The organism is Thalassobacterium maritimum (assembly GCF_031127805.1).
GTDB lineage: Bacteria > Verrucomicrobiota > Verrucomicrobiia > Opitutales > Coraliomargaritaceae > Thalassobacterium > Thalassobacterium maritimum.
Map to the genome: position 1 here is coordinate 57,672 of NZ_JARXHW010000002.1, position 112,740 is coordinate 170,411.

The 112,740-nt window shown below is 53.3% G+C and carries 115 protein-coding genes (2 of these 115 running past the window's edge); 83 read left to right on the forward strand and 32 right to left on the reverse strand.

The annotated features are described in order from the left end of the window. Window positions 1-441, reverse strand: the 5' end (the start) of a protein-coding gene (htpG, locus tag QEH52_RS01255; protein WP_308948112.1) for a molecular chaperone HtpG. 1,452 nt of this gene lie to the left of the window's left edge; the window shows 441 of its 1,893 coding nt (coding positions 1-441); its start codon is at window positions 439-441; its stop codon lies beyond the left edge, outside the window. A gap of 165 nt (window positions 442-606) precedes the next feature. On the opposite strand from htpG, the gene QEH52_RS01260 reads away from it, so the two are divergent. Continuing rightward, window positions 607-999 (forward strand): DUF3568 family protein, encoded by a 393-nt coding sequence (locus QEH52_RS01260; RefSeq protein ID WP_308948113.1) that lies wholly within the window; start codon window positions 607-609, stop codon window positions 997-999. 29 nt (window positions 1,000-1,028) lie between these two features. Here QEH52_RS01260 and QEH52_RS01265 read toward each other — a convergent pair whose 3' ends face one another. The 4 genes from QEH52_RS01265 to QEH52_RS01280 form a co-directional block, all read right to left on the reverse strand. Then, on the reverse strand, window positions 1,029-1,217 hold the full coding sequence (locus QEH52_RS01265; RefSeq protein WP_308948114.1) for a DUF4250 domain-containing protein: 189 nt from the start codon (window positions 1,215-1,217) through the stop codon (window positions 1,029-1,031). Window positions 1,218-1,224: 7 nt separating this feature from the next. After that, window positions 1,225-2,883, reverse strand: a complete 1,659-nt coding sequence (locus QEH52_RS01270) for a peptidylprolyl isomerase (protein ID WP_308948115.1) — start codon at window positions 2,881-2,883, stop codon at window positions 1,225-1,227. Window positions 2,884-2,948: 65 nt separating this feature from the next. Continuing rightward, window positions 2,949-4,445, reverse strand: a complete 1,497-nt coding sequence (locus QEH52_RS01275; protein ID WP_308948116.1) for a YihY/virulence factor BrkB family protein — start codon at window positions 4,443-4,445, stop codon at window positions 2,949-2,951. A gap of 21 nt (window positions 4,446-4,466) precedes the next feature. Beyond that, entirely contained in the window at window positions 4,467-5,270 is an 804-nt protein-coding gene (locus tag QEH52_RS01280) for a DUF4339 domain-containing protein (protein ID WP_308948117.1), read from the reverse strand. Between the two features lie 228 nt (window positions 5,271-5,498). On the opposite strand from QEH52_RS01280, the gene QEH52_RS01285 reads away from it, so the two are divergent. Continuing rightward, window positions 5,499-6,737 (forward strand): glycosyltransferase family 4 protein, encoded by a 1,239-nt coding sequence (locus tag QEH52_RS01285; RefSeq protein ID WP_308948118.1) that lies wholly within the window; start codon window positions 5,499-5,501, stop codon window positions 6,735-6,737. A gap of 26 nt (window positions 6,738-6,763) precedes the next feature. Next, entirely contained in the window at window positions 6,764-7,162 is a 399-nt protein-coding gene (locus QEH52_RS01290) for an Hpt domain-containing protein (protein ID WP_308948119.1), read from the forward strand. Between the two features lie 23 nt (window positions 7,163-7,185). Here the strand turns inward: QEH52_RS01290 and QEH52_RS01295 are convergent, their stop codons facing one another. Both QEH52_RS01295 and QEH52_RS01300 read right to left on the reverse strand, forming a co-directional pair. Then, on the reverse strand, window positions 7,186-7,332 hold the full coding sequence (locus tag QEH52_RS01295; protein WP_308948120.1) for a hypothetical protein: 147 nt from the start codon (window positions 7,330-7,332) through the stop codon (window positions 7,186-7,188). Window positions 7,333-7,335: 3 nt separating this feature from the next. Next, a complete protein-coding gene (locus QEH52_RS01300; protein WP_308948121.1) occupies window positions 7,336-9,054 on the reverse strand; it encodes a sodium-dependent transporter in 1,719 nt (572 codons plus the stop codon). A 142-nt stretch (window positions 9,055-9,196) separates the two neighbouring features. On the opposite strand from QEH52_RS01300, the gene QEH52_RS01305 reads away from it, so the two are divergent. After that, on the forward strand, window positions 9,197-10,309 hold the full coding sequence (locus tag QEH52_RS01305; protein WP_308948122.1) for an LptF/LptG family permease: 1,113 nt from the start codon (window positions 9,197-9,199) through the stop codon (window positions 10,307-10,309). 10 nt (window positions 10,310-10,319) lie between these two features. Continuing rightward, window positions 10,320-11,420, forward strand: a complete 1,101-nt coding sequence (locus QEH52_RS01310; protein WP_308948124.1) for a class I SAM-dependent rRNA methyltransferase — start codon at window positions 10,320-10,322, stop codon at window positions 11,418-11,420. A gap of 160 nt (window positions 11,421-11,580) precedes the next feature. On the opposite strand, the gene QEH52_RS01315 is transcribed toward QEH52_RS01310, so the two are convergent. Together QEH52_RS01315 and QEH52_RS01320 are read right to left on the reverse strand one after the other, a co-directional pair. After that, window positions 11,581-13,041 carry a PDZ domain-containing protein gene (locus tag QEH52_RS01315; protein WP_308948125.1) on the reverse strand — a complete coding sequence of 487 codons (1,461 nt, stop codon included), beginning with the start codon at window positions 13,039-13,041 and terminating at the stop codon, window positions 11,581-11,583. Beyond that, complete coding sequence (locus QEH52_RS01320) at window positions 13,034-14,497, reverse strand: S1C family serine protease (protein WP_308948126.1); 1,464 nt, start codon at window positions 14,495-14,497, stop codon at window positions 13,034-13,036. The genes QEH52_RS01315 and QEH52_RS01320 overlap by 8 nt, the downstream gene beginning before the upstream one ends. A gap of 291 nt (window positions 14,498-14,788) precedes the next feature. Here QEH52_RS01320 and QEH52_RS01325 point away from each other — a divergent pair, with 291 nt between their 5' ends. Next, entirely contained in the window at window positions 14,789-15,628 is an 840-nt protein-coding gene (locus QEH52_RS01325) for a hypothetical protein (protein WP_308948127.1), read from the forward strand. A 215-nt stretch (window positions 15,629-15,843) separates the two neighbouring features. Here the strand turns inward: QEH52_RS01325 and QEH52_RS01330 are convergent, their stop codons facing one another. After that, a complete protein-coding gene (locus QEH52_RS01330) occupies window positions 15,844-16,890 on the reverse strand; it encodes a type IV pilus twitching motility protein PilT (protein ID WP_308948129.1) in 1,047 nt (348 codons plus the stop codon). A gap of 22 nt (window positions 16,891-16,912) precedes the next feature. Next, window positions 16,913-18,283 (reverse strand): type IV pilus twitching motility protein PilT, encoded by a 1,371-nt coding sequence (locus QEH52_RS01335; protein ID WP_308948130.1) that lies wholly within the window; start codon window positions 18,281-18,283, stop codon window positions 16,913-16,915. 158 nt (window positions 18,284-18,441) lie between these two features. Here QEH52_RS01335 and folB point away from each other — a divergent pair, with 158 nt between their 5' ends. The 6 genes from folB to QEH52_RS01365 all read left to right on the forward strand — a co-directional run bounded on the left by folB (window position 18,442) and on the right by QEH52_RS01365 (window position 22,882). After that, window positions 18,442-18,807 (forward strand): dihydroneopterin aldolase, encoded by a 366-nt coding sequence (gene folB / locus QEH52_RS01340; RefSeq protein WP_308948132.1) that lies wholly within the window; start codon window positions 18,442-18,444, stop codon window positions 18,805-18,807. Beyond that, a complete protein-coding gene (folK, locus tag QEH52_RS01345; RefSeq protein WP_308948134.1) occupies window positions 18,807-19,307 on the forward strand; it encodes a 2-amino-4-hydroxy-6-hydroxymethyldihydropteridine diphosphokinase in 501 nt (166 codons plus the stop codon). The genes folB and folK overlap by 1 nt, the downstream gene beginning before the upstream one ends. Window positions 19,308-19,318: 11 nt before the next feature. Further along, a complete protein-coding gene (locus tag QEH52_RS01350; RefSeq protein ID WP_308948135.1) occupies window positions 19,319-19,618 on the forward strand; it encodes an Rdx family protein in 300 nt (99 codons plus the stop codon). After that, window positions 19,608-20,342, forward strand: coding sequence for a uracil-DNA glycosylase family protein (locus QEH52_RS01355; protein WP_308948136.1), 735 nt, complete (start codon window positions 19,608-19,610; stop codon window positions 20,340-20,342). The genes QEH52_RS01350 and QEH52_RS01355 overlap by 11 nt, the downstream gene beginning before the upstream one ends. A gap of 116 nt (window positions 20,343-20,458) precedes the next feature. After that, window positions 20,459-21,874, forward strand: a complete 1,416-nt coding sequence (locus QEH52_RS01360) for a nitronate monooxygenase (RefSeq protein WP_308948137.1) — start codon at window positions 20,459-20,461, stop codon at window positions 21,872-21,874. 27 nt (window positions 21,875-21,901) lie between these two features. Next, window positions 21,902-22,882 carry a zinc-dependent alcohol dehydrogenase family protein gene (locus QEH52_RS01365; RefSeq protein WP_308948138.1) on the forward strand — a complete coding sequence of 327 codons (981 nt, stop codon included), beginning with the start codon at window positions 21,902-21,904 and terminating at the stop codon, window positions 22,880-22,882. On the opposite strand, the gene QEH52_RS01370 is transcribed toward QEH52_RS01365, so the two are convergent. Further along, a complete protein-coding gene (locus tag QEH52_RS01370) occupies window positions 22,856-23,755 on the reverse strand; it encodes an AraC family transcriptional regulator (RefSeq protein WP_308948139.1) in 900 nt (299 codons plus the stop codon). The genes QEH52_RS01365 and QEH52_RS01370 overlap by 27 nt on opposite strands. Window positions 23,756-23,899: 144 nt before the next feature. Between QEH52_RS01370 and QEH52_RS01375 the strand changes: the two genes are divergently transcribed. Continuing rightward, complete coding sequence (locus QEH52_RS01375) at window positions 23,900-25,141, forward strand: L-rhamnose isomerase (RefSeq protein WP_308948140.1); 1,242 nt, start codon at window positions 23,900-23,902, stop codon at window positions 25,139-25,141. A 19-nt stretch (window positions 25,142-25,160) separates the two neighbouring features. Here the strand turns inward: QEH52_RS01375 and QEH52_RS01380 are convergent, their stop codons facing one another. The 3 genes from QEH52_RS01380 to QEH52_RS01390 are packed head-to-tail and all read right to left on the reverse strand — an operon-like array spanning window position 25,161 to window position 28,928. Beyond that, the gene (locus tag QEH52_RS01380) at window positions 25,161-25,793 is read right to left on the reverse strand and encodes a response regulator transcription factor (RefSeq protein ID WP_308948142.1); all 633 of its coding nucleotides are present in this window, start codon (window positions 25,791-25,793) and stop codon (window positions 25,161-25,163) included. A gap of 10 nt (window positions 25,794-25,803) precedes the next feature. Beyond that, window positions 25,804-26,877, reverse strand: coding sequence for a M23 family metallopeptidase (locus QEH52_RS01385; RefSeq protein ID WP_308948144.1), 1,074 nt, complete (start codon window positions 26,875-26,877; stop codon window positions 25,804-25,806). Continuing rightward, window positions 26,874-28,928, reverse strand: a complete 2,055-nt coding sequence (locus tag QEH52_RS01390) for a sensor histidine kinase (protein WP_308948145.1) — start codon at window positions 28,926-28,928, stop codon at window positions 26,874-26,876. Before QEH52_RS01390 ends, QEH52_RS01385 begins: the two co-directional genes overlap by 4 nt. A 165-nt stretch (window positions 28,929-29,093) precedes the next feature. On the opposite strand from QEH52_RS01390, the gene QEH52_RS01395 reads away from it, so the two are divergent. After that, entirely contained in the window at window positions 29,094-37,274 is an 8,181-nt protein-coding gene (locus tag QEH52_RS01395) for an MBG domain-containing protein (RefSeq protein WP_308948146.1), read from the forward strand. Between the two features lie 42 nt (window positions 37,275-37,316). After that, the gene (locus QEH52_RS01400; protein ID WP_308948147.1) at window positions 37,317-39,122 is read left to right on the forward strand and encodes a ShlB/FhaC/HecB family hemolysin secretion/activation protein; all 1,806 of its coding nucleotides are present in this window, start codon (window positions 37,317-37,319) and stop codon (window positions 39,120-39,122) included. A gap of 17 nt (window positions 39,123-39,139) precedes the next feature. Here the strand turns inward: QEH52_RS01400 and QEH52_RS01405 are convergent, their stop codons facing one another. The 3 genes from QEH52_RS01405 to QEH52_RS01415 all read right to left on the reverse strand — a co-directional run bounded on the left by QEH52_RS01405 (window position 39,140) and on the right by QEH52_RS01415 (window position 43,424). Beyond that, the gene (locus QEH52_RS01405) at window positions 39,140-41,449 is read right to left on the reverse strand and encodes a cation:proton antiporter domain-containing protein (RefSeq protein WP_308948148.1); all 2,310 of its coding nucleotides are present in this window, start codon (window positions 41,447-41,449) and stop codon (window positions 39,140-39,142) included. A 135-nt stretch (window positions 41,450-41,584) separates the two neighbouring features. After that, complete coding sequence (locus QEH52_RS01410; RefSeq protein ID WP_308948149.1) at window positions 41,585-42,610, reverse strand: SH3 domain-containing protein; 1,026 nt, start codon at window positions 42,608-42,610, stop codon at window positions 41,585-41,587. An 82-nt stretch (window positions 42,611-42,692) separates the two neighbouring features. Then, the gene (locus QEH52_RS01415; protein ID WP_308948150.1) at window positions 42,693-43,424 is read right to left on the reverse strand and encodes a pseudouridine synthase; all 732 of its coding nucleotides are present in this window, start codon (window positions 43,422-43,424) and stop codon (window positions 42,693-42,695) included. A gap of 100 nt (window positions 43,425-43,524) precedes the next feature. Here QEH52_RS01415 and fabG point away from each other — a divergent pair, with 100 nt between their 5' ends. The 4 genes from fabG (at window position 43,525) to plsY (ending at window position 46,505) form a co-directional block, all read left to right on the forward strand. Then, a complete protein-coding gene (fabG, locus tag QEH52_RS01420) occupies window positions 43,525-44,271 on the forward strand; it encodes a 3-oxoacyl-[acyl-carrier-protein] reductase (RefSeq protein WP_308948151.1) in 747 nt (248 codons plus the stop codon). Window positions 44,272-44,318: 47 nt separating this feature from the next. Beyond that, window positions 44,319-44,573, forward strand: a complete 255-nt coding sequence (locus tag QEH52_RS01425; protein ID WP_308948153.1) for an acyl carrier protein — start codon at window positions 44,319-44,321, stop codon at window positions 44,571-44,573. Window positions 44,574-44,638: 65 nt separating this feature from the next. Beyond that, entirely contained in the window at window positions 44,639-45,898 is a 1,260-nt protein-coding gene (fabF, locus tag QEH52_RS01430) for a beta-ketoacyl-ACP synthase II (RefSeq protein ID WP_308948154.1), read from the forward strand. A gap of 16 nt (window positions 45,899-45,914) precedes the next feature. Then, window positions 45,915-46,505, forward strand: coding sequence for a glycerol-3-phosphate 1-O-acyltransferase PlsY (gene plsY / locus QEH52_RS01435; RefSeq protein WP_308948155.1), 591 nt, complete (start codon window positions 45,915-45,917; stop codon window positions 46,503-46,505). Window positions 46,506-46,559: 54 nt separating this feature from the next. Here the strand turns inward: plsY and QEH52_RS01440 are convergent, their stop codons facing one another. The 5 genes from QEH52_RS01440 to pflB all read right to left on the reverse strand — a co-directional run bounded on the left by QEH52_RS01440 (window position 46,560) and on the right by pflB (window position 51,729). Continuing rightward, window positions 46,560-46,847: a type II toxin-antitoxin system RelE/ParE family toxin gene (locus QEH52_RS01440; RefSeq protein WP_308948156.1), complete on the reverse strand. Its 288-nt coding sequence runs from the start codon at window positions 46,845-46,847 to the stop codon at window positions 46,560-46,562. Further along, window positions 46,840-47,058, reverse strand: a complete 219-nt coding sequence (locus tag QEH52_RS01445) for a ParD-like family protein (RefSeq protein ID WP_308948157.1) — start codon at window positions 47,056-47,058, stop codon at window positions 46,840-46,842. The genes QEH52_RS01440 and QEH52_RS01445 overlap by 8 nt, the downstream gene beginning before the upstream one ends. A 53-nt stretch (window positions 47,059-47,111) precedes the next feature. Next, complete coding sequence (locus QEH52_RS01450; protein WP_308948158.1) at window positions 47,112-48,524, reverse strand: OFA family MFS transporter; 1,413 nt, start codon at window positions 48,522-48,524, stop codon at window positions 47,112-47,114. 37 nt (window positions 48,525-48,561) lie between these two features. After that, window positions 48,562-49,374, reverse strand: coding sequence for a pyruvate formate-lyase-activating protein (gene pflA, locus QEH52_RS01455; protein ID WP_308948159.1), 813 nt, complete (start codon window positions 49,372-49,374; stop codon window positions 48,562-48,564). A gap of 84 nt (window positions 49,375-49,458) precedes the next feature. Next, window positions 49,459-51,729, reverse strand: a complete 2,271-nt coding sequence (gene pflB, locus QEH52_RS01460; protein ID WP_308948160.1) for a formate C-acetyltransferase — start codon at window positions 51,727-51,729, stop codon at window positions 49,459-49,461. 312 nt (window positions 51,730-52,041) lie between these two features. Here pflB and QEH52_RS01465 point away from each other — a divergent pair, with 312 nt between their 5' ends. Both QEH52_RS01465 and QEH52_RS01470 read left to right on the forward strand, forming a co-directional pair. After that, complete coding sequence (locus QEH52_RS01465; protein WP_345785434.1) at window positions 52,042-52,305, forward strand: type II toxin-antitoxin system RelE/ParE family toxin; 264 nt, start codon at window positions 52,042-52,044, stop codon at window positions 52,303-52,305. A gap of 2 nt (window positions 52,306-52,307) precedes the next feature. Further along, window positions 52,308-52,586, forward strand: a complete 279-nt coding sequence (locus QEH52_RS01470; RefSeq protein WP_308948163.1) for a helix-turn-helix domain-containing protein — start codon at window positions 52,308-52,310, stop codon at window positions 52,584-52,586. Window positions 52,587-52,704: 118 nt separating this feature from the next. Here the strand turns inward: QEH52_RS01470 and typA are convergent, their stop codons facing one another. Both typA and QEH52_RS01480 read right to left on the reverse strand, forming a co-directional pair. Then, window positions 52,705-54,540 carry a translational GTPase TypA gene (gene typA / locus QEH52_RS01475; protein WP_308948164.1) on the reverse strand — a complete coding sequence of 612 codons (1,836 nt, stop codon included), beginning with the start codon at window positions 54,538-54,540 and terminating at the stop codon, window positions 52,705-52,707. A 271-nt stretch (window positions 54,541-54,811) separates the two neighbouring features. Beyond that, window positions 54,812-55,270, reverse strand: coding sequence for an LEA/WHy family protein (locus tag QEH52_RS01480; protein WP_308948165.1), 459 nt, complete (start codon window positions 55,268-55,270; stop codon window positions 54,812-54,814). Window positions 55,271-55,393: 123 nt separating this feature from the next. Between QEH52_RS01480 and ygfZ the strand changes: the two genes are divergently transcribed. The 10 genes from ygfZ to QEH52_RS01530 all read left to right on the forward strand — a co-directional run bounded on the left by ygfZ (window position 55,394) and on the right by QEH52_RS01530 (window position 62,460). Beyond that, window positions 55,394-56,317 (forward strand): CAF17-like 4Fe-4S cluster assembly/insertion protein YgfZ, encoded by a 924-nt coding sequence (ygfZ, locus tag QEH52_RS01485; protein WP_308948166.1) that lies wholly within the window; start codon window positions 55,394-55,396, stop codon window positions 56,315-56,317. Further along, window positions 56,310-56,510, forward strand: a complete 201-nt coding sequence (locus QEH52_RS01490; protein ID WP_308948168.1) for a hypothetical protein — start codon at window positions 56,310-56,312, stop codon at window positions 56,508-56,510. The genes ygfZ and QEH52_RS01490 overlap by 8 nt, the downstream gene beginning before the upstream one ends. A gap of 155 nt (window positions 56,511-56,665) precedes the next feature. Next, window positions 56,666-56,941 (forward strand): HU family DNA-binding protein, encoded by a 276-nt coding sequence (locus QEH52_RS01495; RefSeq protein WP_308948169.1) that lies wholly within the window; start codon window positions 56,666-56,668, stop codon window positions 56,939-56,941. Between the two features lie 306 nt (window positions 56,942-57,247). Further along, window positions 57,248-58,672: a 3-isopropylmalate dehydratase large subunit gene (leuC, locus tag QEH52_RS01500; RefSeq protein ID WP_308948170.1), complete on the forward strand. Its 1,425-nt coding sequence runs from the start codon at window positions 57,248-57,250 to the stop codon at window positions 58,670-58,672. Between the two features lie 72 nt (window positions 58,673-58,744). After that, a complete protein-coding gene (leuD, locus tag QEH52_RS01505; protein ID WP_308948171.1) occupies window positions 58,745-59,347 on the forward strand; it encodes a 3-isopropylmalate dehydratase small subunit in 603 nt (200 codons plus the stop codon). A 68-nt stretch (window positions 59,348-59,415) separates the two neighbouring features. Continuing rightward, the gene (locus QEH52_RS01510) at window positions 59,416-59,574 is read left to right on the forward strand and encodes a YqaE/Pmp3 family membrane protein (protein WP_308948172.1); all 159 of its coding nucleotides are present in this window, start codon (window positions 59,416-59,418) and stop codon (window positions 59,572-59,574) included. 152 nt (window positions 59,575-59,726) lie between these two features. Then, entirely contained in the window at window positions 59,727-60,290 is a 564-nt protein-coding gene (locus QEH52_RS01515) for a MotA/TolQ/ExbB proton channel family protein (RefSeq protein ID WP_308948173.1), read from the forward strand. Between the two features lie 12 nt (window positions 60,291-60,302). Continuing rightward, window positions 60,303-60,710: an ExbD/TolR family protein gene (locus tag QEH52_RS01520; RefSeq protein WP_308948175.1), complete on the forward strand. Its 408-nt coding sequence runs from the start codon at window positions 60,303-60,305 to the stop codon at window positions 60,708-60,710. Between the two features lie 99 nt (window positions 60,711-60,809). Further along, the gene (locus QEH52_RS01525; protein WP_308948176.1) at window positions 60,810-61,478 is read left to right on the forward strand and encodes a DUF4126 domain-containing protein; all 669 of its coding nucleotides are present in this window, start codon (window positions 60,810-60,812) and stop codon (window positions 61,476-61,478) included. A 103-nt stretch (window positions 61,479-61,581) separates the two neighbouring features. After that, the gene (locus QEH52_RS01530) at window positions 61,582-62,460 is read left to right on the forward strand and encodes a 1,4-dihydroxy-2-naphthoate polyprenyltransferase (RefSeq protein ID WP_308948177.1); all 879 of its coding nucleotides are present in this window, start codon (window positions 61,582-61,584) and stop codon (window positions 62,458-62,460) included. Between the two features lie 13 nt (window positions 62,461-62,473). Here QEH52_RS01530 and QEH52_RS01535 read toward each other — a convergent pair whose 3' ends face one another. Both QEH52_RS01535 and QEH52_RS01540 read right to left on the reverse strand, forming a co-directional pair. Then, window positions 62,474-62,947, reverse strand: a complete 474-nt coding sequence (locus QEH52_RS01535) for a GNAT family N-acetyltransferase (RefSeq protein ID WP_308948178.1) — start codon at window positions 62,945-62,947, stop codon at window positions 62,474-62,476. Window positions 62,948-63,077: 130 nt separating this feature from the next. Then, complete coding sequence (locus QEH52_RS01540; RefSeq protein ID WP_308948179.1) at window positions 63,078-65,582, reverse strand: GAF domain-containing hybrid sensor histidine kinase/response regulator; 2,505 nt, start codon at window positions 65,580-65,582, stop codon at window positions 63,078-63,080. Window positions 65,583-65,944: 362 nt separating this feature from the next. Here QEH52_RS01540 and QEH52_RS01545 point away from each other — a divergent pair, with 362 nt between their 5' ends. From QEH52_RS01545 to QEH52_RS01590, 10 genes are all read left to right on the forward strand, one after another. After that, entirely contained in the window at window positions 65,945-66,913 is a 969-nt protein-coding gene (locus tag QEH52_RS01545) for an IS701 family transposase (RefSeq protein WP_308948180.1), read from the forward strand. 12 nt (window positions 66,914-66,925) lie between these two features. After that, complete coding sequence (locus QEH52_RS01550) at window positions 66,926-67,204, forward strand: hypothetical protein (protein WP_308948181.1); 279 nt, start codon at window positions 66,926-66,928, stop codon at window positions 67,202-67,204. 214 nt (window positions 67,205-67,418) lie between these two features. After that, on the forward strand, window positions 67,419-70,181 hold the full coding sequence (locus QEH52_RS01555) for a type I restriction endonuclease subunit R (protein ID WP_308948182.1): 2,763 nt from the start codon (window positions 67,419-67,421) through the stop codon (window positions 70,179-70,181). Next, window positions 70,181-71,830, forward strand: coding sequence for a restriction endonuclease subunit S (locus tag QEH52_RS01560; RefSeq protein ID WP_308948302.1), 1,650 nt, complete (start codon window positions 70,181-70,183; stop codon window positions 71,828-71,830). Before QEH52_RS01555 ends, QEH52_RS01560 begins: the two co-directional genes overlap by 1 nt. Continuing rightward, window positions 71,827-73,122: a DUF6602 domain-containing protein gene (locus QEH52_RS01565; RefSeq protein ID WP_308948183.1), complete on the forward strand. Its 1,296-nt coding sequence runs from the start codon at window positions 71,827-71,829 to the stop codon at window positions 73,120-73,122. Before QEH52_RS01560 ends, QEH52_RS01565 begins: the two co-directional genes overlap by 4 nt. 311 nt (window positions 73,123-73,433) lie before the next feature. Next, window positions 73,434-74,345: an Abi family protein gene (locus QEH52_RS01570; RefSeq protein ID WP_308948184.1), complete on the forward strand. Its 912-nt coding sequence runs from the start codon at window positions 73,434-73,436 to the stop codon at window positions 74,343-74,345. Between the two features lie 10 nt (window positions 74,346-74,355). After that, entirely contained in the window at window positions 74,356-75,363 is a 1,008-nt protein-coding gene (locus QEH52_RS01575; RefSeq protein WP_308948185.1) for a rhomboid family intramembrane serine protease, read from the forward strand. Window positions 75,364-75,613: 250 nt separating this feature from the next. Further along, window positions 75,614-77,095 carry a class I SAM-dependent DNA methyltransferase gene (locus QEH52_RS01580; protein ID WP_308948186.1) on the forward strand — a complete coding sequence of 494 codons (1,482 nt, stop codon included), beginning with the start codon at window positions 75,614-75,616 and terminating at the stop codon, window positions 77,093-77,095. Between the two features lie 8 nt (window positions 77,096-77,103). Then, on the forward strand, window positions 77,104-78,345 hold the full coding sequence (locus QEH52_RS01585) for a DUF6161 domain-containing protein (protein ID WP_308948187.1): 1,242 nt from the start codon (window positions 77,104-77,106) through the stop codon (window positions 78,343-78,345). Window positions 78,346-78,347: 2 nt separating this feature from the next. Beyond that, complete coding sequence (locus QEH52_RS01590) at window positions 78,348-79,361, forward strand: restriction endonuclease (RefSeq protein ID WP_308948188.1); 1,014 nt, start codon at window positions 78,348-78,350, stop codon at window positions 79,359-79,361. A gap of 158 nt (window positions 79,362-79,519) precedes the next feature. Here the strand turns inward: QEH52_RS01590 and QEH52_RS01595 are convergent, their stop codons facing one another. The 4 genes from QEH52_RS01595 to QEH52_RS01610 form a co-directional block, all read right to left on the reverse strand. Next, complete coding sequence (locus tag QEH52_RS01595) at window positions 79,520-79,798, reverse strand: helix-turn-helix domain-containing protein (RefSeq protein ID WP_308948189.1); 279 nt, start codon at window positions 79,796-79,798, stop codon at window positions 79,520-79,522. Window positions 79,799-80,504: 706 nt separating this feature from the next. After that, window positions 80,505-80,750 carry a hypothetical protein gene (locus tag QEH52_RS01600; protein WP_308948191.1) on the reverse strand — a complete coding sequence of 82 codons (246 nt, stop codon included), beginning with the start codon at window positions 80,748-80,750 and terminating at the stop codon, window positions 80,505-80,507. Next, window positions 80,750-81,397 (reverse strand): hypothetical protein, encoded by a 648-nt coding sequence (locus QEH52_RS01605; RefSeq protein ID WP_308948192.1) that lies wholly within the window; start codon window positions 81,395-81,397, stop codon window positions 80,750-80,752. Before QEH52_RS01605 ends, QEH52_RS01600 begins: the two co-directional genes overlap by 1 nt. Window positions 81,398-81,491: 94 nt before the next feature. After that, window positions 81,492-81,956 (reverse strand): hypothetical protein, encoded by a 465-nt coding sequence (locus tag QEH52_RS01610; RefSeq protein WP_308948193.1) that lies wholly within the window; start codon window positions 81,954-81,956, stop codon window positions 81,492-81,494. A gap of 82 nt (window positions 81,957-82,038) precedes the next feature. Between QEH52_RS01610 and QEH52_RS01615 the strand changes: the two genes are divergently transcribed. From QEH52_RS01615 to QEH52_RS01700, 18 genes are all read left to right on the forward strand, one after another. Beyond that, on the forward strand, window positions 82,039-82,296 hold the full coding sequence (locus QEH52_RS01615) for a hypothetical protein (RefSeq protein WP_308948194.1): 258 nt from the start codon (window positions 82,039-82,041) through the stop codon (window positions 82,294-82,296). After that, entirely contained in the window at window positions 82,296-82,670 is a 375-nt protein-coding gene (locus tag QEH52_RS01620) for a hypothetical protein (protein WP_308948195.1), read from the forward strand. Before QEH52_RS01615 ends, QEH52_RS01620 begins: the two co-directional genes overlap by 1 nt. Continuing rightward, window positions 82,667-82,918, forward strand: coding sequence for a hypothetical protein (locus QEH52_RS01625; RefSeq protein WP_308948196.1), 252 nt, complete (start codon window positions 82,667-82,669; stop codon window positions 82,916-82,918). Before QEH52_RS01620 ends, QEH52_RS01625 begins: the two co-directional genes overlap by 4 nt. A gap of 4 nt (window positions 82,919-82,922) precedes the next feature. Further along, complete coding sequence (locus tag QEH52_RS01630) at window positions 82,923-83,105, forward strand: hypothetical protein (RefSeq protein WP_308948197.1); 183 nt, start codon at window positions 82,923-82,925, stop codon at window positions 83,103-83,105. 14 nt (window positions 83,106-83,119) lie between these two features. After that, window positions 83,120-83,287, forward strand: a complete 168-nt coding sequence (locus QEH52_RS01635; RefSeq protein WP_308948198.1) for a hypothetical protein — start codon at window positions 83,120-83,122, stop codon at window positions 83,285-83,287. Continuing rightward, complete coding sequence (locus QEH52_RS01640) at window positions 83,284-83,475, forward strand: hypothetical protein (protein WP_308948199.1); 192 nt, start codon at window positions 83,284-83,286, stop codon at window positions 83,473-83,475. The genes QEH52_RS01635 and QEH52_RS01640 overlap by 4 nt, the downstream gene beginning before the upstream one ends. Window positions 83,476-83,486: 11 nt before the next feature. Next, entirely contained in the window at window positions 83,487-83,849 is a 363-nt protein-coding gene (locus tag QEH52_RS01645) for a hypothetical protein (protein ID WP_308948200.1), read from the forward strand. Next, a complete protein-coding gene (locus tag QEH52_RS01650; RefSeq protein ID WP_308948201.1) occupies window positions 83,839-84,387 on the forward strand; it encodes a 3'-5' exonuclease in 549 nt (182 codons plus the stop codon). Before QEH52_RS01645 ends, QEH52_RS01650 begins: the two co-directional genes overlap by 11 nt. A 20-nt stretch (window positions 84,388-84,407) precedes the next feature. Next, a complete protein-coding gene (locus QEH52_RS01655; protein WP_308948202.1) occupies window positions 84,408-84,905 on the forward strand; it encodes a hypothetical protein in 498 nt (165 codons plus the stop codon). Window positions 84,906-84,954: 49 nt separating this feature from the next. Beyond that, the gene (locus QEH52_RS01660; RefSeq protein ID WP_308948203.1) at window positions 84,955-85,506 is read left to right on the forward strand and encodes a hypothetical protein; all 552 of its coding nucleotides are present in this window, start codon (window positions 84,955-84,957) and stop codon (window positions 85,504-85,506) included. Between the two features lie 26 nt (window positions 85,507-85,532). Further along, complete coding sequence (locus tag QEH52_RS01665) at window positions 85,533-87,353, forward strand: ParB/RepB/Spo0J family partition protein (RefSeq protein ID WP_308948204.1); 1,821 nt, start codon at window positions 85,533-85,535, stop codon at window positions 87,351-87,353. 1 nt (window position 87,354) lies between these two features. Next, window positions 87,355-87,741 carry a helix-turn-helix domain-containing protein gene (locus tag QEH52_RS01670; RefSeq protein WP_308948205.1) on the forward strand — a complete coding sequence of 129 codons (387 nt, stop codon included), beginning with the start codon at window positions 87,355-87,357 and terminating at the stop codon, window positions 87,739-87,741. 2 nt (window positions 87,742-87,743) lie between these two features. Beyond that, complete coding sequence (locus QEH52_RS01675) at window positions 87,744-87,965, forward strand: hypothetical protein (protein WP_308948207.1); 222 nt, start codon at window positions 87,744-87,746, stop codon at window positions 87,963-87,965. Continuing rightward, window positions 87,962-89,362: a DNA cytosine methyltransferase gene (locus QEH52_RS01680; RefSeq protein ID WP_308948209.1), complete on the forward strand. Its 1,401-nt coding sequence runs from the start codon at window positions 87,962-87,964 to the stop codon at window positions 89,360-89,362. Before QEH52_RS01675 ends, QEH52_RS01680 begins: the two co-directional genes overlap by 4 nt. Then, window positions 89,359-90,567, forward strand: a complete 1,209-nt coding sequence (locus QEH52_RS01685) for a hypothetical protein (protein WP_308948210.1) — start codon at window positions 89,359-89,361, stop codon at window positions 90,565-90,567. Before QEH52_RS01680 ends, QEH52_RS01685 begins: the two co-directional genes overlap by 4 nt. Next, entirely contained in the window at window positions 90,560-92,245 is a 1,686-nt protein-coding gene (locus tag QEH52_RS01690) for a hypothetical protein (RefSeq protein ID WP_308948211.1), read from the forward strand. The genes QEH52_RS01685 and QEH52_RS01690 overlap by 8 nt, the downstream gene beginning before the upstream one ends. 450 nt (window positions 92,246-92,695) lie before the next feature. Beyond that, complete coding sequence (locus QEH52_RS01695; RefSeq protein ID WP_308948212.1) at window positions 92,696-93,457, forward strand: hypothetical protein; 762 nt, start codon at window positions 92,696-92,698, stop codon at window positions 93,455-93,457. Beyond that, entirely contained in the window at window positions 93,450-95,303 is a 1,854-nt protein-coding gene (locus tag QEH52_RS01700) for a terminase gpA endonuclease subunit (protein WP_308948213.1), read from the forward strand. The genes QEH52_RS01695 and QEH52_RS01700 overlap by 8 nt, the downstream gene beginning before the upstream one ends. Here QEH52_RS01700 and QEH52_RS01705 read toward each other — a convergent pair. After that, window positions 95,271-95,510 carry a hypothetical protein gene (locus tag QEH52_RS01705; protein WP_308948215.1) on the reverse strand — a complete coding sequence of 80 codons (240 nt, stop codon included), beginning with the start codon at window positions 95,508-95,510 and terminating at the stop codon, window positions 95,271-95,273. The genes QEH52_RS01700 and QEH52_RS01705 overlap by 33 nt on opposite strands. Window positions 95,511-95,550: 40 nt before the next feature. On the opposite strand from QEH52_RS01705, the gene QEH52_RS01710 reads away from it, so the two are divergent. The 24 genes from QEH52_RS01710 to QEH52_RS01825 form a co-directional block, all read left to right on the forward strand. Next, entirely contained in the window at window positions 95,551-95,844 is a 294-nt protein-coding gene (locus QEH52_RS01710; protein WP_308948216.1) for a hypothetical protein, read from the forward strand. Then, window positions 95,841-97,463 (forward strand): phage portal protein, encoded by a 1,623-nt coding sequence (locus QEH52_RS01715; RefSeq protein WP_308948217.1) that lies wholly within the window; start codon window positions 95,841-95,843, stop codon window positions 97,461-97,463. The genes QEH52_RS01710 and QEH52_RS01715 overlap by 4 nt, the downstream gene beginning before the upstream one ends. Continuing rightward, window positions 97,460-98,380 carry a S49 family peptidase gene (locus QEH52_RS01720; RefSeq protein ID WP_308948219.1) on the forward strand — a complete coding sequence of 307 codons (921 nt, stop codon included), beginning with the start codon at window positions 97,460-97,462 and terminating at the stop codon, window positions 98,378-98,380. Before QEH52_RS01715 ends, QEH52_RS01720 begins: the two co-directional genes overlap by 4 nt. A gap of 55 nt (window positions 98,381-98,435) precedes the next feature. Continuing rightward, on the forward strand, window positions 98,436-99,029 hold the full coding sequence (locus QEH52_RS01725; protein WP_308948220.1) for a hypothetical protein: 594 nt from the start codon (window positions 98,436-98,438) through the stop codon (window positions 99,027-99,029). A gap of 60 nt (window positions 99,030-99,089) precedes the next feature. After that, on the forward strand, window positions 99,090-99,998 hold the full coding sequence (locus QEH52_RS01730; protein ID WP_308948222.1) for a major capsid protein: 909 nt from the start codon (window positions 99,090-99,092) through the stop codon (window positions 99,996-99,998). Between the two features lie 59 nt (window positions 99,999-100,057). Further along, window positions 100,058-100,462, forward strand: a complete 405-nt coding sequence (locus QEH52_RS01735) for a hypothetical protein (protein ID WP_308948223.1) — start codon at window positions 100,058-100,060, stop codon at window positions 100,460-100,462. Between the two features lie 96 nt (window positions 100,463-100,558). Continuing rightward, window positions 100,559-100,897, forward strand: a complete 339-nt coding sequence (locus tag QEH52_RS01740) for a hypothetical protein (RefSeq protein WP_308948224.1) — start codon at window positions 100,559-100,561, stop codon at window positions 100,895-100,897. An 11-nt stretch (window positions 100,898-100,908) separates the two neighbouring features. Beyond that, a complete protein-coding gene (locus QEH52_RS01745) occupies window positions 100,909-101,709 on the forward strand; it encodes a hypothetical protein (protein WP_308948225.1) in 801 nt (266 codons plus the stop codon). A 330-nt stretch (window positions 101,710-102,039) separates the two neighbouring features. Further along, window positions 102,040-102,327, forward strand: coding sequence for a ubiquitination-like system serine protease family protein (locus tag QEH52_RS01750; protein ID WP_308948226.1), 288 nt, complete (start codon window positions 102,040-102,042; stop codon window positions 102,325-102,327). Window positions 102,328-102,812: 485 nt separating this feature from the next. Further along, window positions 102,813-103,049 (forward strand): hypothetical protein, encoded by a 237-nt coding sequence (locus QEH52_RS01755; RefSeq protein ID WP_308948227.1) that lies wholly within the window; start codon window positions 102,813-102,815, stop codon window positions 103,047-103,049. Between the two features lie 164 nt (window positions 103,050-103,213). Further along, entirely contained in the window at window positions 103,214-103,378 is a 165-nt protein-coding gene (locus QEH52_RS01760) for a hypothetical protein (protein ID WP_308948229.1), read from the forward strand. Beyond that, window positions 103,375-103,551 (forward strand): helix-turn-helix transcriptional regulator, encoded by a 177-nt coding sequence (locus tag QEH52_RS01765; protein WP_308948230.1) that lies wholly within the window; start codon window positions 103,375-103,377, stop codon window positions 103,549-103,551. The genes QEH52_RS01760 and QEH52_RS01765 overlap by 4 nt, the downstream gene beginning before the upstream one ends. Window positions 103,552-103,622: 71 nt before the next feature. Further along, window positions 103,623-103,994, forward strand: coding sequence for a hypothetical protein (locus QEH52_RS01770; RefSeq protein WP_308948232.1), 372 nt, complete (start codon window positions 103,623-103,625; stop codon window positions 103,992-103,994). 25 nt (window positions 103,995-104,019) lie between these two features. Further along, the gene (locus QEH52_RS01775; RefSeq protein ID WP_308948233.1) at window positions 104,020-104,988 is read left to right on the forward strand and encodes a tyrosine-type recombinase/integrase; all 969 of its coding nucleotides are present in this window, start codon (window positions 104,020-104,022) and stop codon (window positions 104,986-104,988) included. Between the two features lie 40 nt (window positions 104,989-105,028). Then, window positions 105,029-105,547, forward strand: coding sequence for a hypothetical protein (locus QEH52_RS01780; RefSeq protein WP_308948234.1), 519 nt, complete (start codon window positions 105,029-105,031; stop codon window positions 105,545-105,547). 68 nt (window positions 105,548-105,615) lie between these two features. Then, the gene (locus tag QEH52_RS01785) at window positions 105,616-105,984 is read left to right on the forward strand and encodes a hypothetical protein (protein ID WP_308948236.1); all 369 of its coding nucleotides are present in this window, start codon (window positions 105,616-105,618) and stop codon (window positions 105,982-105,984) included. Between the two features lie 33 nt (window positions 105,985-106,017). Next, window positions 106,018-106,677 carry a hypothetical protein gene (locus QEH52_RS01790; RefSeq protein WP_308948238.1) on the forward strand — a complete coding sequence of 220 codons (660 nt, stop codon included), beginning with the start codon at window positions 106,018-106,020 and terminating at the stop codon, window positions 106,675-106,677. Window positions 106,678-106,699: 22 nt separating this feature from the next. Beyond that, window positions 106,700-108,007 carry a hypothetical protein gene (locus QEH52_RS01795; protein WP_308948239.1) on the forward strand — a complete coding sequence of 436 codons (1,308 nt, stop codon included), beginning with the start codon at window positions 106,700-106,702 and terminating at the stop codon, window positions 108,005-108,007. 24 nt (window positions 108,008-108,031) lie between these two features. Further along, window positions 108,032-108,724: a hypothetical protein gene (locus tag QEH52_RS01800; protein ID WP_308948240.1), complete on the forward strand. Its 693-nt coding sequence runs from the start codon at window positions 108,032-108,034 to the stop codon at window positions 108,722-108,724. 5 nt (window positions 108,725-108,729) lie between these two features. Further along, window positions 108,730-109,311 carry a hypothetical protein gene (locus tag QEH52_RS01805; protein ID WP_308948242.1) on the forward strand — a complete coding sequence of 194 codons (582 nt, stop codon included), beginning with the start codon at window positions 108,730-108,732 and terminating at the stop codon, window positions 109,309-109,311. A gap of 6 nt (window positions 109,312-109,317) precedes the next feature. Beyond that, window positions 109,318-110,451: a hypothetical protein gene (locus tag QEH52_RS01810; RefSeq protein ID WP_308948243.1), complete on the forward strand. Its 1,134-nt coding sequence runs from the start codon at window positions 109,318-109,320 to the stop codon at window positions 110,449-110,451. Between the two features lie 5 nt (window positions 110,452-110,456). Then, entirely contained in the window at window positions 110,457-110,672 is a 216-nt protein-coding gene (locus QEH52_RS01815; RefSeq protein WP_308948244.1) for a hypothetical protein, read from the forward strand. Between the two features lie 27 nt (window positions 110,673-110,699). Then, window positions 110,700-111,416, forward strand: coding sequence for a hypothetical protein (locus tag QEH52_RS01820; protein WP_308948246.1), 717 nt, complete (start codon window positions 110,700-110,702; stop codon window positions 111,414-111,416). Between the two features lie 25 nt (window positions 111,417-111,441). Next, window positions 111,442-112,740 carry the 5' portion of a hypothetical protein gene (locus QEH52_RS01825; RefSeq protein WP_308948248.1) on the forward strand. 132 nt of this gene lie beyond the right edge of the window, so the window shows 1,299 of its 1,431 coding nt (coding positions 1-1,299); the start codon lies at window positions 111,442-111,444; its stop codon lies off the right edge, out of view.

The window sequence follows — 112,740 nt, forward strand, 5'->3', positions numbered from 1 at the left end:
GCTGCGGGTGTATACTTTGACCGAATCGGCCACCATGAAGACGGAGTAGAAGCCGACACCGAACTGACCGATCAGATTGTCGTTGCGCTCGCCGCTTTCCTTCAGCGCGTTGAGAAAAGCCTTGGATCCTGAGTGGGCGATGGTGCCCAGGTTTTCGATCAACTCATCGCGAGTCATGCCGATGCCGAAGTCGCGGATGGTGATCTCGCCGGCTTCTTCGTCGGAGGATACTTGGATCTCGAGGTCGAGATCAGCGTCAAAAATGTCGGCATCTTTCTCGGCGACTTGATTGTGACGCAGCTTTTCGGTGGCGTCCGATGCATTGGAGACGAGCTCACGGACGAAGATCTCTTTGTCCGTGTAGAGCGAGTGGACGACGATATCGAGGACTTGCTTGACCTCGGCTTGGAATTCGTGGCGTTCAGGTGCTTTTGTTGTCATAATTGGTTGTTTTGGGTTTAAAACATGAATTCTGAGAAAGCATTACCGCAGATAGAGGCAAGGGTTTCTCAAAAGGCGCAGAAGCGTAGGGCTGTTGTTTAAAAAATCAAGTGTTCTGAATCGAACTTGTGTTGTGAGTTAGCGATCGTGTGCTATTGTTCCCCTATGAATAAATATATCCATGCTGGCTTTGTTTCTGCGCTACTATTAGGGGCGAGTTTTCAATTTTCTGGTTGTGTCGCGATTGTGGCCGGTGGGGCTGCCGCGGGAGGCACTGCTTATGCGCTGGGCGATTTGACTGTCGCGGTCGACGCAAGCTCTGAGCAGCTCGAACAGGCGATCCGAAATGGAGCACGCGATCTAGGGCTTCAGTTTATTAATGGCTCTGGCGATCAAACTGCAGGTAAATATCTGTTCCGTAACGCGAGCGATCAGAAGATCACAGTGAGCTACCGAACAAAATCACCTGTTTATTATGAGATGAGTATTCGCGTCGGCACCTTTGGTGATGAGGCGATTGCTTCTAGTTTGAGTCAATCGATTCAGAAGTATCTATAGTTTGTTGTTTCCGCTGGATCAGCGGCAGTTTAACGAAACTGCCGCTGATCTACTTGGAAATGATAGTCTGCGCTCGCGAGGTGGGCGCAGAGTTGCTTCGGGTCAATGTCGTGTGTGCGACACAGGTCGTCTAAGGAGTCCGAATGGTTGCGGAGCTCCGTATTGACGAGACCTACTAAAAGGTGAGGGTCGATTCGTTGGAACTGACTCCAATCCATTTTTAGCTTATTCGGAGATTTCTTGGGCTGATTCTTCGGGCAGACCGTGGAAGACCAGCTCGTTGGCAAAGGCGGCACCGCTTGTGTAGGCCGCGAAGCGAGCTAGGTAGTCTTCTGCTTGCACGAGGTCTTCGTCGTCGCTAGCGATTTCGGGCACGGTCTTCTCTTTGACATAGACAAAGATGCCGCTGCCGCCAGTGGTGAGCATCGGAGAGACTTCGCCTGCCTGCATGCCTTGCGCGGTTTGCAGGGCGCTACGGTTGAGTTCGCTAGGTGCTTCTTGTGCACTGAAACTTTCGAAATCCTGTGCCTGGAGGCCGAGGGCTTCGGCGGCTGCGACGAAGGCGCTGCCTTCGCTGATCTTGGCTTTAAGCTCGGCTTGCAGGCTTTCACCCTTCTCGTTGAAGAGGCGGCGTTTTTCTTCGGCTTTGTAGTCGGCTGTTACTTCGGCCTGCACGGCTTCGAAAGCGGGGATCTCCGGGGCGATGCGGCCTTCGTAGATCAATACGGCAAAGCCGCCCTCGATGGCATAGGCGTCGGAGTAGTAGCGGTTGCCGCCTAGCTGGAATGCGGACTCCAGAAGCTCGGGTGAGAGTGCGCGTTGGCGGGCACCTGCCAGTGTGTAGGGCTCAATGGGAGTCAAGCTGACTTGGGATTTGTTGAGCAGTTCATTGAATGCCGCGGAGTCGCGTTTGATCTCATCGCGGTAGAGGCTGTAAGCGAATGCTTGTGCCGCTTGGTTGGCGATGCGCGCTTCCTGCTCTTGCAGGTAGCTCTGGGCGACTGCTTCGCGCACGTCCGCGAAGGTGACTGGAGTTGCGTCGGCGCCTTCGTCGGATGCAGGCTTGTTGGCCTCAAAGTCGGCGACGAATTGTGCGCGATTGGCGATGAAATGCTCACGTAGCTCGGCTTCGCTGGCCTCAGGCACTTGGGTCGCATATTGTGAATCCTTAAAAAATACGTAGCTTGCTTGGATGCGCTCGGGGATTTGGTAGCGAAGTTTGTTGGCTTCGTAGTATTCGAGCAGGGCGGCTTCGTCGGCTGTGATTTCAGGCGTGAAGCTGGCGTAGTCGATTTGTGCAGTCGAGAGTGTGAACTCAGTGCGGTTGCGTTGTGTCTGTGCCAAGGCTTCAGCGGGGAGCAGGTAGCCCGGGCCGGCCAGCACGGAGCCGATTTGATTGATCCGGTAGTCCTCTTCCAGCACTAGTAGAACGAGTCCTTTTTGTGAACGTGGGTTGGACTCCATGCTGTCCACAAAGCTAGTGTAGGCGTCCGCGCTAAATTGACCATCGGGGCCACGAAATGCATTCTTGGTGGTGATGTAGTCGGCCAGTGTTTCCTGGCTGGGAGCCGGGACGCCAATCTCATCCGCGAGGTGCAGGAGTGCGATGCGGCTGGTCAGTTGAGTCTGAAATTGCTCGTCGCTGCGGATCTGCTGGCCGTTGAGGTAGGCGCTGAGCTGCACTTTTTCAATGACGATTTCGCGTTCGCGGGGTGCATTTAAGTCAATCCCATAGAACAGGTTCTCCTTGTAGCCACTGCGATCAGTCGTGCAACCCGGCGTGTTGCCGATGGTGAAGACAAATGCGACGATAATAATAGCCAGCAGGGACAGGAATATCCAGCGTCCGTGACGGATGAGGTGATGTTGAATCCAAGAGATCATGAGATACGAAAAAACGGGTGAGGTTAGGTGCCCAGTCTACTCTGTCAACCAATTGGTTGCTAACTTTAGCTAGCAGGTTCTTGCAGGCGGATGAGCTCTGCCAAGGTCATGTTGGATTTGGGGCAATGTTTGAGGGCGAGCACCTCGTCTATGTAGATGCGAATGGCGGGGGTGTTTGTGGCTGCGATGTCAGAGCCTTCGTCGTTACCGAAGGTTTCAATGCTTTGTTTGAAGTCGGCCAAGGTAATATTTTCGGCTGGCCGGCCTGGCTGATAGGCATGGTCGCGTTCTTCTTCCGCGTTGCTATCCTCAATGCGGTTGAGGAAACCAATTGCGCATAGACGATTGATGCTGGTATTTAGAATATGGCTCGGAATGTGTAGTTTTTTGAGTAATTCACTGGTCTTGACGGGGGGGCGGCCCGCCTGAAAGCGATGCATGACGATTAGCAGCACAGTCAGTGAGATCAGCTCGCGTGCGCGCTCGCTAGTGTTTTGCCAGGCATTCTCATTGGTGAGGAAATCGGCGTTTTGCACTGCGTAAGTGACTTGCCCCCCGAGCAGGATTAAGAGCCAGAATACGTAGAGGCCCAGCATGAGCACAACTATGATGCCTACGGAGCCGTAGAGGCTATTGTTGCTGACGACCTGCTGCACGTAAAGGAAGGAGAGCATCTTGTAGATCTGTAACAGCGCCACTACGAGCAAGGAACCCAGTAGGGCGGGCCTCCACTGAACCTGTGTGTTGGGGATGAAGCGCAGGAAGGCAGCCAGCAGTAAGGTGATCATTATCAGCGTGATCAGTGGCAGAAAAAACGTAATCACAGCAGTGATGGTCGTTCCAAAGGGGAGATTTTCTGCGAAGCGCAAGAAGACCGTCAATACTTGTAGCGAAATCGAGGCTGAGCCGATGAGGGCACCTAGACTAATAAATGTCCAATACGTGACGATGCGTTCTGTGAAGTTGCGGCCTTTTTCCACGCCCCAAAGCGTGTTAAAGGAGCTTTCGATGGAGGTGAGCACGCGCAAGCAGATAAATAGTAGCAGCACGGTGCCAATCACGCCGACGGTGCCCGATTTCGCGACGGAACTGAAGTGACTGATCAGCTCGAGTAGCTCTGGGGCGAGTTCTGTTTGGGTCACGCCATTGTTATCTTCGTTGACGGTGACGGATACTTGTGGCGCAGCAAAGGCAATGATTTCTGTGATCTTCTTGACCACGACGCTGTCGGCAGGATCTGAGTGGGGGTCTGCGATGTCGCGGTCGATCAGGAAGCCGGAGATCATGATGCCAAAGGCGATAATGGGGCCGATGCCGATTGAAGAGTAGAAGGTGAGTGCTGCGGATTGCATCGGGAGCTGGTTGCGCTTCAAGCCTTGCCCGGTTAAGGTCAAGATGCGCAGCAGGTGATACATCCGTGCGCGCAGGGTGCGGCGGCCGAGGTATTCTAGCTCCCAAATGTCCTTGCGCATGAGTGCTTGAGCACGCGCGGTGTAAGATTTGACTTGTTCGAGCCTATTACGGGCTTTGTCTGCGATCGATTTTTGGTCTTTGCTTTGCAAAACTGATTGTAGATAAATGGCTTAGCTGTTGACTATATTCATTACAATGCTGTCGAAGAACCCATCAAACCGGCCATTCAGTGCCAGATAGGCGAGGTAGGCATTGCCGCCCACTCCAAGTATAAATGCGGGAATCATGGTGTTCAAGCTTTGCGAGATCGTGGCAAGAAAGATGCCGATGCCTGCGGCGGCCGTGAGCCCCATTATGAGCGGGTCGCCTAGCGCCCAGCCCACATACAAGCCGAAGCCTAGTGTTAACATGGCTCGTCCACGTGCGACTTGAAATGCTTCCGTCACAGACAGATATAGGAGTAGCCCCAGGATTAAGTCGAAAATCGCGATTAAAACTGTGGGGTAGTTTAAGATACTGGCGACCCCGTTCTCGCTGAATGCGGCTTGAAATTGAGGAACGAGTGGTAAAACCATGAAAAGCGCAGAAAATACCAGCATCAATCCTAGGCCGGAGGAGGAAATATTGGCTGCAATTTCGAAACTCTTTTTTTTACGTGATAGTTTGCGTTTTTCTGCTGTATCGCCTTCGGCTGCGGCGAGCATCGACTCTACGTCCAATGCGGGTGGAGTGCGCGCGTTCGATGTGTTTTTCTTGGCCTCATCGACTCTCAGTGTGAGTTTTTCTCTTTCTGGGAAAACCTGAGCGGCCAGTTCTTCATTCAAGGCCAACGGCGTCCACTCTTCTTTATTTTCGTCGTAATAAAGCGTGTTGGGGCTGACTTGACCTGCTTCAGCAAGCGTGAGCAGCTTTGAGATGTCGAAGGGTCCACGGGACTCGTCTTGCTCGGGTGTTCTGATGTAGTAGTCGGGCATATTTCGTTTGTGATAATCGACGCTTATGCTTGAGACTAGGCCATTGTCGCTTATTTTCACAAGCGCAAACGAGTTTGCGCTGTTGAGCTTTGATGCTTTTTACAAGCTTATCACTCGACTTTTAGCCTAAGCTAACGTATTGTCGCTTTAATCTAAAATAAGGTAAAAACTTATGTTTGCTGAAGTTTTGGCTGGATAGGTGCTAGGTTGACTGGCTCATTAAGATATGTGAGAATACTTGTATTAACATCCGTTTATCCGCCCTTGGGCTATAGTGGACACGATGAGCGCTGTAGACAGACCGTGGGAGCTCTGGTGCGCCAAGGGCATCAGATGCAGGTGTTGACGTCAAATTATCGCTTGCCTCCGATGGGGGTGCCAGGAGAAAAGGGTGTTTTTCGAGAGCTTCGTCTGTATCCGAACGCTTTTGAAGACTCGAAGCTTGGAACGTCTTACGCGGCAACCTATGCACACGAAAGAGTGAATGCAGAGGCGCTTGATTACCGTGTGCGTCGTTTTGAGCCTGATGTGGTCTACATTTGGAATATGCGTGAGCTCTCGAAGTCTTTGCTGTTTCGTTTGCAAAAAAAAGGTGTTCGGATCGTCTATGATTTGCATATGGACTGGTTGTTGCCGGAGAGCTTTAATCGAGATCCTTGGTATCGCTGGTGGCGCGCTAATCCGAGCCTGCAATCTAAGTTGTATCGCGGTTTTATGCACTGTATTGGTAAGGCCCGACGCGCCTTGGGGATGATGCCTATCGGTGAAGCGCACGAGTTGAACTTGGAGGGGAGTTATGTCGCGAGTTGTTGGCTCCGTGATCAATTAACCGATGCAGGCATGACTCAGGTCGAATCTTTACCGGTTATTTATCCTGGGACTGATGTCAGAATATTGAAGCCTAAAGAACGTTACGTGAGGCGCCGTCGTTTTATGTGGGCTGGACGATTAACAGAGGCCAAAGGCGCGGATATTGCCGTGGCTGCGGTGGGCCTCTTAAAGCAGCGCGGAGTTTATGTGTCGCTCGACCTATTTGCACTGGGCGAGCCCAGTGAGCGCAAGGCCAAGCGCAAGCGAATTGAGACGGCTGGCCTAATCGATCAGGTTACTATGCGTGGGATTCGTCCGGGCGAATTGTTCGAACACTATGAGTTTTACGACGCATTGCTTTATACGAGCCGGTATGGGGAAGCTTTTTCTATGACTGTGCTGGAAGCAATGCTATCGAAGCTTCCATGTCTTGTGGCCGATGTCGGCGGTAACTCGGAAATACTAGAGCACGCGCATGATGCCTTGATGTTTGAGGCTGGTAGCGCTCAAGCTTTAGCAGATCGAATGCTTGAGTTTGTGAATCGTCAAGATATGGGGGCCGAACTTGCTGAGAACTCTATTGAAAGATTGCAAGCGGAGCGCTCGATTGACACATTCTGCGAAAAAATCACTCCTCTTCTCTCTGAGCACTCGTAGCTCGCCTAGCTGGATTCAACAATAAGATGCCCGAAGCACCATACATTAAACACGTAAAATACGACGAGAACAGCCCGATCATTGATCGTGAGCAGCTAGATATGCTTGTTGTCAGCGATGGGGGGGAGGACGATCTTGAGTTGGCAGGCGAGTTGTTTGAACTTTTTGCCAATGAAAGTGCAGCTAAGTTGGATGCGCTACCTGAGGTTTGCTCGCAGGGCGATGCGAATCAATTACGTAACATTGTGCATTTCGTTGCCGGCAGCGCGGGCAATTTGGGGCTTGCTCGTCTCTCCGCCTTTTATCGAGGTATTGAGCAAGCAATCGACGAGCAGCGCCTGACGGATCTATCTGAAGTCGAGGCCCCCATTCGCTACGAGTTCGAGATTGCGCGCGATGCGTTTCGAACGAATTTTAACTTGTAGCCGAGCTCGATTTCAGTCGACCATCAGTCGATGTCGGGCGTCTCTTGCTCGAAGCCATGGATGTGTTCGGTCTCTTCGGGAGTCGTCATGACTTTGAAGATGCACCAAAAGAGTAGGGCGCTGACAGAGCCCACGGAGAGTAGCATAATGATCCAGCCTGCGGTTGTCATAGTCTATTGTTTCTTGTTGAGGTTTTTATAATCGGGGTTGATAGCGGTGATCAGGGTGAACAGGCCTGCCACCAGCAGAATGAGGCCTACGCTTAAGCGAGCCACCGTGTTGGGTTCAATAAATAGGTCGACGACATAGTTGCTGTAATGTGTTTCGCCAGTGCTGAGATTGATGCCGAAGATATTGGCCGCCATCCAGAGCCCAAAGATGATTAATAGGAGGGCTGGGCTGATATACTTCATCACGAAGCTGAAAAAGCGCGGAATGCGAATAGCCGCCCCTTGCTTTGCAAAGTCCAGGCCTTTGTCCGCGCCGAGCACCCAGCCAAAGATGATGATTTGAAAGGTGGACAGCACAAAGATCAGGAAAGTGCCAATCCAGAAGTCGAGCGTGTCGAGAGCTTTTACATCCTTGCTGAAGTAGACCACAAATCCGCAGCCGATTGCGGTGATTAGGCCCAGCAGCGCCACCGATTGCTTGCGATTGATTTTCATCGCCTCCTCCAGGAAGGCGATGCCAGGCTGTAGCATCGAGAGTGAGCTGGTGACCGCGGCTAAGAACAACAGAAAGAAAAACAAGAAACCAAACATTTCGCCGAAGGCCATGTTGGCAAAGACCATGGGTAACACATTGAAGCCTAGCCCGAAGGTGCCCATGCCGGCGACACCGGCCACGCCCAGGAAGGTCACAGCCGCGGGCAACGTGATCAGGCCCCCCAGCGCGACTTCGCAAAACTCGTTGGCACTGGTGGCGGCCAATCCGCTCAGCACGACATCATCGTTTTTCGACATGTAGCTGGAGTAGGTGATGATCACGCCAAAGCCCACCGAGAGTGAAAAGAAGATTTGCCCGGCCGCCGCCAGCCACAGTTGTGGGTTGAGTAATTGTTGGCGCATTGAAATATGGCGCACGCGCATGGTATCGCTATTGGCCGCAGCGGCGTTCACCGCGGCCAAGCGCTGCTCGTCAACGACCTCGCGGTCGACGACCCAAGTGCCCGTCTCATCCTTCAGCTCAACCACATGTTTGACCGGATTCCACATGAAGCCGAGGCCATTACTCACATTGCGAGCAGGCTGCTCGAGATCGGGGGTGCCCAGTGTCAGCACTCGCAGCAAAATGATGAACGCGATCACCACGAGCGTTGGCATCGCATATTTACAGAACAGCTCGATGCCCCTCGAGATGCCGCGATAGATTAATACGAAGTTTAGAATAAACACCAGTAGCAGATAGAAGCCGACTTGTTGCAGGCCAAAGCCCATGGCGCTCCCGTCCGCGCCGATTCCTATGAAATTGCCCCAGAACTCTCCTGATTGCTCCACACTGGTAAAGTCCATGTTTCCTGTCAGGAAATTGACCGCATAGCCGAGGCACCAGGCCTCGATGTAGACGTAATACATATAAATGATGACCGGGATCAACACCCCGATCACCCCGATGTATTTAAAGGCAGGCCTACGTGTGATATAGTTGAAAATGCCGGGACATGAGTTAAAGCCCGCTTGCCCGCCGTGACGCCCCATGATCCATTCAGCCCAGCAGATCGGCAGCCCGATCAGTAGAAAGGATATGAAATAGGCCAGCATAAAGGCACCGCCGCCATATTCTGCAGCTTGTCCAGGGAAGCGCAGGAAGTTGCCTAAGCCCACTGCGCTTCCGGCGACGGCTAAAATAACGCCGAGTCGAGAGTTCCATGATTCTTTGATTCGTTTAACCATCGTAATTAGTATCAAGCATTCGGAGCAGTTCCGGTGCCAGAAAAAAATAGCGTACTGACTCGCTTCGTGCCCGTTCCGTGCTTGCTGAAAAAATCCAAGCTATCGGAGTGACTTTACGTGGAGGGGGCTTTTAGATCGGTAGATGTCTTTGATTGATCGCTATGTTTTAAAAGAATGGCTTGTCGGTTTCACGCTCACCATGGGCGTGATTATTGGTATCCTGATTCTACAGAACATGTATGACTCGCTGCCCGATTTGCTCGATACCAACGCCAGCTTTAAGCAGATACTCTTTTATTACAGCCTCGCGCTGCCGACCTATCTGCCTGCGATTTTGCCCATTGCCTTGCTGGTCTCGCTGCTTTTCACCCTTGGCACTTTACACCGCAATAATGAGATTATCGCTATGCGCGCATCCGGGGCGAGCCTGCTACGTGTCAGCCGTTCACTCTGGGGCGCTGGCTTGTTGCTCACGATGTTACTGCTGTATTTGACGGCATATGTCATTCCGAAATCGGTGGAGCAGTCGCGCACCTTTTTTGATAATCTTGAGTTTGCCGCCGATGAGGCGGAGCGGGACGCGCGCGAGGTGGGGCTGATTTATAATCTCGGCTTCGATAATCGCAAAGATGGGCGGCTGTGGATTATGAACCGCTTCAGCGAGCGCGCATGGCTCGGCCTAGGAGTCAACGTGCATACTCGCGATCCATCCGGGCAAGAGTTGAGTCGTATCTCTGCCAGCGAGGCCTATTTTGATAATACGCAGGGCAGTTGGGTCTTTATCAATGGGCGCGAGTTACTACTCGACCCCGAAACTGGCGATCCGCTGCGAGCACTTACCTTTAAAGAAAAGAAATTTGAGGACTTCGACGAAGACCCCACCTTGATGCTCGCCTTGCATAAAGAGCCCAAGGAGCTTTCTTTAAACGAGTTGCGGCGTATCATTAATACGGTCACGCCTGAGGAAAATCCTTCGGTACGTGCTTACTTGGTGCAGTATTACTCCTTGTTAGCGGCTCCCTTCAGTTGTCTCGTCGTGGTGGGGATCGCAGTGCCCTTTGCTGTGGCAGGCGTCCGTACCAATCCTATGATTGGCGTTTCCAAAGCGATGGGCTTCTTTGTCATTTTTTATCTATTGATCAGCATCGCGTCCATTCTGGGCGAGCGGCAGATCATATCCGCGATGCTGGCTGCCTGGCTGCCCAACCTAGTGATGCTGGCGATGTCGGCACGACTGTTTGCCAAGGCTCGATAATTTCTTTCTTATGGAAAATTTAACAAGTATTCAACTGTCTGCAGCGCTGCCAAATTTGGGGCACCCATGGGTCGCGCTGGATCAATTGACTGGTCCGCTCCCGACTGCAGCCTGCGTGGCCACTTTGCTCGATCCATCAGGCCAAGCGCTCGGTAGCGGGCTTTTCGACCCCAGCGATTCGCTTGCGGCATGGCGTCGTTTCAGTCATGCTGAAGGCGCACACTTCGATGGAGCCTATATCGCGAGCGCGCTCAACGATGCACTGGCGCGCCGTAGCGATGAGCATTGCCAACGTTTGATTTGTTCCGATGCCGATTATTTGCCAGGCTTGGAAGTGGAACTTTATGACGGCGTGCTCTGCCTACACTCGACGCATCCCATCGTGGATGCCGAAATGGACGAAATTGTGGAGTCTTTGAAAGAAGCCTGCGAGCCCAAGGAGATCGTACTATTTCAGGCCGACGGCGTCCGCACTCTGAGTGGTCAAAACTTGAAAGCGCGTTGGATCGAGATCGATGGCATCGCCTACCGGATCGACCTACTGAATACGGAGAAGCCGCGCTTTTTCCTCGATCAACGCGAGCAACATGCACTGGTCGGAAGCCTCTGCGAAGGTCGCACAGTTCTGGATGCCTACGCGCACAGTGGCGCATTTGCTCTACAAGCCGCCCGCAATGGAGCCGAGCACGTGGTGGCGGTGGACTGCTCCGATATTTGCATCAAAGCCATCGGAGCGCAGGCGCAGAAAAACAATTGCTACGTCGAGACCATTGAGGCTGATGTGGCGGCATTTTTAGCGGAGCGCAAACTAGGCGAGCTCGATGCGATCATTCTAGACCCGCCGCATAGCGAAGCATTCGATGCCGCCGCAGTGGAGGCACTGCACACCCAAGCATTTAACTGCCTGCCCGAAGGCGGCCTGCTCGCGACTTATTGCCGTTCCACAAAGACCACGGCCGCCGAGTTTGAGGAAACGGTCGCACGCGCTGCGACCGCCGCAGGGCGTGAGGCACGTATCTTTGCCCGCACGGCACAGCCATTCGATTTTCCCGTGTTGCTGAACTTCCCCGAGAGCCGCTACTTGAAAGGTCTCATCCTTCAGGTTGAGTGAGCGGAGAGTCTTTAATAACTCCAGACATAACGTCTCCATCGGTGCGGAGACGAGCTTGCGACTTACGCTGAGCGGACAGAGTGAAGTGGTTCCACCATGCATCTATTCTAGATGAATGCTTTGAAGTTCATTGGCTATGCTTAATTTTTGCGTGCACGCTCTAATCGGAGCCTGCTTTGGGGATGTTGTAGTGTTTTAAAATACGTTGCGTGGCAGCCTCCATGGTGGCTGCGTCGAGGACCATGTGTTTGAGCCCTTGGTCGGGCATGAATTCGATGCGGTGAAACTCGTCTTGGGGCTGGGCAAGTGCCTGGGTGATGTCTGCGAGTGTGTGGATCGTTTGGCCATTGATGCGGTCGACGATTAGCTGGCGGATACTTTCGTAGCCGTGATTGTAATCGTCGGGAATGACGGAAGATAAGATGACTAGGCCGTGTCGCTCGGGGAGCTCTGCCTGGTAACTGTAGTAATCGAGTAGCAGTGGCTTGTTTTTGCCATAGGTTCTGAGGTAGGGCCCGGTGATCGGCTGGAAGAGCAGGCCGCCCGCGATTAAATATTCGGGGGCTTGATCGTAGAGATGCTCGGGCACGAGGTCTTTCTCGAATTCCGCACGCGGCAGAATGTAGTCAATCGTGAGTTCTTGATGGTCGCGCCAGATGCGCATGGAGAGAGTCTCGCCGGCATGCTTATCACGCGTCGCAAGTCCGTAGAGCGAAAGACGTCCGTAGGTCGGGTCGATGTATTTGCCGTCGTTATCGATTTCAAATCCATTGATGGCGAGTAAGACATCGCCTACGTGTAAGGTGTTGGCCGCGAGTCTGTGGGCGCCGACTTTGGTCACGACGACGCCGATATCGGTGTTTGTCATGCCTTTGGATTGCAGCAGGGCGGGGTTCTTGCCGCTCATTACGCTAAAGTCAAAGTGACCGATGCCTAGATCCTGACCGCTAGTTTGTTGTTTGAGCACTGAGGCGATGAAGGGGGCCGGTAGTATGTTGAGCTTGTCGTTAGAATAGGAGGAGGTGAGACCGACGATTTCGTTGTTGGAGAGAATCACTTCGGCCCAACCAGTGCCGTCCATCTCAGTGGAGGCGGAGAGTGTTAAGTGGTTTACGTAGCTCATCTTACTTTTGCCTATGGAGAGTCGGACGATTTCGGCGGCGCGCTCTTCGATGCGTCCATTACGCCAGCGGATGATTTGTAACTCGCCGGACTGCGGAATGTTCTCGGAGAGGCGTGTGGGGCGCATGCCTTCCCAAAATACGGGGTCCTCGACATCGAGGATGGCAATGTTCGCGTAGTAATTGATCCACTTGAGATTGGCGGTGTATTGATGCGTGATGCCGCCTTTGCGCACGCGGCAGAGCGTTTGGCCCGAGAAGCCGTCGGCTGTAGTGAGGATCTGATGTGCTCCGATGACAATGCCGTTTTTACGGCTTTGCTGGCTGCTGGTATTCCAGGGGAGGCGGTAGTTGTAGGCGGTCTTGCTGATTTCGATTTCAACCAGTGCGGCTGAGCTGTCGAATGCAGGCGCTTGGTGTGTGCGAGTTCGGTTGCTGGCTTGCGCTGCCTGAAGTAACAATAGACTGCAAAAAAGTGTGAGTGCGATGTGCTTAATCATGCTGTGCCTCGATTCTATAGGCTTGTGGGATCTGGTAGGTGTGGAGTAGTTGCGCATTGGCCTGTTCGGCATCGTCGCGGCGGAGCGCTTCCACGCGCCCCGATAGGAATTCGAAGCGGTGAAATTCGTCATCACCCGCATTCAACGCCTGTAGCAGGTCCTGCATCGAGTGTATCTCCTGACCGTTCAATTTGGTGAGAATGGATTTCGTGTGCACGCCAAAGTCGATATTACTGGGGTGTTGCAGCACTTTGGACAGCACGATCGGCTGAGCTTGCGCGTCGGCTTCATCCTGAAAGGCGCGATACAGTAGTTGGTAGAGGACATCGGTGCGGAAGTTCTTTAACCAATCTTTGCCGAGTGCACTGCAGTAGTTGTTACTGAGCTCGGTAAACACGATGCCGCCCACGATCAGATAGGGGGGCAAGGTGTCGTATTGGCTGCCAGAGATACGGTCGGCGGTATTTTTGTAAACCGGGAGGTCGATCGTGAGTTTCTGGCCATCGCGCCAGATTAGCAGATTTAGCGATTCACCATCCTGCACCGCGTCGAAAAGAATGGAGACGTGTAGGCGGTTACCTTCGTATAGAATCATGCTGTCGCTGCCGACTTCGTAGCCTTCGACTTCCAGAATGACGTCGTTCTCGCGTAGTAACTCGTGTGTCTTGGGGAAGGGCTGTAGGAGCATGTCGATGCGTGCACCGATGTTGTTATCGGGCAATTGCAGTGCTTTGCGGAAGGCTGGATTGTGTAAGCGTGCGGTGCTGATGCCCGCGTCGGGGAAGCCTTCGTAACTGCCGTCTTCAATGTCTTTTAGAAAGTGACGAATGATGTTGGGTGGAATAAAGAAGCCCGCGTTTTCGAGGTTCGGGTTGCCTTGAAAGGAGACGCCCACCACCAGGTCGCCTTGTAGGGCGGGGCCACCGCTGTTGCCGGGGTTGATGGCGGCATCGGTCTGCACAGTCAGTAGCGAGCGGTTGTAGATATGAGCGTAGCGCTGCACTTCGATCCGTGAAATGACCCCCTGCGTGTAGGAGATCTGCTGGCCGCCAGCCGGATAGCCGTAGGTGGTGACTGCGGTGCGCACTTTAGGTAGCGTGCCGATCTCGAGTGCTTGCATGCCTTCGTAAAACGCGGGGTCGAGCACTTTGATGACAGCGAGGTCACAATCGTGCCCGACGTATTCGATGGCGGCCGGGTAGAGCTTCGGGTCCTGGTAGCGACGCACTAAAATTTGCTTGGACCAGCTGACCACGTGCGCGTTGGTCATTATGCGGTCGCCCTCGATGACGAATCCACTCCCCGTGTACTGGCCGACACGTGAGGAACGCCATGGCTCGACCCAATTCGGTTGTTGTGCGAAGTTGATAATCTGCACAACCGCTTGTTCTGGGGCGGCCGCGTGTAGCGTGTAGGAGCTAAAGATCAGTAACAGACAAAGGCAGCGTAAAATCATGTGTCGTTCAGCTTTACGAATCAGAAGAGCGCGTCAAGTGCTTGGCGGGTGCTCGCGACCCACTGGTGGTATTATATTGAACGAGATCCGGGGGGGCGCGCTCTTACAGATACGCCAGCAATCGCTCGCTCCAAGGCGGGAAGGCTCGGCTCCTTGGGGAGTCCTAGCTGACATTGGTATTCTAAAATCGAGAAGCCGCTGGAAATTGGCCTTTACGCCTTTCTGTTGCGCGTGTCATCTTTAGATCAATCATCGTACCGATTTAATTTATTAGACACAAAATCTCAAAGTATGCTTTCACTTCTTATTTCAGCGCTGGTCGCTATCGCATTGGCGAGTGCCTTAAACGCTTCGCACGCTAGCACCGGCACGACCGTCATCTTCACCGTAGCCGGATTTTTTGGCAGCTTTTTCCTGATCGGGTTTCTGGTTCGGAAAAAGATGTCCAAGGCCCAAGGCGCGCTGCAGGAAAGCATGCTATCTGCTCAGAAACGCATGCAGCGCAAGGTGCAGCAGTTCCAAAACAAGCCGGGCGGCAACGTGAAGCAGATGCAACGTCAGATTGAAATGGATCAACAGCTCATGCTGAAGCAGGGCTTAGAGCTCACTAAGGGCCTGGAGCCCTTCCGCAAGTGGTCCATTCTTACGGGGCGTCAGATTGCAACCATGCGCTTGCAGTTTCACTACCAGCTCAAGGAGTTCGACAAGGTAGACGAGATTCTCGCCACATGTGGCTTTTTAAGAGGCCCTTTGATGATGGAACCCATGACGGTGGCCATGAGAATGGCGCGCTGTTATAAGAACGACGATTTAGAGGGCGCAAAAAAGGTCTACAAACGCCAGATTATGTGGTTTCGCGGCGATCGCGGCGCTTTGCTCTACGGCTTAATGTCGTGGATATATGTGAAGACTGGCGAGCCCGATGAAGCCCGTCGTGTCTTGTTGAAGGCCAAAGAGTCCACTGGAGTCGAGATCTTCGCCCGCAACTGGGAGCACCTGTCGAATGATCGTGTGAAGAGCTTTTCGAATGCAGGCTTGGGCGACGAATGGTTTAGCCTCTACTTAGAGAACCCTCCTGCGGTTAAGCAGCAGCGTATGCGCGGTAATCCCCGCAATCCGCGTGGCTTCTAACACGCCTAGGCGCAACAGATACGATGCGAAATGCGTCTGACGAATAGACACTCAGAGGCAGCTGCTAAAGGGGGACATTCAGCCTATCGACATCCGCGATGTCTTCTAGCTCATCTATGAGCTTTGAAATCTCTTTGATGCGGTCAATGCCGCCTTGGTAGTGAATGCTTAGGCCCCTCGTGTTTATTGTTGAGTGGATTTGCTGCCCGTTTCGGTTAGCTGGGCTTAAATTGCGCCTTGTCGATCGCTTTCATGTAGGCTTCTTCCTGCGTGATGATGTCTTGGTCCAGTAGCTTTTGGAGCGAGACATCCAGCGAGATCATACCTGAGCTACGGTTCTGGTCGATGATATTACGTATGCTGGCGAGCGCGTTATTGCGTATGCAGTTGGGCAGCGAACCGTGCTTGAGTAGAATCTCATGTACCGCGATGCGGCCGCCGTCTTTGCGTTTGCAGAGGAGCTGCGAGACGATGCCGCGTAGGGTTTCTGCCAGCATGATGCGGGCCTGATTTTGCTCGTCGGCTGGAAAGGTGTCGACGATACGATCGATTGTTTTGGTGGCACTATTGGTGTGCAAGGTGGCGAAGACCAGCATGCCCATCGCTGCGCAATTTAAAGCGAGGCGGATGGTTTCCATACTGCGCATTTCGCCGATTAAAATGACGTCGGGATCGGCGCGCATGGCCCCGCGCAGACCGGCGGCAAATGAGCGAGAGTGCTCGCCGACTTCGCGGTGCAAGATGGTGCTTTTCTTATCTACGTGAGAGAATTCGACCGGGTCCTCTAAGGTGATGATTTGGCGTTCGCTGCTCTCATTGATCTGGTCGATAATGGCCGCGAGTGTCGTGGATTTTCCACTACCGGTGGGGCCGGTGACCAGCACTAGACCTTCTTTGTATTCGGCGATATTTTTAAGTGCGGGCGGCAGGCCGAGCTCGTCGATGCCTGCGATCCGTGAGGGAATCTGACGCAGCACGGTGGCCATGCCCTTACTATTGCGAAAGAGGTTCATCCGAAAGCGTGCTTTGCCGGGAATCTCGTGCGCGAGGTCGGCATCGTGGGTCTTGAGGAAAGACTCCCAGCGGTGCTTGGGCGTGACGGCTTGTAGCATCGACTCCATCTCGCTGGTTTGAATGGGCTGATCGTTAAGGGGGTGAATGACGCCATCGATGCGTGTTTTGGGCGGAGCACCCACGGAGAGGTGGAGGTCGGAGCCGCCTCGTTCGAGCATTTCTGTGAGCAGTGTGTTTAAAGTGTTCATACTGTGGGGAAGTGTGTGGTGCTTAGTGGGCGTTTTCGGCGTTGAAGCTGTGCTCGGCCGCAGTTTCAGGGCTGATTTTGCCTTGTTTGAGGAGTTCTTGCACGGAGTCGTTCATGGAGCGCATCCCGTGCTTCTTGCCGGATTGCATGGCATTTTGGAGCCCGGTTTCTTTACCGTCGCGTATGATATTGGCTACGGCATTGGTGTTGACTAGTAGTTCGCAGGCGAGCACCGCCTCGTCATCGACGCTGGGCAGTAGGCGCTGGCATAGAATGCCGCGCAGGGAGCCGGCCGTCATCGCGCGGATCTGGCTTTGCTGCCGTGGTGGGAACACATCGAGTAGACGGTTCAAGGTCGATGCGGCATCGTGGGTGTGCATGGTGGCGATCACCAAGTGCCCGGTCTCCGCGGCGGTGATGGCCATTTCGATCGTTTCTAGATCGCGCATTTCGCCGATCACGATAATGTCGGGGTCCTCGCGTAGTGCGGACTTGAGTGCAGAGTTAAAGGATAGGGTATGATCGCCGATCTGGCGCTGGGTGACAATACTGTTGGCAGACTCTTGCATCACTTCGATCGGATCTTCGACTGTGATGATGTGTTCTTTGCGGGTCTGATTCAGTTCATTGATCAGGCTGGCGAGTGTCGTGGTTTTACCACTACCAGCGGGGCCTGTGACTAAAATGATGCCGTTGTGGTAGGTGAGTAGTTGTTGGATGTCGGGCGCATTGGGAAAGCCGAGCTCTTCGAGGCTCATGATGTGGTCGGCCACCACGCGATATACGCCAGAGATACCGTTTTTGTGCTCCATTAGATTGGCGCGGAAACGCATGCCAGTCTGCGCGTCCTCGTTGTCGATGGTGAGCGCGTAGTCGAGATCCCAGTCGGTCTCGAACTGTTTGCGCTGCGCATCGCTGAGTAGGATGAGATTCATGCGGCGCGCCAATTCATCAGACAGAGGGGTGTTGCTTAGGTATACAATCCGGCGGTGGTGACGGATGCGCGGCCGGGCGCCGCCTGTTAGGTGTAAGTCACTGGCGCCGATTTTTTGACATTGGGCGAAGAGCTTTTTCAGGGCGTCGAGTAGTTCGGAGTCCGACAGCTCATTGAGGGCGGAGAATTTAGGGAAGCCCTCGGCACTGGTTTCGGCTTCTAGGGTAATACCGGGCAGTTCGGGCAGCTCGAATCCTTGTTGCGCATTTTGCAGTGCGGCATCGACGGCACCTTGCAGGAATTCTGTGTCGCTGACCCAGCCAGTACTGGCTAATAGTTTCGCGACGGAGTGAATGTCGGTCTCGGGCTCGAGATTGGCCGCCATGCCGGTGATTTGACCCGTCGTTAAAAGTTCGTTGTCAGAGCAAAAGTGAAGTAGCCAGTGGATTTCGGGGCGCATGTGCTATGTTTTTTTTAAAGAGAGTGGAAATTCGAATACGAACTTTAGACTGATTTGAATCAATCTTTTATGCAAATGCGGGCGCTATTTTAAGCTCTGAATTGTCTCGGCGGAATTGTGTTCTTTCCATTCGTGACGGCCACGCTTTTATTGCTCGTATGCAGACTGCGAAAATTGAGCTTAAAGAATTGGTATTTTTCGCCCGGCATGGACTTCTTGCTGAAGAGGCCGTGCTCGGGCAGCGCTTCCGCGTGGACGTGGTGGCGGAGCTCGATCCCTCGCTGGACCTTGCGCAAGATACGCCGGAGTCGACGGTCAATTACGTGGAACTCTTCGATACGGTGAAGACGATCTTTACCGGGCAACGCTTTAATATGATTGAGGCGGCGGCGGATCGAATTGCAGCAACTATTTTAGAGCGCTTTACCAAGGTTCAATCAGTCACCGTGACCGTAAAAAAGCCTTCGGTGCCGGTCGATTGTATCTGCGATTATTTTGCTGCGGAGGTGACACGATGCCGCTAGTGCGGGCATACCTCGCGCTGGGCAGTAACCTCGGCGATCGACTCGGGCAGATGCAGGCCGCACTGGAGCGCTTGACACTGCAGCCAGCACTGAAGGTGGTGCAGGTGAGCCCCGTCTACGAGAACCGCGCTGTTGGCATGGGGGAAGTGGATGACTTTCTCAATGCGATTGCTGCTGTCGATACCTCACTTGAGCCCTTAGACTTGCTCGATCGCTGCCTGATGGTGGAATCGGAGCTCGGGCGTGTGCGCAGCGGGCAGTGGGCCCCGCGCACCATCGATCTGGATGTGATCGCCTACGGCGAGGCGGTGATCGATCATGAGCGGCTGCAGCTGCCACATCCGCGCATTGAAGAGCGCGATTTCGTGCTGCATCCGCTGCAGGCTCTCGCACCTGACCTGCGCATCCGAGGGCAACGTGTCGCGGATTTGGCGGCGACTTTATCGATGGACGCATTGACACTGCGCAGCTGTGAATTACGCCTGCCTTCTGTTGATTGAGCTCTGAATTTATGAAACCTGCTATCGAAATCGAATATTGCCCCGGCTGTCGCTGGTTGCTGCGTGCTGCTTGGACGGCGCAGGAACTCTTAACAACTTTCGAGTCCGAGTTGGGCGCCGTCACTTTGCGTCCCTCCGATGCCAGCGGCACTTTCCACGTAAGTGTGGATGGGCAGGCCCTTTGGGATCGTAAGGCCGAAGGCCGTTTTCCCGAAATGAAAGAGCTGAAACAGCGCGTGCGCGACCATATCGCCCCACAGCGTCATCTGGGGCACAGCGACCGTGTAGAGAGGCAAGACGATGTCCGCTAGTATTTCCGAACAATGCATCGCGGCTGCCGAACGCTTGGCCGACGGAGTGGACGCCTTGGATTTTGCTGCGCCGACGACGCATATTTACAACCCACTCCGCTATGCTTGGACCGGGCATCGCAGTTACCTCGAGCAGCATGCGGCTTCGCAGAAAAAGGTTATTTTCATGGGCATGAACCCTGGGCCCTTTGGAATGGCGCAAACCGGTGTGCCTTTTGGTGAGGTGGCCATGGTGCGTGACTGGGTGGGCGTCGAAGAAACGATTCTCCGCCCCGAAAATGTGCATCCGAAACGTCCGATTGAGGGCTTTGCCTGCCAACGTAGCGAGGTCAGTGGGCGTCGCTTGTGGGGCCTGTTTGCTGAGAAATATCCCGTCGCAGCTGACTTTTTTGCCGATCACTTTGTGGCGAACTATTGTCCCTTGGTCTTTATGGAGGCGGGCGGAAAAAACCGCACTCCGGATAAATTGCCGGTCGCGGAAGTCGCGCGTCTCTATGCCGTGTGCGATCAGCACCTGCGCGAGCTGGTCGATCTTATGCAGCCCGAGTGGGTGATTGGAGTGGGGGCCTTTGCCGAGGCGCGTGCTAAGGAGGCCTTGCTCGGTTATGAGCTTAAAATCGGCCGAATTTTGCATCCCAGCCCCGCGAGCCCCGCTGCCAACCGTGGTTGGGCATCGCAAGCGGAGCAGCAACTGCAGGCGCTAGGCGTCTGGCAGTCGACGTGATTAGCTTGTCCTAGAATACGTTTTGGTAATGTATTTTAGCAGCTGGAATTATAACAGACCAACATTCTTCCATTAGTTTCGACTTGTTTTAATTCCAAATGCTATTAAGGGATCTTATGCTGAACACTTTAGATTCCTCACCGGCTACGGCCTATCCTGAAATCATCCAAGGCGGCATGGGGGCCGGCGTCTCCAATTGGCGCCTAGCCAATGCGGTCGCGAAACGCGGACAGCTGGGGGTGGTTTCGGGCACCGCGCTGGATACCATTTTGCTGCGTCGTCTCCAGCTGGGAGATCCGGGCGGGCACATGCGTCGTGCTTTAAAAGCATTTCCTTATCCTGAGATGGTGCAATCTGTTATGGATAAGTGGTACATCGAAGGCGGCAAGCAAGCGGACGAGGCCTACAAGCTCAAGCCGATGCCGACGGTAGACATGCTGCGCGAGGATGAGGAGTTACTGATCGTGGCCAACTTTGCAGAGGTGTATTTGGCTAAAGAAGGGCACTCTGGCATGGTGGGCATCAATCTATTGGAGAAGATACAATTGCCGACCCTACCTTCCTTATTTGGCGCCATGTTGGCCGATGTCGATGTGGTCTGCATGGGGGGCGGCATACCGCTCGGCATTCCCGGAGCGTTGGATAAGATGGCGCAATTGCAACCGGTGGAAATGAAGTTGCACGTGATGGATGCCGATCGTTCGCAGGAATACACCAGCTCATTTCACCCCGGCACCCACGTGTCTGCTGTGCAGCAGCCTCTGAAGCGACCTTTGTTCTTCGCTGTGATCTCCTCGGACGTGTTGGCCAAGACGCTCATGAAAAAGGCCAGCGGCAAGGTCGACGGCTTTGTCATCGAGAATTTCCGAGCTGGCGGGCACAATGCGCCCCCACGGCGTGGCGGTGAGTATACCGAGCGCGATGTCTGCTCGATCGAAAAAGTCGCGGCGCTGGGCATGCCATTTTGGTTGGCTGGAGGCTGTGCCACACCTACAGCTTTGGCCGAAGCCAAGGCCGCTGGTGCCTGCGGCGTGCAAGTTGGCACCGCTTTTGCGTGTTGCCAAGAGTCCGGAGTGACCGAGAAGATTAAAGCCGAGATCATTCAGCAGCACCGTGAGGGCAGGCTCGAGGTGATTACCGATTTTAAAGCTTCGCCTACCGGCTATCCCTTCAAGCGTGTCGAGGTGGAAGCCAATAGCACCCGCGACGCCTGCCGTGCCTGCGATCTCGGCTATTTGCGCCACGTGTATGCCAAGGACGATGGCAGCTTGAGCTATCGCTGCCCAGCGAGTCCGCGCAAGCCCTTCTTAAATAAAGGTGGCACCGCCGCAGAAGCCGAAGGCAAGCAATGCCTCTGCAATGGTCTACTCGCCACGATTGGTATGGGCACCGTGCGGCGGGGCACTCCGGTGCAGCCCTTGGTCACTTGGGGCGAGGATATGAGCTTTCTCGATCCGATCCTCGGTTCTGATAAAAATACTTACTCCGCCAACGACGTGATCGACTATATTCTGTCCCCCGTGTTGGCATAAATTAATTTTTTACCTTAGATATCTTTCATGCAACAAAACGCGATACGACATCACAGTTTCGGGAAGCCTCTCGAAGTCTTACAATTGGAATCCATCCAGCAGCCTCAGCCACAAGTGGGCGAGGTGCGCGTGCGCCTGGAAAAGGCGACCATCAATCCGTCGGATTATGGGATGATCGGTGGCAGCTATGGCAGCCTACGCGAATTACCCGCAGTGGCCGGGCGCGAGGGCGTTGGCGTCGTCGAGGCGCTGGGCGCGGGTGTGTCGGGCGTCGAAATCGGCACCCGCGTGCGCTTCCCGGGCGAGGATGGCGCATGGCAAGCATCTGCCTGTGTCGCGGCGGAAGATTTGCTAGTCGTGCCTGCCGAGGTGCCTGTGGACCAGGCCGCGATTTCATTTATCAATCCACCGACTGCTTATTGCTTGCTTAAAAAGATCGTGGATCTCAAAGCGGGGGATTGGCTGGTGCAAAACGCCGGCAATTCTGCTGTGGGGCTATCAGTCATTCAAATGGCTAAAGCCTTCGGCCTCAAAACCATCAGTCAAGTGCGCCGCGAAGAGCTCGTCGAGCCGCTCAAAGCTATGGGCGCGGACCATGTCGTGCTTGAAGGCTCGGGCTGGCCCAAGGGCGTGGCCGAGTTGACGGGGGGGGCGCCTGTGCGACTCGCGCTCAATTCCATCGGAGGCGAGAGCGCCATCGATCAGATTAAGGCGCTCGGTGAAGGTGGCACGCAAGTGACTTTCGGGGGCATGGTCGGCGACAAGGTGCGCTTTCCTACACGTTTCCTTATTTTCAATGACGTGCGTCTGACTGGCTTTTGGTGGGATCAATTTGGCAAGCGCCACGGTGTGGATGCCGTGCGCGAAGTCATGGCCGAGGTCTATGCGATGATGGCTGACGGCCGCTTAAAACTACCGATTGAACAAAGCTATCCTTTCAGTGAATACAAAGCTGCGATTCAGCATGATAGTCAGCCACGTTTAGGTAAGATTTTGCTTCATCCCTAGTTCGCTTTGTTCTTTTAACCACTGTTGTGGCGAGCTTCCGAAGGCTCGTTTAAAGGCTCTGGAAAAGTAGTAAACCGAACTATACCCTAATGTGTCTGCTGTTTCGGATACGCTCAAGTGATTGTGTAGCAGCAGGTCGCGCGAACGGTTGAGTCTGATTTGATTTTCGAACTCTCGCGGTGGGTAGCCTGTTTCGCGTTTGAAGGCGAAGCGAAAACGAGAGTAACTACATCCGAGCTTTTGGGCGAGTGCTTCTAGGTCGCTGCGTTGGTTTAACTGTTGTAGCATGGCTGCTTTGGCAGCTTGGACAATCGCAGCATCACTACATTGTGGCTGTGTGCGTTCGGGGGATTCGGCTTTCAAAAAAGCTAAAATGAGTGAGATGTGACTGGCTGCAATTTGATCACGTCCTACGATGTCTTGCTGTGACCAGTGCAATAAGCGATCGAACAGTTCTACGATCTCTTGCGAATGACGGGGTTTCAACACCGCTTGCTTGGATTGAAAAAATTGATGCATCACACGTGTGGCATCTGCGCCGCGAAAACCGACCCATGATTCGCGCCAGCCGGTGTTCGCATCTGGCTGGTAACGGTGCCACTCACCAGGAAAGATTAGTAGGGCGGTGCCTGATGTTACCTTTGTCATTGAGACGTTCTCTGATTCAAACACACCGCTTCCTGCTTCGATGAAGACGATCTGAAACTCGTCCAAGCTTCGGCGTCCATTGCTATCGAATAGATAGCTGAGTGGGTGTTCGGCATCGGGGTATTTTGCCTGTGGAGCGATCTGTTGTCGGCCTGTATCTAAGATGCGCCACCCCCAGCCCGATGCTGCGGGGTCGGAGGGGAAATAGCGGCTGTAGCTTTGCATGAGTGAGGAGGATGGTAGATGGAATTCGTATTTTTACGATGTCAAAAAGTGCAAATAATCTATCAGCCCGTGTATTCACAGAATCGAGAGGATCGGCTATGCTAGGCTTTTCTCTCTAAACTATAGCCCATTCTGATTTATCCTATGTACCAAGAAGCCAAAGAAATGTACGCCTCCATCGGCGTTGATGTTGAACAAGCTCTGACTGCTCTCGCGAGCACTCCGATCTCCTTGCACTGTTGGCAGGGGGACGATGTGGTGGGCTTTGAATCCGGCGCGGGGGCGCTTGGTAGTGGACTGGCGGTGACTGGTAATTACCCTGGCAAGGCACGTAGCATTGACGAGTTACGCCAAGACTTGGAGCAAGTCTTGAGTTTATTGCCGGGGAAGCATCGTTTGAACCTACACGCAATCTATGGTGATTTTGGTGGGAAGTCGGTGGATCGCGACGCGATTGAGCTGGCGCATTTTCAAACTTGGATCGATTGGGCTCAGGCGCAGGGCATCGGGATGGACTTCAATCCATCTAATTTTTCTCACGCTAAGGCGGACGATGGTTTCACTCTGAGCCACCCGGATGCAGGCATTCGTGATTTTTGGATCGAGCACTGTAAGCGTAGCCGTGCCATCGCTGCGGAGATTGGCAAGCAACTTGGGAGCGCTGCAGTCACAAATGTGTGGGTTCCGGACGGTATGAAAGATTTGCCGGCTGATCGCCAAGGCTTTCGCCAACGTCTATCCGATAGTCTCGATGCGGTTTTCGCGGACAAACTGGATGCTGCCCACAACATCGATGCTGTGGAGTGCAAGCTCTTCGGCATTGGCTCTGAGAGTTTTGTCGTGGGCTCGCACGAATTTTACATGGGCTATGCGCAAAAGCAGCAAACTGCGCTCTGCTTGGATGCCGGCCACTTTCATCCCACCGAAAGTATCGCGGATAAGATCTCATCCGTATTGATGTATGTGCCCGAGCTCTTGTTACATGTCTCGCGCGGTGTGCGTTGGGACAGTGATCATGTGGTGCTCTTTGATGATGCCACGCAGCAAATTATGCAGGAGCTCGTTCGCTGCGATGCGCTGCCACGCACCCATATCGGCCTTGATTTCTTCGATGCCTCGATCAATCGCATCGCAGCTTGGGCGATCGGTACACGCGCGGCGCAAAAGTCGCTATTACTCGCCTTACTCGAGCCGCGCGCTGCATTACTCGAAGCCGAACTTTCCGGTGATTACACCACGCGTTTGGCCCTGTTGGAACAAGCCAAGGCCTTACCATGGTCCGCGGTGTGGGCTGAGTTTTGCCAGCGTAATGATGTGCCAGATGAGCTGGGATTGCTGGCTAAGGTGAAAGATTATGAGAAAACGGTGTTGTCCGCTAGAAACTAGGCGTGGCCGAAAGCGTCCTTCAGGGTAATTGTATTCGGTGTTTGAGCACCAGTTTGATGAGTTCCGAAGTGCTTTCGATATTGAGCTTTTTCATGATCCGGTAGCGATGGTTTTCGACGGTTCGTGGGCTGAGCTTGAGTGTGTCTGATATGCTTTGGCTGGTGAGTCCTTCGCCGACCCAATAGAGTATTTCCTGTTCGCGGGGGCTGAGGATCTTATGCAGTGCGTTGGGATCGGATGCGATCTTGTAGCGATTTTCACGCACTAGTTTGGTGTAGTAGAGTCCACCTTCGGCTACGGTGAGCATCGCTTCTTGCAGTGTTTCGATCGGCTGTTCTTTTTCTACGTAGCCTTGAAAGCCGATGTCGTGTATTTGAGTCGTGGTTTGCTCATCCATCTGGGAAGTGATGGCCAGTAGGCGGGCTTGTGGATCATGCTTAAGGATTTGCTTGGCGAGCTCCAGTCCGTTGAGTTTCGGTATGACGATGTCCAGCAGCACCAGGTCCGGTTGTAGTTCGAGGTAGCAGGCAAGCCCCATCTCTCCGTCGGTGGCTTGACCCACGAGCGCGAAGTCTTCGCTTTGCTCGATGTGGTTGGCGAGCAGGTTGAGAAACAGCCGGTGGTCTTCGATGAGTAGGGTGCGATAGGCCATGATGAAGCGCTTAGTCTTGGGTATATTGGATCGGGCGGTAGTGTTCGTTACGAGTCGGAAAGAAGGGGGCGTCTGCTTCTGGTGCTTCGACTTTTTCCACGCCTTCCAGTAGGATGGGCAGGCTGCTAACTTGGGCGCTGAAAATGTCGGGTGATGTTGTGGCGACGAGCAGTAGCACCGGTTCGCTGAACATGCCCGACTTTCCAATCGCCGCCAGAGGCTCACCTGCTTGTATCCGCTCTCCCGTTTCAGGGCGGATGCTATTTTGCTGTAGATTGGCGAAGATCAAATAATGTTGTTGGTCGATTTGCAGTAGCAGGTAGTTGCCAGGGCCTGTGTCTGGATGAATCTGTCCCATGGGGAGGTCGGGAATGCTCTCATTGGCTGTGATGACGGTGCCTGTTGCCGGAGCGAGGATGGTGGCGCCAAAGGCTTCAGGGTAGGGACGATTGCGCTCGGAATCATTGAGAAAAGTCCTCGTCGCCGGGCGCATATGCACGCCGAATGCGCGCGGGGCTCGGCTGCTGGATTGCAGCATGTTGTTGAGTAGTGAGTAGCCACCATTCATCACGCAGAATTCCTCTGCAAATGGAGCTTTCAGCAGCAACGATTCTTCCAGGCGGGGCTCCCGTTGGGTTAGCAGGAGCTGGTAGCTGAGTAGTGCGGAAATCGCTAGTATAAATAGATTGGAAAGGCGGTCGATACGTGGGCGCAGGGGCAGCAGGATCATTGCAAAGACTGCGGCGAATATCCAATTTGTCTGTATCCACTGGTAGTATTCAGTTTCAGTGTTTTCCAGTTTGATGGCCACTATTTGTAGAGCGAATGCGGTCAGTGCTAAGCAGATCCATTTATTGAAAATGCTTAGCCAATACTTTATTTGTTTCTTTTGGAAGGGAGTTTTTAGGTGCTCCCAATACAGCTGTCCACGTGCTAAAAAGATGCATTGTATGACGAGCATGGTGGGTGTGCCGTAGCGTAGGCATAGTTCCATTAGCTTGGGCAAGGTGGCATCTTCACAGTGTCTCCATAGAATGGAGGCCAAGAGAATGTAGATGAAAGCTTTGATCAGAGATTTGTTCATTGGGATGCCTGATTCCAAGTTCTGAGGTAAAAGTAGCAATGCGTGCCCTGTTGGACTTGGCTGGTGATGTGTAAGTTGGACTTGTGCGCTTTGAGAATGTCGTAGCAGATCTGTAGGCCAATGCCGGTTCCGGGCTCACCGTTGACACCTTTGGTGCTTTCGAGTGCCCGTTGTTTACGCAGACGTTGCAGGCGTTCGGGCGTGATGCCGACTCCCCAGTCTTTGACAGATAGTTTTATCCGCTCGGAATCCACCTCGGCACTGATCCGGACACGACTCTCGGGGTGGCTATATTTTAGGGCGTTGATGGTTAGATTGCGTAGCACAGATGCGATACTTTCGAAGTCAAAACGCGCAAAGGTCTGTGGGGGAATCTCCCAGTCCAAATGAATTGCCTTGGTTTTGGCTAGCATGGTGAGTGCGGGAGTGATGGCGTCCTGTAAGTCGCTCAGCAGGTAGGGTTGGAGCCCGACTGAATGTTTGCCAGTTTGTAATTGTCCCCATAGCAGCAGGCTTTTAGTGAGCTCAGATAGGTGGGCTGCGCTTCCTTCGATATCTTTTGTATATTCTTTGATGAGTGCCGGCTCGAGACTTTGCGGTGAATCTGCGAGCATACGTGCAAGGCTGCTGACGCCGTCGATGGGGGCTTTAATGTCGTGAGCGATAATGCGCAATAGCTCGCTCTTTTGCTGGTCGGAGGCCGCTAACTCGCTGGTGCGGGCGGCGACGTCGTGTTCCAGTTGGTTGTTATACTGTTCCTGTAGCTCTGCCCGTTTCTCTGCTTCAGATAAGGCATTGGCTTGTGCGGCCTCTCTTTGGTCATTGACCATGCGTATGCGCTCACTCAATCCCACGGCCAAGACGCCCATTTCGATGCCAGATGCGTAGAGCCACTGAAGCAGCAGCTCGGATGTGGGGATGCCACCGGTCATTAAAATACTGGTATACTGCCAGGATACGATGAGTAATAAGAATGTGGCTGGTATGAAAAAGTAAGTTTGTGGTACCTTTTTGAATACACCGTATAGGGCAAGTGAGAGGGCGATTAAGTGACTGCAAGCCCAGATGCTGACGATGATGCTAATGATGGAGCGCCCAAATAGTGTGGCTGGACCGAACATGAAGATCGGCGAGGCCAGAACCAGTGCATTGGCGAGATAAAGCACCGGGCGATAGGCGCGCGGGCAGTAGTGCCTAGTCTGTAGAAATTCCAGTGCGAAACGTAGGAAGAGCCCGGCGGTGAGGACCAATAGGCCGCTGTAGAGAAAGAAATTGACCCCCGCGGGCAGCCAGGCTAGCTGGCCCATTTCGATTCGACTCAGCAGTGTGGTATGTAGATTGAAGTGGACAATGTGCAGTGCACAGGCGGCTAATAAGAAAAGAATATAGTAGAGTGTGTCTTGATCCCGCAGGGCTAAGTAGATGCACCCGTTCATTAAAATAAGCCCGGTCAGGAGGCCCATGTAGAGGAAGACCACGTTTTGCTCTGTGTGCGCACGTTCTACATAAACTGCGGGGCTCTCCCACATGGTGATGGCCGGGAGTAGCCAATGGTAGTCCCTCAGGTAGAGGAAGTATGTTTTACTTTCATGCGCGGCGAACTCGATCTGAAAGGCATGCGTCGCGAAGGGGAGTCCTTTTTGAGCGGAAGGAATGTTCTCGCCGTTCTGATACATCGTATAGCTGCCGTCCGGATGGATCTCGTAAAGTTGCGCGATGTCTACCCAACGGTAATCGATTTCCAGAACACGTTCGAGTGGGCGGTCTTCATAGTTGCTCAGTGGTAATTGTATCCAGCAACTCACGAAAATATCGGAGGAGGTCCGCGAGGTGTTCGGATTGTAGGCGGTGAAGCGATCTGGCTGTTGAGCGATTTCTAAAATTTCCTCAATATTGCCTAATGTTTGATCTTTTAGGATAGAGATTTGTGCCCCTTCCGTTACCGGCAGTGCTACGGTTCTTTCTTCCGGATATCGAAAAGCCCGTAAGCCGACGATTAAGGTCAGTATAAAAAATAGGAGGAATAGTGTATAGCGGTGGCTTTTTTTCACAGTAAACACGGATGAGCGGCATGGTCAGCTTCACGCTGCTTCCAATAGTAGTGTGCGGAAATGACTCAAAAAGCAACAGTGCGCTCTTTGAGTAATTTTACTCAAACGTACGATTTGCCCCGCATAACTAGTCGAAGCTAGTGTGATAGTATCTACCTACCAGCTATGAGAGATCTCCAATCGTCCCTTCCCTTTAGTCAATTACTACTCCTTGCGTTTTTCACTGCCGTTTTGGCTGTACCGCCCAGCTCCCTGCAGGCGGCGCTGCCGAGTGGCCTGGAAGTGAGTCATGGTGACATTCGCTTGTCCGGGGATGGGGCGCTTTTAAATATTCATCAGCTCACGCCACAGGCGATCGCCAATTGGCAGAGCTTTTCGATCGATGCGAATAGTGTGGTGAATATTCAGCAATTGGACGAAAGTTCGGTCCTGTTAAATCGAGTGATGGGGGCCGATCCTTCCAGTTTGATGGGGCAGTTAAGTGCCAATGGACGTGTGTATTTGATCAATCCCAATGGTATCGTGGTCGGGCCAGACGCATCGATCAATACTGCCGATTTTATTGCCTCGGCATTGGATCTTTCGGATAGCGATTTTCTGAATGGAGGCGACTTGTCTTTTGTGGGCGAATCCGCTGCCAGTGTGGTGAATTTGGGGCAGATCACCGCAGCCAATGGAGATGTCATACTCATTGCCCACCAAGTGTCTAATGCAGGTGAGCTACATGCACCGAAGGGGATGGTCGGACTGGCTGCAGGGCAAGAGGTCTTACTGATGGCTGAGGGCGATCCGCGTATAATGGTGAAAACTTCGCTTGCAGGACACAGTTCCGAGCTTGGCGTGGATAACAGCGGTGTGATCCAAGCTGCGGAGGCAGAGCTCGTGGCTGCGGGTGGAAATCTGTATGAGTTAGCGATCAATCAGACAGGCTACATTCAGGCGACTGGGGCCGAAGTGCGCAATGGGCGCGTGTTGCTTACCGCTGAGGATGGCGTGATCGCACATAGCGGGCAAATTCTCGCCAATAACGTCGACGGTAGTGGCGGCGAAGTCCTGATTGGGGGGGATTATCGCGGGCAGAATACAGCCATCGCCAATGCGGCGCGGACCGTAGTGACTGAGGAGGCCGTGATCGATGTGAGTGCCAGCAGTGAGCATGCAGATGCGGGGCGTGTGATCGTGTGGGCAGACGAAGCGACTCGCTTCTGGGGGAATATTTATGGTCAAGGAGGGGCGCAAGCGGGTGCGGGTGCCTTTGTGGAAGTGTCGGGTAAGCAGTATTTGGACTTTGCTGGTTTGGTGGATTTGTCCGCTGCAAATGGGGCAGCGGGCAGCTTGTTGCTCGACCCGGCTTCGTTGACTATTCAGCTGGCGGGCGGCGATAGTGCATCTTCATTGGGAGGCGACCCCTATGTATTTGGAGATGAGTTGGATTTGGGGTCGATCTTACAGGTGTCGACGCTGGAGTCGCAACTGGCTCTCAGTGATGTGACCTTGCTGGCCAGTTTGGCTGATGATGGAGCGAGTTCGTCAATCGTGGTCAATGATGCCGTTAGCTGGACCTCGGGGAATCATCTGACATTTGAATCGGCCAATGATATTTGGATCAATGCCGATTTAAATGCTGGCAGTGGTCATGTAGTTTTCGGCTTAGGTTTTGCCTATGATGGCGAGGTGCTCGGCGGGCCTACACTGACGGGTGATTTGATTGTCGATGGCGCGGCGTCGATTGTTGCGGATACGATCACCATCCGCAATAGCACTGTGGATTCCCATGTAGGGAATTCGAATTTTGGGCCAATGGGGGCGATTGACATCAATGGGGCGCTCACGGTGAATACTTTGGATTTTCAGTATACCAATCGTCTACCAGGTCGAAACGGAGCTGAAGGCGGTATTCGCGGAGGAATCTCAATTGATCATGCAGCCAATCAAATTGGAACGATCACTACCAGTGAGTCGGACGGGATGATTTATGATGATGTGGTGATTGTCGACAGTGCGGGCGGTCTCGTGCTGGATGGGTTTTTTAATGTGACGGGCGGGGATGTGAGGATTTCCACCGTGGGAGATTTAACCTTAAGCGCCGGCACTCAGCTCGCGGTCAATTCAGGTTATCCGGAACTGGATGGAGACGGGATGATTGGGGGGGATCTCTTTCTCGCGGCGCAAGCAGGTGCCTTTATTAATCAGAGTGATGCGAATGCTCTAATGCCAGATGGCATGGGCCGTTTTCTGGTTTATTCAGATAATCCCAGCGACACGGTAAAAGGTGGCCTGCTGGGGGCACCCGTTTATAATAAGACTTTCTCGGCCAACGCGCCGGACTCAATTACCCAGACCGGCAATCGTTTCCTATACAGTCTCGCTCCGACCTTAACCTTGACTGCGAATAACCTCTCCAAAACAGTCGGAGAGGCGAACCCCATTCTTAGTTTCAATGTGTCCGGATTGGTCGCTGGTGATACGGCTGCTGATGTCTTCAGCGGGGCACCAGCTTTGAGCACGAGTGCAGATATTACCAGTGCGATTGGCGAATACTCCATCGATCTCGCGACGGGCACTGTGGTTTTGTCGGATTATGATTATGGCCTGAACTTGGTAGACGGCATTTTATCGGTAGAAGCCGCAGCCTTAGTTGAGCTCTTGATCACAGCAGATGATATGTTTCGTTATTACGGTGATCACAATCCCGACTTCACTGCTAGCTTTGATGGCCTCGTCGACGGCGACGATGCCAGCGTAGTGAATGGATTACAGTTTAGCACAAGCGCGGACTTAACTTCCCCCGTTGGTAACTATACCATCACTCCCTTCGGCGCCACGGCAGAGGCTTACAATATTAGCTATGCCAATGGCACATTGACAGTGAACCCACGCCTTTTAACGATCACTGCATTAGACTTGGAGAAAACCTACGGGGATGCCTTACCCGCATTTGCTAGTTCGGTCAGCGGTTTGGCATCTTTTGATGATGAATCCGACCTTGGAAGTATCAGCTATAGCAGCACTGCCAGTTTGACCACCGCAGATGTGGGCGCCTATGCGATCACCCCTTCCGGTGGTAGCAACTCCAATTACAGTATTAGTTATGTGGCGGGCACTGCTACGGTAACTCCGCGCGCTGCCACAATTACTGCGCCCACGCTCAGTCGTGAGTATGGTCTAAATAATCCGACTTACAATGCCACAGGCTCGGGCTTCCTCAGTGGCGAATTTAATCGCAGTCTGGTCGAGTATAATGAGATTTCTGTGTTAGCTGGTATCGGTCACTATACTTTGACCCCGTCCGCTTACGTCGACCCCAACTATAGTATCAGCTATGTCGATGGCTCTTTAGAAATTACCAAAGCGCCCCTGACTTTGACGGCGAATAGTTTTAGCCGTGAGTATGGTTTGGAAAATCCGAGCTTTAGCTTCTACGATTCGGAGTATCGCTTGGGGCATAGCAGTTCGGATGTCTTTAGCGATATTCAGCTATCGTCAACGGCTGCGGTGACTTCCTCCGTCGGCACGTATTCGATCGATTTGGACGTCACCCAAACGAATGAGAATTACGATGTAACGCTACAGAGCGGGAAGTTAACGATTACCAAAGCGCCGCTCCTGGTGGCGCCTACATTAGCTACAAAAATCTATGGTGAGGCGAACCCCGACTTTAGTGTGACCGCTTATGGTCTGCGTAATGGAGATACTGCAGATGTTGTGACTTCAGAGCGGTTCCAAGTATTTGCCAATGAATACTCTGAGGTCGGTAGCTACGAATTGAGCTTATTGGCGGCCACTGCTCAGAACTATAGCCTGAGTTTTAATCCAAGTTTTCTGAATATTACACCACGAGAGCTGACTATTACGGCGAACGATGCGACTCGTGAGTATGGCGATGCCAATCCCATCTTTAGTGCAAGTTTTGATGGCTTAGCGAGTTTTGATGATGAGTCGGTCATTTCTAATCTGCGCTTGTCAACCTCGGCTACGCCCGCCTCGAATGCACTCCAGTATGGCATCCATGTGAGCTCCGATTCAAATCGAAATTATCAGATCAGCTACGAGCCAGGATTTCTAACTGTTACGAAGGCACCGTTGGATATTTCATTGAGTTGGGTCAGTCGCCTTTATGGTGATGGTAATGCCTCTGCGCTCTCGACTGTTGAGATCGAGGAAGCGTATGGTTTTAAATTAGATGACGATCTCAGTGATATACGGCTCAGTGATCTCTCGACTACAGCTACACAGTTTTCGGATGTCGGTAACTACCTGGTCAATGGGAGCATCGACTCTGAGAAATATGAAGTCAGAAGTCTAAACCCCGGTTTGCTCACTGTGACGCCACGACCTTTAACTGTTTTGATCGATCTGGATGCCAGCGAACGTGTGCGCAGTTATGGTGATGCAGGCCTTGATGTGAGTGATCACTTGATTGTAGCCAACCTGACTGCATGGGACACAGTTGAGACTGTGTTCGAAGTTGAGGATCCGACTCAGACATTCACGCCCATCGGAGAATATAATTTTACGGGCAAGGTGCTGGATTCGAACTATACGTTGAGCAGTTTTGCCAATACCAGCTTTACCATTCAGCAGCTCGCTTTGGATCTGGTTTTTGATGGTGCGACTCGCGTGTATGGTGGCGATGCGATCAACCTGTGGCATTATTTAGAGACCGATGAGCTCTTTGTTGCCGGAGATACGCCCGAGAGCGTTCTGAGCACGCCGACTGCAGATGTTTCTGTTAGCAGTGATGTGGGGGAATACCCCATTTCCGTCGCTAGCATTAATAGCAACTACACTGTAAACTCTATTACGGGTAAGTTCAGTATCACGCCGCGTCCGTTATTTGTCTATTTAAATGAGATCGAGCGCGTGTTTGGTAATGCGAATCCGTCTGGATACGCGAGCTATCGCATCGCCGGAGGCGCGAACGATCTGCTTAGTTTTGATTCGCTCGATAGCGTGTTACAGGTCAATGCACCTGAGGTGACGGCCGATGTCGGGACTTATTCGCTGACACCTACGATGCTTACAGATAACTATGAGCTACTTTCGTTTGAGGGCAGTATGACTATCAACCCACGCCAGATCACATTGCAACTGCCAGATTCCGTGCGACGTGTTTATGGTGATGCTAATCCCACACTCGATCCCATTGAGGTCTTAACTCCCAGTGGATTGGCCAATTCGGGATTAGCAAGTTTCCACACCGTGGCCGATGTGATTCACGCGGATTTACCTGCCATCGATGCGAGTCCGCAGGTTCTCTATTGGAGTGATGTCTTTTCCTTAAATAGTAATTACAATGTTGATTTTTCCGATGAGTTTCAGTTCCGAATTGATCCACGGCCGATCACGTTGGAACTACCATCTTTTACCCGATTGTATGGTGATCTAAATCCAGATGTGACTATCGTCGAGCGCAGCTCGACTGGCAATAGCCAAGGCTTGGCATCCTTTGATACCCTAGAGTCTGCTTTTCCTCTGAGCCTGCCAGATGAGTCTGCCAACGTGGGCAGTTACATGGCGAGCGTCAGCAATTCTAATTACGATATCACGAGCTACGGAGGTGAGATTCAAATCGATCCACGGGTGCTCAAGGTCGACGCGATGAATAAAAGCAGCATCTATGGCGAAGATCATGGCTCTTTCTCTGTCACTACCGTCGAGGGTTCGGATGGCTTTGCATGGTTTGATGATTCTCTTGAGCGACGTATCGAAATTTTGCTGCGCAGTGATCTGGATGAAACGACCGAGGTGGGGACTTATCAATTCGTGAATGAGAGTTTTGAGAACTATATCATTGATCTCCGTTATGGTGGCATCTTGACGGTGAATCCACGTCCGGTGACGATACAATTGCCCGGATTCACGCGTGTGTATGGCAGTGAGAATCCCGAGGATTCAATTTTTGCAGTGGCTGATGGTTCTGCGTATGGCCTCGCTTCGTTTGATCGTCTGGAGGATGTCATCTCATTGGGAGTGGAGACGCCAAGCATACAAACGGATGCAGGCACATACGCCTTCGATATCACTAGCGACCCAAATTACAATTTTAGTTATGTCGGAGAGTCGGCGTATACCATCACTCAGCGGTCCTTATTTTACCGGATTTCAAATGTCCTCAGGTCCTACGGCGATGATGCTGGGCAGTTGCCCTATCAGGAACTCTTCGCCAGCGACAACTCTGGTATCGCTTCTTTTGATACCTTTGAAGAAGTGGTTCATTTTAATGTGCCTGGAGCGGAAGCAAATGTTGGGCGCTACACTGTGACCGCGGATGTGGATGATAATTATCAAATCACACTGTTCGGTCCCACCGAAGGGCAGGCGCCTTATGTGCAGATCGAACCACGCTATCTATGGGTCGATTTGATGGGCTATGATCGCCTATACGGTGACGAAAATCAGCAAGATGGAGTTATTATTACACAAGGAAGCCTACCATCATTCGCGCAGATGAGTGATGTCTTCGAACTCTTTACACCGTCTGTCAATACGCCTGCTGGGGAGTATGTGGTGAGTCGAGTGCTGGATAATCGCAATTATACTGTGACTGTGAACCGTGGGAGCGAGTCGATGATCATCAGCCCGCGCACTCTCACACTGAGCCTGAATAGTCATCCTTTTGGCTACTATGGTGATGAAAACTTTTTCGCAGATTTTGTGATCGGCGGAGATGGCCTCGCGGCACATGATACTTATAGCGATGTGATTTCGGTGCCCTTGTTGGATCAGTTGAATGCGAACTCGGATGTCGGTTATTATCTCTTGGATTCAGTCGAGCTTGATCCCACTCGTTATACCTTGCAGGACTTTAGCGCTTCGGTATTCACGCTCTTGCCGCGTCAATTACAGCTCAGCATTCAGGATTTGTCTCTGGATTTTGATAGCATCGATGAGTTGATTGCATACTTAAACGATGAATACCTGGTGGTCGCCGCCGATGTGACAGGCCTACCTGCTGGTGAGAGTATTGATGACGCCTTTCCAATCATACGTTATCAAGTTGTGGACGATGAGCGTGTTCCACAGTTACCGGTGATACCGACTATGAACAATGTCGTGATCCCCGAGGTGTCTGAACTGGCAGCAGACTCTAGTTTAATCGGGAATGGGCTCACTTTGATCGCTGGCGCCAGTGCGCCACCATCGACGGGGGTAAGTCGCAGCTCCAGTGCGATTACAGAGGAGGGTGAAATCAACTTGAGTCAATATCTCACAGTTTACGATGGCTATGACACCGAGGAAAATTACGTGCTGACTGCGGTCCATAATGGCAGCATTCAATTGACCGTGCCGAACACCTTGTCCGATACATTAGTACAGTCCTATACGGGGACGAGCATCACTATCAATGGCACAGATTTCTCGCTCACAGATTTGATGGATCTGGCCAATCAGTCGAGCAACCAAGAGCTGACAGTGGTGAGTGGTAATCAGCCTGCGCCGACACTGGACAGTCTTTTTGCCGGGGGCGATTATAGTCTGGGGATTGATATGATGATGGCATTATTCGAGAGTCTTTTTTCGGATGGAGAGCGTCTGACTTTCGAGGAAGGGAGTTTGTTTTATGAAATTACCCGTAGCACCACAGGAAGCTTAGACGACCTTAGCCCATTCTTGATCCAGCGTTGGTTTGAGCGAAATGCCGACAGTCCGGATTTTATGACGATGCTGGCCGAGCCTTTGGCCGTGTATAGCCAGTCATTTTTAGATAAAGATCCTACGACATACAGTGCTGCAGAGCAGCAGTTCGCAGATTTATTAGGCGAGCATTTAGGCGATGCACGCGACGATGTGGCGGCACGTATGGTTGAGAAGCGAGATGCCTGGATCGCAGTCGAGGAGGCGAAAGGATCCAATTTAGTGGACTTGTTTGGTAAGGATGTACCATGGTCAGACTTTATGAGCGAAGCCGCAGGCGAGTTTGTAACGGATAATTTAGAAGGTAAAATCGTCGGCACTGCGATTGCGGCCGGAGCCTCCGGAGCGGGCGTTGCCACTGGTGTGGCGGTGTTAACCTCTTTTGTGATGCCCTACGCCTTCGGTAAAGTCGCTGCCGGTGTTGGCACTTCGATCGCTGCGGGAACGTCTTTGGCGGGGGCGAGTGCCGCCGCGCTTGTGGCCGTGCCAGCTGTCATTGTGGCGGGTGCCGTTGTTGGCAGTGTCGCACGTGGAATACAGGTATTCGACAATGCCGATCAGAAAGTCATCTTTGATGGTATTCAGAGTGAAGTCGGGCGAGACATGAATCCCGCAAACTTTGATTTAACAAATAGTGCAGGTGAGGACCATACGCTCAATCAGTCCATCCTGGCTGGGGCGCTGGCGAGTATGCTGTTCGGCGGGTAGCCAGGCAGATTATATATAAAAACTACTACTACCGATATTAGAATGAGCGTTAAAAATACTTCAGCTTTCATACATCTGTCATCACGGCTCTTGTTAGCTCCACTCATGATTGCTGCAGCTGCAAATCCGCTGCATGCACAGAACCTGGAGAAGATACAGCCTGAGCCCGTGCCACAATTAGTCGAGCCATTGGTCTCAGACTCGCCAACGCTGGATATTCAGCAGTTAAGAACCGATTTGATTGGCGCGAATCAGGGGGAGCAGATATTACTCCAAGAGCTGAAGCAGTTGATCATTTTAAAGGATCCTGCTCAGTTGGATACTTTGCAATTGCAGCCCGGGCGGACGACTAACTTGGCCGAGTATCCCGAGCTCGACAGCGAGGGCATGAGAGGAGTGATCGAATTATATCTCGGTTTGCCAGTCTCCCAAGAATCGCTGCAGCGCTTACGGTATTCGATCAAATTGATCCTGAGTCAGGACGGCAAACCCTTTTCATCGGTGTATATTCCGCCGCAGGATATTACGGCAGGCGCGGTGCAAATTGTGGTGCGCCCGAGTACAGTCGGTGAGTTGCGAGTCGAGGGGGCGCAGTATTTTTCTGAGGCGAGCTATCTTTCGCGCCTACAATTAAAGGCGGACGGCCAGATTGATCCGAAAACTATACGCACAGGCATCGATCGTATGAATCAAAATTCCTTTCGTTCCGCAGCTGTGCGCGTCGAAAAAGGGGAGGCGCCCGGCACTACGGATGTCGTGCTGCAAGTGCGCGAGCGTCAGCCATATCGTGTGTTTGCCGGATACAATAACACCGGCAGTTTGAGCACCACTGAAGACCGTATGTTTGTCGGCTTCACCTTGGGCAATGTATTTGGCCGCGCGCATCAAATGACCATGCAAGCGACCAGCGATTTGGATATCGAGCACTCCAAGTCAGTGTCGGGGAATTATACTATGGATCTACCCTATAATCACACGGCGACATTTTTCGGAGCTTATTCTGAAATCGTGAGCTTGCCCAGTGGCGGTTTTGATCAGGCGGGCACCAGTTGGCAATTAGGGCTTAATTATCAGATCCCGCTGCCCCCCATCGGACAGGCCTACAGTCATCGTGTGAATCTGGGGCTGGATTATAAATCCAGTGATAACAATCTAGAGCTGAACTTAGCGCCCTTTATCATTCCTATTTATGATAATCTGACGCATGTCGCACAGTTTCGTGCGCAGTATCAGGGCAGCCTGACGGATCGTTTTGGCAGCACCAGTTTTGCAGCCAAATTAACTTATTCGCCCGGTAATTTAGGCTCCAAGAATGAAGACGATGCCTTCGGACAGTCGCGGGCATTTGCGACCGCTGACTATATCTATACCAATTTTGAATTATCGCGGAGCACTCATTTCACAGGCATTATGGATGGCTGGACATGGTTATTGCGCGGGGAGCTGCAGCTTTCGGACAGCAATCTACTCAGTAGTGAGCAGTTTAGTGCCGGCGGCAGCAATTCCGTGCGTGGTTATGAAGAGAGCGAAGTGGTGGGCGACAATGCTTATTTCATCTCGCAGGAACTACAATTGCCGATCATTCCAACCAAGCTGCGGCTACCTGGATATGAACGTGATGGAGCGCTGCGTCTCTTTGTGTTCGAGGATTACGCCAAGACCTGGAATACCGATAAGCTGAGCGGGGAAGAGGGCTTTTCTTTACATAGTGTCGGAGCAGGCTTGCGTTATCAAGTGGCGCAGGATTTGACCTTTAACCTGTCCCATGGTTGGCAACTGCGTGACAGCGGTAGCAGTAGCACCGGGGATAACTATCGCAGCCACGTCTCCATTCAGTTCAGCTATTAGTGCTGTGTGTGTGCACTTTAGTTGGCTGTATCCAAGAGCGTCTGCACTGAAGTTAGCGGCCCCGCGAGCGTGAGCTCGTCGCCTACTTGCAGTTGCTCCGCAGCGGAGAAACTAACTTGTAGCTTGCTGCCTCTTCGAATGCCGACGACTTGTATCCCAAAACGCGCAGGCCAGTTTAACTCACTTAAGCTACGGCCTGACCATGGGGAGGATTGGGCAATGACCAATTTAGTTAGAATTGCGCTGCTTAAATTCGCCTCTGAGGGCTCTTCATGTTCGGTTTCCCGCGTGAGCATCGCGAGTGCTTGCTCTAGATTTTCTGCACTGCCGACTAAGTAGAGTTGGTCACCTGCGTAGAGCGATTCGGATGCAGACACTCTATTGAGTGAATAGCCCTGGCGGTCGATTGAAATGACGGTGACGCCGAATCTTTTGCGTAAATTCAGTTCGCCCATGCTTTGGCCGATCACTTGAGCGCGCAATGGCACTTCGACCTCGATGATGTTTAAGCCGAGTTCTTCGCGGACTTTTTTAGACAATTCCGCCACTTTGGAGTCGGGGTTGAGCTCTTCGGCAAATGCGGATTTGATGGAATGCTCGGCATGGCTATGCCAGCGTACCCAATTTCGCCAGCCGTAGTGGAGTGTGATGCCTAAGACCACCAGTAGAATAATCCATTCGCCAGTGTCGATGCTGCCGATTGGTAGCAGGTTGAACAGCCATAAGCTCAGTAGGATGAGGCCTGCCCAGCGCAGTAGGATGTCGATCCGACTCATACTGTCGGTCGATTTCTTGAGCTTGCTAGTCATGTAGTCCGCCAGGATCATGGCCATGGCCGAAATATTGCGATAGAGTGCAATCAGTGGCCCGAAAATCAGTAGTGAAACACCCAACCAATAAAACAGATCGCTCATGGGTAACCAGCTCAGTGTTTCGTCGGCCCAAGCGGTGAATTTCGCTTCCAGAGGACGCGCAAAAAGTAGTACCGCCGTCACCAATAACCACTCTGCGCCGACTTGCCACAGGCGCGGGCGTAGTAGGCGCCATAGGATACTACGATCTGAGGTTCGCATTACCTTGGCCCACGAATTTTGATAACTGGTCAGCCAGGTGCCGATCCATCCAATCCGCGAAGGTCGAAACCACCTCACCCAGGTATCGCTTTTCTTGACTGTCATCGGTGCGAGCAGGGAGGTGACAAATGAGATCCCCACGGCGGCCACTTGCATGGTGTCGTCCAAGATGCCGGATGCGACGCCCAGACCTGCGATGACGAATGAAAATTCACCGATCGGGGTGACACAGAAAGCAGCTTTCATTGCGACCTCTTCATCTTCGCAGACTGAAAGGAAACCTAAAGTCGCTGCGATCGGGCGCACTAAAAATGCCAGAGTGACGCCTAGAGCGATGATTCCCAGTGCTTCCGGGAAGCGGGTGACATCGATTGCCATGCCGATCGCGGTGAAGAACAGTGCCACAAATATATCCTTCAGTCCGGAGAAGGAGCGCTCAATGGCTTGCACGCGTTTGGTTTCTGCCAAAATCACGCCACAGAGAAAGGCGCCCAAAGCGATCGAGTAGCCCGCACTGAGTGCAAGCCAAGCCATGGCAAAGAGTAGGCCAGCTACGATTAAGGTCTCTAGCTCGATTCCACCCCGTTTCTCAAAGCGATTTAGCCAGCGTGGTAACACCACGATGCCAGGAAGAATGATGAGTGCAACAAATGCGATTAATAGAGCGACCGTGCCGAATATTTCGCCCATGCCTGCGTTGCCGCTGGCTTGCTCCATCGCCACATAGGAGCCTAGGTAGCCTAGCATGACAATGGCTACGATATCTTCGAGCAGAGTCATCGCCAGTGCCAATTGCCCCGCCCTGCGGTGCATGAGTTGGTTGTCGTAAATGAGCTTACCCACTATGGCCGAGCTGCTGCCCATTAGCATGGCTGCTAGAAATAAGGCCGTGGTCTCATCAAAGCCTAGGAGTAAGGCGCTGCAGCGCGCGAGTGTGAGCGTGCCGAGCGCCGTGATCACTGTGGCCAGCATCACTCCAAGCCTCACTTGTCGGAGCTTGCGCAGGCGTAAGCCCAGGCCGATGAAGAACATTAGAAAGACCAGTCCCAATTGGGAGAGTAATTGAATGCGCACCACGTCGGTGACGTAGGGGAAGGTGATTTGCGGGGTGCCCACGATGATGCCCGCGGCTAGATAACCAACGATCACCGAGATGCCCAGACGTTTGCAAAGCCATCCGCTCAGGCCCGCTGCTAATAGGACGACTGCCAGGTCCTGGATTAGAAATTCAACTAAATTAACTGTGGAATTCATTATGGAGGAAACGAAGCCTAGTTCAGGTAATCAACGTTTCCCCCATCTCAATTCAGCGCGAAGTTATTTGCAAGCCACGTGTGAAGATGGGTGCTTTTTAGGTTGTGGGCAGTGTGGTGTGTGCTCCGATTCTATTTAGTCGGCTAAGCGTAGGCTCTCAGCTTGAATGACGAGTTGGCCGTGGCTGTCGGGCAGTGGATAGATTTGCCCGCGCAGGTAGACCTTTTGTTCGAGGTAGGGGGCCAGATCGTTGATGTAGATTTTTGAGAAGTCCACATAGGCGATCAGTCTGCCTTCCGGTGATTTGAGGCGAATCGGATAGTCGGGGCCCTTGGCGTTGATTTCACGCACCAGTGTGCCCGTGAGTAGACGAGGGGCTTTGGCCGGACCGAGTTCGGGTTTGGCCTCATAGGCCTGCGTTTGGTCGGGAGAGACCATGATGGGATCTGTGATCGGGGGGGCGGGGGCAGCTGCCGTGCCAGTGGGAAGTGGAGAGTGAGGCACGGAGCCTGAGTGCAGCTGCGCTGTTGCAGGCTGCCAGGCGACATTTTCGGGGGGCAGGGTATTCGGGTCCAGTTGAGCGATGGGCTGGTCGGGGTTGACTTGTGCGCGTGGCGCTGGGATGGCGACTGGCTCGGGAAAAGCGATCGCTTGGGGTGCCGGTGCTTGGGGTGCCGGTGCCTGGGCCGAGGGGGCTGGCGGCGTGGAGAGCTGTCGCGCTTGGAGATCGAGGGCCGACTGCTGGCTGGCGTCGCTTAGAAAATAGCCGGTGATCTCTTTGCTCAGGCGGACGGTGGCCCATTCCTCTTTGACGCGTACGATCTCATAGCTGTCGCCAGTGGCGATATGAGTGATGCTGGCAGACTCCGAGGTGGGCAGATATTGGACCGGGGTGCCCGCCTGGATTTCGAAGTTTTTGCTCAAGCTAGCCTCGGGCACATAGCCGGTAAAGGGGCTGGGCATGGGCAGTTGTCGCCAGCCCAGATGTGCATTGATCGGTGCGGGCGCCGTGTCGAGCAGCACCTTTTCGCTGGCGGTCACTTTGGCGATCACAGGCGCGTCTGCTTCCGGAGCCAGGCGCAGTAGGATCTCCTTGGCGGCGTGGGAGCTGTGACAAAGCCCGAGGCAGATGAGTAGGCTGTAAAAAAGAATTCTTAGCATGTTTTGCGTTGGGTTCGTTTTTCTGGGTGCGCGACTTGTCATAGCCATCCTGCCGCGGGCGTGACTGCTGTCCTTGCTGTCCTTAGCGGAAGAGACGCTCGATATCTTTCTTGCCGAGGATCTTGATGCCGCCACGTGGGATGTTCTTAAGCACGATGCCGCCGATTTGCACGCGGACGAGTTTTTTAACAAAGTAGCGGTTCGCTTCAAAGAGGCGGCGCACTTCGCGTTTTTTGCCGTGGTGGAGGTGCACTTCCAGTCGGCGTAGGTGCCCTTCGCCCATCTGCGGAGCAGGGATGACCTTTTCGGCTTTTAAAAAGTCGCCTTCGTATTCGGTGCCGGCGAGTAGCTTGGGGATGTCGGCTTTGTTAAAGTCGCGATGCAGCACCACCCGGTAGCGCTTTACGATTTCGGTGCTGGGGTGGGTGAGTCGGTGTGCGAGGTCGCCATCGTTGGTGATGACTAATAGGCCCTCACTGTCTTTATCCAAGCGCCCGGCGCAAAAGAGGCGTTGGCGCTGTAGATCCGGAGGTAGTAGCTCGAAGACCGTGCGATCCGCATGCGGGTCTGAGTTGGTGCAAAGCACGCCCTTAGGCTTGTTCATGATCAGTGTGACCGGGCGCTCTTCTTTGCGCATGATCGGCTTATTGTTCACGAAGATGGCGGCATCAGCTGTGGCTTTATCGCCCAATTGGGCGACTTTTCCGTTCACGCGGACATTGCCTTCTTCGATGAAGCGTTCGGCCTCGCGGCGGGAGCAGAGCCCTGAATTGGCAATGAGCTTTTGGATGCGTTGTGGTTCTTGTTCTGACATTACGCTTACTAGAGTCTTTAAGTTGCGTGGCTGTCAATGTTGCTTGGAGCTAACATTGGGCTTGCGCCAAGTCGGCGAATTGTCGGAAACTTCACTTTACATGAGTGAAACCACAGAGAAAAGAATCGCCCTCGTTACTGGCGCCGGTCGTGGCATCGGGAAAAGCATCGCCGAGTTGCTCGCGAGCAAGGGGCACCACGTAATTTGCATCAGTCGATCAGAGAGCTCTTGCGGCGCGGTGGCCGATGCCATCAACGCAGGTGGGGGCTCCGCGGAGTCACGCGCGCTGGATGTGGCCGACAAGGCTGCTGTTAAAGAAGCCTGCGAAGCCTTGCTCGAAAAGCACGGTAATATTGATATTCTTGTCAATAACGCGGGCATCACACGCGATGGTTTGCTCTTCCGTATGAGTGACGACGATTGGGATGCTGTGATCGAAACCAATCTTTCCAGTTGCTTTACCTTTATCAAATATCTCGCTCGTCCGATGACGCGTAAGCGTTGGGGGCGCATCATTAATATGGCGTCCGTGATCGGCCTGACTGGCAATGCGGGCCAAGCGAACTACGCCGCCGCCAAAGCGGGTATGATCGGCTTGACCAAGAGCCTGGCTAAGGAGTTTGCGGCGCGCAATGTGACCGTGAATGCAGTGGCTCCAGGTTTCATCGCGACCGATATGACTGCGGAGCTCAATGAGAAGCAACAAGAGGCGATCGTCGGTATCATTCCCATGAAGCGTATGGGCGAAGCCAAGGACATCGCAGCCGCGACTGCCTTCCTCGCATCGGAGGACGCAGGATACATCACCGGACAGGTTTTTACAGTTGACGGTGGTATGGTCATGTGATGCCACATTGAGCAGCTAGTTTTATTTAACCTAATACACAGAAAATTATGTCAGACCAAACAATCGAACAACGCGTGAAGACAATTATCGTCGATCAGCTTAACGTTAACGAGGAGCAAGTAACTCCAGAAGCATCTTTCTTGGATGATCTTGGTGCCGATTCGCTTGATACTGTTGAACTTATCATGGCTTTCGAAGAAGAATTCAGCGATGAAATCGACGGCGAAATCCCAGAATCGGATGCAGAAAAGCTTCAAACTGTTGGTGATGTGATCAAATATATCACTGAAAAGGCAGGATAAGAAAATTCTACTTTCAAACTTACGATTAAGCCGCTTAAATGCGGCTTAATTTTTATACAGACATCATGAGTGAAGCAATTGAGAAACAACGTGTCGTAATCACAGGTATCGGCACCGTGACAAGTTACGGTGACGGGGTGGAAACTTTCTGGGATAACCTATTGGCCGGCAAGAGTGGCATAGATACAGTAAAATCTTTCGATATTACGGAATATCCTTCGAAGGTGGGTGCCGAGTGTACTGACTTTCAGGCGGGGCAATATATGGACCCCAAGGAGGCACGCCGTAACGATCGCTACACGCAATTTGCGGTGGCTGCTTCACGTTTAGCGCTCAAAGATGCCGACCTCGAGGACACCTCAAAGCTGGATGCCGACCGTTTTGGCGTGTTGATTGGCTCTGGTATCGGAGGGATGTTGACGATTCAGACGCAAAGCCGTCGCCTCTACGAAGGTGGGCCACGTCGTGTGTCGCCATTCATGATTCCTTCACTCATTGCAAATATCGCCAGTGGCGTGGTCGCGATTGAAGTTGGAGCTCGTGGGCCAAACTTCGGTATCGTCAGCGCCTGCGCTTCGGGCACGCACAGTATCGGCGAAGCCTTCCAAAAGCTACGCGATGGTGACAGTGATATTATGTTGGCAGGTGGCAGTGAAGCCGCGGTTACAGAGCTCGGATACGCAGGCTTCTGCTCGATGAAGGCGATGAGCACCAGCTATAATGACAATCCTACGACTGCCAGCCGTCCTTTCGATAAGGGCCGCGATGGCTTTATCATGGGCGAAGGCGCCGGCGTGCTGGTGCTGGAAACGCTGGAACACGCGCAAGCGCGTGGTGCGACCATTTATTGCGAAATCGCTGGTTACAGCGCCACTTGTGATGCGTATCACATCACTTCGCCCGATCCAGAAGGTAAGGCCCTGGGCACTGCGATGCGTAATGTGGTTGAAGAGGCTGGCATTCAGCCTGAAGACGTCAGCTACATCAATGCGCACGGCACTTCGACTCCTTACAATGATAAATTTGAAACCAGTGCCATCAAAAAGGCATTTGGCGAGCATGCCTATAAGCTGTCCGTCTCTTCGACTAAGGGCATGACGGGGCACCTGCTCGGCGCTGCGGGCGGTGTGGAGTCGGCGGTCTGCGCACTTGCGATTCGCGATGGCAAAATCCCCGCGACGATCAATTACAACGAGCCAGATCCGGATTGTGATCTCGATTACGTGCCGAATGAGATGCGTGAGGCCGAAGTCAACGTAGCGATCTGCAATAACCTCGGTTTTGGCGGTCATAATGCGACCTTGCTTTTCAAAAAGCTGGTCTAAGTAGCTGGTCTAGCCGGTGGCAATTTCTTCCATTCTCCTAGTCGTATTGGTCGGCTATTTTCTCGGTGCGATCAGCTTCGCGGTGATCGTGGCGCGTGGCCAGGGCGTTGATATCTTCAAAGAGGGTAGCGGCAATCCGGGGGCGACCAATGTAAAGCGCGTGCTGGGTGCAAAGTGGGGCAATACTGTTTTCGCACTCGATGCACTCAAGGGCTTTATCGCCGCTGGCTGGCCACTCCTGGTATATGGGGGAGATAACCGGCTGGCAGTAATCGGCCTGATTGCGGCGATTCTTGGGCATAGCTTTTCCGTCTTTCTCAAGTTTCGCGGCGGCAAGGGCGTGGCGACCACTATTGGGGGTCTGCTAGCCCTGATGTGGGCGGTGCTCTTGATCGGCTTGGTGATCTGGTTGATCGTCTTTTATAGCTCTAAAATGGTGGCGCTGGCTTCGATCTTGTTTGCGCTCAGTTTGCCGGTTTCGGCTTACTTTATCCATGGCACGCAAGATCCACGCTTTTACCTAGGCCTCATTTTGGCAGTCTTGATCGTGGTGCGCCACCGGTCCAATATCGCCCGTATGTTTGGGGGCAAGGAGAACAAGTTCTAAGGCGGAGGTTCCTTGCTCTCTTGGATCCATTCTGCATGAGAGGGTTCAAGCTTTTCAGCCTTTTCTATATTTCTTGAGATCTCTGTAGAAGTTTTCATGGCTTCCAAAGCTTAGCAGGTTGATCTCATTAGAATCGAATGTGTAAGAGAGGAGAGTTAGCTGTTTGTTTATCTTGAATTTGTGAACAAGGACTCCTGCTAAATCACCTGCTTTAGCTTCTCCGATATCGGGATCGTTTGAGATATCCAGAACCGCATCATCGAGTTCTTTCTTTTCCTGCTTTTTTAATCTTTTAAGTTTTCGACCAAAAATTGGTGAAAGGTAGATCTTCCTTTTATCCAAAGGTGTATTCCTCCTTGGGGGCATCTTTCATTTCAGCCATTGCTAGCAGTGTTTCCTTTATGAAGCTAAAAGGTAGGTCGGGGTTTTCTTCTGCAGCTTTGCCGATCGTCGCCCAATATTCCAATTGAGAAGTCATCGATCGATGCTCCACCTTTGATCTGGTTTTTGCTTCTTCGGCTAGACGATCGGAAATTCGTATGACTGTACTCATTTTTAGCTGTGTAGCAAAATGTAGCACTTTGTCAATTTTCTTCTACCCTTCGTCTAGTGCTCCTGAACCAGCCTGCGTGCTGTGGCTTGTGGCTGCGTTTGCAAATTAAGTTTCATGAGCAGTGATATTATGAGTGCGCCAACAAGTGCCGCGCCGAATACATAAAGGCTGGTTTGATAGCTTTGCGTGGCTTCGTAGACGCGTGCGTTGACCATCGGGCCGACCAGGCCCGCGCAGGACCATGCGGTGAGGATAATGCCGAGTAGAGTGGGCATGGCTCGTATGCCGAAAAGGTCGCTGATGTAGGTCGGTATGGTTGCAAAGCCACCTCCATAGCAGGAGAGGATGATGAAGGTGATGCCCATGAAGAGAATCGGGAAATGGGTGAGCTTGGCCAAGAGCGGAAAGGCGGCGATTTGTAGCACGAAAAACGCAACAAAGGTATTGGGGCGCCCGATGTAGTCTGAAAGTGCGGCCCAGCCGATGCGGCCTAGGCCATTGAATAGGGAGATGCCCATCACGAGTAAGCTGGCTTCCGAGTCGGATAGATGGACCATTTCATAGCCCATCTTTTTGGCAGTCGAGATCAGTGCAATGCCGCAGGATGCATTGATGAATAACATGCTCCAGAGCCCGTAAAATGCGGGGCGTTTCAATGCCTGTGCCACTGTTAATTCCTCGCCTTGCGACTTGGTCTGGAGGGACGTTTCTTTGCTGGGCAGTGTCTGCAAGTCATCGCGCGTAGGTGGGGTGATATAGAGTGCGCTGGGCACCATGATCACGAGATAGATGCCGGCTAAGTAGCTAAAGGCCCGTACGATGGATGCTTTCTGGTAGAGGAGCGTTTTTTGAGGCGCGAGCTCTGGCTCAGGAGTCGCTGCGAGGGCTGCGGCGTCCGGGCTTGTCGCGGTGGCTGTTACGGCATCCGTGGCCTGTTGTTGATACTCGTAGGCACTGATACCTTGTGGCAGGGAGATCTCGGCTTGGACTGGTACGAATTGATCGATCAATTTAGCGCAAACCAGTCCACCAAAGCCGAAGCCCATAATGGCGAGCCCGGTGGCCAAGCCGCGGCGATCGGGGAACCATTTGACCAGTGTGGCGATGGGGGAGATATAGCCTAAGCCGAGCCCGATGCCGCTGACAGCTCCGAAGCTTAAATAGAACAAGGGCAGGCTCTCGACTTGGCAGGCCAGTGCAGAGCCTAGCAGGCCGCCCGAAAAGAAGGCTGCGCTGAGCAGGCCGCCGAAGCGGGCCCCCTTGCGCTGGATGAAGCTTCCGAGGAAGGCGGCCGAGAGGCCCAGGAAGAAGATCGCCAGACTGAAGGCCAGTGAGGTGTTACTCGAGGACCAACCAAAGGTGTTTTCCAGAGGCATTTTCCATACGCTGTAGGCATAAATGGAGCCGATCGAAAGGTTGATGCTGCAGGCGGACGCTGCAATGAGCCAACGATTTTTTGTTTTCATGAGATATTCGCATCGACCCCTGCGCAATGGCGCTGCTCTAGATCGCAACGACTCCATGCCGCGCAAATATCGCGCGTGCGCTGTCGACTGCTTCCGGAGTAGGCGTCGGTGTGTTTGCTAGTTTATAGGGCAGCCCAGAGAGTTTGTATTTCTCTTCGCCCATTTTGTGGAAGGGGAGGATTTCGACCCGTTCGACGTTGCCGAGTTGGCTGACGAATTGGGCTAGCCCATCGATGTTTTTCTCGTTGTCGGTGAGGCCGGGCACCAGCACGAAGCGGATCCAGACTTTGTTGCCGCGGGCATCCAGACGTTGTGCAAATTTGAGAGTTTGGTCTACACAGACTCCGGTCACGACTTTGTGAGTCATTGGACTGAAGCTTTTGATGTCGAGTAGCACTAGGTCGGTCTTGTCGAGCAGTGCATCGCTGGCTTTGTGGCCGACAAAACCTGAGGTGTCTAAGGTGGTGTGAATGCCGGCTTCTTTGGCGAGGGTAAACATGGCTTCGACGAAGTCGGGCTGCATCAAAGGCTCCCCGCCTGATAGTGTAAGCCCCCCCTTGCGGATGAAGGATTTGTACTTCAGCACATCGGCAAAGGCCTCCTCCGCGGTGCGAGTCTCGCCGGCTGGTTTGCCTTGGCTATCCGGATTGTGGCAATATTGGCAGCGCAGCGGGCAACCATGCAAGAAGAGCACATAGCGCAGACCGGGACCGTCGACTGTACCGCAGGTCTCGACGGAGTGAATGTAGCCCTCGGTTGCGGGCGAAGCAGCCAGTGTGGCAGGACGTTCAAAGGCGCAAGTGGTCGCGCTGGTGACAGTGCTGGTGGTAGGTTTTAAGGTAGTGGTCATTTTTTCAGAGGTCAGAGATCAGAGATCAGAAGCCAGGATGCGTTTCATTCGCGGTCTCCTGACTTCTGTCTCCTGTCTTCTGATTTATATACTATCGTGGAAGGTTCTAGTGATGACGTCCATCTGCTGCTCTTTGGTCAGCTTGATGAAGTTTACGGCGTAGCCTGAGACCCGGACGGTGAGTTGTGGGTATTTTTCCGGATGCTCCATCGCATCGAGCAAAGTCTCCTTTTCGAAGACGTTGACATTGATGTGGTGCCCAGCCGCCTCAAAGTAACCATCCAGAATATTCCCTAGGTTGGCCACTTGTTCGGGTGCTGTTTTGCCCAGTGCCTTAGGCACGATGGAGAAGGTGTAGGAGATGCCGTCCTGCGAGTGTTCGTAGGGGAGCTTGGCCACCGAAGCCATCGAGGCGACTGCGCCCTTGCGATCACGACCGTGCATGGGGTTGGCCCCCGGCGCGAAAGGCTCGCCGGCCTTGCGGCCGTCGGGAGTGCTGCCGGTCTTGGTGCCGTAAACCACGTTGGAGGTGATAGTGAGCACCGATTGAGTGGGCACGGAATTGCGGTAAGTGGGCTGTTGCCGCACTTTATCCATGAAGCGCTCGACCAGATCGTTGGCAAAGGCATCCACACGGTCGTCGTTGTTGCCGAAGGCCGGATACTCTCCGATCACTTTGTAGTCCACGGCGAGGCCTTCTTGATTGCGGATGACTTTGACCTTGGCGTGCTTCACTGCAGAGAGTGAATCGGCTGCGACTGAGAGGCCGGCAATGCCGCAGGCCATGGTGCGCAGGATCACGGGGTCGTGAAGGGCCATCATGATGTTCTCTGCTGAGTATTTATCATGCATGTAGTGGATGATATTCAGCGCTTTGACATAGGTGGCGGCCAGCCAGTCCATGGTCTTGTCGAAGCGTGCCATCAGGTCGTCAAACTCTAGATAGTCGCCGGTGAAAGGATCACTCTCGGGGGCGATTTGCTGACCACTTTTCTCGTCTTTGCCGCCATTGATGGCGTAGAGCATCGCTTTGGCCAGATTGGCGCGAGCGCCGAAGAACTGCATTTGCTTGCCGATCCGCATCGCGGAGACACAGCAAGCGATGCCGTAGTCGTCGCCCCAGTACTGGCGCATCAGATCGTCGTTTTCATACTGAATCGAGCTGGTCTCGATCGATACCTTGGCGCAGAAATCCTTGAAGCCCTGTGGTAAATTTTGCGACCACAACACGGTGAGATTTGGCTCGGGGGCGGGCCCGAGGTTGTAGAGGGTTTGTAGCACGCGGAAGCTGGACTTGGTCACCAGCGTGCGGCCGTCTTCGCCCATGCCGCCGATGCTTTCGGTCACCCATGTGGGGTCGCCGGAGAAGAGCTCGTCGTAGTCGGTGGTGCGAATGAAGCGCACGATCCGCATCTTCATAACCAAATGGTCGATGATCTCTTGGGCCTGCTCCTCGTTTAAAGTACCTTCAGCGAAGTCGCGTTCGAAGTAGATGTCGAAGAAGGTGGCTGTGCGGCCAAAGGACATTGCGGCACCGTTTTGGTCCTTCACCGCCCCGAGGTAGCCGAAGTAGGTCCATTGCACGGCTTGTTGCCCGTTTTGGGCGGGCAGGGAAATGTCGATGCCATAGGCGGCTGCCATGGTCTTGAGATCTTTGAGCGCTTTGATCTGATCCTGAGTCTCTTCACGTTCGCGTACCCAGTCTTCGCTGAAGCTTTCGTTTTGGGTGTCTTTGAGCAGGCGTAGCTTATCGGCAATCAAGCGGTCTACGCCATAGAGCGCGACGCGGCGATAGTCGCCGATGATCCGTCCGCGGCCATAGCCATCGGGCAGGCCAGTCACGATGCCGGCCGAGCGTGCCTTACGGATGTCGTCGGTGTAGCAGGCGAACACTCCGTCGTTGTGTGTTTTGCGGTGCTTGGCAAAAATGTCCGCAGTCTCGGGGTCCATTTCGCGGCCGTGTGCCTGCAGCGCTTTCTGGGCGATCCGCACACCGCCATAAGGCAGCATGGCACGTTTGAGTGGCTTGTCGGTCTGCACGCCCACGATGGTTTCCAGGTCCTGGTTGATATAGCCGGCGCCATGGGAGGCGACCGTGCCGACTACCTTTGTGTCGGCATCCAACACACCACCTGCGGCGCGCTCCTCTTCGAGTAGCAGCTTGAGCTCGTTCCAAAGTTGTGTGGTTTTTGCGGTCGGCTCTTTCAGAAACGAATAGTCGCCCTGGTAGGGCGTATAGTTCTGCTGAATGAAGTCGCGAACGTCGATCTGGTCTTGCCAGACTCCGTTACGAAAATTGCGCCATGCGGACGCTGCGTTATCCTCTGTGTGGGCGGGGGATGTTGTAGTTTGCATATCTGTATTAGATTAAAGAAGTGTGAGCTAATTTTATTAGCATTTCCGATTAGTAAAATTTATGCAGAAGAAGTATGTAAACAGGTTGTCTAATCGAGTATAAAGTGTGCTAATCCTTTTTTAATAAGCCTATCTTATGGTTCCGGTTAGTGATGTCGGGGAGAATGGAGCGCGAGAGGCAGTCGAAACGTCAGGTGTAGAGTTCATGTAACTTGACAAATATATCAAATATGGCATATTTTATGGCGTGAGGTGGTCGGTTTTAATTTTGAATGAAACAGTGGAGAAGGAGTTGGAGGCTTTCCTGTAGATATGCAGGCACGGTTCTCGCGGGTGGTTTCTTTAATTGAAGAATTCGGTTTGCCGCATGTGGGAATGCCTCATCTCAGGCATTTGCAGGATAAGCTATGGGAAATGCGATTGACAGGGCGTGATGGGATTTCTCGTGCGCTCTATGTGACTGCCCGCGGTGAAAAAGTGGTGGTTGTCCGTGTTTTCATTAAGAAAACACGGACAACGCCTCCAAGAGAAATTAGGCTGGCATTAGAGCGAGCGAAAGAAATTGAAGGGGATTAACAATGAAGACAGCAACACAGTTACACAGAAAGTGGATTAAGAACGCAGATTACGCAGAAGCTTTTAATGCGCTTGAAGACGAGTTTTCAGTCGCACGTGCATTAATAGATGCACGCACGAAAGCAAAACTCACTCAATCGGAAGTGGCGGCACGTATGGAGACATCGCAAGCAGCTGTGGCTCGACTGGAGGCTGGGAGGGGGAATCCATCGCTCGCGACTTTGAAGCGTTACGCCAACGCCACGGGCAGTCATCTCAAAATCGCTTTGGAGCCTGTTTGATCCTTGAAAGAGTCGTCAGAAGACAGATGTCAGAGGCCCAGTCTGAATATCAATAAGTCACAAAAAAACGCTCACGGTTTCCCGTGAGCGTTTGGTCTAAATAATCTGCCCTATGGGCTTAAGACTTGGCTGCTTTGGCGGCTTTGCGGCGCTTGTTTTCGTCGAGCTCGCGTTTGCGCATGCGTAGGAAGTTCGGCGTCGCTTCGACCAGTTCGTCGGGCGCGATGTATTCGATCGCACGTTCCAAGGAGAACTTAACGGGAGGCGCGAGCTGGATGCCCTTGTCGGAGCCGCTGGCACGCATGTTGTCGAGTTGCTTCGCTTTGGCAGGGTTGACGGGCATGTCTTCGACACGTGGATTCTCGCCGACGATCATGCCGCCGTAGACTTCCTCGCCGGGACCGACGAAGAGTTTGCCGCGGTTTTGAATCATATCCAGTGCGTAGGGCATGCTCTTGCCTTGTTCCATGCTGACGAGTGTGCCCGTGAGGCGTGTCACGATTTCACCACAGTGCGGGCGATATTCCAGGAAGGAGTGGCTCATCACGCCATGGCCGGAGGTCATGGTGACGAGGTCACTTTCGAAACCGATCAGGCCGCGCGTTGGCACTTCGGCTTCCACGGTGACACCGGAATTGTGGTGCTCCATATTGGTGACCTTGCCCTTGCGCTTTGCGAGGTTTTCCATGACGCCACCAAGCTGTTCTTCCGGCACTTCTACCCAGACCTGTTCAAAAGGCTCGCAGCGTTTGCCGTCGATTTCTTTATACAGCACGGTGGGGCGAGAGACGAGCAGCTCGAAACCTTCGCGGCGCATGGTTTCCACCAAGACGGCGATCTGCATGGAGCCGCGGGCATTGACGAGGAAGCGTGTGCCATCGTCGGTATCTTCGATGCTGATGGAGATGTTGGATTGAGTCTCGCGGATGAGGCGCTCGCGGATCTGGCGGGAGGTGACCTTCTTGCCATCTTTGCCAGCGAGGGGACCGTTGTTGACGGAGAACTCCATTTGCACGGTGGCAGGATCGATCTCGACGAAAGGCATTGCCTCGGCGTCTTGTTGCGCAGCGAGTGTGTCGCCAATGTCGACGTCGTCGAAGCCGGCCAGACCGACAATGTCTCCAGCCACCGCGTCGGTGACGTCGTCGGTGTTACCCGCGCCGGAGAAGCTCTTCATCTTGGTCACTTTAACGCGTTCGCGTTTGCCGCTTTTACGCAGAGCGAAAATAGTTTGGCCTACTTTGACTTGGCCAGAGAGCACACGGCCGATCGCCATGCGACCGACGTAGTCGTCCCAGTCAATGTTGGACACCAGCATGCGGAAATCACCTTCTTCGATGGTGGGGGCTGGGATGCGCTCTACAATGGTCTCGAAGAGATCGAGCATGTTTTCGCGTGGGCCATCGACTTCGCGGTCGGCGAAGCCCATCTTAGCCGAAGCATACAGGAAGGGGGCGTTGAATTGATCTTCGTCCGCATCCAGGTCGAGGAAGAGTTCGAGCACTTTGTCATGCACCCAGTCCGGGCGTGAGGACTCGCGATCGACTTTGTTGATCACGCAAATGGTCTTCAGGCCTTGGTCGAGAGCTTTGCGTAGCACCCAGCGAGTTTGCGCTTGCGGGCCGCCAACGGCATCAGTCAGTAGCAATACGCCGTCGACCATTTTCATCACACGCTCCACCTCGGCACCGAAGTCGGCGTGACCTGGGGTGTCGACGATGTTAATCGTGTATTCTTCGTTGTCCTTGGGATTGGTCCATTTTACAGCGAGATTCTTCGCTTTAATGGTAATGCCTTTTTCACGCTCCAAGTCCATGGAGTCCATCGCGCGCTCTTGCACTTGTTGGTTTTCACGGTAGGTTCCGCTCTGTTGCAGTAGGCAGTCCACCAATGTGGTCTTGCCGTGGTCAACGTGGGCGATGATGGCGATGTTTCGGATGTTTTTTGCGTTCATTTACTTAAGGATGTCTTTGTCGTAATCCGTCTCTCAATCCCTCTCTGATGCATCCCAGAGGTGGGACTACTTGAAGAGTTGGATTACGATTAAGATCACCTAGAAAGAGAAAACCCGCCGAGAAATTTACGGCGGGGTGGTAGTTAAAGGGCGGCATAGATGTCAGCCCGAGGCACGAAGTCAATGGAAATAGACAGTGCTCAAGAGCTCCGCCTTGGCATTCATTCGTGCGGCGGCTGTCTACATGCGCAGTCGCTGCTTGGTTGTATGCTCAGTATAGAGGTAAAACGCCGCTTTCGGCTACAGTGGTGGCAGGCATCCATTTCGAGGTGGTACCGAGCTTGGCACGCAGCTGGTAGGGCAGCTCCGTGCTGGTGCTTTCCATTAAGCGGGCGGCGAGTCGCACGCTGTTCACTAAGTTGGCTGCAGAGCTGACGGAGACCACTGTATCACTATAGCCTTCAATGCTTGGAATTTGATTCGAAGTGCCATTCACCACATGTATGCCGTCGATGCTGAGCTCGTAATACAAGCCCTTGAGCTCAATCGGTTCTGGGTTGGGGTTGACGATGCGAAGTTGGATTGTGAACTGCAGGACGGCTGTATCGGTAGCGCTTTTACTGATGCCAACTACGTCCACCTTGGCTTGCTCGTAATTGGAGGGCATGCTTGCGCATCCACCCAAGCTGAGTGTGAGTATCATGGCGAAGAGCAATGGCAAAAATTTCATAGGCATAAAGAAACCCTTTGCTGTCAGAACGGCGAGCTTTTTACCTCATTCTAAGGGTGGGGCAGGTGCGTGCTCGAAAGAATATTCTGTCCTATTACTCGCGCATATTCTAACACTCAACTTATGCTTATGGACGCTGACAATTACTTCTATCAATATCGACCCGCTGCCTACTTCCTTGTCACGGATGAAGATGCGGCGGATTTTTTGCAAAGTCAGTTCAGCAATGAACTGCGTCCTTTTGAGCCTGGACGTTGCTGCTACGGGCTCTGGCTGGATGTGAAGGGCAAGGTGATTGCTGACAGTGTCGTGCTTTGCGAGGGCGAGGAGCGCTTTCGGGTCTTGAGTGAATGTTGCCCCGGCGAGGTGATTACAGCGCATATGCAGCGACACATCATTGCCGATGAGGTCGTGATCGAGCCCGCAGGGCCCGCATGGGCCTTGCAGCTTTTCGCGGGCGCTGTGACTGCGCTTGGATGGACGCCGCCGCAGCTGGGGCAGTTTGAGACGATTCCCGGCGGTAGGCTCTACTGCGCACGTGATCAGCATTATACTATAGTCCTGGAGTCCGAGTCCGCCGCGGAGGCCTGTCGAGCTCGATTACTAGCGGCTGGCTTTGCGGCCTATTCCGAGGCAGAGCAGGGGCTTGCGCGTCTCGCGGCGGGTATTCCGTTGGTTCCCGATGAAATTGGCCCTGCCGACCTGCCGGGAGAGGGAGGCTTGCAGCAGGATGCCATCTCGTTTACAAAGGGCTGCTACCTTGGGCAAGAGGTGGTGGCTCGTATGCATAATTTAGGTAAGCCACAGCGTGGCCTGTTTATCGTCACGGGGCAGGGCAGCCTGCCTTCGGTGCCCTGTGCTTTATATAATGAAGGTGCTAAGCAAGTCGGAGAGTTGCGCACCGCTTATCCTGAAGCTGCAGGAGATGCTTGGCGCGGTGTGGCGATTTTAAAAACACGCTATGCCAGTGAGGGCGAACGCCTGCACTCTGATGCGGAAGAGGTGATGGTCGCTGAGCTACTGCGGAAAGGGCCTAAGCATGACTGATCCAGCAAATGACTATGTGGGCGAGCTGACGCAGATCTTTATCAACTTAGGAGCTGCTGAAGATTCGGCTGAGGTGATGGCGAGACAACTCTTAAAGCGTGCAGGGCAGATCGCCGAAGAGCGCGGAATTTCAAAAGTCGAAGCGACGGAAACCCTATTAAAACAGGTGTTTGAAGCGCGTCAGCAAGCTTGAAATCGCTCAGGTAAAGGCTTCAGAGCGTGCATGCCGCTGAAAACCGCAAATAATAGGGCCTCAGAGCGGATTTTAGGTTGACGGTCACAAGTGCGCGTTCCCATATTTGCGGTGGTCATACGACCAAACAACCTCAACAATATTATTAATATTCTATGAACAAAGCAGAACTCGTAGCAGAAGTGCAAAAATCACTCGGTGCAGACACCTCCAAAGCTGGCGCAGAACGCGCTATTGAAGCCGTCCTTGAAGGCATTAAGAAGGGTGTTAAAAAGGACAAAAACGTTCAGCTGATCGGTTTCGGTACTTTCTCTGTGACAAAGCGTGCAGCTCGTGACGGTGTGAACCCACAAACTGGCGAGAAGATCAAAATCAAGGCTTCTAAAGCAGTTAAATTCAAGGCTGGCGCTGGCCTTAAAGCGGTCCTCTAAGAAATCGGTCCGCTCCGGACCTAGTTCTTTAGTCGGCGCTTTTTAGAGTCCCCTATATTAAATAGCCCTTATTAATTGTTGCCCGATTTGGCGGTTTACCCCTTCGCCTGGTCGAGCTTTTCAAAACCCGCAGTTTCCACTTTGGAGGCTGCGGGTTTTTTTATGCCGAAAACGAGCGTGCTTGAGGCCCAAAGGAGAGCTTGCGAGCGACCTGCATGAAAAATCCTGCCTTTGCGGTTGCCAGCGAGCTGAAAGCTATCCTTATTGAGACCCTTTTGAGAATCACCATTTATTAGGAACAAGATTATGGGCAAAAGCTTATTTGAAAAAGTATGGGACGCGCACGCGGTTCGCCAATTGGCAAACGGTCAGACGCAGTTATTAATCGGTACGCACCTTATTCACGAGGTCACCAGTCCGCAAGCCTTTGGCATGCTCCGCGACCGTGGTTTAAAAGTGCAGTACCCGCACCGCACTTTTGCGACTGTGGACCACATCGTGCCCACTAATGAGGCCGTGGAACCCTATAGCGATCCGCTCGCTCAGGGCATGATCGAAGAGTTGCGTAAGAATTGCGCCGAAAACGACGTTACTTTCTTTGATACCAACACTGGCAAGCAGGGCGTCGTTCACATCGTGGGCCCAGAGCAGGGTATCACGCAGCCCGGCACCACCATTGCTTGTGGTGACTCGCACACAGCGACTCACGGTGCTTTTGGTGCCATTGCTTTCGGTATCGGCACCAGTCAGGTGCGTGACGTCTTGGCCACCCAAACGATTGCTTTGAACGAGCTCAAAGTGCGCCGTATCAACGTGAACGGCACATTGCCCCCCGGTGTGTATGCCAAGGATGTGATCTTGCACATCATTCGCTTGCTCGGCACTCAGGGCGGCACCGGTTATGCCTATGAGTATGCCGGCACTACATTCGATAACTTCACTATGGAAGAACGGATGACAGTTTGCAACATGTCGATCGAGGGCGGTGCTCGCGTAGGTTATGTGAACCCCGACGAAACCACTTTCGAATACCTGAAGGGCCGCCCATATGCACCTAAGGGCGCGGCTTGGGATGCGGCTGTTGAGCAATGGAAGTCCTTTGCTTCGGATGCCGACTGCACATTCGACGATGTTGTAGATATCGATGCGGCGCAAATTCAACCGACTGTCACTTGGGGAATCACTCCAGGTCAAGGTGTGGGCATCGAAGAAAACATCCCCGCGGTGGAAGATGCGCCGACTCAATCGGAGCGTGACTCGGTGGCCGAAGCGCTCGAATACATGAAGTTTGAAGGTGCGAGCCCCATCAAGGGCAAGAAAATCGATGTCGCCTTCCTTGGTTCTTGCACCAATGGCCGTTTGTCCGACTTCCAGGAGGTCGCCAAATACCTTAAAGGGCACAAAGTTGCTGCAGGGGTACAAGCGATTGTAGTTCCTGGCTCACAGGTCGTGGCCAAGATCGCTGAAGAACTCGGCTTGGATAAGATCTTTATCGAGGCCGGTTTTGAATGGCGTGCGGCAGGTTGCTCCATGTGCTTGGCGATGAATCCCGATAAATTGATCGGCGATCAACTTTGCGCGAGTTCCTCCAATCGTAACTTCAAGGGCCGTCAAGGTAGCCCGACTGGGCGCACCATGTTGATGAGTCCGCTGATGGTGGCCGCTGCGGCCGTCACGGGAGAGGTTTCCGATGCACGCGAAGTCTTCGGATTCGCTTCCGCAAATGCTTAATTCCTAGTGCATGTTTTCTGCATATTTTCTGCATATCTTTTGCATCTTTTTTAATTCTTAATTTATTTAGTCATGCCATCCACACCTATTAAACAAGTTACCGGTAAGGGCGTATTCGTTCCCGGCGACGACATCGATACCGATCGCATCATCCCTGCACGTTTCATGAAGTGCATCACTTTCGATGGCCTCGGTGAGTATCTTTTCCACGACGTTCGTAAGACAGAGTCGGGCGAAGATAAAAAACACAACCTCAATGATCCACGCTTCGCCGAAGCCTCGATCATCGTCAGCGGCAACAACTTCGGTTGCGGCAGCTCGCGTGAACACGCGCCTCAGTCCATCCTGCGTGCTGGCTACAACGCTGTGATTGCTGGCAGCTTTGCGGAGATCTTCTTTGGCAATTCCACAAACCTCGGTGTGGTCTGTGTCATCGCCAGCGATGCGGACCGTGCTACCATCGCACAAGCAATCGATACCAACCCGGAACTGGAAATTACCATCGACGTCGAAGATCACAAGATCTGGTTCGGTGACCAGTCGGTCCCTTGCGAGATCAAGCCCGGTGCGCGTGACAGCCTGCTCAGTGGTAATTATGATCCGCTCGATGAGTTGCTTGAAGGCTCTGCTGATGTCGCGAAGACTGCGGGCGCTTTGCCATACATGCATGCGTGACATCCGTGATGTATTCTGTTAGCTTGCCGAGCTTGCTAAAGGAATATTCACATTCACACATCATAATTATGGATAACAAAATCGTTCTCATTCTCCTTGCCATTTTTCTCCCTCCAGTTGCGGTTGCGCTGAAGTCGGGTGCTGGCAAGTCATTGCTGATTAATATCATCCTTTGCTTCTTTTTTTATATCCCAGCCGTGATTCACGCGCTCTTGGTTGTGCTCTAAGCAAGGGAACTTCGGGCAATATTTACTGACAAAAGGCGCAGCTTCGGTTGCGCCTTTTTTTATCTGATTAGGTTGAAGTCCCGCCTTTGGGCGGTTCATCTTCTTTTTTCAGTCCGCCAGAAGGTGGGACTCCAACCTTTGCCTCTGATTTCATGGACATCTTTACTCACGCAGGAATATTTATCTACCCACTCGGCCTCTGCTCCATTCTTGCGGTCTTTATCGCTTTTGAGCGTTTGCTCGCGCTGCGCCCTTCGCGAGTCATGCCGCGTGCCTTAGTGGACGCCTTTGTCTCGGGGCAGTTTGATGGTGTAGAGGCAGATCAAAATTCCGTAGCAGGACGCATTCTGCACTTTCACCGCTCACGTCCCTCTGATCCGGATTCACTTAAAGCTTACGCTAGGCTCGAAGTCAGCCGTATGGAGCGCGGTGTGTTTCTCCTGGAAGTCGTGATTGGGGCTGCGCCCTTGATCGGGCTATTGGGCACGGTGACTGGACTGACACAAGTCTTCAGCGGTTTTTCTGCCGAGACTGGTTTGCCCGACCCAGCCACCTTTATTCGCGGCATCGCACTCGCGCTCAATACCACTATTTTAGGGCTCGCGATCGCCATTCCAGCACTCGCGGCGCATGCATACGTATTGCGACGGGTTGAATTTATGGCCGCACGCATCGGGCTCGGTGTGCAAGCCTTGCTACAAGCTAAACAGGACTAGGCCGCGCCGAAAATGGATACCAGCTCTGATTTGATCCATCGCCGCCGGCGGCAGCCTGTGATTAACATCGTGCCCTTGGTCGATGTGTTGACGGTCTTGTTGTTTTTCTTCTTGGTCACCATGCAGTTCAAACAAGTGAGCGCGCTCAATATTACCGTGCCCAAGATTGAGACGGCGGGAGAGAACGAGATTCAAGAACAAATCGTGATCGCGCTCAGTCCCGAAGGAGCCTTTTACTTAAATGACCGCTCCGTCGAAAAGCCGGAGCTCGAAGCTGCGATGCAACTCGCTGGTGAACTCACGCCCGATATGCCCATCCTATTGGTGGCCGACGAAGAAGTGCCCCTCAGATTCGTGACCGAAGTCATGGATATTTGCCGTAGCCATCGTTTAAACAAGATCCGTCTACAGTCGCGCTAATTAGATCCAAATGCTCTGGCATATTCAATTGAGTGTTTCAATTTCTCTGCAAATCTGAGCTTTCCGACAGCGACATAAGTCCTTAATCTATTTGATATTATGAATGAGATCATTGCTATTTTTGCTGGAGTGGGGCTGGCGGCAGCCTGCGGATTTCGAGTCTTTGTCCCGCTCTTTGTGGCTAGTTTAGCCGCCAATCAAGGAGTGGATGCGATCGGGGGCGTGAATTTTCAAGACATGATCGGTGCTAATTTTGAGTGGCTGGGGAATGACTGGGTAACGATCGCCCTCGGGGTGGCCACACTCTTGGAAGTGGGGAGTTATTACATCCCTTGGTTGGACAATGCCCTGGACGCGATCGCAAGTCCTGCTGCCGTGGTGGCTGGCACTTTTATTACCGGCGCAATGCTTCCTGAGTTTATGGGGGACGAAGCCTTTAAATGGATCGTCGCGGCCATCATGGGCGGTGGCACCGCAGGCATCGTTCAAGGCGCTTCGGTCATTACGCGCGGTGCATCGACGGCGACTACGGGGGGCATCGGTAATCCCGCGGTATCCACCGCTGAGCTCGGAGGCTCCATTCTCACGGCAGGCTTGGCTGTAATGATTCCGATCCTCGCTGCGATCTTGGTGCTCTTTTTACTCTTTTACTTTATTCGCACCATCTTTCGTTTTTTTGTCCGTCGTCGTGAGTCAAAGCGCGCGCTACATGCCGGCCCCGCTGTCGCCGTGCCAGTGAGTCGTCCACCATCGCCTCCTGGCCTGTAGTCGATCTCGATACCGCGCGAGTCCTGCCTGAGTTTTCCCAGAGTCCCTTCAGAGTCCTCGGGGGCCTCCCGATCCTTCATTCTTCTTTAGTTAGAATCTCTTTATGGCCACGATCTCAATTTGGCTTGAAGCAACACGCCCGAAAACGCTGCCTGCTGCGGTGGCTCCCGTGCTCTTAGGCACTGCAATGGCGCATAGCCTCGGGCAATTGAATGCTGTGCCCGCACTGATCTGTCTCGGCTTCGCTTTGCTGGTGCAGATCGGGACAAATTTCGCCAACGATTATCTCGACGGGGTGAAAGGCACTGATACGGATGCACGCTTGGGCCCTCGCCGAGCTGTGGCTTCAGGGCTCGTGCGCCCTGCGACTATGAAGTGGGCGAGTATTGGCATACTTGCCTTGGCATTTTGTCTCGGTTTGAGCCTGATTTATTATGGCGGTTGGTGGCTGCTGGCGGTTGGTGTCGCCAGTATCGTTTGTGCTTGGATCTATACTGGGGGCCCGTTTCCTCTCGCCTATAACGGTCTGGGAGACGTATTTGTAGTGCTGTTCTTCGGTTTGATCGCGGTTGTCTGCACATTTTATGTCCAGACCGGCAGTTTTAATCGCGATGTCGTTTTGCTAGCTTTGGCCTGCGGTCTGGTGGTCAATAATTTGCTGGTTGTAAATAACTACCGTGATCTGGAAGAAGACCGGCAAGCACACAAGCGAACGCTGGTCGTGCTCTTGGGGCGCCCTTGTGCGCTGGGGCAATATGCGCTTTCTTTACTCTGGGCCGGGGCCGTTTTATTGTGGCTGGTGTGGCAAGGTTATGGAGCCTTTGTATTGCTTGGCTGGATACCTGTGGGGGTGGGACTCTACCAAACGCGCAAGTTGCGGCAGGCCGTGCATCCTAGTGACTATCTAGCATGCTTACAACGTGCAGCCAAGGTGGTGGTCGCTTACGGAGTGTTGGTTTCTGTCGGCTTATTTCTCGGCTAAATGTAGAGCAGCTCTAGCTGCGATATCGCTTGAGGTAGACCTGTGCGTAATCACAGGAGGCGCTTACTTGCAGTCTCGCCTGATCTGCGTACTGAATCGCTGCCTGCATTAACTGAGCCGCGATGCCTTTGCCGCGTAGATGCTTGGGTACAAAGGTGTGCGTGATTTTTATTTCTTCTGTAGCCAGTCGCACGTAGTCCAAACGAGCACCCGAAGCGGTGTAGAAACGATGCTCAGCCGTGATATGCTGTATGGCGTCTGCCTCTTCAAATAAATGTGCCGCGCACGCCGGGCTGTTATAGGCGCGCGGCTTTGTTTCCTCTTTTGTCAGGTCGACTGCGCCGAATTCCTGGCAGCAGGCCCCACGCGTGCTCAAGCAATCATCGCAGATCGCGATGCCTGCCATGGTCTGTTCCACGGGAGCACCGCAATCGATGCAAGTTAGGGGAGTCGTGCTGTTGGGCTCTGAGGACGTCGAAGAAGTCATGCAGCAGACTATGAATCGAAGGTTGAGCTGTCAATCTATGTGCAGTTCCTGTAAAATGCATGAGGCTCACCGGGCGGGGGGCTAGCTTCAATTTGGAGCCTTAGTGGGGGCCTAAGAGTTGATTCGAACTTCAAGATTTATTGTATTCGCCCTGGGCAGTTTTCACGATAGCACGTGTCAATTCAGGCACTTTGATTGGCTTCGATAGGAAGTCGTTCATGCCACTTGCGAAACACTGTTTACGTTGCTCATCGATTACGTGGGCAGTGAGTGCTATTATTGTAGGTGGGGGGAGGTGCTTAGATTTACGTATTTCGCGGGTCGCAGTGATGCCATCCATGACTGGCATTTCGATGTCCATTAAAATTAGTTCGTATTCCTTGTCACCGACTGCCTCGGTCGCCAGTTGGCCATTGCTCACAATGTCTGGAGCATAGCCCATCCGTTGAAGGATTCGCTTCATTATTTTCTGGTTGGTTTGATTGTCTTCCACAATCAAGATATTTAAGGGGTAGTCCTTCGCGAGTGCTTTATTGATGTGTGGCACTTTTGTGCGTATTCCCTGTGGGCTGGAGGAATTGCCTGTTGCAGCTTGCTGATTCGGCTGCCCGCTGCCCTGTGGGGTGGCATCGAGTGGGGTTATGGCTAGGGGGATTTCGAGTTTAAAAGATGCTCCTGGCTGGGGCCGACTTTGGTAGGATAAGTCGCCTTTCATTAAACGGGCCAATTGACGGCTAATGGCTAGGCCTAATCCAGTGCCTCCATGAGTGCGAGTGATTGAAGAGTCGGCTTGGACAAAGGCTTTAAAGAGGTTTTTCTGGGCATCGGGCGAGATGCCGATTCCCTCGTCTGTGACTTGGATGCAGAGCGAAATCGCGCCAGCCTCTAAGGCTTTAGATTCGACAGTGAGATGAACTCTACCTCCTGTGTGTGAAAAGCGAATCGCATTGCTCAATAAGTTAAGAATGATTTGTCGGATGCGGGCGATGTCGCCCTTCAGGTATCGAGGGCTGCCCTCTTGAGTGATCGCTTCGATTGTGACCTTCTTGGACAGAGCCTCAGTTCTCATTATTTCTACGGGCTGAGAAATACAGTCGTCGATTTCAAATATCTCTTCGTGTAACTCCAGTCGGCCCGCTTCAATTTTGGAAAAATCGAGGATGTCGTTAATCAAATCTAAGAGCGCATCGCCGCTCACGCGGATAGTTGAGACGCAGTCTGCTTGTTGTTTGTCAAGCTGAGTATCTATGAGTAATGAGCTCATGCCGATGATCGCATTGAGCGGCGTGCGGATTTCGTGGCTCATGGCGGCTAGAAAGGCGCTTTTAGCTCGGTCGGCCTTTTGCGCTTCTTCGGCCATTTTTTCAGCTAATCGCGTTTGTTGTGCCAGTTCTTGGTTGGAAGCTTGAAGTGCGCGGTCTGTCTTGCTGCGTATATTGATGTTTACGATCATCTCCGCGAAGACTTTGAGTAGCTGGCGTTCGTCTTGAGTGTATTGATGCGATTGCTTCACCGCATCGAAGCCGACAAATCCGATACATTCGTTATCGTCGATAAGTGGAACCGTGATTAGGCTTTTAATATTTTGAGCTTCAAGTATCACTCGCGTGAGTTCGTCTTTGGGGAGGTGGTGGACATTATCAATCTCAACCACCTGTCCCTGCTGGTGCGCTTCGAGCCAGTTGGGCAAATCGGATAGGTCGACGCACTGGAGTTGATCGATTTCAGAGCTAATCCCCGGCGCACACCACTCGTGTGTGTTCTGTGCAGTCATTGTGTCGAGATTGTAGCGGAAAATATAAGCCCGATCGACGCCGGTGAAACGACCGATTTCTCCCAGCGAGTCCTCGACAGTCGCATCAATTGATTTCAGCGGGCGGTTAATGTATTCTAGGGACGTTCTCACCAGTAGTTGCAGGAACTGATCTTTATACTGAAAAGCGTCGTTCTTTTGCCGGAGCATCGCACGATGTCGCCTGCTGCTGCGCAAAGAAAAGCCCATGAGCGCCAAAGATATAAATAGTAGGCTCGGTAGTGCCGCGACCCCCAATAGATACAGATACCAACCCTTGGACGAGATGTCGATGCCCAGCACGGCCAGTACTTCGCCCGTTTCGGGGTCAAGTATGGGAGTGATTGGGCTGATCCATGTGCCCCAGCGATCTTTTAAGGGACCTTCCAAAAAGGAGCTTTTATTGTCGAAGACCGCTTTCAGTTTAGTTGAGGCCTCTGGATAAGGCTCGCCTAGGGGAGATGGAGGAGTGTTTTCTACAGGCCGTTGCGCATCGACTAAAAAGTAAATATCACCTTCTGCATTGCGCTGCATGATATAGATGTAATGAAAACGGTCCGATGTTAAGATCTGTCTCGATAGTGTCTCTTGGATCTGCAGGGCCGCTTTTTGCTGTTGTTTCGCTGTGCCTGAGACTAAGTCCCTTACTTTAGTCAGATCGAGTCCTTGGCTGACTAATTCAGCTGATATCATTAAGGCATTGCGCATTCTTTGATCCGCCTTAATGAGGACCAGCACGATGGATAAGCTGGCCAGTAGGACGAATAGGGAGGAATTCAGTAGCAGGGGGGCTCGGCTCGTGTTCGAGGGGATTTTCGAGTCTTTGTAGTTTGGCAGTGCCATTTCATCCATCTCATCGAATTATGCCCTTGAGGTCAAGATTGACCGTGATGCCAGTTGCTTGCAGTCGCTATAAACGGTACGTTTTTAGAAGTTCATTGGGCAATTTTGCGTATTATATACGCCATAAGAGACTCGTAGCTGTATGGAGAACGTGTTTATGAATAGTATGCAGTGATCACACTGTTGCATCCGTGGCGAAGGTAGTTCTACATTGTTAAACTTTACGCTTGTACTTTCGCGATATTTGCGCAGGGTTATGTTTCTCACTTAAAGCTTAACTCACAGTTCGTGACTCCACTGAATCGGATAGCGAAATAAAAAAATATGACGCTACAGGCCTTCGCTCTATAGCGCGCGACTTCATGGAGTTTTGCGACGACTATTCGAGCTACTTTATCTCTCAGGGGCGCAACCGCACTTTACATGCGCGCCAGTATCTAAGCGGCCTACTAGGAGATATTCGGCGTAAAAACATTGAGCGCATCGGTGAGAAAATCGATCAAGTCGATTATCAGTTAGTGCACAACTTCGTTAGCGAATCGAACTGGAACCACCGAGCCTTGGTCGATCAAATGGCTCGCGATGCAAATACATTACTGGGCGGCAACTCAGAGAGTATGCTGCTGCTCGATGAGATTTCCTTCCTGAAAAAGGGCACTCGTAGTGTAGGCGTGGCGAGGCAGTATTGTGGATGCTCGGGTAAAATTGAGAACGGTCAGGTTAGCGTCCTGGGAGTTCTGGGCTGCCAGCGCGATGCGACAATCATCGACTACCGGCTATATCTTCCGGAAGCTTGGACGCAGGACTGTGAGCGCATGGATCGCGCTCATGTCCCTGCAGATGAGCGCACGTTTAAAACGAAACCGGAACTCGCTTGGGAGATTATCGAGAATGCGATCAATCAAGGACTTGAGTTCAACTGGGTCGGCATGGACAGTCTCTATGGCAGCAACAGCAAATTGCTAGCAAAGCTTGAAGAGCAAGGGCTACGTTACGTTGCCGATGTTCGCAGTAACCAGAAGTTCTATGTTCGCGATGTCAGTGGAGCGCTGGTGTATCAATGCGTGGATCGGCTTTGGATCGAGCGAGGTGGCGAGCAAGCTGAACATGTTCACTTCCGCAATGCAACCAAAGGCCCCCTTCACGCACAGGTTCTGCGCATAGCGCTTTACGATCATGACGGATGCCAGAATCAGCGCTGTTTGGTCATCAGCTGCGATGGAACCGGAGCGATCAAATATAGCCTGACCAATGATCAGGCCAGTGCCGTGCAACTATGCTATCGCCAACATCAGCGCTACTGGATCGAGCGAGCCATACAAGAAGCTTAGAGTGAAGTCGGAATGGCGCAGTATCAGGTGCGCGGCTGGCAAGGCTGGCATCAACACATGGCCATGGTCACTATGGCCATGCTCTTCGTTACACAGCAAAAGCTCATTAATCGAGAATGCGCTCCATTGTTGAGCACACACGACGTGGTCGAACTGCTCAGCTTTTACCTGCCTTCCAAACAACGCTCAGAAAAGGAGATCTTCCAACAACTCCTACAAAGACACACAGCAAGACTCAAATCCATTGAACACCACTATCGAAAACAGGGACGAACCGCATACATCTCGTAGTTTAACAATGTAGAATTAACGAGAGGCGGTTTAGATGTTAGCCATTCAAAGTCGCGCATTTGTAATGATCTTCCGCTGCAGTCGGATCTATTCTATTTCTATGCATCAGACCGTCTGAACTGTGACTTTTTTTACAACTTCTTTTAATTATTGCGTGACCTCGTGTTGTTAATGACCTTATTTTTCCAGCCTCGACTTCGTTACTTATGGAACAATGAAAAACCAAAACCCTGAACAGATTGCCCGCGACAAGATCGACGCTCAGCTACGAGCTTCGGGGTGGGCTGTTCAGGATAAAAACGCTTTCAACCCAAATGAGGGGGGCGGGCAGGCGGTTCGTGAATATACCACCGATGTGGGCCCTGCTGATTACGTGCTCTTTGTGGATAAGCAGCCTGTTGGAGTGGTTGAGGCTAAGAAGGAAGATTTGGGCTATAACATTACGACTGCAGAAGACCAGACTGCTGGCTATGCGGGGGCTAAATTGAAATGGGTTAAAAATTCCCAACCGATTCCCTTTCTCTACGAAGCCACGGGGGCCATCACCCGCTTTACCGATCAACGCGATCCGAAGCCACGCTCACGCGAGGTCTTTTCCTTTCACCGCCCGGAAACCTTGCGTGAATGGTTAGAGCAGGGGCGCTCCTTGCGAGACCGTCTGCAGGACTTATCCACGCTCGATCCGACTGGTCTGCGTGATTGCCAGATCAACGCGATTACCAATTTGGAAACGTCCTTCAAGGCTGCCAAGCCGCGTGCATTGATTCAGATGGCCACCGGCTCGGGCAAGACCTTTACCGCGATCACCGCCATCTATCGTTTGCTCAAATTCGCGCGGGCTAAGCGGGTGCTCTTCTTGGTCGATACTCGCAACCTCGGTGAGCAGGCCGAGCAGGAGTTCATGGCCTACACGCCGAACGACGATAACCGCAAGTTCACCGAACTCTACACGGTGCAGCGTCTGCGCTCTTCCGTGGTGCCGTCCGATGGGCAGGTCTGTATCAGCACCATTCAGCGCATGTATTCCATCTTGCAGGGCAAGGAACTCGACGAGTCCGACGAACAGGCCAACCCCGCCGAGGTGCGCCCTCGCCGCAAAGAGCCGTTTCCCGTGGTTTATAATCCGAAGGTGGCGCTGGAGCACTTCGACTTTATCGTGATCGATGAGTGCCACCGCTCCATTTACAACCTCTGGCGACAGGTGATCGAATACTACGACGCCTTTTTGATCGGCCTAACCGCCACGCCTGACAGCCGCACTTACGCCTTCTTTAAGCAAAACGTCGTTTCCGAATACACCCACGAGCAGGCGGTTGCGGACAATGTAAATGTCGGCAACGAAGTCTACCTGATCGAGACCGAGGTCACCCAAGGCGGCGGCACCGTACTCAAAGGCCTGGTCGAAAAGCGCGAAAAGCTCTCCCGCAAGAAACGCTGGGAGCAGGAGGACGAGGACAAAGCCTACACCGCCAAGAAGCTGGATAAGGACATCGTCAACCCCACTCAGATTCGCACCGTCATCCGCACTTTCCGTGACAAGCTACTCACCGAAATCTTCCCCGACCGCGAGGAAGTGCCCAAGACCCTCATCTTTGCCAAGACCGACTCACACGCCGACGACATCATCCAAATCGTGCGCGAAGAGTTCGACGAGGGGAATGCCTTCTGCAAAAAGCTTACTTACAAGATCGAGGAAGATCCCAAATCCGTGCTGGCCGATTTTCGCAACGGCTACCACCCGCGCATCGCCGTGACCGTCGATATGATCGCCACCGGCACCGACGTGAAACCGCTGGAATGCCTGCTCTTCATGCGCGACGTGAAAAGTAAGAACTACTTCGAGCAAATGAAAGGCCGCGGCACCCGCACCTTCGATCTCGACGACTTGCGCAAGGTCACGCCCTCCGCCAAAACCGCTAAGACGCACTACGTGATTGTCGATGCCATCGGTGTGACTAAGTCCGTCAAGACCGCCAGCCCGCAGCTGATTACCAAGCCTTCGGTTCCATTTAAAGATCTCGCGATGGAGGTTGTCATGGGCTCCAGCGATACCGACACCGTGTCCTCGCTGGCCGGACGCCTTGCCCGTATCGAGCGTCAGCTCACTGGGGAGCAGAAAGCGCGCATCGCGGAAAAGACCGACGGCATCTCGCTGCAGACGATGATCAAAGACCTCTTTACCGCCATCGACGCCGACACCATTGAGGCCAAAGCCTGCGAGCTGGCCAAAGTGCCGACCGGCAGCAACCCCGGTGACACCGCTCGCGAAAATGCACAAGCACAACTCGTCGCCGCAGCCGCAGCGCCGCTCACCGGTGCCGCCGTCACCTTGATCGTGGAGAGCTGTGTCGCCAATCTACAGATCATCGACAACGACACGCTCGATGTGCTGCAACGCGCGGAGTGGGACAAAGACGCCACCGGCAACGCCGAGGCACTCACGCAGGATTTCAAGAGCTTTCTCGAAATCAACAAAGACCAACTCGCCGCGCTCACCATTTTCTATGATCAGCCACAACGGCGGCAGGAAGTGACCCTGCAAATGATTCAAGATGTGTTAGCCAAGCTCAAGGCCGACGCGCCCAAGCTCGCGCCGCTGCGTGTCTGGCAAGCCTACGAGCAACTCAAAGGCAACAAGCTCACCGCACCACAGAACGAGCTCACCGCGCTAGTCGCCCTGATTCGGCACGTCTGCGAGATCGATGCCGAGCTACAACTCTTTAGCGACACCGTGCGCCGCAACTTCCAAGACTGGATCATGAAACGACATTCTGGCAAACAAGCCAAATTCACCGACGCGCAGACCAACTGGCTGCAAAACATCCGCGACTGCATCATCCAAAGTTTCCGCTTCGAGCGCGAGGACCTAGAACTCGATCCCTTCGATGCCCAAGGCGGCCTCGGTAAAATGTATCAGCTTTTTGGTGACGACATGGACGTGCTGATTGATGAACTGAACGAGGAGCTGACCGCGTGATGGAAGAACACTTACCTACTAGTTGGACTTCTCTTCTGATTGAGGAGGCTCTGTTGCCTTATGAAAATGGACGTAAAATTCGCCAAGGGTGGAGTCCTCAATGTGAACGTTTCCCTTCTGAATCAAATGATGATTGGGGAGTGCTGAAAACTAGTGCGATTCAGGATGGGAAGTTTGTCGAGGAAGAGAACAAGCACCTTCCTTCCAACTTAGAGCCTCGGGAGCATCTTGAAGTGAAGCCTGGTGACATCTTAATGACATGTGCTGGGCCGAGAGCTAGGTGTGGAGTGACATGTCTAGTGACCTCGACTCGACCAAGGTTACTAATTTCAGGGAAGATGTATCAGTTGCGTTGTGATAATTCTGTGATTGTTAGTGAGTTTTTGGAATCCTTTCTGCGTGAATGGAATACTAAGAAGCTGATCGACAAAATGAAAACCGGTATCAGCGATAGTGGTTTGAATCTAACTCATGGAAGATTTAGCACTCTTGAAATTCCACTCCCACCCCTAAACGAACAACGCCGCATTGTGGCGAAGATCGAAGAGTTGTTTTCGGAGATAGATGCCGGGGTTGAGAGTTTGAAGACGGCGCGGGCGCGGTTGGGCGTCTATCGTCAGTCCCTGCTCAAGCAGGCCTTTGAGGGCAAGCTCACCGAAAAATGGCGCGCCCAGAACCCCGACAAACTCGAACCCGCCGAGCAACTGCTCGCCCGCATCCGCAGCGAACGCGAAGCCCGCTATCAACAACAACTCACCGACTGGCAAACCGCCGTCGAAGAATGGGAAGCTGGAGGTAAGGAAGGTAAGAAGCCGACGAAGCCACGTAAGCTTAAGGAAGTTGAAAATATTACAGATGAGGAATTGGGGGTGTTGCCTGAGTTGCCAGGCGAATGGGCATGGACTCATCCAGACTTATTAGCTGCTTATGAGCCTTATGCTTTGGGGATCGGGCCATTTGGAAGTAACTTGAAAGTTACGGACTATACTACTGAGGGCGTTCCTCTCGTTTTTATTAAAAATATCACTCGAAACAATTTTGGCCTAGAGCCTCGTTTTGTTTCGCAGGAGAAAGCTGCTGAACTCAAAGCGCATTCTGCAAAGCCGCTTGATTTATTGATTACCAAAATGGGTGATCCTCCGGGTGATTGTGCCATCTATCCAGAGCACAGGCCTGAAGCAATTATTACTGCTGACTGCCTGAAGTTCAGAGTTCTTCAGGGGTATTGTGATCGCTCATTCTATTGCTCATTTATCAATTCAGTTCTTTGTCGAAAGCAGCTTGGTTTAATAACCCGTGGTGTTGCTCAAAAAAAGATTAGTGTTGAGCGTTTCAAGTCTACGGCAGTTCCTCTCTGCTCCCTTCCCGAACAAAAAGAAATCGTCCGCATTCTCGAAGAGCAGTTTACGGCCATCGAGCAAAATGAGGCGGAGATTGACGCGGCCTTGCAACGCGCCGAGGCGCTACGTCAATCCATTCTAAAGAAGGCCTTTTCGGGTCAGCTCGTCCCGCAAGACCCCAACGACGAACCCGCCAGCGTCCTACTCGAACGCATCCGCGCCGAACGCGAGGCAGCGGAGGCAGAACTCAAGGCAAAGAAGACGGTGGCGAAAAAAGCGACCAAGAAACAGGCCAGAAAGAAAGCATGAGTAATACGTCACCAATTACCACTCTTGGAGGGATTTTAGAAGGATTTCTCACTCATGAGAAAAAAATGATTGCTGAGTTTGAACAAAAACATGGCAAGATCCCTCATGGCCCTACCATCGGTGATACCTATGAAGGGCTTACAACGGAGTTATTATCTAAGGCGATCCCAGAGGAGTTTAATCTGCGCATCACGAATGGCTTTATAATTGGAAAAGACGGAAGCAAGTCAGGTCAAATTGACTGTATGCTCGTTAGAGGAGCTGGTTCACCGATTCCTAAGACTGACAGTGAGATCATGCCGATCGAGAACGTATTGGCTGTTTTGGAGGTGAAGAAGACTCTTTATGGTGGCGATTTTGCAGATGTCCTTGATCATTTTGATCAGTTGATGGTTTTGGAACCAAATCATTCGAAGCCTATTCCTGCGGGAGATATATTTCGGACTTTTTCCCAGATTACTGGTCTTAGAATAGAAAAGCATGAAGAAATCCGAGAGCACGACTTTCATCATCGACTGGTTTATCATTCTTTAGTTAGTGAGTTAATTAGGCCAGTTCGAATTGCTATAGGTTATGACGGATTTAAAAAAGAGTCAGGGTTTAGAAAGTCTTTCATCGGATTAATTGAAGGACATACGGGTAGAAAATGGATACCTCCAACGAGCTGGCCAGATCTCATTATTTCAGGCGAGTTCTCCATGGTTAAGATGAACGGAAGGCCATATGTGGCACCGTCGCGAGACGATTACTGGAACCTTTTTGCGACATCACGAGTCAAGCCAATTCATCTCCTGTTAGAGCTACTTTATACTAGAATCTCTAAGGATCTTGGACTTGTAGAATTTTGGGGGGAAGACCTTGAGTTGGAAGTTTTTAATCATTTTTTGCAGGCTAAAGCAATTGACCGAGATGGAAAGCAAGGTTGGGACTGGTTATACCTTGAACTAGATGAGAAGAAGTTGGGGGAGGGGACCGTAACTAAACCATGGGCACCTTATTTTCCAGATAAGGGAGAAGTAGTTTTGTTCAGTTTGTTGGCGAATCTCGAAGGCGGAGTGGAGATCAATATGATTAAAGAAGGTCTTGCTGAGAGGGCAGAGGCTCTTATTGAAAAGGTTAAGAAGACGGGGTTAGTCGCAAGTCGAGGGGATAAGTTGTTCTTAACTACTGAACAACTCAGAATGGGCTTCCTCTGCGACGGAAGATGCTTTGTCGGCGAAGACAACACTGGACGGCTTTCTAGATGGGCAATCAAGGAAACGGGACGTCTTAAAAAGGAATCGAATCTCTAGAATTACACTTCTTTGTATGACCACTGACACTATGATTTCTCAGCAATGGAGTTACTGTGCGAGCCTACACGACAATGGCGTGGGCTACGGAGCGGAAGTCGCTGGAACTTGTATTGCAGTAGCTTTCGGCCTGCTTGTCATAGCTTTGTTGACGCGCCGAAAACCGTTTTTCGGTCGAAAGTGCTTGATCTTAACCGATTCATTGTCAATACATGACGACAGTAGACCCGCCGGGCTTCTCCCTTTCTTCGGAAAGGTGCAGCTTACTTCGGTGGGTGTTTTTTTGTCCGGACATCAGGAGGTGCCGACACATGGAGTTTGAAAAGCCAGCCCTGAGCTTTGAAGATCAAGCGGACTTGCTGTTAGCGCGAGGGTTTTGCGCGGATCGTGCTGAATTGGTTCAGCGGCTACAGGCGACCAATTATTTCCGGTTTTGCGCCTATGCTTGGGTCTTTCAAGACGGTGATCGGTATCAAGCGGGCACGACGCTGGAGCAGGTCTGGCGTCTTTATACTTTTGATCATCGTTTGCGGACTCTGTTCATCGATGCGATTGAGAGTATCGAAGTGCAGGTGCGGACACAGTTGGCTTACCAGTTTGCGCATCAACACGGTGGTTTTGCTTATTTAGAAGAATCCAATTTTCCGAATTTCAGCAGTGAAGCAGATGATTTCAAAAAGTGGAAAAGTAAAGTTCTCGGGCAAGTGAAGCGCAGTGTTGATCCCAAAGGGGCTGAAATGTTTGTGGTCAATTATTTCCGAGATTATGGCGATCAGCATGATCGATTGCCTGTTTGGATGATGATTGAATTGATGGATTTCGGGGCGACCTTGTCGTTCTTTCGCGGCGTCAGTGTTGATATTCGCAAGGAGTTGGCTAAGACCATCGGTCAGCCAGAGGAAGTCATGCTCTCTTGGTTGATGGGGCTACACGTGGTGCGTAATCGCTGCGCGCATCATGCGCGACTGTGGAACTGGCAATCAGGCACCAGCGTAAAGCGTCCGAATAAGCGAAAGTTTAAGGAATGGTGGCAACCGACCATGTCAAAAGATCGTATGGGCATGCTGCTGACGATTTGTCGCTATTGGCTGAACCACATTAGTCCAATGAACACGTGGACGGCGCGTGTATTTGAACTCTTTGATCAATACCCAGAAATCGACATCAGCAAGATGGGATTGAACGAGAACTGGAGGGAGCATCCCTTGTGGGCCTTAAAGTAACCAGTTGTAGATGAATACTGAAAATAAAACTGAACAATCAGCGGACCTGCGCTGGCCAGACTTTACCGTGAGCCTGCGGGTTGGATTTTTTGTTATCCTTGCGCTCTCCGCGATCATGGCGCTGTTGCAGCTTTATCTGCCCGCAGGCAATGGAAACTCCTGGTTGGTGATTCAGTCCAATGGACTCGGGGCGTTTCCTGAAGCCATCACAGCTATCGTCTCCACGCATTTCTTTCACGCCAGTTGGGAACATTTGTGGATTAACTTAGGCGGCCTATGGATTGCTGGTTTAATTGCTTTCAGCTTGGCGGGGTATCAACGGGCGCTAATGGCAATGGTGTATGGGGGGCTGCTGGCTGGTATTGTTTTTGTCTGTGTCGGTGCGGAGGGCACCACCTACTTGGGGGCGAGTCCTCTGGTTTATGGGTTTGTCGGGCTTATCATTCCTTCTGCACTGCGCAAGGGGATGTTGCCCACGTTACTATTGGTTATCGGGCTCAGTGTAATTGGTAAATTGTTGTTCGATTCCATCCGAGATACTGCCGTAAGCGCGGAATATGGGGTGGTTTGGCTTGGTTACTTTTGCGGTTTAATGGGTGGCTTCATGGCGGACTTAAATAACCCAACTGAAGCGGTTCGTGTCTTACACAAGAAAGGGTTTATTGATGGTCGGGCGACCGAAGCGCTGCTACGGGAAACTTGTCCAGAACTTTACATTGAGGTGCCGGATTATGAAGAGGAGTTGATGAGCGCTGCTGAAGAGATTGTTCGAGAAAAAAAGCTCAAGAAACAAGCGGTGGAAGAAGCAATTCGAGCTAAACAGGAAGCCAAGGAAAAGGCCGCACGCGCGAAAAGGATGGCCAACGAAGACGAAATGCGCGCAAAGAAATCTACTAAGGATGAAGCAATACGAAAGAAACAGGAAATCAAAGATGCCAAATTACGAGCTCGGCAGCTAACGAAGGATGCGAAACGACAGGCCAAGTTTGATAAAAAGCAACGGGGGGAAATGCAATGAGCCCAGTTTATCTTGCTTACATAGATGAGTCTGGAGGTTACCCCACTCGGGCACACCATCAAGGGGACATCCGTTTACTTAAACCGCTGATTCAAAATGCAGATACTCCGTTTCAGGAAGTGTTCGACTGGATGGATCAGCAAATAAAAAAGCGGCCTGGAACATAAAGTTCGGAGTCAACAAATGGTCGGCTCAAGCAGGTCGCTGACTATACTCAGTTACACTTTAAACTATTTATCAAACAAATCTTATGACCACTGACACCATCATTTCCAAAGTATGGAGCTTCTGCACGACCCTACGCGACGACGGCGTCGGCTACGGCGATTATCTGGAACAGCTCACTTATCTGATCTTCCTCAAAATGGCCGACGAATACAGTCAGCCTCCGTATAAGCGCGATGTGGGTGTGCCCAAGGCATATGCGTGGCCGCAACTTAAAGCACTCAAGGGGGCAGAGCTGGAGGTGCATTATGTGACCACCCTGAGTGAATTGGCGAAGGGCAAAGCGATGCTCGGCCAGATCTTCACTAAGGCGCAAAACAAGATTCAAGATCCTGCGAAACTGGCGCGCTTGATCGCGATGGTGGATGAAGTGAATTGGGTCTCGCTGGATGCGGACACCAAGGGCGACATTTACGAAGGTATCTTGGAAAAGAATGCGGAAGATACCAAGTCGGGCGCAGGGCAGTATTTCACGCCGCGTGCCTTAATTCAGGCGATGGTGGCTTGCGTGCAACCAGAGCCCGGCAAGACAATTGCGGACCCTGCCTGTGGCACGGGGGGCTTTTTCTTAGCAGCGCATGACTATCTGACAGACACGTATCAGATGAATCGTGACCAAAAGGCGTTCCTTAAGCACGAGACCTTCCATGGCAATGAGATCGTGGCGGGCACGCGTCGTCTGTGCCTGATGAATCTGTTCCTGCACAATATCGGCGAGATCGACGGCGACAGCCTCGTTTCCCCGAATGATGCACTGGTGGCTGATGGTGGTCTGCGTGTGGATTACGTGTTGGCCAATCCGCCCTTCGGCAAGAAGAGCAGTATGACCTTCACCAACGAAGACGGCGAACAGGAGCGCGACGACCTGACTTACAATCGTCAAGACTTTTGGACGACTACCTCCAATAAGCAGCTCAACTTCCTGCAGCATATTCACACTATGCTAAAAACCACAGGACAGGCGGCAGTAGTGTTGCCCGATAATGTGTTGTTTGAAGGCGGGGCGGGCGAGACGGTGCGTAAGAAGCTGATGGAGACGACAGAGCTGCATACGATTTTGCGTCTGCCGACGGGCATCTTTTACGCCAATGGCGTCAAGGCGAACGTGCTGTTCTTCGATAACCGAGCCGCGCAAAAGACCGCTGCGACCAAAGAAGTCTGGTATTACGACTATCGCACCAACATTCACCACACGCTCAAGCGCAAGCCGCTACGCCTCGACGACCTCAAAGAGTTTATCGAGTGCTACAACCCAAAGAACCGCCACAAGCGCAAAGCCACATGGGACGCAGAGAAGAACCCCGATGGCCGCTGGCGCAGTTACACTTACGAAGAGCTCATTGCTCGCGACAAGACCAGCCTCGATCTCTTTTGGCTGAAAGACAAAAGCCTCGCGGATCTGGACAACCTGCCCGAGCCGGAAGTCTTAGCCGATGAGATCATCGACAACATCGAAGCGGGGCTTGAAAGCTTTCGCAATGTGGCGGCATCGCTCACCTCTAAATAAGGAATCATATGGACGGCATCTCAGAGGAAAAGATTAAGTGGTTTAAGGAACAGAATTTCGAGGTTCAGCTTTATCCAGAGAAGACGGTGAAGAAGTTTAGAGATCCTGAAGACTTAATGGATTTTTTGAACTCAGAGCTTAGTTATTGGGAGTCGTTTGATCTGATTCGTAACAGTTTTCGCTCCCCTTTGAGTAGTCTTAAAGAAGCCTTTGCGTGCGCTGATACTTCTACGTCTAATTGGAGAAGTCAGTTTCAAAATGCGGTGAATACTTTAACCAAGGCGGAGCAGAGTAATTTAAATACAAATAGCTGGATGCTGTTTTCGGCAACTAGGTTAGGTAAAAAAGTGCATGCAGTTGTTGATGAATACGGATCGGTCGGAGGGGAGTTCTTCTTATATTATTATTTTAATCGAGGTGGGAGAATTGAGAGAAAGGAACACTTCGTTGGTGCAGTTGAAGGATATCTTTTTAGTGAGCAGGGAAAACATCTTAAAAAAAATGTTTCCAAGAATGCTGAAGCTTTCGATGAGCTTTATTCACGGTTAGATTCTTATTTTGATGGTTGTATTCAAGATGCTACTGACCGGCATTCTGAATTTGAAGCTATTAAAACCGAGATCGTGGCATGGAAATCTAAGGAAGAGAGTGCAGTCAAAACTCAGCGTGAAGAGTTTCAAATTGCACACGAAGGCCGTGGGCAGCAGCACAACGAAGAGTTCGTGCAATCCATGAAAGACTGGAAGCAAAAACTATCTGACCTTGAAGATCTGTATGAAAGCAAGTTGCAGCTTGAGGAGCCCGTGAAATACTGGGACCAGTTGCGGGAGAGCCATTCACGATGGGGAATTGGATTTTCTGTCTGCACGGCTCTGGTTGGCATCCTATTAATCTGTATTTTTTACAACATCTTGTATACTTGGCCACCCCAGTGGCTCGAAGGGAATAAATGGGACCTGAACACCGTAAAGGGCACGATCTTACTATTAACAATGACTTCAGTTGGACTCTACTTGATTAGTTTGGGCGCAAAGTTTTCTGTGAGTTCATTCCACTTAGCAAGAGATGCGCAGGAACGGCGGCAACTGACTTATATTTATTTATCACTGATTCAGAAAGGTGCTATTAAACCAGAAGAGCAAAAGATAGTGCTACAAGCATTGTTCAGTCGCGCTGATACTGGTCTCCTTAAAGGTGATCATGGGCCAACCATGCCGGGTGCTGAATTGTTAGGGAAAATTAAGGGATAATCATGGCGCAAGAAAACAAAACCCTCTGGGGCATTCACGGCGGTAAAACAGGAGATGCCGATTCAATATTTTTAAAGAGCAAGTGCATTGCTCTGGGCTGGGACAAAATGCCCGATCTTTCTACGCTCGGAGGCGACCGTGAGGTGTTTAAGGCCAAAATCCAAGAGGCGTATCCTGACAAAAAACCTGGTGCGATTCCGAATAATGCGGGGCAGCTGTACCGTTTCATACACGAGGTTAAAATCGGCGATTTAGTTATCTACCCTAGCAAGATGGATCGACAGATCCATATCGGCGAAGTCGAAGGGGAGTATTACTATTCCAATAAGTCTGGAGGCAGTTACCCGCATCGACTCAAAGTAAAATGGCTGAAAGCGTTCCCTCGGACTAGATTTGCCCAAGGCGCGCTCTACGAGATCGGGTCAGCTTTGAGCTTCTTTCAAGTGAAGAACTATGCCGACGAGTTTCTTGGCGCATTGAGTGGGGAACAACTAACTAAGCGTGTCGAAGAAGATGAAACGGTCAGCCTAGTCGCCGAGGACATCGAAACCACTGCCGAGGACTTCATTCTAAAGACGCTCGCTCAGGAGCTGAAAGGGCACCCCTTTGAAGAGTTTGTTGCGCACCTGCTCGGCACTATGGGATATTGGACCCGCGGTGTGCCTAAAGGCGCTGATGGCGGTGTCGATATTGTGGCCACGAAAGATGAGCTAGGCGTTGAGCCTCCAATCATCAAAGTGCAAGTAAAGAGCACCGAAGGCTCTGTCGGGAATCCCGAAGTGACGGCGCTTTATGGCAATGTAGATCAAAACGAATTTGGGCTATTATTCACGCTAGGCAGCTTTACCAGCCAAGCGAAGGTCTTTGCTCGGAATAAGACCAATCTCCGCCTTATCGACGGCCCTGAGCTTGTTAAGATGGTGCTGAATCACTACGAAGACTTTAATTCCAAATACAAAGGCTTGATTCCTCTCAAGCGTGTGTACGTCCCCGAACCTCAGCCTGAGAACGACTAGGAATTTTTATGCTGTATTCGCAGTTGCCTCGTTGCGTATTCAAGTAAGCTAAGTGCTTTGCGATATTGATCTTCGCCATGTTCAATATGGCGGGGGGAGCTGGTCCGTTACTTTGGGCTCTAGGCCGTGTGATCGTTTTTGGAACTGTTGAGTCGCTTTTAGGCGTTGATGACCTCGTCAATTGACTTGGAACTTATCCGAAGAGAGCGATATGAGTCTGGACGTAGGTAGCGCCCTTGGAGCTCTCCTGCGTGATACATGCGACTCACGGTCGCTGGACAGACGCCTAGTCGCACTGCGGCCTCTTTTCGCGTCAACATGCGTGTTTCTTTGTATTCCTCGCTAGGTCTTGCCTTCGCGGCGATCTCTAGCGCTTTCATTGCTGCCACGTGTTCTGATTGTGGCAGTGTACCCACTTTAACTAATGGCTCAGTCATTGCCCTGAATAATTCTACCGTAGTCTTAGCTATTTGCGTCATTAGTTCTGGATGACATGTAACCTCGTTTTTTTACTCAAAAATTTTTCAAATTTTTTTGGAGATGCACTGAATCGGCTAGGGGGGGGGGCTTAGGCTCCTTCCCTGAGAATTTAAAGAGAGGAGATTGATTCTATAGGTAACTGGCTTTCCTAGTAAAGTAAAGGGGGGGCTCTCTAGGGTGTGGGGGGTGTGCTGGGAGCGGCGGCTACCTGCGCAGGATACATGGTGCGACTTGATCGGGACTCTCTTTCCGTATTCCCAAAGGTGAGAGGATGCGATGCGCTGCGTGGAGATCTTTTTTATCTGTGCCTAGCCGGGATGAAGCATCGCAGTGTTGTCGATCTGCTGCTGCTGCTGCTGATCACTGCAGAAGTTGAAGTGCCGAGTGTATCGAAGAGGTGTTGAGCAAGTGTTGAGCAAATGGATCTTAAAGAGATAAATTGAAGACCTTGGAACATTTTTGACCGTTTTGCTCTTTTGAGGGCTAATCCTAGTGCTGGAGCGGGTTGGATGGCACAAAAAAGCCATCAAACGATTAAATTTGATGGCTAAAATGGTCGGGCCGACAGGATTTGAACCTGCGACCCCTTCACCCCCAGCGAAGCCGAAAAGTTTGTATTTATGGGGGGCGCCGGCGTTTTTGGTAGATGGAGGTAGTAGCCGATTAGCGCCTGCTGTGATATTTTTTGTGGAGCTCGCGGCCGGTGGGGGTGGTGATGGGGACTAGGTCGGGGCTGCCACATTGAGTGCAGCGCTCGGCTCGGGTGGTGAGGCGCCATGTGGTGTATAGGAGTCCTGGTAAGAGTAGTAGGCACCAGAGTATGAGCTCGGTGCTGAGTTTGCCGTGGGTGGTGGTCTTGTGCTGGGCGTAACTGCCGCATCGGGTGCAGATCTGTGGTGTGGTGCTCATTATAGTATTTTCTGGATTGCTCGGGCTGCGTTGGTGTTGTGGCTGGTGCCGCTGCGGGATAGTTTGTCGATGGCTTGGGCGGCGTTGGTGAGGTCGTAGATGTATTGCTCGACCTCGGGGTGGTAGTCGAGGGGCTTTAGGGCGTTGGCTAGGCTTTTCCAACGCTGGGCGAGGGCTTGGGCGGCGGGGCTGCGGAGGGCGCTGTTGTGCTCGCGGAATGTGGCGGGCTCGGTTAGGATTTTGCTGTAGCTGATGGTATACTCTTTGCCGCTGAGCCAGTAGCTGTGCTCGGGGATGTCGCGGGTGGCGGCGTTTTTGGCGATTGTCCAGTCGGTGAGCTCGGGCCCTATGTTGAGTGTGGTGCTCTGGCCGTTGAGGGCTGCGGTGTGGGCGGATTTGAGTGCCGCGGGGAGTTTGTCGGTGGCGATGTTATCCCAGCTGGTGGTGATGGTTTGTAGTTTGGTGGAGCCTATGAGCGGGCGCCCGGGGTGGGGTGTGAGTGTGAGCCCGTCGGGGCTGGCTGTGTAGATGGCCACTACTGGGACTGTGTGCCCGGCCGATGAGGTGAGCTCGATGATCTGGGGGATCTCGATGGCGGTGGTTTTGATGCTGAGTAGCAGGATGAGGATTAGGTATTTGTATTTCATGGCTCGTAGCAATAACGCTCTAGCAAAAATGGACAAGGCCTCATTTTTTGCTCGATAGCGTTTGGGAATTTTACAACGTTTTTACTGGTGAGGTCTATTCTGCGATGGGAGCACGGGGCTTTTGCTTGTAGGGGGTTTGTTCTTCGGCGGCGGCGCGGTAGAAGTCTTTTTCATAGGCTTCAAGGTGGGGGGCTATCATGCGGATGTCTTCCCAGTTATCGCCTTCGCGGACTTTGCTAAGTGCTGCGGTGGCTTGCTTGAGTATGTGGGTGACAAAGGCTGTTTGATCGAGGTCTATGTATTTGAGAGCTTCGGCGGCGTCGCGGCGAGTGCTGGCATCGCAGAAGTCTAGGAGGAGGTCTTCGAAGCATTCGGAGTCGAGCGGGCTTTGGTAGTGCTGCTCGTTGTTTTGGGGCTCTGCTTCTAGGTCTTTCTCGATGAGTTCGCGTATGTAGGTGCTTCGGTTTGTGCCGTATTGTTGGGCGGCTTTGGCTTCGACTTTTTCCCAGAGTGAGGGGAGTAGCGAGACGCTCTTTGATTTTGATTTTTCCTGTGTCATGGGAGGAGTTTCTTAGAAAAACGCAGAATAAACAAAAATAATGCTTGCGTTATATAACGCACGGTGCGTTATTTGCGTTATTGTGAGTTCTGAAAAAGCAAAATCTAAGTCGGTGAGTATGAGCTTGGCTCAATGGGAGCTGGTGGAATTGGCCTGTGCGGAGGCTCGGGAGGATCGATCGGCTTATATTCGGCGGCTGTGTTTGGCTGATTTGGAGACTCGGGGCTACATGGCGGGCGGTGATGCTATGGGCCGGCGTATGTCTCAGCTGAGAGAGTTGGAGGCTACGGGGCTTGATGTGGATGCTGCGCTAGAAGGTTTATTGAGGGGGGCTGCATAATGAAATCTGGACAATTGAAATTTGAGGCTGAGTTACTGAGTCATTTGGATCGGTTTGAGGCTCGGTTGCGCGATCTGCGTGATTGGGGTAAGCTGTTGTGGGTGAAAATGCTGCGTGCTGTGGTGCGTGATTTGATCGGAGAGCGGCAGAAGCGTGATGACGCGATCTATAAGCAGTTGATGCTGCTGGAGTCGATGGCGCAGCGGGATGCGAGCCCTGAGATTGTGGTGAAAATCCAGTCGTTGAAGGGGATGCTGGCGGTGCTGTGTATGGCGCTGTGCTTGTGGTCGATCTGTGAGCTGTCGGGGCCGGTGCGTGTTTGGCGTGTGCGTGGGCGCTCGCGTGAGGAGATGCTTGTGGAGGGTTTGGCATGATTACGCTGGAGCGATCTGAGCTGCAAGCGATGTTGGAGCAGGCTGCTGAGCGTGGGGCGCTGCGGGCGCTGGGCGCGGTGAAGCAGCCTAAGCGCTATATCTCGGGCCGTAAGGCTGCTGAGCTGATGGAGCTCTCGTATTATCAATTTAAGCGGCTGCATGTTGAGACTAACAATGTGTGGCCGGTCCGTGGCTCGCTCTTTGACCGTAGGGACCTCGAGCGGCTGAAACTACAAACTGAGAGGTGAGATTATGCTAACACATGAGCGAGTGAAACAGGTGATGCGGGATAAGCACTGTAGCTATACGGATGCGTGCCGTTGGCTGGGGCAGCGTGGTGCTGCAGCGCGTGCGGATCGGAAGCGGGCGGCTGCGCGCAAAGAGGAGCTGCTGCGCCGTGATCGTGAGATGCAGCGTGCGTGTGGGATCGATTAATCGAGGAGTATTTTATGCAACTGAAGAAACATATTAAACGTGCGTATCATCGCAGTGAGCCCTGCCGTAAGTGTGGGGGTAATCATACCACGGGAGGCCATGATAAGGCGGTCGATCCTGAGGTATATGTCGAGGATGAGGAGGAGGCTGTGCGTGTGGTGCGCGGGTCTGTGGAGTCATGAAGGCGGAGCGGTATATGAGTCTGACGCTGCCTGCGGTGTGTAGCTACATGCGGGAGTGTAAGGTGGGCTGGCAGGCTGCGCGGATGCGTGGGGCTGATGGTGTGAAGCATCGTCGGTGGTATGCGGCTGAGTATTGGAAGATGCGGCGGTGTCTGGCGGCGTATGCTAATGATGAGATTGAGGGGTGATTTTTATGATTATGGATCTTGAAAGTATGGGTGGCCGTGAGGTGCGGATCGATGAGTCGGTGGATGAGTTTTTCTGCGTGCATCGGTTGTTTTTGGGTGGTGACTGTGTGGTGATGATCGCGGATCGTCGGACCAATCGGCTGTTGTGCGTGTGTGCGAATGAGTTGTCGCCTGCGGTGCGGCGGTGGATTGAGCGGAGTGAGTTTGATGAGCGGTTTACGCAGTGCTCTACGATGCAGCTGATGTTGGGGGCGGGGTATGTGTTTTGCTCGTTTGCGTTTGCGGCGGAGTGGTCGCGCCGGGTGCGGGTGTTGTTGGTTTTGCAGGCTCGGATCGGTGGGCTGTTGGGGGAGGCTGTGAGTGATGCGGTATAGTGATTTATCGTTGGATATCGAGACTCTGGATACGGTGCCTGGTGGGCTGATTTGCTCGGTGGGGGCGGTGCCGTTTAATGCTCGGGGTGTATCGTCGGATGCTGGATTTTTACTGCGGGTGAGCATCGTGGATGGTCTGCGGCTGGGGCTGTCGGTGGATAGCTCTACGCTGGAGTGGTGGGGGCAGCAGTCTGCTGTGGCTCGGGCGGGGCTGGAGAATGGTGCGGTGTGTGTATGTGTGGCGGATTTGTTTGAGCGGCTGGGGGAGTTTGTGGATGCGTATTGTGATCGTGATACGGTGCGTGTGTGGACTAAGGGCCCGGGCTTTGATTCGGCGTTTTTGGCGGTGGCGGCGCGCAGGGTTGAGAAGTCGCTGCCGTGGAAGTTTTGGAATGATCGTTGTGTGCGCACGATCTGCGAGGGTGTGTCGGCTCCGAAGCGGGGAGCGGATAATGTGCACCATAATGCGCTGGATGATGCGATCTACCAGGCGCGCTGGGTGCGTGCGGCGCGTCGGCTGAAATCTGTTAATTTGTAATTTATCTACTGTCTTCTGTTATGCCTAAAAAATCTACTTCCGAAATGACGATCGATCAGGTGCTGGCTGCGGCGCACCGTAAACATGGGCACGATGGTGTGTATGAGACGACGCCTGCGGATGAGATGATCCGGCGTGAGGAGGCGGAGTCGCGTGAGGAGTGGGCGATCCGTGAGGAGGCGTTTCGGCAGTTGATGGGTTTTATTTTTAAGGAGGGTCCGCATCCGGCTAAGGCGGTGCGGCGGCTGTATTGTCTGGCTAAGGCGTTTACGCCGGAGCTGATCTTGAATATGGGGGTGCGTGACTTGGGCAAGATTTTTGGCGAGAGCCATGGCTGTGTGCAGTGGCGGCTCAAGCAGGTGGTGCATGGTTTTGTGGAGGCGCAGTCGGGTAAGAAAATCCATCTGCCCTATCAAAAGAGTGAGGCGGCTAGCGCTAAGTATAGCGAGGCGCAGAAGGGCAACAAGAATCGCCGTAATGGTGAGCGTGCGAAGGTGCTCAAGCGGATCGCTAGTTGATTTTTAAAGGATGTGCCGGCCGCGCGGTGTGGCTGGCGTTTAACAATAGATGGAGGGACTAATGATGAGTGAGGGCGATTCTGAATTTAATGATATGAGTGCTTTAGTTGCGCAGTTAACCAGTGGTATTTATTATGGTTCTATTGAGCGTGAGTATGATTTTTGGGAGCTTTGGAGGGTTTGTGCCGATTGTTCTTATTTTAAGTGGATGATTGCTCTCTCTGGTGGTGAGCTATCTTTGAAAAGTCGGGCGATCTTGGGGAAGATGTGGAGTGGAAAATACAATGGCGCTACTTTTACTCTTTTGGGCGGCCAGCGCGTGGAGTTTGGCGTGCGGGGCGTAGGTATTGATAAGCGTTATTTTGTTCGGTTGGTTGGGAATAAGGCTGGTGTGGCTGTCAAGGCGGCTCTGGGTGGAGAGCCTGTGGCTGCTCCTTTAACTATGGGTGATCTGCTAAAGCTGGTGGGTAGGACAATCGTGCTGACAGATGGTAGGACTGATCTGGTGCGCAGCTGTCGGCAGAGTCCTGGGGCAGCTGGTGGTAGTCTTATTACTCTAGAGACTATTGCGGGGGATTGGTGTGAGGAACTTTATAAATAATAACTGAAAAAAATCGTAGTAACATTATGGATACAAAATATATTAATGTTGGTTCTCTAGTCGCTAGTGCGACTAATCGTAAATTCTTCGATGCGGATCGGCTTGATGAGCTGGCGGCGAATATCTCTGAGGTTGGCATTTTGCAGCCTCTGTTGGTGCGTCCGCTGGATGATGATCGTTTCGAGATTGTGTTTGGTGAGCGGCGTTGGCGTGCGGCGAAGTTGGCTGGCCTGGAATCGGTGGAGTGTCGTGTGCGTGAGTTGTCGGATACGGAGGCGCTGGAGCTGCAGGTGGTGGAGAATCTGCAGCGTGAGGATGTGGACCCGGTGGAGGAGGCGCAAATGCTGCGGATGATGCTGAATCTGGAGCAGGATGGTGAGCGTGTGTATACGACGGTGTCGCTGGGGGAGAAGATCGGGAAGAGTAAACACTATGTGTCTCAGCGTGTGTTGCTGGCACAGTTGCCTCGGCCGATAGCTGATGCGCTGCGCACGGGCAAGATCCAAGCTAAAACGGCGGAGCTGATCGGGCGTATACCCAACAAATCGACTCGTAAGGAGGTGGGTGATTTTGTGCTGAAGGGGGACCTGACCTTTAAGGCGACTAAGGAGTTGATCCAGCGCAGCTATGTGCGCTCGCTGAAGAGTGCGCCTTTTGATCGTGAGTCTGTGGATCTGTGCCCTCAGGCGGGTGCGTGTGGTGAGTGCCCTAAGCGCACGGGTAATATGGATCTGGAGGATGTGCGCGATGGCTGGGTGTGCTGCGATATGGATTGTTTCCGCGCTAAGTGTGAGGCCTCGTGGGAGCGCCAGACTGCGAAGGCGCGTGAGGCGGGTATGGCTGTTTTGAGTGATGAGGAGAGCCGCTCGCTGTTTGTGGATGGGCGGCACTTGAATTATGATGCGCCGTATGTGCTGTGGGAGTCGCGGCCGCCTGAGGATATTATCAAGCCTGAGGTGGAGTGGCGTAATTTGGAAAGTTGGTCTGTGATGCTGGCGGATGTGGTGAGCCCTGTGCTGGCCCGGGTGCCGGATACGGGGCGCTCTGTGGAGCTGGCGCGTCTGGATGTGTGCCTGACTGCGGCGGTGGAGCAGGGTGAGGGGGAGATTTTTAAGGATGTGATCTTGCGTAAGCATGCGGCCTCGGCTGGGGGCGGTGCTAAGGCTGCTTTTGTTAATCCGGATCTGGGTGGTGATTTTGATGGTGCGGACTCTGAGCCTGTGGGTGAGGTGTCGGCGAAGGCGGATCGGAGCCAGAAGGAGGCGCTGCAGGCGATGAAGGATCTGCGGGATCGTGTGGCGGGGTTGGCTGGAGATACATCATGCTACGTGGCACCTGGACAGATGCCTATAGAGTGCTGGGCGCTGCTGTTACAAGCGGCGGCGGTGAATATGGGGGCTGCTGGGCGGAAGCTTTTTGCGCAGTGGATGGGGCTGAATGAGGATGCGATGTTGGGGCTGATTTTGCGTGGTGAGCTGCCGGCTGGTGATTTAGCTGAGTGTGTTCCTGTGGCTTTGTTGTCGGTGCTGGTCTCGGAGTGGGAGCCGCACATGCAGGATAAGTTTTTGAGTGCGTTTCGGGGCTATGTGGCGCCGGATGAAGTGGCTGAGGAGTCTGCCGCTGAGGAGTTGGATCTGCCGGAGGGGTATCGGCCTGCTGCCCTGGTGCTGCCTGATGATGAGATCACGTGTAATGTGATCTGTGCGGATGGGTCTAAGGCGATGGCGTATTCGTCGACCGATGAGAATGATGTGACGACGTGGTGTGATGCTGTGAGTTTCGAACCGCTCAAGTCTGAGGTGGTCGGATGGGAGTATTACGACGGCGAAGAAGAGGAGGAAGCGTAAGATGCCTGCTGAACTTGTGAATTTATCGGCTGATCTGCGCTTACGCGTGGCGGTGATCGTGGAGGCTGTGGCGAGTTGCTACAAGATGCGGCCGAGTGATCTGTCGAGTCGGACGCGATCGGCGCGGGTGTCTGAGGCGCGGCATGTGGCGATGTATGTGCTGCGTGATCAGCTGCAGATGAGCTGTGTGGATATCGCTCGGGTGTTTGGCCGTAAAGATCACTGCACTGTGCTGTATGCGTGTAAAAAGATTCATGCCTGGATCGTGGGGGATGCGCAGTTTCGTGCGCAATGGCCGCGTATCGTGAAGTCTGTGATCGCTGCGCGGATGGCTGCGGAGAATGGGCTGCGTTTGCGGATGACTGTAGATGAAAAAGGGGAGAAATAGTTATGGCTGAGGTTTCAAAGATTAAAGGTCGGAAGGTGATCGTTGAGCGGACTGGATTTAAAAAATGTGATCCAATTCCGCCTGTATGCGCTCGGGTGTATCTGCCTGAGCCGTGGTATCATGATGTGGCCTATGGTGCGACGGAACGTATGGCTATAGATGCGCTGCTGAAGCGGGAGAGTGTGCAGGCGTATATCGCTAGTGTGGGAGGTGATGCCGGGTGATTAATCCACAATTTGCATTAGATTTAAATGCTGAGATTATCGTCGATAATTTCGCGGGTGGTGGAGGTGCAAGCACTGGAATCGAATTGGCGCTTGGACGTAATGTAGATATTGCGATCAATCACGACCCTGAGGCGGTGGCCATGCATCGCGCCAATCATCCGCAAACGAAGCACTATTGCGAAAGCGTTTTCGATGTGGATCCGATTGAAATCACTCACGGTCGACCTGTTGGGCTCGCTTGGTTCTCTCCGGACTGTAAGCATTTCTCGAAAGCCAAAGGCGGGAAGCCGAAAAGCAAAAAAATACGAGGGCTCGCCTGGATCGTTTTGCATTGGGTAAATCAAGTGGCACCTCGCGTGATCATGCTCGAGAACGTCGAAGAGTTTCAAGGGTGGGCACCGCTGGATAAAGAGGGATCACCGCTGAAGCATCGAAAGGGTTGGTTTTTTAAGTGCTTCGTTGGCGCTTTACGACGCCGTGGGTATGCAGTCGAGTATCGAGAGTTGCGGGCTTGCGACTACGGGGCTCCTACAATTCGCAAACGCTTCTTTCTAATCGCTCGCTGCGATGGTAAGCCGATCGTTTGGCCAGATCAGACGCACGGTGAGCCGAAAAGTGAGGCAGTTAAAAGCAAGAAGCTCGCACCATGGCGAACTGCAGCAGAATGCATCGAGTGGCCGATTGAGTGTCCATCGATATTCACCAGAAAGAAGGATCTTGCGGACGCGACACTGCGCAGAATCGCTAAAGGAATCATGCGCTACGTGGTGAACGCAGAGGATCCGTTTATTGTGCCGGATAGTTGCGCTCCTTTCATCACTGAGTGCGCAAACGCTAGCACTGAACGAGTCTTTGCACCAGACGAACCACTGCGCACGCAATGCGCTCAGATCAAGGGCGGGCATTTCGCGCTGGTAACTGCATTTTTAAGCAAAATGCGAGGAGATAATGTCGGAAGCGACATGCGCGAGCCTCTGCACACTATCAGCGCGGGAGGCATGCATCATGCGGAAGTGCGCGCTATGTTGATCAAATATTATGGCAACGAAAAGGAGGGGGTGAATATCGCCGATCCTATGCACACTGTGACCTCGAAAGAGCGATTTGCATTAGTGCTAGTTAAGGGTGTTCTTTATGAGATCATAGACATTGGGCTGCGGATGTTGCAGCCAATCGAGCTCTACCGAGCGCAGGGTTTTCCTAAGGGCTATATTTTTGAATGGGGCCACTTCGAATGCTATGAAACTGGATTATTGATTAAGAAAAAGCTAACCAAAAAGGCGCAGGTGCGCATGTGCGGTAACTCAGTTTGCCCGCCGGTCGCTGAGGCATTGGTTCGTGCAAATGTTCCTGATATGTGTGTGTCGAATGCTTTTGAGGAGGTTGCTGTATGAGCCTGACTATGGAGGAGCGCGCTGCGGCGTATGTGGCTAAAATGGATGGTGCGGTCGCTAAATCGGGTGGGCACAATCAGACGTTTTACGTGGCCTGTGTGCTGATGCATGGTTTTCGGCTGACTGAGTCGGCTGCGATGTCGATCATGCGGGAGTGGAATGCGCGATGCGCACCGCCCTGGTCTGAGCCTGATTTGGTGTATAAGATCCAGTCTGCTGCGCGCTCTGCGGCATCATCGCAGATGCAGGATCTGTGGGCTAAGGTGAGTGCTGATAACCGTGATGATGCTCGGTTTTCGCGTCCGGCTGAAGCGGCCGAGGCGAGTGATGCGGAATTACCTCCTATCGAGCGGCCTCAGTGGCCTGAGCATGATGCGGGTCGATTACGTGAATTTGCGGGTGTGTGGCGTGAGTCGGTGAGCTCTGTGTGGCTGGCTAATCGATCGGCGGTGGATCCGTGTCGGGTGGATGCTGCGGGATTTTTAGATGTGCTGTATCCGGAGGCTGAAAAGGTGTTGGTATTTACGAATCAGCGGAGCCAGGGGCAGGCGGTGTGGCCTGATGAGTCGTTGCCAGCTGGGGCGGCTGAGGGTGTGTGGTTTTTGCCGCAGCCGGTGGATGGTAAGTATCATCCTAATCCGAGGTCTGTCGATAAGGACGGTAAGCCTAAGAGCTCGCGCCGCTCGATGGAGAGTGTGACTGCGTGGCGGTATATGCTGCTGGAGTCGGATGAGGCGGATATGCGTGATTGGCTCGGTCTGCTGGTGCAGTTGCCTTTACGAGTTGCGGCGATTTACTCGAGTGGTGGGCGATCGGTCCATGTGTTGATCCGGATCGATCGGCCGACTAAGGATAGTTGGGACCAGGCGAAAGCGGAGTTGTTGCCGACGCTCAATCTGCTGTGTGTGGCGGGGATCGATATGAAGGCGGTGACGGCTGTGAGGTTGTCGAGATTACCGCAGTGTATGCGGGGTAAGCGCCTGCAAAAATTGTTTTATGTGAATCCTAATCCGTCGGCGCGGCCTTTGTGCGAATTGCCGATGTTGCGTGATGTTGAGGCTGATTGGTGTGGTATGGCTGCGGGTGGTGTTGCTGAGTCTGATGATGATGGGGGTCAGTGGCTATTTGACGGGCTGGGGTATTATGCGAGCGCATCGGTGCGCTGTAAAAACGCGTTAGAAGATTTGAGGGAAATTTATGGGTGATGACCAAACAGATAAGGCCAATGCAAAGGCGCGGGAGTTACTAGGTAAGGAGGCGGATGCGCCTGCACCTGGGTTTGAGCCGCGCGTGCTGAATGGTGGAGAGACTACTGGAGATGGTGAGACGCCGCAGTTTGAGTTTATCAAGCTGCCAGGTGAGGGGCGGCCGCTAAGTCAATTCGCGGATGAGATGGGCCGTGTGTGTGCTGAGCGTGATGTGTTTCGGCGTGAGACTGTGCCCTGCACGATTAACCCTGAGTCTGGTGCAATGGAAGCGATCGTGCCAGATCGCTTTCGGACATTTGTCGAAGATTTCGCAGTCACTCACGTGGATAAGTGGAGTAAGGCTAAAGAGGATTTTATTAAGCTGCCTAAGACCATGACTAAGGATGTTGCCGGTGGTGTGCTGTCGGCCGACCAGTTTATATATAAGCTCAAGCGGCTCGATCGCGTAAACAATGTGCGGATGCCTGTGATGCGGCGTGATGGTCGTATCGAGTTGCTGCCTGAAGGCTATGATCGGGAGAGCCATACATACACGATGCCTAGTAAGATCGAGATCCGAGATATGCAGCCTGAGGAGGCGCGTAAGGTGATCGATAGCCTGCTGCAGGAGTTCCCGTTTGGGGATTTTGATGAGCATGGATTCTCTCGCTCTAAGGCAGTGGCTATCGCTGGTATGCTGGGTCTGTATGGGACCTGCCTACTTGGACTGTCGGGCCGGCGTATGAATTTTGTTTATACTGCCAATTCGCAGCGCTCGGGTAAATCGTTGCTCGCTCAATGTGCGATCACTCCCGTGACTGGTGGTAGTGAGGTTCAGACAATCCCAGACTCTAAGGAGGAGTTTCGGAAGGTGCTGGATACTGAGGCCATCGCGAGCTCGCCGTGCATCTTTTTCGATGACTTGGAGGGCAATATTAAAAACAATACCCTCAATGCGTTCCTCACTGCGAGCGTATGGACCGGCCGACTGATGAACAGTCAGAAGAAGTTTAAGGCGCCTAAGGTGAGTGTGGTCTATCTCACTGGTAATAACCTCACGCTCTCTACGGATATCAGCGGCCGCACGCTGCTGTGTGAGCTCTACGTAAAGGAGGCCGATCCGCAAGCGCGTAAGGTTAAGCGTGTGATCGATGAGGCGTATCTATCGCGTGATGATGTGCGTGGTGATCTGCTCAGCGCTATGTGGGCGCTGGTGCAGCATTGGGATGCTCAAGGTCGGCCTAAGCCGGATCGCACGATCCGGGGCTATGAGGAGTGGAGTAATATATTTGGTGGGATCATCGAGTGTAATGGATGGGGCAACCCTCTATTGCGGCCAGACACCGCGCACTCAGGTGATACTGAGATGACTGATATGCTGGATCTAGTAGAGTATTTAGTCGATGAGTTGCCAGCAGGAGAGACTGAGCGTGATTATGACTTCCAAGAGCTTGGGCAGATCTGTGTTGAGAGCAGCTACTTTACCTGGATGATTGATTACACTGAGCGCTCGGGCGAGTTTCCGGGGTCTAAGGTGTATGAGCTTAAGCCTAAGAGTAAGGCTATCCTCGGTAAGATGTGGACCAACAAATACGGCGGTCGGATCTTTACTATGCGGAGCGGTCAGCGCGTGGAGTTTGGATCGCGTGGCAAAAATCGCCAGAAGAAGTATTTGATCCAGTTGTTACCGAGCTGACCTATGCCTCTATTGCTGCCGCCCGAGATCTCGGGCGGCTTTTTTTTGTGCCGTAGGCACAGCGTTTCGTTCGCGTCGCGGCCTCCATCCCCCTCTACCCCCTATGTAGTTATAAGCAACCTGTGTTACCTGTGCCTTTTTGGGCTGCACCTGTGCCTCTGGTAAATCTAGTATCTACGCGGCTTCGCCGCCCTATTTGCATAGGTGGCATAGGTAAGCATAGGTTTTTAAGATTATAAAGGGTTTAGGGGTAGGGTATGCTTTAGAGTGCCAATAGTGCAGCATAGCGGTTTTACCTGTGCGACCTGTGCAACGTGTGCCGATTCTTTTTCGTTAAGGAATCTATTAGGGCAAAAAGTGCTGCCTGCAGTTTTTTCGACTCCCACCCCTTTCGCGCAGTTTTTGCACAAAATGTTTGTTGCACCTTTTGACAATGGGGCTTGAGCGTCGATGCCTGCTAAAAAAACAGAATCCAAAAAAGTGCAGCGAGTGCGGTGCACTGGCTATCTGCAGCCGTATGATTACTACGCTGATTTGTTCGGCGCTAGTGAGCGAACGGTGAAGGGCTGGGTGTCGACTGGTCGTAAGGCGGATGATCGGCCGCCGTTGGATGAGCCTGAGCTGATGGCTAATTGGTGGAGTCGGCACTATAAACATCGGGTGCCGGATCTGATATTGAAGATGGCGAAGGCTGCTCCGGGGGATGGGGATGCTCAGGTTAAGGGCGATCCTTTGTTTGAGCAGCCTGCTCAGCCGGAGCCTAATGTGGTGCCGTTTGTGATGCCTGATAATTTGGAGACGGGGCTGGCCGCGTCGGTGGCTCGGCTGCGGGAGGCTGAGGCTGTGCTGAGTGCTAAGTATCTGCATGCGATGACCCAGGAGGCGGATGAGGGGGAGATCGAGCGCAAGCAACGTAGCTGGGAGCGGGTATCGAATCAGTTGCGGCAGCAGGAAAAATCGCTGCGGGAGCTTGAGGGAAAGTATGGTGACTCTTATTCGGGGGATGAGATTCGGGCGATGCTGGAGAAATTGCACATGCCGATCTACTCGGGGATGATGAATCTGGTGCGGCGCTGCTCTCCGAAGGTGGATTTGATCGAGGATCCTGCCGAGAAGCAGGCGTATTGGCTGGCTGAGGTGCGGAAGTTGTTTAAGGGCCTGCAGCAGTCTGAATTTGCGGCGCCGGTTGAGGAGTTGGTGGTGGGTGAATAATTCTGCGCTACAGGATTTGATGGTTCGGACGCTGGCGGGGATCTATCGCCCGGGGTCGGACCTGTCGCACCTGGAGTGGGCGGAGCAAAGTATTGTGCTCAGTAGTGCTGAGTCGATTGAGTTTAGCGGTCCGTATCGGGCTGATCTGACGCCGTGGCATGTTTTTGTTTTTGAGTTTTTCGACGATCCGGCGTGGCGGGAGTTGATCGTGCGTAAGAGCAGCCAGACGGGGATTACGTTGGCGATGCTGATTATGATTTGCTACTTTGTGGCGGAGATGCCGGCGCACGTTTTGTATGCGATTGATAGCCGGGATGAGGCTAAGAAAATTTCGAAAATGCGCCTGCTGCCCATGCTCAAGGGGTGTGGGGCTTGTGATGGCGCGATGGATGTGGCGGATGATGATTTGTCGACTCTGTTTATGATGGTGCGTGGTATGGCGATCCATATCATTGGCGGTGGCTCGGCTGGTGCGTTTGCGAATAAAACGGTTAAGCTTTGTATCCTGGATGAGTTGGACAAGCACCCGGCGAATCCTCAGGGGGAGGCTAATACGATCGATCTGGCTCGGGACCGGATCAAGCAGGTGGAGGAGGCGAAGCTTGTGGGCTTTAGCTCGCCTAAGGATTGGGAGAGTGTGACGAATCAGGAGTATCTGACTGGCACGCGGCATAAGTTGTTTGTGCCTTGTCCGCACTGTGGGCGTAATCAGGAGCTGGTGTGGCAGCAGATGCGCTTTGATCACTGTAAGGATTTGCTGGGTAATTGGGATCTGGAACGGGTGCTTAAGGAGACGTATTACGAGTGCATCGGATGCGGTGAGGCGATCGAGGAGCGGTATAAGCCGTGGATGCTGGACCTGAAGCGGGTGCAGTTTTTACCGACTAATCTGAATCTGGATGAGCACCGGCGGGTGCCGCGGAAGTTGAGTTTGCATGTTTCGGATTTGTATTCGCAGTTTCCTGAGTCGCGTTGGGGGTTGTTGGCGGTGCAGTTTATCGACGCTTCGAAAAATCCGTCGAAGCTGCAGGCGTTTTTTAATGGTCGGATGGGTCTGCCTAAACAGGAGCGACGGGTGAGTATCGCGAAGAATGATGTGTTTCAGCTTTGCGGGGCGTATGAGCATGATACTTGTCCTGTGTGGCCTGCGTTTTCGGTGGCTGAGCAGCCTGCTGTGGTGATGGCGAGTGATGTGCAGCAGGATGTTAAGAAGTGGGCTAAGGGTGTGTTTACTACGGAGGGTGAGCTGTATATTGTGAGTTATGGTGAGACGCTGAGCTATGATGAGCTGGAGATGGTGGCGAATAATCCGACGCTCTGCGGTCCTGAGAATGATCGGCGGGAGTATAAGACGAGCTTCGGTTTGATTGATGAGGGGCACGATACAAAAAATGTGCGCTCGTTTTGCCTGAGCACGGGTGGCCGTTGGTGGCCGGTTAAGGGTCGAGGTGGCATTCAGGTTAGGGATGTGGTGAGCGAGTCGAGCGCTACGCATGATGGGCGCGAGCTGATGGTTTACCACTGCTCGGATGATGACTTTAAGACGGATTTGTATGTGGGCCGTATCGGTGAGTTTGAGCGGATTAAGCAGGGTAAGAGCCCGGTGCCGCGTATGTGGCTGCCGATCTATGTGGAGGAGCGTTTTGTGGCTGAGCTGTGCGCGGAGAAGCGGGAGCGGCAGAAGGTGCGCGGCCGTATGTGCTGGGTATGGGTGGATCCGAAAGACCCGAATGACTTTGGCGATGCTGTGAAATACCTGCTGGTGTTGTGGTATAAGTTTAAGGAGCTGTTCCCGTATGATCGACCTAAGGATCTACGCACCTCGGATGAAGTAGCCGAAAATTAGACCGATAACCAAACTGGTGATGGACCAGGCTAGATTTACTTTGTCTATCCAGTTTGGTTGGTTGGCTTCGTCGGCCTGTTTTACGCTTAAAATGATTTTTGCGCGTTCGTGGTTTGGTGATCCTATTGCGCTTTGGCTGATGATTTCTAGTAGCACTTCTTTGGGCTGTTGGTGCATTTGTTCTATCATGTCGTTGGTGAGTTTCATAATTTATAGGGGTTGTGTGCTTTGACATGCGGCGGTCGGCATGCCTTCGGACTTTGATAGACTTGCCACTGTTAAGCAGTATTTGCGACGTAAATTTGATGCAGCGCAGCTGCGCGCTAAAGCGGATGATATTTTTGATTTAGCGACTGAGGAGGTGACGATCACCTCGCAGGGTTTTGAGGGGGGCACGTCTGCGGGGCAGATTAGTTTCCCTAAGATTTTGCTGCTGCAGGCGATCGAGGAGCTGATCGCGGAAAAGGATCCTGATAATACGCCGTCGGCGCCTGGTGGATCGATTCACCCTGATTTCTCTCAACGTAGTATTTCGACATGAGTAAAGCCCTTGATAAAATTATTGAACGCGGCAGTGGTGGTGCTGCTGCTGAACCTGATTTGAATGCGTCGGCTGCGGATATGCCGGCTGCGGCTATCGGCGGTAGTGGCGGTGGTTTTGCTGGTGCGGATGCGAGCTCGCAACAGCGGGGCATGATCTATTTCCCGCAGCTGGATACGCGTAAGGAGATTAACCCTACGAATCGTAAGGAGCTGCTGCGCCGCTCTCGCTGGATGTATGCGAATCTGGGTGTGGTGCGCCGTGCGTATAATGGGGTCTCTCGGATGATCGTGGGCACGGGATTGATCCCTGAGCCGATCACGGAGGATAAGGAATGGAATGAGTTGTCTCTCGCTGCATTCCAACGGCGGACGGGACAGGCGAATGTTTTTGACCTGGCACAAAAGTATAATTTCGCGCGCTCGCAGCGTGCGGTGGTGTGCTGTAAAAAGAAGGATGGCGACATTGGTGTGGCGCTGACTAATTCGACTACGGGTCGGGCGCGGTTTGGATTTTATGAGGCGCACCAGATCGGCACGTCGAAGTATGGCGCGTTTGGGAATCAGTTTGATACGACTGGCTGGTATGATGGGGTGTATGTGGATCGCTTTAATGCGGCTCAGAAATACCGCATACTTGGAGATAATGAGGGGGAGCATGCGGATATACCGGCACGGGATTTTATCCATGTGTGCGATTTTGAGCGCCCCGGCCAGCGGCGTGGGATGACGGCTCTGGCTCATGCGGCCAACAATCTACTGGATGTTACCGAGATCCAGAGTTTTATCAAGATGGGGATCAAGCAGGCGAATCGTGTAGGCTACTATATCGCGGACAAGGGCACGCCTCAATCGAGCTCGGGTATCGGTGGGCAGATCGCTGGGGCGCTCTCGCAGATCACTGATGCATCGGGTAATAAGATCAACATCGAGAGTATCTACGGGCAGGGCGGTGAGATACCGAATGTGCCGGCGGGTAAGGAGCTTCGGCTGCTCTCGGATTCGCGGCCGCATCCGAATACGCTGGGCTTCATGGATTACTTGATCCGGGATGTGGCGTGGGGCTTGGGGATTGGTCCGGAGCTGCTTTGGAATATCGCTACGCTGGGCGGTGCGAATACTCGTTTTGTGCTGGCGGATGCTCAGGGATTTATCGAGGAGGAGCAGCAGCAGCTGATCGATCAATATTGCCAGCGTGTATACGTATATACGATCGCTAAGGAGATTAAGGCGGGCACGCTGCGGCCGTGTAAGGATCCTGATTGGATGTTTAAGTGCGGCTGGATTACGCCTGCTCGGGTGACGGTGGACTTTGGCCGCGATGGCACGCTCCACCTGAAGCAGATGCAAAGCGGCATGCTGACTTTTAAGCAGTTTTACGGCTGGAAGGGGCAAGCCTGGAAGAAGCAGATCGAGCAATGGATCGATGAGCGGGCCTACATGAGAGACTACGCGCTGCGCGAGCATGGTATGTCGATGCCGGAGCTATTTTCGACGCTGCCTAGCCAGCCGGATACGGACGCTGAGGAGCCTGCCTCGGATGCGTCTGCGGATGATGAGGCGGCGGCATCGTCCGCACGTGCGGACGATTTTGTTAATCCTACTGATCAAATATTATGAGTTATCCACGAATCTTTGAGCGGGTCTACATGAGCCCCCTTTGTATCCACCCTACGCGCTTTGCGAGTATTCACGCTTTTTTGCTGCCTCGGATGTTGGGGCAGCAGCCGCTGGAGATGCCGACTGTGGAGCAGCCGGTGCAGCAGCCGCAGGCGGGGCAGGTGCGCCCGAATCGTAGTATGTTTAGCGGGCGTCGTCGCCAGAAGGCGGGGCCTGCTTATCTTGGCAATGGTCAATACGACTCTCGATTCTACGATGAGCCTCGCGAGGGTGTGGCGAGTATCCCGCTCTATGGTGCGGTGGCTAAGAATCTGAGCGCGTGGGAGGAATCTTGCGGCGGTGGCACGGACATTAATGCGTTTGAGATGGCCTTGCGGCAGGCTCGGGCGGCGAATGATATCCATACGATTGTGCTGGATATCGATAGCCCGGGGGGATCGGCTACGGGGATCGCGGAGCTTGGCTCGCTGATCCGGAGTGTGGCGGCTGAGAAAACGGTCTACGCCTACACCGACTCGACGATGTGCAGCGCGGCCTATTGGCTGGGCTCGCAGGCGGCGGAGCTGTATGTGTCGGGCTCGGCTACGGTGGGCAGTATCGGCACGTATATCGCGTGGCTGGACCCGTCGATTAAGATGGAGATGGAGGGCATCGCGCTGCGCTTGTATGCCGAGGGCGAGCATAAGGGCATGGGCCTACCTGGTCGGCCGATGAGCGAGGCGGACGAGCAGCACCTGCGCGATACGGTGCGCGAGATCAACGACAGCTTTACGGGGGCCGTGACTGATGCGCGTCCAGGTGTCGAGGAGAGCACCATGCAGGGGCAGAGCTTTACGGGCCGCCGTGCGGTGGATCTGGGGCTGGCTGATGCGATTGTGCCGAGTTTTGAGGAGCTGCTCGACCTGATCGACTCCTAGCCGTTTTTGACAGTTTCCAATCGTTTTAAATTGATCACTTAACCAATTCGCAGATATGCCCGATAAAACTAAAAAACCGACTCTTATGCAGCGCCTATCTGGTGCGGCGAAGGCCATTGAAAAAAAGGATGCTGAGCTGGCTCGCATCACCGCACTGGCTGAAGCAGCCGGTATTAATATTTCGAATACAGAGCCCTCCGGCGAACCTGCCGCCTCTGCTGATCAGCCGCCTGCGGCTGCTGCGGAGACTCCGGCTGAACCTGCCGAGGGTGCCACTTCTACTGCGGCCGATGCTGCGGACCCTGCGGACCCTGCTGCGGCCGATGCTGATCCTGCGGCCAGTGCTGACTTGACTGCACTGCAGAGCGAGTTGGCCAGCACTCAGAGCGAGCTGGCGACTGCGAAGGCGGCGCTTGCGACGGCTCAGGGTGATCTGACTGCGGCACGTGCTGAGGTCGACACGCTCAAGGCTGCGGCTAAGAGTGCTGAGACTCGTGCGACTGAGATCCTTGCCGAGGCTGGCTTTGCCGCTGAGGAGCTGCCGGCTCCATCGAGCGATGAGGGTAAGTCGAGCGAGGGTCTGTCTGGCCGCGATCGTTTTAAAGCCGGTCTCTCTGAATCCAAACCTGAAATCTTTCGCAACAACTAAGCGCTTCGCTTAGCGACTCGAAACAAATCCTAATCAATAAAATTCAATCCATAAAATATTATGCCTGATATCACACTACTTGACGTAGCGAAGCGCACCGGTAACGACCAAGTGGTCGGCCTTATCGAGGAGTCGCTCGCTTTCGCGCCGGAAATGCAAACGCTGCCGATCCGACTTCGCCCCGGGACATCTTACACGACGCTCAAGCGCACTGCTTTCGGTGGTGGCGGGTTCCGTGATGCGAATAAGGGCACGGCTCGCATTAAGAGCACCTATGATAAGGTGACTGTGCAGATGTATTATTTCGACGCTCAGATGCAGATCGATGAGCAGCTGGTATCGGCTGATCCTGATTTGCTAATTGATGAGGGGGTCGGCGCTGTTCGCGGATCTATGATCAATCTTGGTCAGCAAATCTTCTCTGGTCGCGCTAAGGACTCCAAGGGATTTGATGGTTTCAAAAATCAAGTGGCCTCTGAGATGATCGTCGATGCGCAAGGCACTGGCAACACTGAGACCGTTTATTTTGTGGTCGAGGGCGTGCAAGGCGTGCACGTGCCGATGAACGAAAACACCTTGTTGGAGCTCGGTGAGTGGATGAAACAGATGGTCAACGATTCTGATGGTAATCCATTTAAGGCATGGGTGAACAACCTTAGCGCATGGCTCGGCCTCCAGCTGGGGCACAAGTATGCTGTGGGTGCGATCAAGAACATCACCACAGCAAAGCCTCTCACTGATGCGCTTGGTGCTGAGTTGCTCGCTAAGTTCCCCACGGGCATGGTGCCGACTCATTGCTTTATGAGCCGTCATAGTAAGTATTTGCTGCAAAATAGCCGTTCGTCTGTCGGTGCGACTAAGACAAACTCTGCTGGTGACAGCTTCGCGCCGACTCCTACGCTGCTCGCTGATGTGCCGATCGTCACCACTGACAGCATTGTGCAAGTCACGCCTGTTTCCTGGTCCTAATCGGATTAGACAGTATCCACATCACGAATACATAAATTAACCCGAGAGGAACACATATCATGAGCATTCGAAATCGCCGCGACGCCACTTTTCTTACGTCGCTTACACTCCCTGCAGCTGGATCCAATGACGACTCTGCGTCGATCGATTTGGAGAGCGCTGCACCTGGCACGGTCGCTGAGTCGATCGAGCTGGAGATCGCCATCGATGATCTGCCGAATTTGGCCGACGATAAAAACGCTACGGTCGTAGTTTATGACTCTGCCGATGATAGCACTTTTGCTGAGGTCGAGGCATTGGCCAGCGTAATCGTGACTGGTGCCGGCGGTGCCGGCGCGGCTGGCAAGACGGTTGACCTTAAGCTGCCTAGCAGCATCCGCCGCTACATCCGAATTAATGGTGCTGTGGATGCGGATGGTGGGGATAACACCGCCGCCGCTGTGACGATGGATTTACTCTTTTAGGCCCTCACCTAATAGTCACGCATCCGTGTAAGCCCCGATAGCATCCCTCGCTATCGGGGCTTTTTGCGTCTATAGATTGACATGTGCGTGTTCTCTATGAATCCAGAACGTATCCGATCCTTTTCGCTGCGCCGCACGCAGCTGCAGCAGCAGATTTATGGCCGCACGGTGACGCTCAATGGCGAGCGTGCTGTGCATGCGACTGTGGGGCCGGTGACGCATCGGCATAAGTTGGAGATTGGCGGTTTTTTGCCTGAGGTGGATACGCTGATCCGTATCTCGCGGGCGCATCTGTGCGATTTGGTGGATCCGGATGAGGCTGTCGGCTGGCAGATCGTAGATAGTCGCACGCCGGATAAGGTCTATATCGTGGAGGAGGTAAAGGATGATCCGCTCGACGTGGAGGTGATCTTTGGCTGCCGTGCGGATGGGTAGGGCGTATGAGGGTGACGATTGATAGATCTAAGCTCGATCGCGATGTGCGCGATACGAATCGTCGGCTGGCGCGATATGCTCAGTTTTCGGGCCGAGGGATCGCTGTGGAGGTGCGCAACTCTGCGCGTCGGCTGAGCGCGAATTTTGCTTACCGCACGCAGCCGTTTGGTAATAGTGAGGCGGCGCATAATCAGGGTATGGTGGCGGTGCAGCGCGATGTGTATCGCGTGTTTGCGACCCCGGGCATGCTCTACGATGAGGTTAAGGCGCGGGCGGGGGCGAACTCTCCGATATTGGATTATTTTTGGCGATCGGCTAAGGCAGGTAATGCGCGGGCGGTGCGTAAGATTTTGAAGGATTTGGGCATCGATATGCCGGTGGCGCAGACGCCTAAGCGGGCGCTGCATAAATCGGCTCGTAACTCTCGGGGGCGAGTATCGTCGACCCAGCGGCCTGCGCAGCTGGTGCTGGGCGGCAAGGGGGGCGACTCGCTCAAGCGCTACGTGAGTAAAATCCAGAAGCGTGTGGGCTGGGCTGCCTCTGGCTGGTCGGCGTGTGCGGCGCAGCTGGGTAGCACGCGCGGCATTGTGAAATGGAAAAAGCGTGGCAAGCGTGGCCCGGGCTATGTGCTGAGCACGGGGGGCACTCGTCGGCCTACGCACTACCTGGTCAACACAGCGAGCTATGCGAGTGCAGTGCTACCTGTGGGTGAGCAGCGTAAGGCGGTGCGGCGTGAGGAGCGGACGCTGCGACAACAAACGGAGATTGCGCTGCGTAAGTCTGCGAAAAAAGCGCGGCTGCGGGTGTCTTGATTAGACACTTTTTGAGTCTGTATGAGGGATACAGAATTAAAAAGTGAGAGTGCTGCGGCTGGTTCGGTTCCCCATGTCCCGCAGGCGATGCCGGGAACTAGGAGGATGGCCACGGGCGATGGGTTTAATTTCGATCACGCAATGATGCTACCATGTGCGGCGATCGGATTCATCGCGCAAAAAATACTAAAATGGACAATTGGTGGGATTGTCGTCGGGTGGGAAATTGCTCGGCACGGAAAACCAACAAAACCGAACTCTAAGAGCTGACATGGAGCGAGGCACGAGCGGAATTGCTCAGTCTCGACATGTTCTAAAACGACAATACTTATGATTACGCAAACACGAAAACTAGACGGTAAAACGTTCCTGAAGATCCAGCCCCACGGATACGCTCGACCTATCGAGCTGCCAGTGATCCAGTCTGGAAACCGAGACGCGGCGAATGCGTGGACATGGAACGGATCGGAAGATAAGCCGACACTGCGACCGAGCATTAAGACAGATCACGGAGACGGCACGATGACTCACGTCTGGCTTAATGATGGGATGTGCCAGCATCTCGCCGACTCAACAGACGGCCATGCGGGGAAGACACTCCCGTTGATTCAATTTTAGAACTCTAAGAGTAGTCGATCCGTGAGCGGTAGCGAAACGGATTGACTAGCTCGACTGGTTATATTCCCGACATGCCAATACGACCCGAAAACAAAGCACGCTATCCGAAAGATTGGAAACTTCGGAGCCGCTTCGTGCGCTTCCATCGAGCCAAGAATCGATGTGAGTGGTGCGGGGCAGTGAACTATGAGCCGCATCCGATCACGGGAAGCAAGGTAGTGCTTACGACTGCTCATGTATATGATGATCGACCAGAAGCGAGCGACCTTCTGAATCTCGCGGCACTCTGCCAAAAGTGCCACAATGCCCATGATGCTAAAGATCGCCTGCGGCGTAAGCAGGAGCGGATTCAACGAGAAGCAGGGCAACTTCAATTAATATAACTCTAAGAGCACACATGGAATGGAGGGAACGAAGTATGAGTGAACGTAATGGAATTGATGTGTCTCGCCTGGTTAGGTCTTTCGAGGACTTTAAGCAGCAATATGAAAGGGACGGATACCCCGATGGAGTGCACTGGAAATGCCCAGCATGTGGAGAATACTGGAATGATGATGATTCTCCGCCTGTCGGGGGCCTTGAGCAGTGGCAAGGCTATGCGCACGATACTGGCGGTAGCGGCTGGGCATGCGTTAAGTGCGACTGCGGAAATCACTACGCGATGGATACTTCGACCTAACTCTAAGAGTAGTCGATCCGTGAGCGGTAGCGAAATGGATTGACTAGCTCGACTGGTTCGAGGGTGCGAATCTGGCCAAATCTCCCGCCAACAAAAAAAAGTGACAAAAACTCACATTTAGGGCTTGCAATTAAGTGATGATATGTCACATTCATAGTCAAGCTAAGGGATGAGCCCGAGGCGCAAAATAAACGGAAAGCGAAATTAATGAAATACCTAAAATACAAAATGACATCAAACGAAACTAGCGGCCTAAAGCGTGAATTTACAAACAAGGCTGAAGCCCTAAGTGCGGCTCGCACACAAGTTAAGGCTGGGTGGTCGGCTAAGGTAACAGACATGACGACTAAAACTGTCATCTTCGATAAATGAGTCCGGTCGAATACAAAGCGAACCGTGAACAGCTCCGCCTAACTCAGGCGGGGCTTGCCTCGCGCTTGGGTGTCACGAGGGAAACTGTCGTGCGTCGTGAGCGCGGAGAATCGCGAATTACGGATGAGGCTGCGCTTGCGATTCTGCATCTGCTTTCTGCCTCGAACACCTAACTCTGGCATGGAGTGAGGCACGAACGGAATTGTCCAGCAGTGCTTGGTTCACTCTCGTCGAAAACACTATTATGATAAAACGACCATTAAACTCTCAATTCTCCGACCACGTAAAAAGCGGTCGAAAGTTCACAACAATTCGCGATAAACCGTGGCCTACAGATAGACCGATAATGCTCTATAATTGGTCGGGGCTGCCGTATCGTTCTAAGCATGTAGATGTCGCTCCGATAAAAGTATCGGGATTCTGGACGATCCACATAACGCGAACGGACAATGACAAAATGGGCTATGGCTATGGGATGGAATGCGGGATACCGCTTTGGAAAACCGAAGGCTTTGAATCGAAGGAAGCGATGGATGCTTGGTTTCGTCCGCTTGTAAAAAAGAACGCGACGATCACCAAGACGCTGATGCGATTCTCTTTAGTGAACACTAATTAGAACTCAACCATTAGATATTAAAATCATGACAGCTAAAGAAATTGAGGGAAAAGTGATCGCTCGGCTGCGATTGCAGCATAAGGCGTATAAGACGGAGCAATCGTATCTAGGTTGGATTCGGCGCTATAATTCTTGGCTGTGTGAACAGCGGCCGGCGGGTGCATCGGCTGAGAAGATGGGCGCGTTTCTCACGTATTTGGCGCAGGTTGAGGAGGTGGCCGCCTCGACTCAGAATCAGGCGTTTAATGCTATTTTGTATATGTATCGCACGCTGGGTGTGGAGCTCGGAGAGGTGAAGTCTCTGCGGGCCAAGCCGGGGCAGTTTGAGCGGCATGCGCCGTCGATGGGCGAGATTAAGGCGGTGCGCGATCGGCTGCGCGATGCGAATGGCTATCCGGTGCGGCTGTTGTTCGATCTGCTCTATGGTTGTGGCCTGCGGGTATCGGAGCCGCTGGGCCTGCGAGTCAAGGATGTGCGGATGGATCGGCGCGAGTTGATCATCCGCCAGGCTAAGGGCGGTAAAGATCGAGTGGTTAAGGTCCCGCCCTCTCTCTATACTTGCCTGCAGCTGCAGATACAGTCCGCACGCTTGGTTTTCGAGCGGGACTCGGCAGACGGTGTGCCGGTGCAAGTGCCCTCGGCTCTGGGGCGGCGCTCTCGGTCGCTCTGCCGGCAGTGGGGTTGGATGTTTGTTTTTCCCGGGCATGTGCCGGTGGCGCATCCGAGGTCGGGTGAGGTGGTGCGGTTTAGCCTGCATCCTGGTAATATCCAACGGGAGGTTAAGCGCGCGTGCACTGCGGCGGAGTTGGCTGTGCCGTTTACGCCGCACCATTTACGGCATGCGTATGCGACGCATTGCCTCGATTCGGGGGCTAATGTGCATGATGTGAGCGAGTGCCTCGGGCATGCCTCTTTGGAGACGACAAAGCTATATTTGCATGCGCAGGTGGATCGTGTGCAGAGCCCCCTGGAGCGACTGGCCAGCGTGGCCTAGACCAGCACTGCGGCGCTCGGTATGACATGCTCTGCGGGGCATGACTCCATCGCGAAAAATCGAGAAGGCGCTGTGCGCTGATGTGTTGACCGTGGCTAACATCCCTGAGCTGTCGTTATTGCAGCGGGGGTCGGTGCTCAATGTGTATCCGGGCCTAAACTACGAGACGAAGCATCTGCCGCGTATGCAGGTGGCTATGCCGGATGTGTCGCCGGCACCGGGCTTTGAGGGTGTGCCGGATGCTCGGGAGTATGTGGGCGATCTGTATATCGCTGTGCTGTCCGATGCGCAGCGCGCGGACGATGCGGTGTGCGATGCCTACGATGGATTGATCGGTGCCGTGCAGGCGCTGTTTGAAGGCAGTCGCTCGGATATCAGCCTGGCAGGCCTGCTTAACTATCCGGAGTCGGGCCCGGATGAGCGCACGGTAAAAGAGCTGTATATCTATCAGGCGCGGTTCGAGGGCGAGTCGCAGGATCACCTCGAGCGGGGCGTGTGGCAGGTGCTGCTGCACTACCAGGTGGAGTTTACGGTGCACGATGGCCAGCCGGCTGAGTAGTGCGGTTTTTGACAGGTGAGGATCTGCGTATCCACACACACGATCATTTAACCACTTTAAAAAAAATCATGGCTGAAAAACAATACGGCACCGCTCATATATTTGGCATCGATGCGAATGTCACTAATCTGACGATCACTGCAGTCGACCTCGAGAAGAATTTTAACCTCGATCAGAAGACCACGGACCAGCTGGGCGTGACGATCGAGAACCGCATGGACGATCGCATGATCACCGGCACCATCACTGCATTTGTTAAGTCGGGCTATACGTTTCCGGCGCAGGGTGATTTGATCACTCTCGCAGATATGAAAGACTCCGATCATGATAAGCAGTATTGCATCAAACGCGTAGGCGGTGCCGAAAAAGCGGGCGATAAGTATGTGCTCACGCTCACTCTGGAGTGGCATGAGGGCATTACCTATAGCTCTGAGTAAGTTTGTTAGTTAGTTGGTTGTTTGTTAAAAAAAATGCAAGACAGTGCATTCACGGAGGCGGTGTTCCGCGCACATCATAGGGTGTGTGGGCGCCGCCTCCGTCCGTTTTGCGCCGCGTATGCCGCCGCGCTGGAGGGCGTGGGCTCGCCGCTCATGTCGCTGGCAGAGGGTGCGATCATCACGCCGGAGGATTTGCTCTACGCGCTGGAGATCTGCAGCTCTGTGGTGGCTCGCGATACGATGATGCCTGCGGCTGTCATGGCTCCGCACAGTCGCTGGCTGGATCTCTATCGTCGGGTAGTGTGGCGCTTCCGTCCGGCTCGTTTTCGTGCCGCGCTGGAGCAGTGGCTACGCTACTATGAGGACGATGTGAGCATGCCGCAGCTCATGGAGCGCTGCGACTCCGATGAGGCGGGCGATCATAGCCGGGCCGGTGGCGGCACTACGGGGCCGCTGCAGTTAGCCCGCGTGTGCAGCCTGCTCAAGCAGTATCCATCGATCTCGGAGTATCGCGCATGGACGATGCCCTATGGCTATGCCGCGTGGCTGGATGCCCAGGGGCGGGAGCTCGATGGCGGCTCACAGTTTTGGTCGGCTGAGCGGGATGCTGAGGTCGAGGCGCAGCTAGCGGCGGCCGAGGCTAAGGGCCGTGAGTTGCTGGCCGAGCGTAAACGCCGCCAGCGGCGCGCTTAATTGACAACGCAGGCTCGCCTATATGGCAGGCATCAAGATACCAGTAGGCACAGATAACACGGGGCTCACTGCCGGCGTGGCGGCGGCTCAGAAAAAGCTGACCAGCTTTAAGGGCTACGCGATCAGCACCTTTGCGGCGATTGGCGCGGCGAGCGGGCTTAAGGCTATGTTCACCGGCATCGCTGAAAAGATGGACCGTATCGGCAAGGTCGCGCGCGGTGGGCTGGGCGTGGAGTTTTTGCAGAAACTGTATCGCGGCTCCGAGCTGGCGGGCACCTCATTTGAGTCGTCGGTTAAGGCGATCCGCATGTTTGTGAAGGAGATCCGCAGCGCGGATGGTCCTACGGCTGAGATTGCGGCTATGTTGCGCGCATTGGGCCTCTCGCTCGAGGACCTCGAAAAGCTCGATGCCGAGCAGCTGTTTGTGACTATCTCGAGCTCCATCGGTAATCTGGCCGATGAGACAGATCAGACTGCCGCCGTGACTGGCCTGCTCGGCACTCGCTATGCGGACCTGCTGCCGCTCATACAGGACATCGCGCACCGCGGGCTGCCCGATATGGCTACGGCGAGTGCGGACACGATTGATGAGATCCAGGACATGAATGATAGCCTCACGATCTTGGGGGATGAGATGTCGACTCGATTTGCCCCGTTGCTCAGTTTTATCGCTAAGCTCCTGCGCAGTTTTCTCGCGTATCTGGGTCTAGTCGGTGAGGGCTGGGGCACCGTGATGTCGCTAGTGATCGGCACAGCGGGGCGGCTTAAGCAGGTGCTGGAGGGCGTGTTTGAGCTGGATCGCAATAAGATCCGGACCGCGCTCGATGGTGCGCGCGAGGAGCTGGCGTATTTTGTCGCCGATGTTAAAAAGACCATCGGCGAGGGGATCACCGATATAAAGGCGCCCTGGCAGGATCGGCCGACCGTGCAGACTACAGGTGATGGACAGCTCGGGCCAGTCACCGACCCCGATGATGTGATCGGCGATGAGGGCCGCGCCGCGATCGAAGCGTATAACAGCCAGGCGCGCGATCGGCAACAGGCGCGCGTCGACGCCCGTGAGCAATCATTTATCGACCAAGCCACACCGCTGGCCGAGCGCTATAAGGAGCTGCGGGAGTCGATGCAGGACCGGCAGGCCGCGTTTAACGATCCGGCCTCGATCACCGCATCCAGTATGCGCCGCATCGGTGGCGGTGGCGGCGTGGCCGCGCCCAATGAGGAGCGCATTCTGCGCGTAAATGAGCAGCAGCTCGCCGAAATGAAGGCCCTGCGGCAGGCCGTGATCGCGCTCGGGCTCAAGACCGGTGTGAGCGTCCCATTTAATTAAGCCCAATCAGAGAGAGAGTAGATAATGGTTAGATATGGTAGTATAAATGCCGGTGTGGCGATCTTACAGCCCGGTGCGAGCTGGTCGATCGAGGACACCGGAGTCACCCGCCGCTATGAGTCCTATCGCTGTAATAGTGGCGATCTATTTAGCCTCATGCCCAGCCGAGGCACCGCGCACCCCATATACCCCGGGCTCACCGTCAAGCGTGCGCAGCCGCAGGATTTAGAGCTCGGGTTGTGCGAGTATGCACTCGAGTATAGCGGCGTGAGCGGCATCGATCCGATCAGCTCAGCCTCTCCGGAGCTGCCAGAGCCTGTGTATTCGCTCAGTCGCTCGCAGGGCACGGAGCCGATCACCACCCATCCAAATTGGGATGATATCGTTGACGCCGCGGGCGCAGCCAACGTGAAGTATGATGACAATGGTATTTTTCTCGGATTCGGCAAAGACTCGGACGATGCGAGCCTAGTAGGTGTTACCGATTATATCAGTTTTGGCGCAGTATTTACCAAGCGCTATGTGAGCTACGGACGCCCTGATCTCTCCGGCGTCGGATCTATTGATACGCCTCCACCTCAGGCACCGACTGTAGGTAGTGGATTTAACTGGCTCAAGGTCGATGCCAGCTACGAGCAGGAGGGCTATGTATACTCCGTAAATGAGGCATGGATGCTCTCCGCCCGAGGCGGTTGGAATGCGGCGATCTACGGATAATCACGATGAAAAACCAATCGTTAGATTTTCGCTTTCAGCCCTCGGGCAATATCTCGCAGGAGCTCACCGTCGCGCGTATGGAGGCCATGCGCTTGGCTATCCTGCGGGCTCAGCCTCCCGCAAAAGTCAAGGGCGCTCGCATCGGGCAGACTGATAAAGGCTGGTGGCTCGCAGTCGATCCGGGCACGATCGCCGCGGCCGCTGCCTGGCCGCTCAAACCAGTGGTCTACGGCGCCACGGAGGTCAGATTTGTCTACGGCCTGGTGCATGCCGATCCGCCCAAAATCGACGATGAGGAGATCCTCGCCGATATCGACGATCCCGATTACCCCGGGCTCACCTGTGGCAGCGCCGGTAAGATCTATGTCGGCGTCGATCTCGCGGCCGATACCTACGAGCCCGAGAATCCAATCATCGCATTTGCCGATACCGTGCCCGACGATGTCGACCGCTCCAAAGCTTACGTCGAGATCGCCGATGTCGCATTTGCCGATGGCGCGATCACCAAGGTCACGCCCGTGCATCGCGGTAATATCGACATGGCCAGCTGTGGCGGCGTGTTAAACTATTGGGATCTGGGAGACTAATCAACGATGAGCACTCTACTCGATCGACCATGGATCACCTGTTGCGCGCGCGCCGATCTCGACGGCGAGCCCCAGCCGCCATATCTGCACCTATGCGGCCCGCCAGCCGTGGCGAGCGTGTGCGTGAGCGAGGAGCGCGATGCAGAGCTGATCGGCGAATCCGAGTTTCGATTTTCGGCCGGCGGGGTCGAATACAGTTTGCCGCCGAAATCGTATCGGAAATTTAGCACAACCATGAGTGATTTTGTCTGGCGGGATCTTTGTTGTTTTTACGCTAGCGGCACCTGGTCTTTTGGCTCGCCCGACCAGACGACAATGACCTATAGCGGTTTATACGAGTCAGCCTACGACAAAATCACTGGGGTGAGTTCGGTTATCACTAATGATCCAGCATTGTTCGAGCGTAATAACTACGACTGCGCTACGGGGGCCTATATAAATTCGTCCAACAGCATCTGGAATACAGTAGTGGGCAAATACCCTGACACGGATGTAACGCCAGTAACGATCGACATACCAGGGCACCCGTGGGATGGCGAATACGAGCGAGAGGCCACATCGAACACGGTGGGCATCGATCGGGAAGTCACGAGCGATACGATCCTATGTGGATCATCCTCTGGCCTCGAATATGTAGGGCGGGAGGTCACGACGACCCTATCCGACCCCGACACCGAAGCCGACGCCCTCGATCGCGCCACCGCGACCGCCGGCACATCCTGCAGCAGCCTCTACGAGCAGCGCACCACCGATTTCGACTTTACCGTGCGCACCAGCAGCTACGCCCTCCGCGCCGGCAACCTCATACCCGGCGCCCGCTACACTGCCCGCGTGGCGATCGAGCGCCGCCCCGCGATCAAAAACCCCGAGGGCAGCGGCTATGTCGACGCCGACGGCGAGCCCTCAGAGTGGGAGAGCACCGACGACGACGAAGAGCCCATGATCGACGAATACACATTTACCGCCGCCGATCGCGATCAGATCGTGCCCACCACCGGCACCTGGTCCGACGCCGACGAGGACGGTGCCATCGATACCACCGAGGTCACGCCCCTGATCGCGCTGCCAGTGGTGCCGGGCTGGGAATACCGCATCGCATCCGGCTACCCAAAGATCGAACTAGCCCTCACCAGTGCCTAATATTTATGCGTAAATTTAAGATAGCCCATCCCCCACAACTCAGCGCCCGCCTACGCGAAAAAGCCGCGCAGGCCGCCCAATCCAAACCGCGCCCGCAGCCCGCACCCGCCGCCGAGCCCGACACGTTCGAAGCGACCATGGCCCGCGCATTTCCGCCGCACCTACGCGGCAGCATCTCCGGCTGCTGCGATAGCATGGCCGATGGGCACGGCACTCAGTAGGGCCCGTTTTGACAGGTCTCCAGAGGCATGCGATTAACCCTCGACCAGGACCTCGAAAAAATTATCCAATCCGCTGGCCAAAAAAATGTAGTCAACGAGCTCACATTTCGGCGCTCCGCCTCCGCGCCATTGATACTCAGTTTCGCGCAGAGCGGGGCCATCGTCGACCCCGGGGCACTCGAGATCAATTTTGTCCTCAAGTCTGAGGGTAAATACGATCAAGATCCCCCCCTGCTGCTCAACGGTAGCTGGACCAAATCCGGCAGCGGCAGCGATGCCAGCTGGGAGGCCAGCCTAAACTTTATCACCACCACCCTCGATGCCCTGTTTGTCGTCGACGGCGACGATACCAACGACGAGCCCAGCATATCCGTGATGGGCGAGATCGTGTGGACAGTCGACGGCGTGACCCGCCGCACCGGCCGCATCACTGTAAACATCGATAACAACATCTACCGCGGCACCGAGACCCCTGCCGAAGAGACCGCCGCCCCCGGCACCTATCTCACCGCCGCCGGCAATAACCGCCTCCGCCCCCAGCTAGCCATCACCACCCACTCCGAGCTCCGTGCCTATGTGACCGATGGCGTGCCCCGTCCTCACCTCATTGCAGTCAACATCCCCGGCGCGGCGCGGCTCTGGCTCGTGCAAGACGGCACCGGCGCCGATAACGCCGACTGGCGCATCCGCCCCGACGACTATGTCGATACTAGCAACGAAGTCGAAATCGTCAGCTACCTGTAACCGAAATTTGAATACACAAATACCAATGCGACAAATCCTCCTCATCCTCCTCCTCAGCCTATTGGGCCCATCCGGCGCCACGCTCCACGCGCAAACCGCCGCCATCCAGGTCGACCGCACCGACGGATCGATAGCCGGCCCCGCCGTGATCGACTGGAGCGCCCCCACCGATAGCCTCATCACCTGGCCCACTACCGACTGGGCCGACATCACCAACACGCCCACCACCGCCGACGGCTACGGCATCACCCTCACGCAGGATGATATCCCCGTGATCGGTCCCGAAGAGATCGATCTCAGCGACGACTACGCATTTACCGCCGCGCTCACGCTCGACGGATACGCCGTGCTCACCACCGATACCGGCGTGCAGCCCGGTGATGATGTGTCCGAGCTGACTAATGATGCGGGCTATCTCACCACCGTAGCATTTGGCGATCTCACCGGCCCCCCCACGACCCTCAGCGGCTACGGCATCACCGATGCGTATACGCAGACCGAGGCCGATGCAATCACCGATCAAAAAGCCACCGCTTATGCGTATGGCCGCATAGCGTGGGTCGACCCGATCAACGGTAGTGATGTATCCGGCAGCGTGGGGCGCATCGACCAGCCCTATGCCACGGTGTCTGCGGCGCGCGACGGCCTGTTAGCTGAGTATACGCCGACCTATGCCGATCCAGTCACGATACGGACCGTAGGCGCGCAAACCATACCGGTCTCCGCGGGGTTGATCACGGACGATGGATTTATCTTGGATCTGCTCGATGGGTCGATATTGCAATGCACCAGCGGTAACATCATCACGCTGGGGAGTGGCGAACACATCCGTATACTAGGAGGCGGGTTGACCGCGCAGGGCGGGTATTACGCCATCGTGAATAACGGCGGATCATTTGAGCTGGTCGATAGTTATATCATAGGATCATTTGCGTCCGGCAGCTCGATCATAGCGATCAGCCATAACAGTGTTAACACCGGCATCATTAATCGCTGTGTTGTCGACGGGCAGATCTGGTCGACTGGGACTCTCAGGATCACAGATAGTAATATATATGGCTCGCTGCAATTTCGGGCGGGCGATCATGATTTCGAAGTCTGGGATACTCGGATTGATTCGACTGGCTCGGTGATATACGGCAGCCAAATCGGGGCGATCTATTATCCCGATGGCGGATCAGCTCGCACCATCCGTGGGCTGTTTCGCAATGTCTACATCCGTTCTCCCGATGTGAGCTCATACCCCATCGTATCAAATTTCTCTTCGGACTCTAATACGGTCGAGATCGCGTTGCAGCGGTGTAACGCATACGCAGGCGGGTCT

Excerpts from the sequence above, each read along its gene's own strand:
- QEH52_RS01260 (WP_308948113.1), top strand. The coding sequence starts at position 607 with ATGAATAAATATATCCATGCTGGCTTTGTTTCTGCGCTACTATTAGGG.
- QEH52_RS01265 (WP_308948114.1), bottom strand. The coding sequence starts at position 1,217 with ATGGATTGGAGTCAGTTCCAACGAATCGACCCTCACCTTTTAGTAGGT.
- QEH52_RS01270 (WP_308948115.1), bottom strand. The coding sequence starts at position 2,883 with ATGATCTCTTGGATTCAACATCACCTCATCCGTCACGGACGCTGGATA.
- QEH52_RS01280 (WP_308948117.1), bottom strand. The coding sequence starts at position 5,270 with ATGCCCGACTACTACATCAGAACACCCGAGCAAGACGAGTCCCGTGGA.
- QEH52_RS01290 (WP_308948119.1), top strand. The coding sequence starts at position 6,764 with ATGCCCGAAGCACCATACATTAAACACGTAAAATACGACGAGAACAGC.
- QEH52_RS01295 (WP_308948120.1), bottom strand. The coding sequence starts at position 7,332 with ATGACAACCGCAGGCTGGATCATTATGCTACTCTCCGTGGGCTCTGTC.
- QEH52_RS01300 (WP_308948121.1), bottom strand. The coding sequence starts at position 9,054 with ATGGTTAAACGAATCAAAGAATCATGGAACTCTCGACTCGGCGTTATT.
- QEH52_RS01305 (WP_308948122.1), top strand. The coding sequence starts at position 9,197 with ATGTCTTTGATTGATCGCTATGTTTTAAAAGAATGGCTTGTCGGTTTC.
- QEH52_RS01310 (WP_308948124.1), top strand. The coding sequence starts at position 10,320 with ATGGAAAATTTAACAAGTATTCAACTGTCTGCAGCGCTGCCAAATTTG.
- QEH52_RS01315 (WP_308948125.1), bottom strand. The coding sequence starts at position 13,041 with ATGATTAAGCACATCGCACTCACACTTTTTTGCAGTCTATTGTTACTT.
- QEH52_RS01320 (WP_308948126.1), bottom strand. The coding sequence starts at position 14,497 with ATGATTTTACGCTGCCTTTGTCTGTTACTGATCTTTAGCTCCTACACG.
- QEH52_RS01325 (WP_308948127.1), top strand. The coding sequence starts at position 14,789 with ATGCTTTCACTTCTTATTTCAGCGCTGGTCGCTATCGCATTGGCGAGT.
- QEH52_RS01330 (WP_308948129.1), bottom strand. The coding sequence starts at position 16,890 with ATGAACACTTTAAACACACTGCTCACAGAAATGCTCGAACGAGGCGGC.
- QEH52_RS01335 (WP_308948130.1), bottom strand. The coding sequence starts at position 18,283 with ATGCGCCCCGAAATCCACTGGCTACTTCACTTTTGCTCTGACAACGAA.
- folB (WP_308948132.1), top strand. The coding sequence starts at position 18,442 with ATGCAGACTGCGAAAATTGAGCTTAAAGAATTGGTATTTTTCGCCCGG.
- QEH52_RS01350 (WP_308948135.1), top strand. The coding sequence starts at position 19,319 with ATGAAACCTGCTATCGAAATCGAATATTGCCCCGGCTGTCGCTGGTTG.
- QEH52_RS01355 (WP_308948136.1), top strand. The coding sequence starts at position 19,608 with ATGTCCGCTAGTATTTCCGAACAATGCATCGCGGCTGCCGAACGCTTG.
- QEH52_RS01360 (WP_308948137.1), top strand. The coding sequence starts at position 20,459 with ATGCTGAACACTTTAGATTCCTCACCGGCTACGGCCTATCCTGAAATC.
- QEH52_RS01365 (WP_308948138.1), top strand. The coding sequence starts at position 21,902 with ATGCAACAAAACGCGATACGACATCACAGTTTCGGGAAGCCTCTCGAA.
- QEH52_RS01370 (WP_308948139.1), bottom strand. The coding sequence starts at position 23,755 with ATGCAAAGCTACAGCCGCTATTTCCCCTCCGACCCCGCAGCATCGGGC.
- QEH52_RS01375 (WP_308948140.1), top strand. The coding sequence starts at position 23,900 with ATGTACCAAGAAGCCAAAGAAATGTACGCCTCCATCGGCGTTGATGTT.
- QEH52_RS01380 (WP_308948142.1), bottom strand. The coding sequence starts at position 25,793 with ATGGCCTATCGCACCCTACTCATCGAAGACCACCGGCTGTTTCTCAAC.
- QEH52_RS01385 (WP_308948144.1), bottom strand. The coding sequence starts at position 26,877 with ATGAACAAATCTCTGATCAAAGCTTTCATCTACATTCTCTTGGCCTCC.
- QEH52_RS01395 (WP_308948146.1), top strand. The coding sequence starts at position 29,094 with ATGAGAGATCTCCAATCGTCCCTTCCCTTTAGTCAATTACTACTCCTT.
- QEH52_RS01400 (WP_308948147.1), top strand. The coding sequence starts at position 37,317 with ATGAGCGTTAAAAATACTTCAGCTTTCATACATCTGTCATCACGGCTC.
- QEH52_RS01405 (WP_308948148.1), bottom strand. The coding sequence starts at position 41,449 with ATGAATTCCACAGTTAATTTAGTTGAATTTCTAATCCAGGACCTGGCA.
- QEH52_RS01410 (WP_308948149.1), bottom strand. The coding sequence starts at position 42,610 with ATGCTAAGAATTCTTTTTTACAGCCTACTCATCTGCCTCGGGCTTTGT.
- QEH52_RS01415 (WP_308948150.1), bottom strand. The coding sequence starts at position 43,424 with ATGTCAGAACAAGAACCACAACGCATCCAAAAGCTCATTGCCAATTCA.
- fabG (WP_308948151.1), top strand. The coding sequence starts at position 43,525 with ATGAGTGAAACCACAGAGAAAAGAATCGCCCTCGTTACTGGCGCCGGT.
- QEH52_RS01425 (WP_308948153.1), top strand. The coding sequence starts at position 44,319 with ATGTCAGACCAAACAATCGAACAACGCGTGAAGACAATTATCGTCGAT.
- fabF (WP_308948154.1), top strand. The coding sequence starts at position 44,639 with ATGAGTGAAGCAATTGAGAAACAACGTGTCGTAATCACAGGTATCGGC.
- QEH52_RS01445 (WP_308948157.1), bottom strand. The coding sequence starts at position 47,058 with ATGAGTACAGTCATACGAATTTCCGATCGTCTAGCCGAAGAAGCAAAA.
- QEH52_RS01450 (WP_308948158.1), bottom strand. The coding sequence starts at position 48,524 with ATGAAAACAAAAAATCGTTGGCTCATTGCAGCGTCCGCCTGCAGCATC.
- pflA (WP_308948159.1), bottom strand. The coding sequence starts at position 49,374 with ATGACCACTACCTTAAAACCTACCACCAGCACTGTCACCAGCGCGACC.
- pflB (WP_308948160.1), bottom strand. The coding sequence starts at position 51,729 with ATGCAAACTACAACATCCCCCGCCCACACAGAGGATAACGCAGCGTCC.
- QEH52_RS01465 (WP_345785434.1), top strand. The coding sequence starts at position 52,042 with ATGCAGGCACGGTTCTCGCGGGTGGTTTCTTTAATTGAAGAATTCGGT.
- QEH52_RS01470 (WP_308948163.1), top strand. The coding sequence starts at position 52,308 with ATGAAGACAGCAACACAGTTACACAGAAAGTGGATTAAGAACGCAGAT.
- typA (WP_308948164.1), bottom strand. The coding sequence starts at position 54,540 with ATGAACGCAAAAAACATCCGAAACATCGCCATCATCGCCCACGTTGAC.
- QEH52_RS01480 (WP_308948165.1), bottom strand. The coding sequence starts at position 55,270 with ATGAAATTTTTGCCATTGCTCTTCGCCATGATACTCACACTCAGCTTG.
- ygfZ (WP_308948166.1), top strand. The coding sequence starts at position 55,394 with ATGCTTATGGACGCTGACAATTACTTCTATCAATATCGACCCGCTGCC.
- QEH52_RS01490 (WP_308948168.1), top strand. The coding sequence starts at position 56,310 with ATGACTGATCCAGCAAATGACTATGTGGGCGAGCTGACGCAGATCTTT.
- QEH52_RS01495 (WP_308948169.1), top strand. The coding sequence starts at position 56,666 with ATGAACAAAGCAGAACTCGTAGCAGAAGTGCAAAAATCACTCGGTGCA.
- leuC (WP_308948170.1), top strand. The coding sequence starts at position 57,248 with ATGGGCAAAAGCTTATTTGAAAAAGTATGGGACGCGCACGCGGTTCGC.
- leuD (WP_308948171.1), top strand. The coding sequence starts at position 58,745 with ATGCCATCCACACCTATTAAACAAGTTACCGGTAAGGGCGTATTCGTT.
- QEH52_RS01510 (WP_308948172.1), top strand. The coding sequence starts at position 59,416 with ATGGATAACAAAATCGTTCTCATTCTCCTTGCCATTTTTCTCCCTCCA.
- QEH52_RS01515 (WP_308948173.1), top strand. The coding sequence starts at position 59,727 with ATGGACATCTTTACTCACGCAGGAATATTTATCTACCCACTCGGCCTC.
- QEH52_RS01520 (WP_308948175.1), top strand. The coding sequence starts at position 60,303 with ATGGATACCAGCTCTGATTTGATCCATCGCCGCCGGCGGCAGCCTGTG.
- QEH52_RS01525 (WP_308948176.1), top strand. The coding sequence starts at position 60,810 with ATGAATGAGATCATTGCTATTTTTGCTGGAGTGGGGCTGGCGGCAGCC.
- QEH52_RS01530 (WP_308948177.1), top strand. The coding sequence starts at position 61,582 with ATGGCCACGATCTCAATTTGGCTTGAAGCAACACGCCCGAAAACGCTG.
- QEH52_RS01535 (WP_308948178.1), bottom strand. The coding sequence starts at position 62,947 with ATGACTTCTTCGACGTCCTCAGAGCCCAACAGCACGACTCCCCTAACT.
- QEH52_RS01540 (WP_308948179.1), bottom strand. The coding sequence starts at position 65,582 with ATGGCACTGCCAAACTACAAAGACTCGAAAATCCCCTCGAACACGAGC.
- QEH52_RS01545 (WP_308948180.1), top strand. The coding sequence starts at position 65,945 with ATGGAGTTTTGCGACGACTATTCGAGCTACTTTATCTCTCAGGGGCGC.
- QEH52_RS01550 (WP_308948181.1), top strand. The coding sequence starts at position 66,926 with ATGGCGCAGTATCAGGTGCGCGGCTGGCAAGGCTGGCATCAACACATG.
- QEH52_RS01555 (WP_308948182.1), top strand. The coding sequence starts at position 67,419 with ATGAAAAACCAAAACCCTGAACAGATTGCCCGCGACAAGATCGACGCT.
- QEH52_RS01560 (WP_308948302.1), top strand. The coding sequence starts at position 70,181 with ATGGAAGAACACTTACCTACTAGTTGGACTTCTCTTCTGATTGAGGAG.
- QEH52_RS01565 (WP_308948183.1), top strand. The coding sequence starts at position 71,827 with ATGAGTAATACGTCACCAATTACCACTCTTGGAGGGATTTTAGAAGGA.
- QEH52_RS01570 (WP_308948184.1), top strand. The coding sequence starts at position 73,434 with ATGGAGTTTGAAAAGCCAGCCCTGAGCTTTGAAGATCAAGCGGACTTG.
- QEH52_RS01575 (WP_308948185.1), top strand. The coding sequence starts at position 74,356 with ATGAATACTGAAAATAAAACTGAACAATCAGCGGACCTGCGCTGGCCA.
- QEH52_RS01580 (WP_308948186.1), top strand. The coding sequence starts at position 75,614 with ATGACCACTGACACCATCATTTCCAAAGTATGGAGCTTCTGCACGACC.
- QEH52_RS01585 (WP_308948187.1), top strand. The coding sequence starts at position 77,104 with ATGGACGGCATCTCAGAGGAAAAGATTAAGTGGTTTAAGGAACAGAAT.
- QEH52_RS01590 (WP_308948188.1), top strand. The coding sequence starts at position 78,348 with ATGGCGCAAGAAAACAAAACCCTCTGGGGCATTCACGGCGGTAAAACA.
- QEH52_RS01595 (WP_308948189.1), bottom strand. The coding sequence starts at position 79,798 with ATGACTGAGCCATTAGTTAAAGTGGGTACACTGCCACAATCAGAACAC.
- QEH52_RS01600 (WP_308948191.1), bottom strand. The coding sequence starts at position 80,750 with ATGAGCACCACACCACAGATCTGCACCCGATGCGGCAGTTACGCCCAG.
- QEH52_RS01605 (WP_308948192.1), bottom strand. The coding sequence starts at position 81,397 with ATGAAATACAAATACCTAATCCTCATCCTGCTACTCAGCATCAAAACC.
- QEH52_RS01610 (WP_308948193.1), bottom strand. The coding sequence starts at position 81,956 with ATGACACAGGAAAAATCAAAATCAAAGAGCGTCTCGCTACTCCCCTCA.
- QEH52_RS01620 (WP_308948195.1), top strand. The coding sequence starts at position 82,296 with ATGAAATCTGGACAATTGAAATTTGAGGCTGAGTTACTGAGTCATTTG.
- QEH52_RS01625 (WP_308948196.1), top strand. The coding sequence starts at position 82,667 with ATGATTACGCTGGAGCGATCTGAGCTGCAAGCGATGTTGGAGCAGGCT.
- QEH52_RS01630 (WP_308948197.1), top strand. The coding sequence starts at position 82,923 with ATGCTAACACATGAGCGAGTGAAACAGGTGATGCGGGATAAGCACTGT.
- QEH52_RS01635 (WP_308948198.1), top strand. The coding sequence starts at position 83,120 with ATGCAACTGAAGAAACATATTAAACGTGCGTATCATCGCAGTGAGCCC.
- QEH52_RS01640 (WP_308948199.1), top strand. The coding sequence starts at position 83,284 with ATGAAGGCGGAGCGGTATATGAGTCTGACGCTGCCTGCGGTGTGTAGC.
- QEH52_RS01645 (WP_308948200.1), top strand. The coding sequence starts at position 83,487 with ATGGATCTTGAAAGTATGGGTGGCCGTGAGGTGCGGATCGATGAGTCG.
- QEH52_RS01650 (WP_308948201.1), top strand. The coding sequence starts at position 83,839 with ATGCGGTATAGTGATTTATCGTTGGATATCGAGACTCTGGATACGGTG.
- QEH52_RS01655 (WP_308948202.1), top strand. The coding sequence starts at position 84,408 with ATGCCTAAAAAATCTACTTCCGAAATGACGATCGATCAGGTGCTGGCT.
- QEH52_RS01660 (WP_308948203.1), top strand. The coding sequence starts at position 84,955 with ATGGAGGGACTAATGATGAGTGAGGGCGATTCTGAATTTAATGATATG.
- QEH52_RS01665 (WP_308948204.1), top strand. The coding sequence starts at position 85,533 with ATGGATACAAAATATATTAATGTTGGTTCTCTAGTCGCTAGTGCGACT.
- QEH52_RS01670 (WP_308948205.1), top strand. The coding sequence starts at position 87,355 with ATGCCTGCTGAACTTGTGAATTTATCGGCTGATCTGCGCTTACGCGTG.
- QEH52_RS01675 (WP_308948207.1), top strand. The coding sequence starts at position 87,744 with ATGGCTGAGGTTTCAAAGATTAAAGGTCGGAAGGTGATCGTTGAGCGG.
- QEH52_RS01685 (WP_308948210.1), top strand. The coding sequence starts at position 89,359 with ATGAGCCTGACTATGGAGGAGCGCGCTGCGGCGTATGTGGCTAAAATG.
- QEH52_RS01690 (WP_308948211.1), top strand. The coding sequence starts at position 90,560 with ATGGGTGATGACCAAACAGATAAGGCCAATGCAAAGGCGCGGGAGTTA.
- QEH52_RS01695 (WP_308948212.1), top strand. The coding sequence starts at position 92,696 with ATGCCTGCTAAAAAAACAGAATCCAAAAAAGTGCAGCGAGTGCGGTGC.
- QEH52_RS01705 (WP_308948215.1), bottom strand. The coding sequence starts at position 95,510 with ATGAAACTCACCAACGACATGATAGAACAAATGCACCAACAGCCCAAA.
- QEH52_RS01710 (WP_308948216.1), top strand. The coding sequence starts at position 95,551 with ATGCCTTCGGACTTTGATAGACTTGCCACTGTTAAGCAGTATTTGCGA.
- QEH52_RS01715 (WP_308948217.1), top strand. The coding sequence starts at position 95,841 with ATGAGTAAAGCCCTTGATAAAATTATTGAACGCGGCAGTGGTGGTGCT.
- QEH52_RS01720 (WP_308948219.1), top strand. The coding sequence starts at position 97,460 with ATGAGTTATCCACGAATCTTTGAGCGGGTCTACATGAGCCCCCTTTGT.
- QEH52_RS01725 (WP_308948220.1), top strand. The coding sequence starts at position 98,436 with ATGCCCGATAAAACTAAAAAACCGACTCTTATGCAGCGCCTATCTGGT.
- QEH52_RS01730 (WP_308948222.1), top strand. The coding sequence starts at position 99,090 with ATGCCTGATATCACACTACTTGACGTAGCGAAGCGCACCGGTAACGAC.
- QEH52_RS01735 (WP_308948223.1), top strand. The coding sequence starts at position 100,058 with ATGAGCATTCGAAATCGCCGCGACGCCACTTTTCTTACGTCGCTTACA.
- QEH52_RS01740 (WP_308948224.1), top strand. The coding sequence starts at position 100,559 with ATGAATCCAGAACGTATCCGATCCTTTTCGCTGCGCCGCACGCAGCTG.
- QEH52_RS01750 (WP_308948226.1), top strand. The coding sequence starts at position 102,040 with ATGATTACGCAAACACGAAAACTAGACGGTAAAACGTTCCTGAAGATC.
- QEH52_RS01755 (WP_308948227.1), top strand. The coding sequence starts at position 102,813 with ATGAAAGGGACGGATACCCCGATGGAGTGCACTGGAAATGCCCAGCAT.
- QEH52_RS01760 (WP_308948229.1), top strand. The coding sequence starts at position 103,214 with ATGAAATACCTAAAATACAAAATGACATCAAACGAAACTAGCGGCCTA.
- QEH52_RS01765 (WP_308948230.1), top strand. The coding sequence starts at position 103,375 with ATGAGTCCGGTCGAATACAAAGCGAACCGTGAACAGCTCCGCCTAACT.
- QEH52_RS01770 (WP_308948232.1), top strand. The coding sequence starts at position 103,623 with ATGATAAAACGACCATTAAACTCTCAATTCTCCGACCACGTAAAAAGC.
- QEH52_RS01775 (WP_308948233.1), top strand. The coding sequence starts at position 104,020 with ATGACAGCTAAAGAAATTGAGGGAAAAGTGATCGCTCGGCTGCGATTG.
- QEH52_RS01780 (WP_308948234.1), top strand. The coding sequence starts at position 105,029 with ATGACTCCATCGCGAAAAATCGAGAAGGCGCTGTGCGCTGATGTGTTG.
- QEH52_RS01785 (WP_308948236.1), top strand. The coding sequence starts at position 105,616 with ATGGCTGAAAAACAATACGGCACCGCTCATATATTTGGCATCGATGCG.
- QEH52_RS01790 (WP_308948238.1), top strand. The coding sequence starts at position 106,018 with ATGCAAGACAGTGCATTCACGGAGGCGGTGTTCCGCGCACATCATAGG.
- QEH52_RS01795 (WP_308948239.1), top strand. The coding sequence starts at position 106,700 with ATGGCAGGCATCAAGATACCAGTAGGCACAGATAACACGGGGCTCACT.
- QEH52_RS01800 (WP_308948240.1), top strand. The coding sequence starts at position 108,032 with ATGGTTAGATATGGTAGTATAAATGCCGGTGTGGCGATCTTACAGCCC.
- QEH52_RS01805 (WP_308948242.1), top strand. The coding sequence starts at position 108,730 with ATGAAAAACCAATCGTTAGATTTTCGCTTTCAGCCCTCGGGCAATATC.
- QEH52_RS01810 (WP_308948243.1), top strand. The coding sequence starts at position 109,318 with ATGAGCACTCTACTCGATCGACCATGGATCACCTGTTGCGCGCGCGCC.
- QEH52_RS01815 (WP_308948244.1), top strand. The coding sequence starts at position 110,457 with ATGCGTAAATTTAAGATAGCCCATCCCCCACAACTCAGCGCCCGCCTA.
- QEH52_RS01820 (WP_308948246.1), top strand. The coding sequence starts at position 110,700 with ATGCGATTAACCCTCGACCAGGACCTCGAAAAAATTATCCAATCCGCT.